At 67.8% G+C, this 115,343-nt stretch carries 90 protein-coding genes, 7 tRNA genes and 2 pseudogenes (2 of these 99 only partly in view); 51 read left to right on the forward strand and 48 right to left on the reverse strand.

What is annotated here, in order from left to right; genetic code table 11:
• The 4 genes from AC2ITM_RS11740 to AC2ITM_RS11755 form a co-directional block, all read left to right on the forward strand.
• Window positions 1-541, forward strand: partial view of an ABC transporter permease gene (locus tag AC2ITM_RS11740; protein ID WP_486466831.1) — the 3' portion only. The gene continues 287 nt to the left of window position 1, outside the view; only the last 541 of its 828 coding nucleotides appear in the window; its start codon lies off the left edge, out of view; its stop codon occupies window positions 539-541.
• Window positions 538-1,233 carry a hypothetical protein gene (locus AC2ITM_RS11745; protein WP_486466832.1) on the forward strand — a complete coding sequence of 232 codons (696 nt, stop codon included), beginning with the start codon at window positions 538-540 and terminating at the stop codon, window positions 1,231-1,233. The genes AC2ITM_RS11740 and AC2ITM_RS11745 overlap by 4 nt, the downstream gene beginning before the upstream one ends.
• A gap of 305 nt (window positions 1,234-1,538) precedes the next feature.
• Window positions 1,539-1,961, forward strand: a complete 423-nt coding sequence (locus tag AC2ITM_RS11750; protein ID WP_486466833.1) for a GlcG/HbpS family heme-binding protein — start codon at window positions 1,539-1,541, stop codon at window positions 1,959-1,961.
• Window positions 1,962-1,969: 8 nt separating this feature from the next.
• Window positions 1,970-2,701, forward strand: a complete 732-nt coding sequence (locus tag AC2ITM_RS11755) for an SDR family oxidoreductase (protein WP_486466834.1) — start codon at window positions 1,970-1,972, stop codon at window positions 2,699-2,701.
• Window positions 2,702-2,731: 30 nt separating this feature from the next.
• Here the strand turns inward: AC2ITM_RS11755 and AC2ITM_RS11760 are convergent, their stop codons facing one another.
• Window positions 2,732-3,289: a tetratricopeptide repeat protein gene (locus tag AC2ITM_RS11760; RefSeq protein WP_486466835.1), complete on the reverse strand. Its 558-nt coding sequence runs from the start codon at window positions 3,287-3,289 to the stop codon at window positions 2,732-2,734.
• 100 nt (window positions 3,290-3,389) lie between these two features.
• Here AC2ITM_RS11760 and AC2ITM_RS11765 point away from each other — a divergent pair, with 100 nt between their 5' ends.
• Both AC2ITM_RS11765 and AC2ITM_RS11770 read left to right on the forward strand, forming a co-directional pair.
• Window positions 3,390-4,310, forward strand: a complete 921-nt coding sequence (locus AC2ITM_RS11765; RefSeq protein WP_486466836.1) for a PHP domain-containing protein — start codon at window positions 3,390-3,392, stop codon at window positions 4,308-4,310.
• A gap of 116 nt (window positions 4,311-4,426) precedes the next feature.
• Window positions 4,427-6,040 (forward strand): acyl-CoA dehydrogenase family protein, encoded by a 1,614-nt coding sequence (locus AC2ITM_RS11770; RefSeq protein ID WP_486466837.1) that lies wholly within the window; start codon window positions 4,427-4,429, stop codon window positions 6,038-6,040.
• Between the two features lie 19 nt (window positions 6,041-6,059).
• Here the strand turns inward: AC2ITM_RS11770 and mraY are convergent, their stop codons facing one another.
• The 8 genes from mraY to AC2ITM_RS11810 all read right to left on the reverse strand — a co-directional run bounded on the left by mraY (window position 6,060) and on the right by AC2ITM_RS11810 (window position 15,796).
• The gene (gene mraY, locus AC2ITM_RS11775) at window positions 6,060-7,142 is read right to left on the reverse strand and encodes a phospho-N-acetylmuramoyl-pentapeptide-transferase (RefSeq protein ID WP_486466838.1); all 1,083 of its coding nucleotides are present in this window, start codon (window positions 7,140-7,142) and stop codon (window positions 6,060-6,062) included.
• A 43-nt stretch (window positions 7,143-7,185) separates the two neighbouring features.
• Entirely contained in the window at window positions 7,186-8,613 is a 1,428-nt protein-coding gene (locus AC2ITM_RS11780; protein ID WP_486466839.1) for a UDP-N-acetylmuramoyl-tripeptide--D-alanyl-D-alanine ligase, read from the reverse strand.
• Window positions 8,610-10,142 (reverse strand): UDP-N-acetylmuramoyl-L-alanyl-D-glutamate--2,6-diaminopimelate ligase, encoded by a 1,533-nt coding sequence (locus AC2ITM_RS11785; protein ID WP_486466840.1) that lies wholly within the window; start codon window positions 10,140-10,142, stop codon window positions 8,610-8,612. The genes AC2ITM_RS11780 and AC2ITM_RS11785 overlap by 4 nt, the downstream gene beginning before the upstream one ends.
• 73 nt (window positions 10,143-10,215) lie before the next feature.
• Complete coding sequence (locus AC2ITM_RS11790) at window positions 10,216-11,994, reverse strand: peptidoglycan D,D-transpeptidase FtsI family protein (RefSeq protein ID WP_486466841.1); 1,779 nt, start codon at window positions 11,992-11,994, stop codon at window positions 10,216-10,218.
• A gap of 13 nt (window positions 11,995-12,007) precedes the next feature.
• Window positions 12,008-12,367 (reverse strand): cell division protein FtsL, encoded by a 360-nt coding sequence (gene ftsL / locus AC2ITM_RS11795; RefSeq protein WP_486466842.1) that lies wholly within the window; start codon window positions 12,365-12,367, stop codon window positions 12,008-12,010.
• Window positions 12,364-13,374: a 16S rRNA (cytosine(1402)-N(4))-methyltransferase RsmH gene (gene rsmH, locus AC2ITM_RS11800; RefSeq protein ID WP_486466843.1), complete on the reverse strand. Its 1,011-nt coding sequence runs from the start codon at window positions 13,372-13,374 to the stop codon at window positions 12,364-12,366. The genes ftsL and rsmH overlap by 4 nt, the downstream gene beginning before the upstream one ends.
• Before the next feature lie 3 nt (window positions 13,375-13,377).
• Window positions 13,378-13,929, reverse strand: coding sequence for a division/cell wall cluster transcriptional repressor MraZ (locus AC2ITM_RS11805; RefSeq protein WP_486466844.1), 552 nt, complete (start codon window positions 13,927-13,929; stop codon window positions 13,378-13,380).
• A gap of 790 nt (window positions 13,930-14,719) precedes the next feature.
• A complete protein-coding gene (locus AC2ITM_RS11810; protein WP_486466845.1) occupies window positions 14,720-15,796 on the reverse strand; it encodes an Mrp/NBP35 family ATP-binding protein in 1,077 nt (358 codons plus the stop codon).
• Between the two features lie 301 nt (window positions 15,797-16,097).
• Between AC2ITM_RS11810 and AC2ITM_RS11815 the strand changes: the two genes are divergently transcribed.
• Window positions 16,098-16,310: a DUF1127 domain-containing protein gene (locus AC2ITM_RS11815; RefSeq protein ID WP_486466846.1), complete on the forward strand. Its 213-nt coding sequence runs from the start codon at window positions 16,098-16,100 to the stop codon at window positions 16,308-16,310.
• Window positions 16,311-16,959: 649 nt separating this feature from the next.
• Here the strand turns inward: AC2ITM_RS11815 and AC2ITM_RS11820 are convergent.
• Window positions 16,960-19,377, reverse strand: a complete 2,418-nt coding sequence (locus tag AC2ITM_RS11820; RefSeq protein ID WP_486466847.1) for an ATP-dependent helicase — start codon at window positions 19,375-19,377, stop codon at window positions 16,960-16,962.
• Window positions 19,378-19,581: 204 nt separating this feature from the next.
• Between AC2ITM_RS11820 and AC2ITM_RS11825 the strand changes: the two genes are divergently transcribed.
• Together AC2ITM_RS11825 and AC2ITM_RS11830 are read left to right on the forward strand one after the other, a co-directional pair.
• The gene (locus AC2ITM_RS11825) at window positions 19,582-20,016 is read left to right on the forward strand and encodes a hypothetical protein (RefSeq protein WP_486466848.1); all 435 of its coding nucleotides are present in this window, start codon (window positions 19,582-19,584) and stop codon (window positions 20,014-20,016) included.
• Window positions 20,017-20,372: 356 nt separating this feature from the next.
• Window positions 20,373-23,813 carry a pyruvate carboxylase gene (locus AC2ITM_RS11830; protein WP_486466849.1) on the forward strand — a complete coding sequence of 1,147 codons (3,441 nt, stop codon included), beginning with the start codon at window positions 20,373-20,375 and terminating at the stop codon, window positions 23,811-23,813.
• A gap of 146 nt (window positions 23,814-23,959) precedes the next feature.
• On the opposite strand, the gene AC2ITM_RS11835 is transcribed toward AC2ITM_RS11830, so the two are convergent.
• Window positions 23,960-24,451, reverse strand: coding sequence for a MarR family winged helix-turn-helix transcriptional regulator (locus AC2ITM_RS11835; RefSeq protein WP_486466850.1), 492 nt, complete (start codon window positions 24,449-24,451; stop codon window positions 23,960-23,962).
• Between the two features lie 107 nt (window positions 24,452-24,558).
• Here AC2ITM_RS11835 and AC2ITM_RS11840 point away from each other — a divergent pair, with 107 nt between their 5' ends.
• The 5 genes from AC2ITM_RS11840 (at window position 24,559) to AC2ITM_RS11860 (ending at window position 25,564) form a co-directional block, all read left to right on the forward strand.
• Window positions 24,559-24,984: an organic hydroperoxide resistance protein gene (locus tag AC2ITM_RS11840; RefSeq protein WP_486466851.1), complete on the forward strand. Its 426-nt coding sequence runs from the start codon at window positions 24,559-24,561 to the stop codon at window positions 24,982-24,984.
• 129 nt (window positions 24,985-25,113) lie between these two features.
• Window positions 25,114-25,188, forward strand: a tRNA-Gly gene (locus AC2ITM_RS11845).
• Between the two features lie 51 nt (window positions 25,189-25,239).
• Window positions 25,240-25,314, forward strand: a tRNA-Gly gene (locus AC2ITM_RS11850).
• A gap of 50 nt (window positions 25,315-25,364) precedes the next feature.
• Window positions 25,365-25,439: transfer RNA gene (locus AC2ITM_RS11855), tRNA-Gly, on the forward strand.
• Between the two features lie 50 nt (window positions 25,440-25,489).
• A tRNA-Gly gene (locus tag AC2ITM_RS11860) sits at window positions 25,490-25,564 on the forward strand.
• Window positions 25,565-25,951: 387 nt separating this feature from the next.
• Here the strand turns inward: AC2ITM_RS11860 and AC2ITM_RS11865 are convergent.
• On the reverse strand, window positions 25,952-26,281 hold the full coding sequence (locus AC2ITM_RS11865) for a hypothetical protein (protein WP_486466852.1): 330 nt from the start codon (window positions 26,279-26,281) through the stop codon (window positions 25,952-25,954).
• 255 nt (window positions 26,282-26,536) lie between these two features.
• Here AC2ITM_RS11865 and AC2ITM_RS11870 point away from each other — a divergent pair.
• Window positions 26,537-27,803 (forward strand): annotated as a pseudogene (locus AC2ITM_RS11870) (transposase); the annotation flags it as partial.
• 396 nt (window positions 27,804-28,199) lie between these two features.
• Here the strand turns inward: AC2ITM_RS11870 and AC2ITM_RS11875 are convergent.
• Window positions 28,200-29,277 (reverse strand): annotated as a pseudogene (locus AC2ITM_RS11875) (IS110 family RNA-guided transposase).
• On the opposite strand from AC2ITM_RS11875, the gene AC2ITM_RS11880 reads away from it, so the two are divergent.
• On the forward strand, window positions 29,276-29,407 hold the full coding sequence (locus AC2ITM_RS11880; protein ID WP_486466853.1) for a hypothetical protein: 132 nt from the start codon (window positions 29,276-29,278) through the stop codon (window positions 29,405-29,407). The pseudogene AC2ITM_RS11875 and the gene AC2ITM_RS11880 overlap by 2 nt on opposite strands.
• 300 nt (window positions 29,408-29,707) lie before the next feature.
• Here AC2ITM_RS11880 and rpoD read toward each other — a convergent pair whose 3' ends face one another.
• Window positions 29,708-31,687: an RNA polymerase sigma factor RpoD gene (gene rpoD, locus AC2ITM_RS11885; RefSeq protein ID WP_486466854.1), complete on the reverse strand. Its 1,980-nt coding sequence runs from the start codon at window positions 31,685-31,687 to the stop codon at window positions 29,708-29,710.
• 122 nt (window positions 31,688-31,809) lie between these two features.
• Complete coding sequence (gene dnaG / locus AC2ITM_RS11890; RefSeq protein WP_486466855.1) at window positions 31,810-33,774, reverse strand: DNA primase; 1,965 nt, start codon at window positions 33,772-33,774, stop codon at window positions 31,810-31,812.
• 358 nt (window positions 33,775-34,132) lie between these two features.
• Here dnaG and AC2ITM_RS11895 point away from each other — a divergent pair, with 358 nt between their 5' ends.
• Entirely contained in the window at window positions 34,133-34,627 is a 495-nt protein-coding gene (locus AC2ITM_RS11895; RefSeq protein WP_486466856.1) for a hypothetical protein, read from the forward strand.
• 681 nt (window positions 34,628-35,308) lie between these two features.
• On the opposite strand, the gene AC2ITM_RS11900 is transcribed toward AC2ITM_RS11895, so the two are convergent.
• Window positions 35,309-36,739: a Glu/Leu/Phe/Val family dehydrogenase gene (locus AC2ITM_RS11900; RefSeq protein ID WP_486466857.1), complete on the reverse strand. Its 1,431-nt coding sequence runs from the start codon at window positions 36,737-36,739 to the stop codon at window positions 35,309-35,311.
• 69 nt (window positions 36,740-36,808) lie between these two features.
• Complete coding sequence (locus AC2ITM_RS11905) at window positions 36,809-37,294, reverse strand: hypothetical protein (protein ID WP_486466858.1); 486 nt, start codon at window positions 37,292-37,294, stop codon at window positions 36,809-36,811.
• A 160-nt stretch (window positions 37,295-37,454) separates the two neighbouring features.
• Between AC2ITM_RS11905 and AC2ITM_RS11910 the strand changes: the two genes are divergently transcribed.
• The 7 genes from AC2ITM_RS11910 (at window position 37,455) to AC2ITM_RS11940 (ending at window position 42,370) form a co-directional block, all read left to right on the forward strand.
• Window positions 37,455-38,366, forward strand: a complete 912-nt coding sequence (locus AC2ITM_RS11910) for a pirin family protein (RefSeq protein ID WP_486466859.1) — start codon at window positions 37,455-37,457, stop codon at window positions 38,364-38,366.
• Window positions 38,367-38,413: 47 nt separating this feature from the next.
• Window positions 38,414-38,689, forward strand: coding sequence for a hypothetical protein (locus AC2ITM_RS11915; protein WP_486466860.1), 276 nt, complete (start codon window positions 38,414-38,416; stop codon window positions 38,687-38,689).
• Window positions 38,690-38,788: 99 nt separating this feature from the next.
• The gene (locus tag AC2ITM_RS11920; protein WP_486466861.1) at window positions 38,789-40,090 is read left to right on the forward strand and encodes a homoserine dehydrogenase; all 1,302 of its coding nucleotides are present in this window, start codon (window positions 38,789-38,791) and stop codon (window positions 40,088-40,090) included.
• 144 nt (window positions 40,091-40,234) lie between these two features.
• Entirely contained in the window at window positions 40,235-41,980 is a 1,746-nt protein-coding gene (gene recJ / locus AC2ITM_RS11925; protein WP_486466862.1) for a single-stranded-DNA-specific exonuclease RecJ, read from the forward strand.
• A 117-nt stretch (window positions 41,981-42,097) separates the two neighbouring features.
• Window positions 42,098-42,172 (forward strand) — tRNA-Glu (locus AC2ITM_RS11930).
• Between the two features lie 24 nt (window positions 42,173-42,196).
• A tRNA-Glu gene (locus tag AC2ITM_RS11935) sits at window positions 42,197-42,271 on the forward strand.
• A gap of 24 nt (window positions 42,272-42,295) precedes the next feature.
• Window positions 42,296-42,370 (forward strand) — tRNA-Glu (locus AC2ITM_RS11940).
• Window positions 42,371-42,580: 210 nt separating this feature from the next.
• On the opposite strand, the gene AC2ITM_RS11945 is transcribed toward AC2ITM_RS11940, so the two are convergent.
• A complete protein-coding gene (locus tag AC2ITM_RS11945) occupies window positions 42,581-43,450 on the reverse strand; it encodes an aldose 1-epimerase family protein (RefSeq protein ID WP_486466863.1) in 870 nt (289 codons plus the stop codon).
• 244 nt (window positions 43,451-43,694) lie between these two features.
• On the opposite strand from AC2ITM_RS11945, the gene AC2ITM_RS11950 reads away from it, so the two are divergent.
• Window positions 43,695-44,450 (forward strand): FadR/GntR family transcriptional regulator, encoded by a 756-nt coding sequence (locus AC2ITM_RS11950; RefSeq protein ID WP_486466864.1) that lies wholly within the window; start codon window positions 43,695-43,697, stop codon window positions 44,448-44,450.
• 978 nt (window positions 44,451-45,428) lie between these two features.
• On the forward strand, window positions 45,429-46,883 hold the full coding sequence (locus AC2ITM_RS11955) for an MDR family MFS transporter (RefSeq protein WP_486466865.1): 1,455 nt from the start codon (window positions 45,429-45,431) through the stop codon (window positions 46,881-46,883).
• A 39-nt stretch (window positions 46,884-46,922) separates the two neighbouring features.
• Here the strand turns inward: AC2ITM_RS11955 and AC2ITM_RS11960 are convergent, their stop codons facing one another.
• On the reverse strand, window positions 46,923-47,795 hold the full coding sequence (locus tag AC2ITM_RS11960) for a LysR substrate-binding domain-containing protein (RefSeq protein ID WP_486466866.1): 873 nt from the start codon (window positions 47,793-47,795) through the stop codon (window positions 46,923-46,925).
• Window positions 47,796-47,894: 99 nt separating this feature from the next.
• Here AC2ITM_RS11960 and AC2ITM_RS11965 point away from each other — a divergent pair, with 99 nt between their 5' ends.
• Entirely contained in the window at window positions 47,895-48,887 is a 993-nt protein-coding gene (locus tag AC2ITM_RS11965; protein ID WP_486466867.1) for a YeiH family protein, read from the forward strand.
• A gap of 135 nt (window positions 48,888-49,022) precedes the next feature.
• Complete coding sequence (locus tag AC2ITM_RS11970) at window positions 49,023-49,922, forward strand: hypothetical protein (protein ID WP_486466868.1); 900 nt, start codon at window positions 49,023-49,025, stop codon at window positions 49,920-49,922.
• Between the two features lie 16 nt (window positions 49,923-49,938).
• Here the strand turns inward: AC2ITM_RS11970 and AC2ITM_RS11975 are convergent, their stop codons facing one another.
• Entirely contained in the window at window positions 49,939-50,562 is a 624-nt protein-coding gene (locus AC2ITM_RS11975; RefSeq protein WP_486466869.1) for a response regulator, read from the reverse strand.
• A 692-nt stretch (window positions 50,563-51,254) separates the two neighbouring features.
• Here AC2ITM_RS11975 and AC2ITM_RS11980 point away from each other — a divergent pair.
• From AC2ITM_RS11980 to AC2ITM_RS12010, 7 genes are all read left to right on the forward strand, one after another.
• A complete protein-coding gene (locus AC2ITM_RS11980; protein ID WP_486466870.1) occupies window positions 51,255-51,779 on the forward strand; it encodes a putative pterin-binding protein in 525 nt (174 codons plus the stop codon).
• Between the two features lie 131 nt (window positions 51,780-51,910).
• Window positions 51,911-54,436: a hybrid sensor histidine kinase/response regulator gene (locus AC2ITM_RS11985; protein WP_486466871.1), complete on the forward strand. Its 2,526-nt coding sequence runs from the start codon at window positions 51,911-51,913 to the stop codon at window positions 54,434-54,436.
• A 339-nt stretch (window positions 54,437-54,775) separates the two neighbouring features.
• Window positions 54,776-54,952: a hypothetical protein gene (locus tag AC2ITM_RS11990; RefSeq protein WP_486466872.1), complete on the forward strand. Its 177-nt coding sequence runs from the start codon at window positions 54,776-54,778 to the stop codon at window positions 54,950-54,952.
• Complete coding sequence (locus tag AC2ITM_RS11995; protein ID WP_486466873.1) at window positions 54,952-55,857, forward strand: glycosyltransferase family 2 protein; 906 nt, start codon at window positions 54,952-54,954, stop codon at window positions 55,855-55,857. Before AC2ITM_RS11990 ends, AC2ITM_RS11995 begins: the two co-directional genes overlap by 1 nt.
• A 29-nt stretch (window positions 55,858-55,886) precedes the next feature.
• Complete coding sequence (locus AC2ITM_RS12000) at window positions 55,887-56,900, forward strand: glycosyltransferase family 2 protein (RefSeq protein ID WP_486466874.1); 1,014 nt, start codon at window positions 55,887-55,889, stop codon at window positions 56,898-56,900.
• Window positions 56,875-57,900 carry a glycosyltransferase gene (locus AC2ITM_RS12005; RefSeq protein WP_486466875.1) on the forward strand — a complete coding sequence of 342 codons (1,026 nt, stop codon included), beginning with the start codon at window positions 56,875-56,877 and terminating at the stop codon, window positions 57,898-57,900. The genes AC2ITM_RS12000 and AC2ITM_RS12005 overlap by 26 nt, the downstream gene beginning before the upstream one ends.
• Window positions 57,901-58,008: 108 nt before the next feature.
• Entirely contained in the window at window positions 58,009-60,396 is a 2,388-nt protein-coding gene (locus tag AC2ITM_RS12010; RefSeq protein WP_486466876.1) for a DEAD/DEAH box helicase, read from the forward strand.
• Window positions 60,397-60,796: 400 nt separating this feature from the next.
• Here AC2ITM_RS12010 and AC2ITM_RS12015 read toward each other — a convergent pair whose 3' ends face one another.
• The 4 genes from AC2ITM_RS12015 to AC2ITM_RS12030 are packed head-to-tail and all read right to left on the reverse strand — an operon-like array spanning window position 60,797 to window position 64,459.
• Window positions 60,797-61,723, reverse strand: a complete 927-nt coding sequence (locus AC2ITM_RS12015; protein WP_486466877.1) for an ABC transporter substrate-binding protein — start codon at window positions 61,721-61,723, stop codon at window positions 60,797-60,799.
• On the reverse strand, window positions 61,723-62,520 hold the full coding sequence (locus tag AC2ITM_RS12020) for an ABC transporter ATP-binding protein (protein WP_486466878.1): 798 nt from the start codon (window positions 62,518-62,520) through the stop codon (window positions 61,723-61,725). The genes AC2ITM_RS12015 and AC2ITM_RS12020 overlap by 1 nt, the downstream gene beginning before the upstream one ends.
• Window positions 62,517-63,335, reverse strand: a complete 819-nt coding sequence (locus AC2ITM_RS12025) for an ABC transporter permease (RefSeq protein ID WP_486466879.1) — start codon at window positions 63,333-63,335, stop codon at window positions 62,517-62,519. The genes AC2ITM_RS12020 and AC2ITM_RS12025 overlap by 4 nt, the downstream gene beginning before the upstream one ends.
• A complete protein-coding gene (locus AC2ITM_RS12030) occupies window positions 63,332-64,459 on the reverse strand; it encodes an aryl-sulfate sulfotransferase (protein WP_486466880.1) in 1,128 nt (375 codons plus the stop codon). Before AC2ITM_RS12030 ends, AC2ITM_RS12025 begins: the two co-directional genes overlap by 4 nt.
• A 190-nt stretch (window positions 64,460-64,649) precedes the next feature.
• Here AC2ITM_RS12030 and AC2ITM_RS12035 point away from each other — a divergent pair, with 190 nt between their 5' ends.
• Entirely contained in the window at window positions 64,650-65,636 is a 987-nt protein-coding gene (locus AC2ITM_RS12035) for a LacI family DNA-binding transcriptional regulator (RefSeq protein WP_486466881.1), read from the forward strand.
• Between the two features lie 329 nt (window positions 65,637-65,965).
• Here AC2ITM_RS12035 and AC2ITM_RS12040 read toward each other — a convergent pair whose 3' ends face one another.
• Window positions 65,966-66,418, reverse strand: coding sequence for a YaiI/YqxD family protein (locus AC2ITM_RS12040; protein ID WP_486466882.1), 453 nt, complete (start codon window positions 66,416-66,418; stop codon window positions 65,966-65,968).
• 150 nt (window positions 66,419-66,568) lie between these two features.
• On the opposite strand from AC2ITM_RS12040, the gene AC2ITM_RS12045 reads away from it, so the two are divergent.
• A complete protein-coding gene (locus tag AC2ITM_RS12045; protein WP_486466883.1) occupies window positions 66,569-67,810 on the forward strand; it encodes an NAD(P)/FAD-dependent oxidoreductase in 1,242 nt (413 codons plus the stop codon).
• On the opposite strand, the gene AC2ITM_RS12050 is transcribed toward AC2ITM_RS12045, so the two are convergent.
• Entirely contained in the window at window positions 67,807-68,613 is an 807-nt protein-coding gene (locus AC2ITM_RS12050) for an IclR family transcriptional regulator (RefSeq protein WP_486466884.1), read from the reverse strand. The genes AC2ITM_RS12045 and AC2ITM_RS12050 overlap by 4 nt on opposite strands.
• Window positions 68,614-68,784: 171 nt before the next feature.
• On the opposite strand from AC2ITM_RS12050, the gene AC2ITM_RS12055 reads away from it, so the two are divergent.
• The 5 genes from AC2ITM_RS12055 (at window position 68,785) to AC2ITM_RS12075 (ending at window position 74,483) form a co-directional block, all read left to right on the forward strand.
• Entirely contained in the window at window positions 68,785-69,795 is a 1,011-nt protein-coding gene (locus AC2ITM_RS12055; RefSeq protein ID WP_486466885.1) for a TRAP transporter substrate-binding protein, read from the forward strand.
• Window positions 69,796-69,861: 66 nt separating this feature from the next.
• The gene (locus tag AC2ITM_RS12060) at window positions 69,862-70,374 is read left to right on the forward strand and encodes a TRAP transporter small permease (RefSeq protein WP_486466886.1); all 513 of its coding nucleotides are present in this window, start codon (window positions 69,862-69,864) and stop codon (window positions 70,372-70,374) included.
• Window positions 70,374-71,675, forward strand: coding sequence for a TRAP transporter large permease (locus AC2ITM_RS12065; RefSeq protein ID WP_486466887.1), 1,302 nt, complete (start codon window positions 70,374-70,376; stop codon window positions 71,673-71,675). The genes AC2ITM_RS12060 and AC2ITM_RS12065 overlap by 1 nt, the downstream gene beginning before the upstream one ends.
• A gap of 16 nt (window positions 71,676-71,691) precedes the next feature.
• Window positions 71,692-73,017: an aromatic ring-hydroxylating dioxygenase subunit alpha gene (locus tag AC2ITM_RS12070; protein WP_486466888.1), complete on the forward strand. Its 1,326-nt coding sequence runs from the start codon at window positions 71,692-71,694 to the stop codon at window positions 73,015-73,017.
• A gap of 8 nt (window positions 73,018-73,025) precedes the next feature.
• Window positions 73,026-74,483 carry a glutamine synthetase family protein gene (locus AC2ITM_RS12075; RefSeq protein WP_486466889.1) on the forward strand — a complete coding sequence of 486 codons (1,458 nt, stop codon included), beginning with the start codon at window positions 73,026-73,028 and terminating at the stop codon, window positions 74,481-74,483.
• Here AC2ITM_RS12075 and AC2ITM_RS12080 read toward each other — a convergent pair.
• The gene (locus AC2ITM_RS12080; RefSeq protein WP_486469427.1) at window positions 74,477-75,040 is read right to left on the reverse strand and encodes a helix-turn-helix domain-containing protein; all 564 of its coding nucleotides are present in this window, start codon (window positions 75,038-75,040) and stop codon (window positions 74,477-74,479) included. The two genes, AC2ITM_RS12075 and AC2ITM_RS12080, sit on opposite strands and share 7 nt — an antisense overlap.
• Before the next feature lie 106 nt (window positions 75,041-75,146).
• On the opposite strand from AC2ITM_RS12080, the gene AC2ITM_RS12085 reads away from it, so the two are divergent.
• Window positions 75,147-76,313 (forward strand): benzoate/H(+) symporter BenE family transporter, encoded by a 1,167-nt coding sequence (locus AC2ITM_RS12085; protein WP_486466890.1) that lies wholly within the window; start codon window positions 75,147-75,149, stop codon window positions 76,311-76,313.
• Here the strand turns inward: AC2ITM_RS12085 and AC2ITM_RS12090 are convergent, their stop codons facing one another.
• From AC2ITM_RS12090 to AC2ITM_RS12150, 13 genes are all read right to left on the reverse strand, one after another.
• On the reverse strand, window positions 76,314-77,243 hold the full coding sequence (locus AC2ITM_RS12090; RefSeq protein ID WP_486466891.1) for an alpha/beta hydrolase: 930 nt from the start codon (window positions 77,241-77,243) through the stop codon (window positions 76,314-76,316). It lies immediately after the preceding gene.
• Window positions 77,244-77,254: 11 nt separating this feature from the next.
• Window positions 77,255-78,808, reverse strand: a complete 1,554-nt coding sequence (locus AC2ITM_RS12095; protein WP_486466892.1) for a hypothetical protein — start codon at window positions 78,806-78,808, stop codon at window positions 77,255-77,257.
• Between the two features lie 122 nt (window positions 78,809-78,930).
• The gene (locus AC2ITM_RS12100) at window positions 78,931-80,067 is read right to left on the reverse strand and encodes a peptidoglycan-binding domain-containing protein (protein ID WP_486466893.1); all 1,137 of its coding nucleotides are present in this window, start codon (window positions 80,065-80,067) and stop codon (window positions 78,931-78,933) included.
• A gap of 8 nt (window positions 80,068-80,075) precedes the next feature.
• Complete coding sequence (locus tag AC2ITM_RS12105; protein ID WP_486466894.1) at window positions 80,076-81,443, reverse strand: DUF3131 domain-containing protein; 1,368 nt, start codon at window positions 81,441-81,443, stop codon at window positions 80,076-80,078.
• Window positions 81,443-83,269, reverse strand: a complete 1,827-nt coding sequence (locus AC2ITM_RS12110) for a glycosyltransferase (protein ID WP_486466895.1) — start codon at window positions 83,267-83,269, stop codon at window positions 81,443-81,445. The genes AC2ITM_RS12105 and AC2ITM_RS12110 overlap by 1 nt, the downstream gene beginning before the upstream one ends.
• A gap of 20 nt (window positions 83,270-83,289) precedes the next feature.
• Complete coding sequence (locus AC2ITM_RS12115; RefSeq protein ID WP_486466896.1) at window positions 83,290-84,453, reverse strand: acyltransferase; 1,164 nt, start codon at window positions 84,451-84,453, stop codon at window positions 83,290-83,292.
• Window positions 84,450-86,147 (reverse strand): DUF3131 domain-containing protein, encoded by a 1,698-nt coding sequence (locus tag AC2ITM_RS12120; RefSeq protein ID WP_486466897.1) that lies wholly within the window; start codon window positions 86,145-86,147, stop codon window positions 84,450-84,452. Before AC2ITM_RS12120 ends, AC2ITM_RS12115 begins: the two co-directional genes overlap by 4 nt.
• Window positions 86,148-86,149: 2 nt before the next feature.
• On the reverse strand, window positions 86,150-88,723 hold the full coding sequence (locus AC2ITM_RS12125; protein ID WP_486466898.1) for a hybrid sensor histidine kinase/response regulator: 2,574 nt from the start codon (window positions 88,721-88,723) through the stop codon (window positions 86,150-86,152).
• Window positions 88,720-89,139 (reverse strand): ATP-binding protein, encoded by a 420-nt coding sequence (locus tag AC2ITM_RS12130; RefSeq protein WP_486466899.1) that lies wholly within the window; start codon window positions 89,137-89,139, stop codon window positions 88,720-88,722. The genes AC2ITM_RS12125 and AC2ITM_RS12130 overlap by 4 nt, the downstream gene beginning before the upstream one ends.
• Window positions 89,139-89,486, reverse strand: coding sequence for an STAS domain-containing protein (locus AC2ITM_RS12135; protein ID WP_486466900.1), 348 nt, complete (start codon window positions 89,484-89,486; stop codon window positions 89,139-89,141). The genes AC2ITM_RS12130 and AC2ITM_RS12135 overlap by 1 nt, the downstream gene beginning before the upstream one ends.
• Complete coding sequence (locus tag AC2ITM_RS12140) at window positions 89,483-90,685, reverse strand: PP2C family protein-serine/threonine phosphatase (protein ID WP_486466901.1); 1,203 nt, start codon at window positions 90,683-90,685, stop codon at window positions 89,483-89,485. The genes AC2ITM_RS12135 and AC2ITM_RS12140 overlap by 4 nt, the downstream gene beginning before the upstream one ends.
• Before the next feature lie 550 nt (window positions 90,686-91,235).
• On the reverse strand, window positions 91,236-91,616 hold the full coding sequence (locus tag AC2ITM_RS12145; RefSeq protein WP_486466902.1) for a RidA family protein: 381 nt from the start codon (window positions 91,614-91,616) through the stop codon (window positions 91,236-91,238).
• Window positions 91,617-91,738: 122 nt separating this feature from the next.
• Window positions 91,739-93,334 carry a family 16 glycosylhydrolase gene (locus AC2ITM_RS12150; RefSeq protein ID WP_486466903.1) on the reverse strand — a complete coding sequence of 532 codons (1,596 nt, stop codon included), beginning with the start codon at window positions 93,332-93,334 and terminating at the stop codon, window positions 91,739-91,741.
• Window positions 93,335-93,590: 256 nt separating this feature from the next.
• Between AC2ITM_RS12150 and AC2ITM_RS12155 the strand changes: the two genes are divergently transcribed.
• The gene (locus AC2ITM_RS12155) at window positions 93,591-95,333 is read left to right on the forward strand and encodes a putative bifunctional diguanylate cyclase/phosphodiesterase (RefSeq protein ID WP_486466904.1); all 1,743 of its coding nucleotides are present in this window, start codon (window positions 93,591-93,593) and stop codon (window positions 95,331-95,333) included.
• 169 nt (window positions 95,334-95,502) lie between these two features.
• On the opposite strand, the gene AC2ITM_RS12160 is transcribed toward AC2ITM_RS12155, so the two are convergent.
• The 3 genes from AC2ITM_RS12160 to AC2ITM_RS12170 form a co-directional block, all read right to left on the reverse strand.
• Entirely contained in the window at window positions 95,503-95,625 is a 123-nt protein-coding gene (locus AC2ITM_RS12160; protein ID WP_486466905.1) for a hypothetical protein, read from the reverse strand.
• A 529-nt stretch (window positions 95,626-96,154) separates the two neighbouring features.
• The gene (locus tag AC2ITM_RS12165) at window positions 96,155-98,434 is read right to left on the reverse strand and encodes an ATP-binding protein (protein ID WP_486466906.1); all 2,280 of its coding nucleotides are present in this window, start codon (window positions 98,432-98,434) and stop codon (window positions 96,155-96,157) included.
• A complete protein-coding gene (locus tag AC2ITM_RS12170) occupies window positions 98,431-98,796 on the reverse strand; it encodes a response regulator transcription factor (protein WP_486466907.1) in 366 nt (121 codons plus the stop codon). The genes AC2ITM_RS12165 and AC2ITM_RS12170 overlap by 4 nt, the downstream gene beginning before the upstream one ends.
• Window positions 98,797-98,875: 79 nt before the next feature.
• On the opposite strand from AC2ITM_RS12170, the gene AC2ITM_RS12175 reads away from it, so the two are divergent.
• Window positions 98,876-101,470, forward strand: coding sequence for a CheR family methyltransferase (locus AC2ITM_RS12175; RefSeq protein ID WP_486466908.1), 2,595 nt, complete (start codon window positions 98,876-98,878; stop codon window positions 101,468-101,470).
• A gap of 1,166 nt (window positions 101,471-102,636) precedes the next feature.
• Window positions 102,637-103,710, forward strand: a complete 1,074-nt coding sequence (locus AC2ITM_RS12180) for an AbrB family transcriptional regulator (protein ID WP_486466909.1) — start codon at window positions 102,637-102,639, stop codon at window positions 103,708-103,710.
• A 169-nt stretch (window positions 103,711-103,879) separates the two neighbouring features.
• Here the strand turns inward: AC2ITM_RS12180 and AC2ITM_RS12185 are convergent, their stop codons facing one another.
• Both AC2ITM_RS12185 and AC2ITM_RS12190 read right to left on the reverse strand, forming a co-directional pair.
• On the reverse strand, window positions 103,880-105,946 hold the full coding sequence (locus AC2ITM_RS12185; protein WP_486466910.1) for a putative bifunctional diguanylate cyclase/phosphodiesterase: 2,067 nt from the start codon (window positions 105,944-105,946) through the stop codon (window positions 103,880-103,882).
• A 359-nt stretch (window positions 105,947-106,305) separates the two neighbouring features.
• On the reverse strand, window positions 106,306-107,919 hold the full coding sequence (locus AC2ITM_RS12190) for an OpgD/OpgG family glucan biosynthesis protein (protein WP_486466911.1): 1,614 nt from the start codon (window positions 107,917-107,919) through the stop codon (window positions 106,306-106,308).
• 242 nt (window positions 107,920-108,161) lie between these two features.
• Between AC2ITM_RS12190 and AC2ITM_RS12195 the strand changes: the two genes are divergently transcribed.
• Entirely contained in the window at window positions 108,162-109,202 is a 1,041-nt protein-coding gene (locus tag AC2ITM_RS12195) for a patatin-like phospholipase family protein (RefSeq protein ID WP_486466912.1), read from the forward strand.
• On the opposite strand, the gene AC2ITM_RS12200 is transcribed toward AC2ITM_RS12195, so the two are convergent.
• The 3 genes from AC2ITM_RS12200 to AC2ITM_RS12210 form a co-directional block, all read right to left on the reverse strand.
• On the reverse strand, window positions 109,203-110,141 hold the full coding sequence (locus AC2ITM_RS12200) for a cation diffusion facilitator family transporter (RefSeq protein ID WP_486466913.1): 939 nt from the start codon (window positions 110,139-110,141) through the stop codon (window positions 109,203-109,205).
• Between the two features lie 362 nt (window positions 110,142-110,503).
• A complete protein-coding gene (locus tag AC2ITM_RS12205) occupies window positions 110,504-111,256 on the reverse strand; it encodes an SDR family NAD(P)-dependent oxidoreductase (RefSeq protein ID WP_486466914.1) in 753 nt (250 codons plus the stop codon).
• Window positions 111,257-111,355: 99 nt separating this feature from the next.
• Window positions 111,356-112,306, reverse strand: coding sequence for a LysR family transcriptional regulator (locus tag AC2ITM_RS12210; RefSeq protein ID WP_486466915.1), 951 nt, complete (start codon window positions 112,304-112,306; stop codon window positions 111,356-111,358).
• A gap of 108 nt (window positions 112,307-112,414) precedes the next feature.
• Between AC2ITM_RS12210 and speB the strand changes: the two genes are divergently transcribed.
• The 4 genes from speB to AC2ITM_RS12230 form a co-directional block, all read left to right on the forward strand.
• Complete coding sequence (gene speB / locus AC2ITM_RS12215) at window positions 112,415-113,383, forward strand: agmatinase (RefSeq protein WP_486466916.1); 969 nt, start codon at window positions 112,415-112,417, stop codon at window positions 113,381-113,383.
• Window positions 113,384-113,445: 62 nt separating this feature from the next.
• The gene (locus AC2ITM_RS12220; protein ID WP_486466917.1) at window positions 113,446-114,432 is read left to right on the forward strand and encodes an ABC transporter substrate-binding protein; all 987 of its coding nucleotides are present in this window, start codon (window positions 113,446-113,448) and stop codon (window positions 114,430-114,432) included.
• Between the two features lie 13 nt (window positions 114,433-114,445).
• On the forward strand, window positions 114,446-115,240 hold the full coding sequence (locus tag AC2ITM_RS12225) for an ABC transporter permease (protein ID WP_486466918.1): 795 nt from the start codon (window positions 114,446-114,448) through the stop codon (window positions 115,238-115,240).
• 13 nt (window positions 115,241-115,253) lie between these two features.
• Window positions 115,254-115,343, forward strand: partial view of an ABC transporter ATP-binding protein gene (locus AC2ITM_RS12230; protein ID WP_486466919.1) — the 5' portion only. Its footprint extends 687 nt past the window's final position; only the first 90 of its 777 coding nucleotides appear in the window; its start codon is at window positions 115,254-115,256; the stop codon falls past the right edge of the window.

Genomic DNA, 115,343 nt, shown 5'->3' on the forward strand with positions numbered 1-115,343 from the left:
GGCGGGCGCGGTGCTGCTGACCCGATGGCAGACCCGCGCCAACGGCGTGCTGTGGTGGGTGCTGCTGTCGCCGATGCTGGCACCGGGCGTCGTGCTGGGCCTGTCGGCGCTGGTCTTCTGGGGCCGGCTGGGCGTCAGCGCGGGCCTTTTCACCATCATCATGGCCCAGACCACCTTCATCGCCGGCTACCCGATGCTGATCCTGATGGCCCGCCTGCAACGCCAGCCGATCGAGCTGGAGGAGGCCGCACTCGACCTTGGCGCGACGCCGGCGCGGGTCTTTCGCCGCCTGACCCTGCCCTATCTGGCGCCGGCGCTGATCTCGGCCGCGGTGATCGCCTTCATGGCTTCGATGGAGAACTACAACACCACCATGTTCGCCAAGGGCGGCGCCTGCACCCTGGCGACCGAGATCGGCGCCATGGGCCGCAACCCCAACGGCCATCCCCCGGTGATCAACGCCGTCGGCTCGATGATCATCCTGGTCACCATCGCCGCCGCCCTTGCCCATACCTTCCTCCAGCACCGCGAGCGCAAATGACCCTCATCGCCCGCTGCCACCCGGCCCTGGCGCCGCTGCTGCCCGAACCCATTCCCGCCGCCCGCGCCCTGCCCGGCTGGCTGCGCGAGATGCCCTCCGAAACCCCTGCCGATGCCCTCGCCGGTGCCCCGGTGCGCACGCTGAAACATTGCCCACCCATCATCGACGCGCTGTCCCTGGGACTGCTCGTGCCACTGGCCTGCGACCTGACCTTCGAGAACGGCCATGTCAGCTGGGACTGGGATCCCCCGGTGCTGCCCGACACGCTGATCCCGCGCGCGCCCGTCGGCCTGCACCTGCCCGAACAGGCCCGCGGCACCCCCTGGCCCCTGGCCCGCAACAGCATCCTCAAGTTCATGAACTTCTGGACCTTCCAGAGCCCCCCCGGCACCTCGCTCCTCTTCACCCACCCCCTGAACCGCGAAGAACTGCCCTTCCGGACCCTCTCAGGCCTCGTCGACTGCGACCTCTTCCAGGACGGCTATGTTCACTTTCCCGCGCTCTGGCAGGACCCCGACTTCAGCGGCACCCTGCCCGCGGGCACCCCGGTGGCCCAGGTCATCGCCCTGCCCCGCGGCCCGACAGAGCTGACCGTCACCACCATGACCCAGGCCCAGACCCAGGCCAACCGCACCTTGCAGCAAAGCCTCGCCGAAACCCCCGGAACCTATCGCCGCCACCACCGCCACTGATCCCATTTTCTTGTTCCGAAATACCTCGGGGGAATCGGCGCAGCCGATGGGGGCAGAGCCCCCCAACCGCCGCCTCCCCAACCGACCCCTCCCAAACCACCCCCCTGCACAGCCGCCCCGCGCCACCGCACAATGGCGCCCCCTTGCACCTGCCGCCCACCGGGGTATCTCTTGCCCCATATCACCCCCGGGCCCGCAAGGGTCCGCGTAAGCGTTCACGTGAATCAACGCATTGCCTGGCCCCGGATGCCGGACGATGCGCTTCTGTGGCCATTCCGCATCCGCCTGAAGACAAAGAGGATGCCATGAGCCAGATGATACAGACCACCGCCACCCTGACGCTCGCGGCGGCGAACGCGCTGATGGATGCCGCCCAGGCCGAAGCCGAAACCCGCGGCCTCGCCCTGTGCTTTGCCGTCACCGACCCCGCCGGCCAGCTGATCGGCTTCCGCCGCATGGACGGCTGTGCCCGCGTGTCGATCGACGTCTCGATCGGCAAGGCACGCTCGGCCGCGCTGCTGGAAAAACCCTCCCGCTTTTTCGAGGAAATTGCCGACAGCGGCGCCACCTCGATGCTGTCGGTCCCCCATATCCTGCCGCTGCGCGGCGGCCTGCCGGTGACCTCGGGCGCTCAGATCCTGGGCGCGCTCGGCGTCTCCGGCGCCACCGGCCCCACCGACGAAGCGGTCTGCACCGCCGCCGTCGACACTTTCACCAAATCCCTCTGAGGTCCCCCATGTCCGTTGCCTCCTCCCTTTCCGGCAAGCGCGTCGTCATCCTCGGCGGCTCTTCGGGCTTTGGCCTGCAGGTGGCCCGCCTCGCAGCCCGGGCCGGCGCCCAGCTGCTGATCACCGGCCGCACCCCCGAAACCCTGCAGGCTGCCGCAGATGACCTCTCGGCCCTCACCACCGTCGACACGCTGATCTTCGATGCCTGGAAGGCCGACAGCATCGATGCCGCCTTCGAACGGATCGGCGCCTATGACCACCTGGTCTCGATGCTGGGTGGCGCCATGGGGGGCGGCTTTCTGACCGCCGATTACGACACGATCGAAAAAGCGGTGCAGGAAAAGCTCTTCAACAACCTGCGCATGGCCCGCGCCGCGGCGCCCCTGGTCCGCGAGGGCGGCTCGCTGACCTTCACCGCCGGCTCCGGCGGACGCCCCGACAATGCCTCGGGCGCCATCGTCGGCAACCAGGCCATCGGCCTTCTGGTCCGCGGCCTCGCGGTCGAACTGGCCCCCAGGGCCCGCGTCAACGCCGTTGCCCCCACCTGGACGCCGACGCCGCTGTGGCGTGGCATGTCTGACCAGGACCTGGAGGCCACACGCGCCCATTTCGCCCAGCAGATCCCCCTGGGCCGCACCGCCCAGCTGGAAGAGGTCGCCGATGCCTACCTCTTCTTCATCCGCAACGGCTTTGTCACCGGTCAGGTGCTGAACGTCGACGGCGGGCTGGACCTGCTGTAACTGCCCTGCGTGATCCCGGCCCCGCCGGGATCACATATCCAGCGGCAACCGCCCCTTCGAGGCCCGCGTCAGCGCCTTCATCGCATGGGCCCGGTCGCCGGGCCGGGTCCCGTTCCACAGCGCCTCGCCCATCGCCCTCGCCTCGGGCAGACGCAGTTCGGCGGCAGCACGGTACAGCAGGCCGTCGACCTCTGCATCGCGCCCCGCAAGTGGCCTCAGCGCCTCCAGCGCCACCGCCCAGTCCCCCGCCCGCAGTGCCAGCCGCCCCAGGTTCAGCCGCGCATCCGCATCCCCCGGCGCCCGCCGCACCGCCTCGGCAAAGGCCGCCTGCGCCGCAGCGATCTCCCCCAGCTCCAGCTCGACCCGGCCCAGCTCGAACCAGGCATTGGCATGGCCCGCCTCGATCTGCAGCGCCCGGCGCAGCCAGACCCGCGCCGGCGCCCAGCGGCCCTGCTCCATCAGCACCTTGCCCAGGTTGTAAGGCACGGCCGCGCCCCCCTGTCCGGCCTGCGCCAGACGCTTCAGCAGCCGCTCGGCCACCGCCCACTGCCCTTCCGACAGCGCCTTGTTCAAGGGATCCACACGCATCATCCCCCCTTGTCGGCCCGGACCTTGCGCAGGGCAAGCCCGTCATGGAACTGTCACCCCATCCCGTTACCGAAAGCCCACGCAACACCCCGAGGCCCCGATGTCCCTGCCCGCCTTCACCCGCCCCGGCCGCTTCTGGCGCGGCAACCTGCACACCCATTCGACGCTCTCCGACGGGGTTCTCGAACCCGCCGAGGTCTGCCGCCGCTACCGCGCCGAGGGCTATGACTTCCTCGCCCTCACCGATCACTTCATCGGCCATTTCGGCTATCCGATTGCCGACACGACACCCTTCCGCCAGGACGGTTTCACCACCCTCCTCGGTGCCGAGCTGCATTCCGGCGCCATGTCCAACGGCGAACTCTGGCACATCCTCGCCGTCGGCCTGCCGCCCGATTTCGCCCCCTCGCATACCCCGACATTCCAGCCCGTCCCCGATCAGGAAACCGGCCCCGAAATCGCCGCCCGCGCCCGCGCTGCCGGGGCCTTCGTGGCCATCGCCCATCCGCAATGGTCCGGCCTGACCCTGGCGGATGCCCGCAGCATCAAGGCCGCCCATGCGGTCGAGATCTACAACCACGGCTGCGCCATGGGCTGCGACCGGCCCGACGGCGCCGCCATAGGCGACCTGCTTTTGTCCGAAGGGCGCATGCTCAGCTACATCGCCACCGATGATGCGCATTTTTCCGAACCCGACCATTTCGGCGGCTGGGTGATGGTGAAATCGGAATCCAACACCCCCGAAGCCCTTCTGCAGTCCCTCAAGGACGGCGCCTTCTACAGCAGCCAGGGCCCGGAACTGCGCGACATCCGCCTGACCGACACCCATCTCGAGGTCACCTGCTCGGCCGTCTCCTCGGTGCTGCTGCAGGGCCAGGGCACCGCCGCCATCGCCCATCACGGCCACAGCCTGACCCGCGCCACCCTGCCGCTCAGCCGCTTTGCCAATTCCCCCTGGCTGCGCGTCACCCTGATCGATGCCGCCGGCAAGCGCGCCTGGTCGAACCCGTTCCGACGCTGATCCCTTCATCTTTCGCCAAATATGCCGGGGGAATCGCGGCCCCGCCGCGATGGGGGCAGAGCCCCCTTCCCCGATCCGCCCCCAGCGTCTACCCTTCCCCCAAGGGAGGACCTGCCATGACGCACCCCGAATCCCACCTTGCCACCCACGACGTCACCAACCAGCCCCCCGGCCCCGGCGACCGCGACCTCTGGGCGCTCGACCTGCCGCTGCAGCAGGCCATCGCCCGCCACCTGGGCCGCGCCGAGGCCCTCGCCCCCTATGCCCGCGCCCTTGGCACCGCCGTCATGGCGCAGGCCGCGCGCGACGCCAACCGCCACCCGCCCGAACTGCACACCTTCGACCGCCACGGCCGGAGGCTGGACGAGGTCCGCTTCCCCCCCGCCTGGCACGCCTTCATGACCCTCGGCGCCGAGGCCGGCTATGCCGCCCTGCCCTGGGACGGCGCCCCGGGCGGCCATGTCACCCATGCCGCCATGGTCTACCTCGCCAGTCAGGTGGAACCCGGGCACTGCTGCCCGCTGACCATGACCTATGCCGCCACGCCTGCCCTGCGCGGCAGCGCCCTGTCGCATCTGCTGCCGAAACTCCAGGCCCGCGCCTATGATCCCTCGGTCGCCCCCTTCCAGGCGAAATCCGCGCTGACCCTCGGCATGGCGATGACTGAAAAGCAGGGCGGATCCGACGTGCGCGCCAACACCACCCTCGCCACCCGCGAGGGCGACCATTACCGGCTGACCGGTCACAAGTGGTTCTGCTCGGCGCCGATGTCGGACGGCTTCCTGACGCTGGCCCAGGCCCCCGAGGGGCTGACCTGCTTCCTCGTGCCCCGCTGGCTGGAGGACCGCCGCAATCCGATCCTGATCCAGCGCCTCAAGGACAAGCTCGGCAACCGCGCGAATGCCTCGGCCGAGATCGAGTACCGCGACACCCTTGCCCACCGCATCGGAGAGGAAGGCGCGGGGCTGCGCGCGATCCTGAAGATGGTGCACCACACCCGCCTCGATACCGCCATGGCGCCCGCCGGGCTGATGCGCGCGGCCCTGCTGGAGGCGCATCACTGGTGCGTCCACCGCAGCGCCTTCCAGCGCCGGCTGATCGACCAGCCGCTGATGCAGGCGGTGCTGGCGGATCTGGCGCTCGACTGGGAGGCGGCGCTGGCGCTCGGGCTGCGGGTCGCGGCCAGCTTCGATGCCAATACCGACGCCGACCGCGCCTTTGCCCGCATCGGCGTGGCGCTGGCGAAATACCTGGCCAACAAGCGCGCCCCCACAGTCATCGCCGAGGCGATGGAGGTGCTGGGCGGCATGGGCTATGTCGAGGACACCCCCCTGCCGATGCTCTATCGCGAGGCGCCGCTGAACGGCATCTGGGAAGGCTCGGGCAATGTGATCTGCCTCGACATCCTGCGCAGCTTTGCCCGTGATCCCGCCATCCAGCAGGTGCTGGAGGCCGAGCTGGCCGCCGCCACCGGCATCGACCGGCGTTATGACACCGCCCTGACACTGCACCACCGCCGCTGGCCCACCCCCCCGCCCGAGGCCGAGGCGCGCTGGTTCGCCGAATGGCTGACGCTGCTGCTGCAGGGGTCGCTGCTGATCCGCCACGCCCCGCCCGAGGTCGCCGATGCCTTCGTCGCGACCCGCCTTGCGGGCGAGGCAGGCCGCGTCCCCGGCGCCATCGAGGGCACGGAAAAGGGCGCGATCCTGTCCCGGATCGCGCCCTTCTGAAACCTCCCGAAAAGGCGGCTCAGCGCAGCTTCAGCGTTGCCAGGCCGATCATCGCCAGGATCAGCGAGATGATCCAGAAGCGGATCACGATGGTCGGTTCCGCCCAGCCCTTCTTCTCGTAATGGTGGTGGATCGGCGCCATCAGGAAGACGCGCTTGCCGGTGCGCTTGAAATAGGCGACCTGGATGATCACCGACAGGGCCTCGACCACGAAAAGGCCGCCGACGATGGCCAGCACGACCTCGTGCTTGGTGGCGACCGCGATGGCGCCCAGGGCGCCGCCAAGCGCCAGCGATCCGGTGTCGCCCATGAACACCGCCGCGGGCGGCGCGTTGTACCAAAGAAAGCCCAGGCCCCCCCCAATGAGGCCTGCGACAAAGATGATGATCTCGCCGGTACCCGGCACGTAATGCAGGCCCAGGTAATCGGTGAAGGTCAGGTTGCCCACCATGTAGGAAATGATGCCCAGCGTCCCCGAGGCCACCATCACCGGCACGATCGCCAGACCGTCCAGACCATCCGTCAGGTTCACCGCATTGGCCGAGCCCACGATGACGAACATGGCAAACGGGATGAAGAAGACGCTGAGATGGATCAGCAGGTTCTTGAACACCGGCACCGCCAGGTCAAAGCGCAGCTCTGCGGGGTGCAGGTAGCTGGCCCAGAGGCTGGCGATCAGCGCCACGCCGAACCCCAGCAGCAGCCGCATCCTGGCCGAGACCCCCTTGGTGTTCTGCTTCGACACCTTGGCCCAGTCATCGGCAAAGCCGATGGCGGCGAAGGACAGCGTGACGAACAGCACCAGCCAGACGAACCCGTTGTCCAGCCGCGCCCACAGAAGCGTCGCCGTGGTCAGCGCGCCGACGATCAGCAACCCGCCCATGGTGGGGGTGCCCGCCTTGACGAAATGCCCCTCGGGGCCGTCGGTGCGGATGGGCTGGCCCTTGCCTTGGGTCTTGCGCAGCACGTTGATCAGCGGGCGACCGAACAGGAAGCCAAAGATCAGCGCCGTCAGGAAAGCGCCGCCCGCGCGAAACGTGATGTATCGGAATAGGTTGAAGACATCACCGCCGTCGCTGAGGGCGGTCAGCCAATACAACATTTCAGGGATCCTTCCTCGTACCCGCGAAACCCGGGTCTACTGTTCAATCCTCGGCGGGATGGCTCAGTTTCCGAAGCGCGTCAACCAGCACCGACACGCGCGAGCCCTTCGAGCCCTTGATCAGCACGACATCGCCGGCATCGACCAGCCGCAGGGGATCTTCCGCCAGTTTCTCGACCCGATCGACGCAGCGCCCGCGTTTGTGATCGGGCAGCGCCTCGTAAAGGACGCGCATCCGGGGCCCCACGCAATGCACCAGATCCACATCCTTCAGCGCCGGCAGACCCGCGATGTCGCGGTGCAGCGCCTCTTCGCCGCTGCCCAGTTCCAGCATCTCGCCCAGGATGGCGATGCGCCGGCCATGGGCGTGACGGCCCAGGTTGTCGCGCGGTTCCGCCGCCGCCAGCACATCAAGCGCCGCCGCCATCGAGGCCGGGTTGGCGTTGAAGGCATCGTCGATCAGTTCGAACGACAGCGCGCGGTCCAGCGGATCAAGGACCCGCCATTGCCGCAGGCCGCGGCCCGCAGGCGGGCTCCAGCGCCCGATCGAGGCCAGCGCCAGCGCCCGGTCCAGGCCCAGCACATGCGCCGTCGCCAGCGCTGCCAGCGCGTTCAGCGCGAAATGCCGCCCCGCCGCCGAAACCTTGTAGGTGATCGGCGTGCGCCAGGCGCGGGCATGGCAGATCAGGCAGTCGCCGGTGATCTGCACCTCGGTCAGGCGGTGGTGGCAGGTCGCGCTTTCGCCGAAGGTCAGCACCCGGGCGCCTTCTTGCTGGGCCTTGTGCACCATCAGCCCGGTGGTCGGCAGATCGCCGTTGATGATCGCCACGCCGCCCTTTTCCAGCCCTTCGAAGATGCTGGCCTTTTCCCGCGCGATGCCTTCGAGGGATTCGAAGGCCTCAAGATGCGCGGGGGCGATGGTGGTGATCAGCGCCACGTCCGGCCGCGCCAGGCGGGCCAGCGGCGCGATCTCTCCGGGGTGATTCATGCCGATTTCGATCACGGCCGCCTGCGCGTCGCGCGGCATCCGGGCCAGGGTCAGCGGCACGCCCCAGTGGTTGTTGTAGGACGCTTCGGCGCAATGGGTGCGCAGCTGGTCGCCCAGCACGTCGCGCAGCATCTCCTTGGTCGAGGTCTTGCCCGCCGATCCGGTCACCGCCACGACCTTGCCGGTCATGCGCGCGCGGGCGGCGCGGGCCAGCCCCTCAAGGCCCTCCAGCACGTCGGGCACGATCAGCAGCGGCGCGTCCGCGGCCAGCCCCTCGGGGATGCGCGACACCAGCGCCGCGCCGGCCCCCGCAGCCAGTGCCTGCGCCACGAAATCATGGGCATCGCGCGCCGCCTTCAGCGCCACGAACAGATCGCCCTTCCGCAATGTCCGGGTGTCGATCGACACGCCCTGAACCGTCCAGTCGCCGCGGGCTTCGCCGCCCGTCGCCGCTGCCGCTTCCGCAGCCGTCCAAAGGCTCATGCCAGTCTCCCGTCCAGGGCCGCCACCGCGACCGAGGCCTGTTCCACGTCATCGAAAGGATAGATCGTGTCACCGACGATCTGGCCCGTTTCATGCCCCTTGCCCGCGATCAGCAGCGCGTCGCCCGGGCCAAGGCTGTCGACCGCGCGCAGGATCGCCTCGGCGCGGTCGGGGACCTCGAAGGCCTCGGGGCAGCCCAGCATCACCGCCTGGCGGATGCTGCCCGGATCCTCGGAGCGGGGATTGTCATCGGTCACGAAGACCAGATCGGCATTTTCCGCCGCCGCCTGCCCCATCAGCGGCCGCTTGGTGCGGTCGCGGTCGCCGCCCGCGCCGATGATGGCGACGATCCGGCCCATGACATGCGGGCGCAGCGCCTTGATCGCGGTCGCGACCGCATCGGGCGTATGGGCGTAATCCACGAAGACCGAGGCGCCGTTGGCGCGCGTCGCCGCCAGCTGCATCCGGCCCCGCACCCCGACAAGGCGCGGCAGCAGCGGGAAGACCTCTTGCGGAGAGGCGCCGCACATCATGGCAAGGCCCGCCGCCACCAGCACGTTTTCCGCCTGGAAGCCGCCGATCAGGTTCAGCCGGACCTGATGTTCGGTCTCGGCGAAGGCGATGCGCAGGACCTGGCTTTCGGGTTCGAAGCGGCGGGCCACCAGGCGCATCTCGGCATCGGGATGCATGCCGACGGTCAGCACGTCAAGGCCGCGCGCCTCGGCCTCGGCGGCCATGTCGGCGCCGCGCGCGCCGTCGATGTTGATCACCGCATGGCCCTCGGGCGGCAGCACGCGGGTGAAAAGGCCGGCCTTGGCCTCGAAATATTCCTTGAAGGAGGCGTGGTAGTCCAGGTGGTCCTGGGTCAGGTTGGTAAAGCCCGCCGCCTGCAGCACCACGCCATCCAACCGCCGCTGCGCCAGCCCGTGAGACGAGGCCTCCATCGCGCAATGGGTGACGCCTTCGGCCGCAGCCGCAGCCAGCAGGCGGTGCAGGGTGATGGGTTCGGGGGTGGTGTGGGACAGCGGATGGGTGAAATCGCCCTCGACCCCGGTGGTGCCAAGGTTGCAGGCCCGGTAGCCAAGCGCCTGCCACAGTTGCCGCAGGAAGGTCGAGACCGAGGTCTTGCCATTGGTCCCCGTCACCGCGCACATCACCCGGGGCTGGGCGCCGAACCACAGTGCGGCGGTGGCCGCCAGCGTCTGGCGGGGGTCCTCGGCGACGATCACCGACACGGCCGAGGCCTTCAGCTGATCGGCGGCAATCCGCGCGCCGGCGGGGTCGGTCAGCACCGCCGCCGCCCCCATCTGCAGCGCAAAGCGGATGAATTCGGCACCATGCACCTTGGTCCCCGGCAGCGCCGCGAACAGAAAGCCCGGACGGACCTCTCGGCTGTCGACGGCCAGGCCCGTGACCTCGGCCTCGCGGCCGCCACGGGCAGTCAGGCCCAGTTCGCCCAGCGTGCGCACAGGCCGGAATTCGGGAATGCCGCCCTCCGATTCCCTGCCCGATCCCTTGCCGCTGCCCATGACCTGCTGCCTTTCCGGGACCCAGACGGCCCCTTTCTGCCCTTCTCGGGACTCGGGCCCGAAGGCCCCGCCCCTATCGGGTTATAGCAGCCACCGGAGTGGGTTCAACGCGCGGCCGCAGTCCCAGCATCGGGCCGATGCGGCGGATGATCTCGCGTGCCACGGGAACAGCCGTCCAGCCCGCGGTGCGCAGCGGATGGTTGATCGTCGCAATCGAGGTCTCGGGCTCATCAAGGGTGGTGATCAGCACGTATTGCGGGTCCGAGGTCGGGAACATCGAGGCAAATGTGCCGATGGTCTTGTCCTGGTAATAGCCGCCCGTCGGCCTGACCTTGTTGGCGGTGCCGGTCTTGCCGCCGACCTCGTAGCCCGGCACGTTGCCGAACGAGGCGGTGCCTTCGGTCACCACGTCGCGCAGCAGTTCGTGCATGGTTTCTGCGGTCTGCTTGCTGATGACCTGCTCGCCGGCGCTTGGCGTCGGGTGACGCAGCAGCGTCGGCGTGACCAGGCGGCCGTCGTTGGCGATGGTGGCATAGGCAGTGGCCAGCATCACCGGCGACACTGTGATGCCGTGGCCGTAGGACACCGTCATCGTCGTCAGGTCCGACCAGTTGGTCTGGTGCGAGGGCTTGGTGACCTCGGCCTCCGACAGTTCGATCGGCGAGGGATCCATCAGCCCCAGCTTCTTCAGGAAGGCCTCCTGGCGCTGTGCGCCGATCATCTGCGCGATGCGCGCCGCCCCGATGTTCGAGCTTTCGGTAAAGATCGTTTCGACATTGGCCGACTTGCCCAGGTAGTGGTCGTCGCCGATGCGGAAGCGGCCCCAGCGGATCGGGCCGGTGATGTCGATGACCGTGCTGGGCTTGACCAGCCCGAGGTCGATGGCCTGCGCCACGGTGAACAGCTTGAAGACCGAGCCCAGCTCGTACAGGCCCTGCACCGCGCGGTCGAACAGCGGGCTGTCGTCGGGCGTGCCTTCGGTGGGCGGCGGCGGCGGGTCGTTCGGATCGTAATCTGGCAGCGAGGCCATGGCGATGATCTCGCCGGTCTTGACCTTCATCAGCACCGCGGCCGCGCCCTTGGCGTTCATCATCTTCATGCCGCCCGACAGGACCTGCTCCAGCGCGGCCTGCACCGTCAGGTCGATCGACAGCTGCAGGGGGCGGCCGTTGTTGGCCGGGTCGTTCAGCTGGGCGTCAAAGCGGTGCTCGATCCCGGCCGAGCCGGTGATCTCGGCCCAGTCGACATCTTCCTTCTCGAACTTGGTGCCGCCCAGGATATGCGAGGCAACGGTGCCGTTGGGGTAAAGGCGCATCTCGCGCGGGCCGAACAGCAGCCCCGGTTCGCCGATGTCATGCACCGCCTGACGCTGTTCGGGCGACATGGTGCGACGCAGCCAGACGAATTTGCGCGTGCCGGTGAAGTCCTTGATCATCCGGGCCTCTTTCAGGTCCGGAAAGATCTTGGCCAGGGCCCGGGCGGTCTTCAGCGGATGCACCATCTGCTGGGGATGCGCGTAAAGCGAATAGGTTTCCATGTTGGTGGCCAGGATCCGGCCATTGCGGTCGACGATATCGCCGCGACTGGCCACCATGCCGCTGGTGCCGCCGGAAATCCGCGGCTCTTCCGGGGCAGAGCTGGCCATCGCCCCCATGCGAAAGCCCACGGCCCCGAAGGCGCACAGGAAGGCCAGGCCCAGGATCAGCAGGCGCCCCTCGGCGCGCTGGCGCCCCCGGTCGCGCATCTGTTCGTGGCGCTGGCGCAGGTTTTCGCGCTCGATCACGTCGGGGTTTTCGCCCTTGGCGCGGGCATCGAGGATGGCGGCGAGCGGGCGCAGCGGCGTACGGGTCATGCGCCGGGTCTCCTCACTTCTTGATGTCACTTGGCAGCAGGGACGACATTTCGACCGTCTGCTGCGTCGCCGGGGCCGCCGCCGGGGGCTTTGGGTAGGGCACCTGCGCGACCGAGCCGAACTGCGAGGGGTCGATGGGCTGCAACTGCAGCGACGAGAAGTTCATCTCGGCCAGCGCACGCAGCCGGTCGGGGCGGTTCTGATAGGCCCATTCGGCCTTCATCATCGCCAGCGTGGCGCGGGCATCGGCGATCTGGCTTTCCAGGTGGTCCTGGACCTCGACCGCGGCCTTGGTCTGATAGTTCTCCTGATAGGCCCAGAAGGCAAGGCCGATGACGGCCATGGCACTGAGCAGATACAGAAGCGTCCTCATCCCCGGCGTCCCTTCCTGTCGCTGGCCCCCGGCATGCCCAGGGCGGCACGGTCGATGTCTTCCGCGGGGGCGTCGGTGCGGTAGCCGATGCGCAGCCGGGCCGAACGCGAGCGCGGGTTGTCCTGCAGCTCCTCGTCATCCGGGCCGATGCCCTTGCGGGTCTTCTGAGTGAAGGCGGGGACCTCTTCGGCGGTCTGGGGCGCGTAGCGGTTGGCATTGCCGGTGCCGCCGGTGCGCAGCTGGAAGAAGCGCTTGACCATCCGGTCCTCGATGGAATGGAAGCTGACGACGGCCAGGATGCCGCCGGGCTTCAGCGCCCGTTCCGCGGCCATCAGCCCCTCGGCCAGCGCGCCGTATTCATCGTTGACCGCGATGCGCAGCGCCTGGAAGCTGCGGGTCGCCGGGTGGCTTTGCCCCGGTTTCGCGCGCGGCAGGCAGCCCTCGATGATCTTCGCCAGGCGCAGGGTGGTGGTGATCGGCTCCACCGCGCGTTCGCGGGCAATCGCCTTGGCGATCCGGCGCGAGGCGCGCTCCTCGCCGTAAAGATACAGGATGTCGGCCAGCGGGCCTTCGTCCATCGTGTTGACCAGATCGGCGGCCGAGGGGCCCGACTGGCTCATCCGCATGTCGAGGGGGCCGTCGCGCAGGAAGGAAAAGCCGCGTTCCGCCAGATCCAGCTGCATCGAGGACACGCCCAGATCCAGCACCACGCCATCCAGCCCCTCGGGGCAGTGATCCTGCGCCACCTGGTCCAGATTGGCAAAGTTGTCCTGCACCACCTGCAGCCTGTCGCCGTACTGGCCGGACCAGGCCTGCGCCATCTCCAGCGCCAGCGGATCCTGGTCGATGCCCACGACGCGCGCAGCGCCCGCCTCCAGCAGGCCGCGGCTATAGCCGCCCGCCCCGAAGGTGCCGTCGATCCAGGTGCCCGTCACGGGGGCCACGTTCTGCAGGATGGGGCGCAGCAGCACGGGAACGTGCGGCCGCTCTGCGGTATCGGAGACCATGTCTCAGTTCTCCTCTTCCGCCGCGGCGCGGCTGGCGGGCTTTCTGTACTTGTCGAAGATCGACTGAGGGTTGAAGGTGCGAAGGTCAAGCCCCTTCTCTTCCTGCCAGACCTCGCGCTTGGCGCTGCGGGCTGCAAGGAAGGTGTCGGGGTTCCAGATCTCGAAGGTCTTGCCGCGGCCGACAAAGCTGATCGCGTCCCCCGCCTCGATGCCGATCTTGGCGCGCAGGCGGGCGGGCAGCACGATGCGGCCCGTGTCGTCGATCGAGAATTCCATGGATTGCGTCAGGAAGCAGTCGATCAGGGCCTCGGTCTCGGCATCGCCCTGGGGCATCTCGTCGATCATGTCCTCGATCTCGGCCATGGCCGCGACGGTGTAGCATTCGACGTGATCGCGCAGGTGATCGCCGAACACGGCCACCATCACCACGCTTTCGCCCTTTTCCCAGTCGGGGTCATTTTGTTCGAGAACGGCGCGGAACTTGGCCGGGATCGAAACCCGCGCCTTGGAGTCTACCTTGAGCTCCTCCTCGCCTCTGAACCTCTTTGCCCGCAAGGTTGCACCGGCTCCCCGACCCCCGAGTTTACACAAATTACCGATAAAACGGCCCTCAGAAACGGAAAACGGCGGATAGGTGCTGCTGCCACTGCCCTATCCGCCGCCCTCGTCCCGTTTCCGGGGTGTCCAGCTTCGCGCGGCCACCTGGGGGGATGTCTGCTTGCCCCGCGCGCCGGATCTCTTGGTCAGATGAAAGCGAGTGCCTGTATGATCACTGCCTGTGTTTTGCGTAGAGCCCGGGATCTTTTGGCGTCCCGTATCCTCTTGCCCGCCTCATCTGTGGGTTCATGAATGCCATGGGATTTCATGGTTGGCAAATGGTTTCTGTGGGAATTCCTGGGCCCGCCTTGTACACAGGCGGAACCCCGTCCAAGATGCCCCGATTCTGCAGCAGCGATTCCCGGGCCACCGCCCCAGAGTCCCCCTCCCAACCCTCTCAATTTAGTGCCATACATCCTGCATCCGCCAAGATGTGGTGCTTACACCCTTGTCTCGCATGAGATTTCAGGGGGCTCCCCACCCCGTCCCACAGCTCGTTGACCGGCTGGAAAGCGGGACCCAAAAGACACAAATTCCCTAATAAATGACTAAAATTGACCTTACGTCATATTGACGTCGGCCGGAATACTTCTTCGCAAAGTGATTCGAATTCCCGGGAATCTGCGGCGCTTCCGTGGCGGCAGCGCCGGACCTTTTGCCGGACCGTGTGCCAAAAAGCACGGGACGCGCGCCTCAGGCCCGCGTCCCATGCCATCCCATCCCATGCCGGCCCATCGGCCGATCGGGATCAGACCATGCCACTTTCGATCAGGCCGCGAGCCAGCTGCGCGAAGGCCTGGGCCTGAGGCCCCTCACCCAGAGCGACCGGGGTGCCGGCATCGCCCGCCAGCCGGGTCTCCAGGTCCAGCGGCAGCGTGCCCAGCAGCGGCACCCCCAGCTTTTCGGCCTCGCGGGCCACCCCGCCATGACCAAAGGGATGCGAAGCCTCGCCGCAATGCGGACAGATGAAGGTCGACATGTTCTCGATCAGGCCCAGCACCGGGGTCTTCAGCGTGTTGAACATGTCGATGGCCTTGCGCGCATCCAGCAGCGCCACGTCCTGCGGCGTCGACACGATGATCGCCCCCGAGGGCGCGGCCCGCTGGCACAGCGTCAGCTGCACGTCGCCGGTCCCCGGCGGCAGGTCGACCAGCAGCACGTCCAGCTCTCCCCAATGCACCTGGGTCAGCAGCTGCTGCAGCGCCCCCATCAGCATCGGCCCGCGCCAGACCACGGCCTTGTCCTCGTCCACCATCAGCCCGATCGACATCAGCGTCACGCCATGGGCGTGCAGCGGTTCGATCGTCTGCCCGTCGGCCGAGGCCGGACGGCGGTTCACCCCCATCATCCGCGGCTGCGAGGGGCCATAGACATCGGCATCCAGCAGCCCGACCTTCTTGCCCTGCTTCGCCAGCGCCACCGCCAGGTTCGAGGACACTGTGGACTTGCCCACGCCCCCCTTTCCCGAACCAATCGCCAGGATCCGCTTGACCGAGGCAGGTTTCAGCGGTGCATTCCCGCCCGTGGGGTGGCCGCCGATCTTCAGGCTGGGCGCAGGCGCCCGCACGGCGGGGGCGGCCTCGTGGGCGGTCAGCACGGCGCTGACGCGCTCGACCCCGGGGATCTCACGCACCAGGCCTTCGGCGGCGGTGCGGATGTTCTCCATCCGGCGGGCGGTGGCGGCATCCGGGGCCTCGATCACGAAGCGCACCGCCCCTCCCTCGACCGAGAGCGCCCGCACCATGTCGGCCGAGACCAGGTCCCCCCCCGTCGGCAGGGCGATACGCTTGAGTTCCGATAGTACGTCTTCACGGGTGACGGCCACGTCTGTCTCCTTCAGTGCTGGCGCATAGGTGCGCATTTTGCCGGTGACAGCAAGGGGCACAGCCCCCGGCCGGACGCATCGCGGACGCCGGGTCAGGAAATTGCTGCGACGCGGCAAAAGACACATCCCCTTGTTAACTATGGGTCAACAGCTCGTATGCACTTTCTGCATAGCGGCGTTGAGGAACCGTCCGTTGTGCACTCGCAGCAAATCTTTAAGTTGAGCCTCAACAGCGACGGCCAAGACGAAGCGCCGCCGCCACCACCGAGTTTAGACGCGACGAAGGGACAGAACGATGGCAATGGCATCCGATACCCGCACTGCACATATCCAAGGCAACGTCTTCTCCCGCCTGCTGGAAGGCCTGGGCGCCCGCTATGCCCGTCACCTGGCCTACCGCCGCTGCGTGGAAGAGCTGGAAAGCCTCGACAACCGCGAGCTGGCCGATCTGGGCATCAGCCGCACGATGATTTCGACCCTGGCCCGCCAGGAAGCCTACGGCCTGGCGGCCTGAAGACAGATCCGGTTTTGGCGGTCCTCTCCTCCTCCCTGGACCGCTGAGACCCGCGGCGACACCTCTCCTCCTCCCTGGTGTCGCCGCACCTGAACACCCGAAGCGCAGGCTTCCAGAAATGTATCGTCCTCTCCTCCTCCCTGGGCGAACATGACCGAACCGGGCAAGGCTCTCCTCCTCCCTGCCAACCCCGGATCGGACCCCAGATCGGTTGCCTCTCCTCCTCCCTGGCAATCGTGACCCTCCCGGCGGAGGCTCTCCTCCTCCCTGCCTCCGCCGGCCCCATTCCGGAGCACCCGCTCCACCCCCATACGCCGTCCCCCTCCTCCTCCCTGGGATGCGGCGTTACCGGACCCGGCAAGGCTCTCCTCCTCCCTGCCAAGCTGGGCCCAGATCTGGACCGGTTGCCTTCCTCCTCCCTGGCAATCGCGAAATGACGGTGGCATCCCTCCTCCCGGGATGCCGCCGTTTTCCTTTTCTGGGCATGAAAAAGGGGGCTCTGCCCCCTCTGGGGCCTCCGGCCCCATTCACCCCCGCCATATTTTTGGAAAGATGAAAGACGAAGGGCGGGTTCCCCGTCATCTGGCCAAAAATACTCCGGGGGAGTCGAGGCGCAGCCGCGGCGGGGGCAGAGCCCCCTCCCCCCGGATCAGAAGGGCACGTCGTCGGGGCTGGTGACGAACTTCGCCACGATCTTCTTCACCCCTGACTTCTCGAAGGCCACCTCCAGCTTGTCGCCCTCGACCCCCAGCACCTCGCCATAGCCGAACTTCTGGTGGAAGACGCGCTCGCCCACCGTGTGCGAAGCGGTCGCGGTCATGTCGATCGTCATGGCGCGGGCTTCCCGGGGCTGGGCGACGGGGCGGTTCGAGGCCCGCGCCTGCATCCGCTTCCAGCCCGGAGAGTTGTAGACATTGACGTCGGCCGCCCGGCTTTCCAGACCGCTCTGCACCGATCCTGCCGCGCCGTAGCCGCCGCCATAAAGGCCCGGCGGCGTCAGCACCTCGACATGGGCTTCGGGCAATTCGTCGATGAAGCGCGAGGGCAGCTGGCTTTGCCACTGGCCGAAGACCCGACGGTTGCCGGCGAAGGAGATCGTGCAGATCTCCTCGGCGCGGGTGATGCCGACATAGGCCAGGCGACGCTCTTCCTCCAGGCCCTTCAGGCCCGATTCGTCCATCGAGCGCTGCGAGGGGAACAGCCCGTCCTCCCAGCCCGGCAGGAAGACCGCCGGAAATTCCAGCCCCTTCGCCGCGTGCAGCGTCATGATCGAGACCTTGGCCCCGGCATCGTCGCTCTCGTTGTCCATGATCAGGCTGACGTGCTCCAGGAAGCCCTGCAGGTTCTCGAAGCTTTCCAGCGCCTTGATCAGTTCCTTGAGGTTCTCCAGCCGGCCCGGTGCCTCGGGCGTCTTGTCGTTCTGCCACATCTCGGTATAGCCCGACTCGTCCAGCATCACCTCGGCCAGCTCGACATGGGTCATCGGCGCCACCGGGCGGGCCTCGTCGATCAGCACGTCATCGGGGTCGAAGGGCACGGCCGAGGCCGCCTGCAGGCGGGCAATCCCGGCCCAATGCGTCACCTGTTCGACAAGGCGGCGCAGCTGCCCCCCCGCCTTGCCGCCAAGACCCTGGTCTTCCAGCAGGATCCGGGCGCCTTCCAGCAGCGGCACGCCATGGGCGCGCGCCGTCATCTGGATCTTCTGCTGGGCCTTGTCGCCCAGGCCGCGCTTGGGCGTATTGACGATGCGCTCGAACGCCAGGTCGTCCGAGGGCGAGCAGGCTAGCCGGAAATAGGCCATGGCATCGCGGATCTCGAGCCGCTCGTAGAAGCGCGGGCCGCCGATGACGCGATAGGGCAAACCGATGGTCAGGAAGCGGTCCTCGAAGGCGCGCATTTGATGCGAGGCGCGCACCAGAATCGCCATGTCATCAAGGGAAAACGGATGCAGGCCGCGGGTGCCGCGCTGCAGGGCCTCGATTTCATCGCCGACCCAGCGGGCTTCCTCGTCGCCGTCCCAATGGCCGATCAGGCGGACCTTCTCGCCGCCCTCGGCCTCGGTCCAGAGCGTCTTGCCCAGCCGGTCCTCGTTGCCGGCGATGACGCCGGAGGCCGCCGCCAGGATATGCGCGGTCGAGCGGTAGTTCTGTTCCAGCCGGACCACCGTGGCACCGGGAAAATCCTTTTCGAACCGCAGGATGTTGCCCACCTCGGCGCCGCGCCAGCCATAGATCGACTGGTCGTCGTCACCGACGCAGCAGATGTTCTTGTGCGCGCCCGCCAGCAGCCGCAGCCACAGGTACTGGGCCACGTTGGTATCCTGGTATTCGTCCACCAGAATGTAGCGGAAACGCCGCTGGTACTGTTCCAGCACGTCGGGATGGGCCTGGAAGATCGTCACCACATGCAGCAGCAGGTCGCCGAAATCGACCGCGTTCAGATCCCGCAGGCGGGCCTGGTACTGGGCATAAAGATCAATGCCGCGGTTGTTGTAGGCGGCGGCCTCGGCCACGGGCACCTTGGAAGGGGTCCAGGCGCGGTTCTTCCAGTGGTCGATGATTCCCGCCAGCTGCCGCGCGGGCCAACGCTTGTCGTCGATATTGGCCGCCGAAATCAGCTGCTTGAGCAGCCGCAGCTGGTCATCCGTATCCAGGATGGTGAAGTTCGACTTCAGCCCCGCCAGTTCCGCATGGCGCCGCAGCAGCTTGACGCAGATGGCGTGGAAGGTGCCAAGCCAGGGCATCCCCTCGACCGTTTCGGCCAGCATCCGGCCGATGCGCAGCTTCATCTCGCGCGCGGCCTTGTTGGTGAAGGTCACCGCCAGAACCTCGTGCGGGCGGGCCCGGCCGGTGTTCAGCAGGTGCACGATGCGGCTGGTCAGCGCCTTGGTCTTGCCGGTCCCGGCCCCCGCCAGCATCAGCACCGGGCCATCCAGCGCCTCGACCGCGGCGCGCTGCGCCGGGTTCAGGTCGTCCAGATAGGGCGCCGGTCGCGCGGCCAGCGCGCGCTGCGACAGGGGAACCGAGGCCGCGGCCTCGAAGGCGTCATCTTCGGAGAAACTGCTCATGCCCGCAATCTAGCGTCCGGCGGGCGTCTTGGGAAGATGGCGTTCCCCTTCCGTTCACAAGAATCCTGCCGCACCGGCCGCGCTCTGCGAAAGTTGAAACAAAGCTGGGCTTCATCACCCGCCAATCCCCCGCGCGCCTTAAGTATTTCGCAAGCCCCGGGGGTGCAGACCAGAGGCACGCGCACGTAACGAAAGGAGGGACCCATGTCCATCACTGCCCTGAGCGGCGCGAGCTATGGCGCGGCCTCGATCGGGGCCACGTCGCAGACAGCCAACCGGACCGAGGACAGCTCGGCCTCGGCGGGTCCGGCTGCGGCCGGCGGCCCGGGACCGGGCGGCGGCACACCGCCGGGCGCCCCGCCCTCGGCCTCGGGCGGGGTCGATCCGGCCTCGCTGGTGACGGCACTGCTGGAAAGCGACACCTCCAGCACCACCGAAACCGAGAGCGACAGCGACGATCCGCTGCTGGACCTCTATCCCGATGCGGATACCGACGGCGATGGCCAGATCAGCGCCAAGGAGCTGGCGCTCTACCAGGCCAGCCAGGCCGCCGAGGCAGCCCGCGCCGAACAGGCCGACGCCGCCCGCAGCCGTCAGGCGGCCTCGGGCTATGACGAGACCCGCCAGGTCCTGGCCTGACCCCGGACACCCCGATCCGGCACACCCTGTCCCGCCCCCGCACGCCCGGGGGCGGGATCTTTCTGCATCCATAAGATATCTTCCCGGATCGCCCATGTGACCCTGCGTAAAGGCCATGGCGCGCCCCATCGAAACCTCGGTTCATTTTGCATAAACGCAAAATGAAATAGTTAACATTTACCGCTAACATCCCTGCTTTCCCCACTCGGATCGGCAATTAAGCAAAGCCCTGCCCGAAAAAACGACTTTATCTGTTTTGCAACAATCCAACTTGCGCTGCATCGCGGCGTAGCGTTTCCTTAACGGCAGGACGGGGGGAAGGCGCGCTCTTCTCCCATCTGCAAAAGGGAGAAGTCATGGCAGAGTTCCAGAAGATCCTCATCGCGAACCGCGGCGAGATCGCGATCCGCATCATGCGGGCAGCCAACGAGATGGGCAAGAAGACCGTCGCGGTCTATGCAGAAGAGGACAAGCTCGGCCTGCACCGTTTCAAGGCAGACGAAGCCTATCGGATCGGCGAAGGCCTGGGCCCCGTGGCCGCCTACCTGAGCATTGATGAGATCATCCGCGTCGCCAAGATGAGCGGCGCCGACGCCATCCACCCGGGCTATGGCCTGCTGTCGGAAAACCCCGATTTCGTCGATGCCTGCGACGCCGCCGGCATCACCTTCATCGGCCCCAAGGCCGAGACGATGCGCGCGCTTGGCGACAAGGCCAGCGCCCGCAAGGTTGCCATCGCGGCGGGCGTGCCGGTCATTCCCGCGACCGAAGTCCTGGGGGATGACTTCGATGCCATCGCGACAGAGGCAGCCGAGATCGGCTATCCGCTGATGCTGAAGGCCAGCTGGGGCGGCGGCGGACGCGGGATGCGCCCGATCAACGGCCCGAAGGAGCTGAAGGAGAAGGTCCTTGAGGGCCGTCGCGAGGCCGAGGCCGCCTTTGGCAATGGCGAGGGCTATCTGGAAAAGATGATCCTGCGCGCCCGCCACGTCGAGGTTCAGATCCTGGGCGACACCCATGGCCAGATCTATCACCTGTACGAACGCGACTGTTCCGTGCAGCGGCGCAACCAGAAGGTCGTGGAACGCGCCCCCGCCCCCTATCTGTCCGAAGAACAGCGCGCCGAGATCTGCGAACTGGGCCGCAAGATCTGCGCCCATGTGAACTATGAATGCGCCGGCACTGTCGAATTCCTGATGGATATGGACAGCGGCAAGTTCTACTTCATCGAGGTCAACCCCCGCGTGCAGGTGGAACACACCGTCACCGAAGAGGTCACCGGCATCGACATCGTTCAGGCGCAGATCTTGATCGCGGAAGGGAAAACCCTGGCCGAGGCGACCGGCAAGGCTTCGCAATCCGACATCCATCTGATGGGCCATGCCCTGCAGACCCGGATCACCACGGAAGACCCGCAGAACAACTTCATCCCCGACTACGGCCGCATCACCGCCTACCGCACCGCCACCGGCGCGGGCATCCGTCTGGACGGCGGCACCGCCTATGCGGGCGGCGTCATCACCCGCTATTACGATTCGCTGCTGGTCAAGGTCACCGCCCGCGCCCAGACCCCCGAAGCCGCCATCCGCCGCATGGACCGCGCGCTGCGCGAATTCCGCATCCGCGGCGTCAGCACCAACATCGCCTTCGTGCAGAACCTGCTGAAGCACCCGGTCTTCCTGTCGAACGAATACACCACCAAGTTCATCGACACGACGCCGGACCTGTTCGACTTCTCGACGCCGCAGGACCGCGGCTCGAAGGTGCTGACCTATATCGCCGACATCACCGTCAACGGCCACCCGGAGACCAAGGGCCGCGCCGCCCTGCCGGAAGGCTTCAAGCTGCCGAAAGCGCCCGCGCCGCTGGGCGAGGTGCCGACCGGCACCAAGACCCTCCTGGATGAAAAGGGCCCCAAGGCCGTCGCCGACTGGATGCTGGCGCAAAAGCAGCTGCTGATCACCGACACCACGATGCGCGACGGCCACCAGTCGCTGCTGGCGACCCGGATGCGCTCGATCGACATGATCAAGGCCGCGCCCAGCTATGCCGCCAACCTGCCGCAGCTGTTCAGCCTGGAATGCTGGGGCGGTGCGACCTTCGACGTGGCCTTCCGCTTCCTGCAGGAAGACCCCTGGCAGCGCCTGCGCGACATCCGCGCCAAGGTGCCGAACATCCTGACCCAGATGCTGCTGCGCGGCTCGAACGGGGTGGGGTACACGAACTATCCCGACAACGTGGTGCAGGCCTTCGTCAAGCAGGCCGCCGACACCGGCATGGACGTGTTCCGCGTCTTCGACAGCCTGAACTGGGTCGAGAACATGCGCGTTGCCATGGACGCCGTGATCGAGACCGGCAAGATCTGCGAAGGCACGGTCTGCTACACCGGCGACATCCTGAACCCGGCGCGCGCCAAGTACGACCTGAAGTACTATGTCGCCATGGCGAAGGAGCTTGAGGCCGCAGGCGCCCATGTGCTGGGTCTGAAGGACATGGCCGGGCTGCTGAAACCCGCCTCCGCCCGGGTCCTGATCAAGGCCCTGAAGGACGAGATCAGCATCCCGATCCACTTCCATACCCACGACACCTCCGGCATCGGCGGCGCCACGATCCTGGCTGCGGCCGAGGCGGGCGTCGATGCGGCGGATGCGGCGATGGATGCGCTTTCGGGCAATACCTCGCAGCCGACGCTGGGCTCGATCGTCGAGGCGCTCATGCATACCGAGCGTGACACCGGCCTCGACATCGAGGAGATTCGCAAGATGAGCGACTACTGGGAAGCCGTGCGCGGCCAGTATGTTGCCTTCGAAAGCGGGATGCAGGCCCCCGCCTCCGAGGTCTATCTGCACGAGATGCCCGGCGGCCAGTTCACCAACCTCAAGGCACAGGCGCGCTCGATGGGGCTGGAGGAACGCTGGCACGAGGTCGCGCATACCTATGCACAGGTGAACCAGATGTTCGGCGACATCGTGAAGGTGACCCCCTCCTCCAAGGTGGTGGGCGACATGGCGCTGATGATGGTCAGCCAGGGCATCACCCGCGCCGAGGTCGAAGACCCCGATCGCGACATCTCCTTCCCGGATTCGGTCATCGACATGATGCGCGGCAACCTCGGCCAGCCCCCGGGGGGCTTCCCGCCGCTGCTGGTGAAGAAGATCCTGAAGGGCGAGGCCCCCAATACCGAACGTCCCGGCGCCAGCCTGCCCCCCGTCGATCTGGAGGCCACCCGCAAGGAGCTGTCCGAAAAGTTCGACGGTCGCGTGATCGACGACGAGGATCTGAACTCTTACCTGATGTATCCGAAGGTGTTCAGCGACTACCTGACCCGGCACGAGATCTACGGGCCGGTGCGCACCCTGCCGACCTCGACCTTCTTCTACGGCATGAAGACCGGCGAAGAGGTCTCGGTCGAGCTGGACCGCGGCATCACGCTGGAGATCCGCCTGCAGGCCGTGGGTGATTCCCGCGAGGACGGCAATGTCCGCGTCTTCTTCGAACTGAACGGCCAGCCGCGGGTGATCCGCGTGCCCGACCGCTCGATCACCGGCGGCAAGGCGGCGGCGGCGAAGGCCGATCCGACCAACCCCAACCATGTCGCGGCGCCGATGCCCGGTGTCGTGGCCTCGATCGGGGTTGTGGCCGGCCAGGACGTGAAGGAAGGCGATCTGCTGCTGACCATCGAGGCGATGAAGATGGAAACCGGCATCCATGCCGACCGCACCGGCAAGGTGAAGGCCGTTTACGTCACGCCCGCCGCACAGATCGACGCCAAGGACCTGCTGATCGAATACGAGTAAGGCGGGGGGCTCTCGAAAAAGGGAACGGACGTGAAGCTGCGGAAGGCTTTACTTCCGCCTTCCGAGGGCCACCTAGATGACAGGCAGGTGGCGGGTCCGTTTCTCGGTTTCTCAGCCCGCCACCCAAGACGGCCCCGCCGCGGTTCTCAGTCCCGCGGCGGGGTTTTTTGTTGCGCATCAGGCGCCTGGGCGATGCGCCCCCGCAGATCGCGCAAGGTGGCCAGGATCCCCTCATAGGCGCCCCGGTCAAAGCCCATGTCCTGTGCCAGGCAGCCCGGCACAGCCGCTGCGCGCCTTGCCTTCTGCTGCCCCGCAGGCGTCAGCTGCACCACCACGCGGCGCTCGTCCTTGTCGGAGCGGCGGCGTTCGATCAGCCCGGCAGCGGTCAGCCGCTTCAGAAGCGGCGACAGGGTGCTGGTCTCCATGCCCAGGGCCGCGCCCAGTTCGCCCACCCCCTGCCCGTCCCGCGCGTCCAGGCGCAGCAGCACCAGGAACTGCGGATAGGTCAGGCCAAGCGCCTCCAGGTAGGGTGCATAAAGCCGGATGAAGGCGTGGCTGGCCGCATAGAGGTTGAAACACAGCATCTCCTCGGTCGGAACCGGGGCGGCGGCGGGCGGAATGTCGTCAGGGGTGCGCATGGCCGGAAAATATGTCGCGCACGACCGGTCCGCAAGGATTGACAGGGCGCCTTGGATCCATTTATATCGTGCACGATCTAATCGCATACGATTGAAAGGATGATCCGATGATCACCAAGACGCTTTACACCACCCGTGGTACGGCCGAGGGCGGCCGCGAAGGCCGGGCTGCAATCGCCGACGGCGCCCTGTCGGTCGATCTGGTCATGCCGAAGGAACTGGGCGGACCGGGCGGCGCCGGCACCAACCCCGAGCAGCTGTTCGCCCTGGGCTATGCCGCCTGCTTCCTGTCGGCGCTGAAGCTGGTCGCCCGTCAGGAGAAGGTCGCGCTGGATGCCGCAACCACCGTCTCGGCCGAGGTCAGCATCGGCGCGACGGATGCGGGCGGCTTTGCCCTGGCGGTAGCCCTGGTCGGCGATCTGCCCGGCGTCGCGGCCGAAGCGGCGGAGATGCTGATGGAAAAGGCCCATGCGGTCTGCCCCTACAGCGCCGCCACCCGCGGCAATATCGAGGTCACGCTGCGCCTGGCCTGAGGGCCCCTGCCCCGGCTTTGCGGCACCCCCGGAGGGTGCCGCAAAGTGAGGCGAACAAACTGGCCGGAAGGCGAAATTTCCTCTTGCAGGGCGCATGGGTTCTTTATACATGGTGCCTCACCCAAGGACGCGGGCGTAGCTCAGGGGTAGAGCATTACCTTGCCAAGGTAAGGGTCGAGAGTTCGAATCTCTTCGCCCGCTCCAAATTCCTCCCTCACGGGGGGCGAGATTGAAACGCGACAGGTTTCTGCGGATGCGGGCGTAGCTCAGGGGTAGAGCATTACCTTGCCAAGGTAAGGGTCGAGAGTTCGAATCTCTTCGCCCGCTCCAAATTCCTCCCTCACGGGGGGCGAGATTGAAACGCGACAGGTTTCTCGGATGCGGGCGTAGCTCAGGGGTAGAGCATTACCTTGCCAAGGTAAGGGTCGAGAGTTCGAATCTCTTCGCCCGCTCCAAATTCCTCCCTCACGGGGGGCGAGATTGAAACGCGACAGGTTTCTCGGATGCGGGCGTAGCTCAGGGGTAGAGCATTACCTTGCCAAGGTAAGGGTCGAGAGTTCGAATCTCTTCGCCCGCTCCAAAATTCAAAGACATGCTGATGGGCCGGTTGCAGATTGCAACGCGGCCCTTTTGGCATCTGCGGTGTCGGGGGGCTCTGCCCCCATCGCCTGCGGCGATCCCCCCGAGGTATTTGAAACAAGAAAATGAGGCCAGCGATCCGGGGCAATCGTTTGACCTTGGTCTTCGCCATGGCCATGCGTCCCTGCGCAATGAACGCCCTGTCGAGGCCTTAAGACGCCTCGATCTTCGTCCCGAGCGGTGCGTCGTGCATGCGTTCGCAAACCCGATCCATCGGCGTCGGGCCGCACAGGCCGTCGTGCGGATGCTCTTGGTTGAGGCATGCGGCCCTTGGGCAAGGGGGCGGTCCAGACCAGGGTCGTCGAGGCCCACCGTTGGCCGGACCTCTTCAAGGCCGGTCTTCTGGGCGCGTTCGACCTTGCCATTGAGATGACCGTAACCTGGTCCACCCGCCGCGGAGCTGCTGCCGGACCTTGCTGGCGACGACATCCTGGCCGAGATCTGTCTGGATGTGCTGAAGGAAGAACGGCATTCCCCCCACGACATGAGCGAGGAAGGAGAGGGTCGGCGCCGCGGATTTCCTGGGAAAGACCGCCATGACCTGATCGTGCGAGCCGTCATAAATTTCCTTTTTTATAAATACTTGGCACGATTTCGCAAAGATCCATCTGGACCCGCCGGTGACGTCCCGTTTGATGGAGTAGGTGTCTGTGGCCATCGGGTTTCTCGGTAGGGTCGGGTTGCTGAGCCCAGCTGAACCAAGGGATAGAGCCGATGAGCAAACCCATGATGGACCTCCGCGCTTGTAGGGATGATCGGCTTCGCCGCCGGTCGACTGATGGTGCTGGAGGTCGGCGCCGACTACGGCGAGAAGGCCCCCGAGCGGCTGACACAACGCAATGGCTATCCAGATCGCGACTGGCGGGTAAGGCGGATCAGGAAACGGTCCAGGGGATCGTTTCCCCGCCGAACGGCCGGCAGTGTCGGGCGGCGCATCCCGCGCCTGCGCACGGGCTCCTACGTCCGGTCCTTTCCCGAGCCGCGGGCTCGGTGGAGAAGGCGCTGACAGCCGTCATCCAGGGTGAGGAGGATCAGGAAACAGCGTGGGGCACTGTTTCCCCGACCAACGATGTCCATGGCGTGTCGACACGGACGATGGATGACCTCGTGCAGGCCATGGGATGAGGAGGATCAGATGACTGTCCGGGGGACAGTCATCCCGGCGAATGCGGCATCCCGAAGAGCCAGGTCAGCCGGCTCTGCGAGGAACGGGCCATTGTCCGCCACCGGTCCGAGGATGATGGCGCGTGACGAGCGGGTTGACGCCTTTCTCACCCGCCCGATCAAGGGCGCATGGCACGCGCCATCGGGCTCGAACCGGTGGCGCCACGATGCCGCGTCTCTGGATCGACGTGAGCAGGCGAACGCCATGCGTTCGAGTGAGCCTGCGCAAGTATCTGAAGGTCCGCCAGGGGGGCGGATCGTCTCCGTCGCCGTGACGATCGCGGTGGGCGTGAACGGCCTGCCATCGAAGGCGCCATCGGTTCGGGCCCGATGGCAGGCGGCCGCCGCGAAGTGCTGGGCATGGCGATCGGGGCTTCCGAGGCCGAGCCGTTCCGGACTGAATTTCTCCGCGATCTTGTCCACCGCGGCCTCTCGGGCGTGAAGCTGGTGTTCCGCGATGCGCATGGGGGATGGGGGCATCAAAGCGGCCACGGCGCGGGTGCCGTCCACCACCTGGCAATGTTGCCGGGTGCATTTCCAGCGCAATGCTCTCGGCCATGCCGGCAAGAGCAGCCGCAGGCCTCGCCGGGAAAACGATCCCCCGGATCGTTTTCCGGCCCGGCTCGTTCTCAGCCTTCATCGCCACGGCCTTTGCCCAGCCGGACCACGCTGCGGCAAAGACCCGGTGGTGGCAGGTCAGCGGACCAGATGCGTCCCAAGCGGCCGAAGCTGGCCACGCTCATGGATAGGACATGCTGGCCTGCATGACTTTCCCCGCCCGGCACCGCGCGAAATTGCACAGCACGAATGCAATTGAGCGCCTGAACGGCGAGATCAAGCGACGCACGGACGTCGTCGGGTTCGTCGGGAAAACAGCATCCCATGCTGTTTTCTGATCCTCCTCACTCCCCAACGCGGCCTCGACCCGGAGATTGCTCGGCGCGATCCTGATGGAGCAGACCCAGAAATGGACGGTCCAGCGAGGCCGTGACATGACGCTTCCGTCTTGGGGCCCCTGCCGTCAATCCGGAACCCACACGGCGAGGCAGCCGCAATTGCCGGGCGGGCTGCGGAACGCGAGGCGCGGAGACATCAGATATCGGAGCGCCGCCCCGCCGACAGCCACGTTGGTCCTGGGCAGAGCCATGTGCTCCTTCCGAAGCGCCATCGCCTCCACTCCCGGTCCCATACCGGTGTCAAGCTTGCCTCCGTGGTCGGCGCGCTGGCCGCCTACAGGATGTCGGTGAGATCGGTTCCCGTGCGCCCATCTGGAAAACGCGCCCGGACGGAGCGTCCGGCGGCAGCATCATATCCGGCGTCGCCGGGAACCGCGACCCGGTGGGGACTTCGTCGTGGCGGGACAGACCCTGCCAGAAGTTGATCTTCTTTTCCTTGCTGTGTCGATGATCGCCTCAGGCAGTCGTCGGGACCGGCTTGCGCTGCGGGCGGAACTTGGTTCCGTCCAGCCACATCCGACGAAGCACGACGCCGATCCGCCGTGCGACGGCCACTGTGGCGTGCTTCGATCCGCGGCGTCTGGCAACCTACATGCCCCATGCCTGCGCCAGCATGGCCTTGCATCATGCATCATCACAGCGGCGGCGTTGAAGAGCGCCGTCCGCAGCGCTGCATCTCCTGCCTTGGTGATCCTGCCGGTGACATCGCGCGCGCCTGACTGTTCCCGCCGCGGCGTCAGGCCGACCCATGGTCCTACATCCCGAGACGACCGGAACCGCGCCGGATCGTCGATCGCCGAGCGCACGGTCAATGCGATCACGGCACCGATGCCCGCTGCCCGGCAGGCGATTGCCCGCAATCGCCGGGAGGGGGCATCATCATCATCAGTCGGCAGGCATCGTCCTGCCGGGCAAGCCCGAGCCCCCTGCGGTCCAGCGCCGATAGCCTGTCGCGCAGCACCGTCCGGGCATCGAGGATGGCCGAGGCCGCTGCCTCCAGCGCGGCATTCCCGGCAACCAGCTCTCGGACCCGTGATGCATGGCGCCCCTTGCCCTTGCCGACAGGGCCGAGCTTCATCCCGAAATTGCGCAGGACCCCGCGCAGGGACGGCTCGATGTCCAGTGCCGCCTTCTGGACCGCCTTGCGGGCGTTCAGCAAAGCGCGCATCTCCTGGGCGGACACCGACTTGCAGTGAACCGGCCAGAACCAGCCCATGCGGAGCAGTCTGGCAATGCCCCCGGCATCGCGGCAGTCGGTCTTGACGGGCATGGCCTTCAGGACCGCCTTGACCTGCCGGGTCTCCATCAGGACTAGCTCGAAACCCGCTTCGCCCAGGCCGCGGTGAAACCGCTGCGACAGCGGGCCGGCCTCCAGCCCGATTGCCTCGATGGCAAGGGGCAAATCCCGCAGGAAGGCGATAAGTGCCTCGGGCTCGCTGTCGATCTGCGCCCGCTTCACGACCTGCCCATGTTCTCCGATCACGCAGACTGCGGAGCGCGCGAGCGAAATGTCGATGCCGATGAAGGTCTTCATGCCGTCCTCCTCTGGGATGTGGAAGCGCCAGACTATCCGGTCCCGGCCGCCCCATGACGACATCTGGAACCCCATCGCCCCCGTCTGCGATGATGTCATGGTCAGCCTGCCTGCCGCGCAGCGCGACTGACCACCTCACCCCGCCTTTGAGCGCGAGGCCCCCCGCAAGCTGCACCATCCGCTGGGACCGCATCGGCCACAGCGCCGGCATGTCAGCCCCGCGCCGCCGGTTCCTTGACAGGTCTTCCCCCGGATCAAGCGCGCGGCGGGGGCCAGGGGGTCACCGCCCATCCTTGGAAACAGGGGGCAGATTACGTCAATTTGACAGTGGAACCATCTCTGCGAACCTCACAGCCGAGGCGTGGGGCGGGCAAGGAAAAGGCGCCCGCGGCCAGGGCCGGGGCGCCTTCGGGCAGGGTATCGCCTGCGATTACTGGTCGAGGAAGCTGCGCAGCTTGCGCGAGCGCGAGGGATGCTTGAGCTTGCGCAGCGCCTTGGCTTCGATTTGGCGGATGCGTTCGCGGGTCACGCTGAACTGCTGGCCGACCTCTTCGAGGGTGTGGTCGGTGTTCATGCCGATGCCGAAGCGCATGCGCAGCACGCGTTCCTCGCGCGGGGTCAGCGAGGCCAGGACCCGGGTCGTGGTTTCCTTCAGGTTTTCCTGAATGGCGCTGTCCAGCGGCAGGATCGCGTTCTTGTCCTCGATGAAATCGCCCAGCTGGCTGTCTTCCTCGTCCCCGATCGGGGTTTCGAGCGAGATCGGCTCCTTGGCGATCTTCATCACCTTGCGGACCTTTTCCAGCGGCATCTGCAGCTTTTCGGCCAGCTCTTCCGGGGTCGGTTCGCGGCCGATCTCGTGCAGCATCTGGCGACCGGTACGGACCAGCTTGTTGATCGTCTCGATCATGTGGACCGGGATGCGGATCGTGCGGGCCTGGTCGGCGATCGAGCGCGTGATGGCCTGGCGGATCCACCAGGTCGCATAGGTCGAGAACTTGTAGCCGCGGCGGTATTCGAATTTATCGACCGCCTTCATCAGGCCGATGTTGCCTTCCTGGATCAGGTCGAGGAACTGCAGGCCGCGGTTGGTGTATTTCTTGGCGATCGAGATCACCAGGCGAAGGTTGGCCTCGACCATTTCCTTCTTGGCCTGGCGGGCCTCTTTTTCGCCCTTCTGCACCTGCTGGACGATGCGGCGGAATTCGGAGATGTCGAGGCCCACGTACTGGCCAACCTGCGCCATGTCGTTGCGCAGTTCTTCCACCTTGTCGGCGGAGCGTTCGAAGAACATCTGCCAGCCGCGACCGGCCTTCTGGCTCATCCGGTCCATCCAGTTGGGATCGAGTTCATGGCCGCGGTATTCGTCGACGAATTCCTTGCGGTTGATCCGGGCCTGGTCGGCCAGCTTCACCATGGCGCTGTCGATCTGCATGATGCGGCGGTTGATGCCGTAAAGCTGGTCGATCAGGGCTTCGATGCGGTTGTTGTGCAGGTGCAGGCCGTTCACCAGCTCGACGATCTCAGAGCGCAGGGTCTGGTACATCTGCTCGTCCTCGGCCGAGAAGGAGCCGTCCTCGTTCAGCGTGGCGCTGATCCGCAGGTCCTGCATCTCGGAGAGGGTCTCGTAATCGTCGGCGATCCGGTCGAGGGTTTCCAGCACGCGCGGCTTCAGCGCCGCTTCCATCGCGGCCAGCGACATGTTCGACTGGTCGTCGTCTTCTTCGTCGTCGTCGCGCGCCAGCGGGTTGCCGTCGGCGTCAAGTTCCGGGCCCATCTCGCGCTTGGGCTGGGAATTGACCGAGGCGGTGTCGACGACGGGTTCCTCGTCATCGTCCTCTTCGCCCATCTGGTTGCCGAAGGTGGTTTCCAGGTCGATCACGTCGCGCAGCAGGATGTCTTCGGACAGAAGTTCGTCGCGCCAGATGGTGATGGCCTGGAAGGTCAGCGGGCTTTCGCACAGCCCCAGGATCATCGTGTTGCGACCGGCCTCGATCCGCTTGGCGATGGCGATCTCGCCCTCGCGGCTCAGCAGTTCGACGCTGCCCATCTCGCGCAGGTACATGCGCACCGGGTCGTCCGTGCGGTCGAGCTTTTCGGCCGCCTGGCCGCCCAGGGCAACCTCGCGGTTCTGGTTGGTCGTGGTGACGGCCGTGGTCTTTTGCTCTTCTTCCTCGGCTTCCTCGTCCTCGATGATGTTGATGCCCATCTCGGAGAGCATCGACATCACGTCCTCGATCTGCTCGGAGGACACCTGGTCCGGCGGCAGCACCTGGTTGAGCTGGTCGTAGGTGATGAAGCCACGCTCGCGCGCCTCGGCGATCATGCGCTTCACCTGGGCCTGGCTCATGTCGAGAGAGACTTCCGCCTCCTGCTCTTCCATCTGGGTTTCGTCGTTGTCCTTGGCGGCCATGGCGATACTCCTTGGCAATGGATCAGGCTGCGGTCGATTCGTAACGCGAATCAATAGCGCGTCTTGCGCGATTCGCACACCTGTTTACCCTGAATTTCTTGCGCTTCCCTGAGGGTATCAGGCTACTTGCGCGGCTTGGAGAAACGAATCGACTGCATCAGGGCATCCAATGCGCTCCGCTCGTCACGATTGATTCGGGCACCGTTCTCTCCCAGGTCATATTCCGCGCGATCCTCCTGCTGGCTGCGGGTCGCGGCACTTTTCGCCTCGGCCGCCTGTCCCAGCCGCCAGGTCAGCGCCTCGTCCTCGACGGCTTCGAAATCCTCGACCGCCTCGGCGATCTCGGCGCGAAGGGCGCGCGCGGCCTGAAGCTTGGCCAGTTCCTCGGCGACGGTCATGCGGGCCCGTTCCTCGTCCCCGGGGTGTCGCACCGGGGGACAGAGCGCCACATGGGTCCGGCTCATCAGTTCGTCAAGGGCGGCGGGCCCCATGTCGCGTTCGACGGCGGCACGCAGCGCCTCGGGGCCCTCGCCCGCATGGGTCAGCAAGAGGTCGCGCAGGCGCGCGTGATCGCCGCCGCGGCAGTCCATCCGCTCCAGCTGGACCTCGAAGGCCTCGACCACGGCGGGCGTGGCAAACAGCGAGGCCAGGATCACCCCCTCGCGCAGGTATTCCATCGCCGCCTCGTCCTCGGACACCAGAAGCGAGGCGCGGGTCGAGGGCATCGGCACCGGCGGGGCGCCCTTCCAGGGGCCGCGCTTGTCGCCAAAGCTGCGTGCGCCGCCCGAGCGCGCCGGACGCGCCGGGCGGAACAGCTCTCGCATCTTGTCGCGCAGGGCCTGATCGTAGTGATAGCGCAGCCCCTGGTCGGGGATCTGGGCGGTGGCGTGCTTCAGCGCCGCATCCAGCGCCGCGCGCCGGTCGGGACTATCGAAGGACCGGGCCGTGGTCTCTCGCTGCCACAGCAGCTCGACCAGCGGCAGGGCCTGTTCGACCACCTGCCCCATCGCACGCGCGCCGCGCGCCTTGATCAGCTCGTCCGGGTCCAGGCCATCGGGCAGCAGCGCAAATCGGATCGAGCGCCCGACCTGCAGCTTCGGCAGCACCAGGTCGATCACCTTGTAGGCCGAGCGCAGCCCCGCCTTGTCGCCATCCTGCGCCAGCACCGGTTCCGGCGTGACGCGCCACAGCATCTCCAGGTGGTGTTCGGTGACGGCGGTGCCAAGGTTCGCCACCGCGCCGGTAAAGCCGGCCTCGGCCAGGGCGATCGCGTCCATATAGCCCTCGGCCACGATCAGCGGCTGGCCCTTGCCCACCGCCTCGCGCGCGGGGCCGAAGTTGAACAGCGTGCGGCTTTTGTCGAACAGCTGCGTTTCGGGCGAGTTCAGGTATTTCGCATTGTCGTTCGGATCCATCGCCCGGCCGCCGAAGGCGATGACCCGGCCGCGCGGATCGCGGATCGGGAACATGATGCGATTGCGGAAAACGTCATAGGGCTTGCCGCCCTTGGTCGAAGGTTTGGCCAGCCCGCAGGCCATCAGTTCCTCGGGGCGGGCGCCCTTGGCGGTCAGGTGATCCCACAGCGCCTGCCAGGCATCGGGCGCAAATCCCAGGCCCCAGCGGTCGCGCGCGGCCTCGTCCAGGCCCCGGCGGTCCAGGTAGTCGCGCGCCGCACGCCCCTGCCCGCCGCGCAGGCAAAGGCGAAAGAATTTCTCGGCCTCGGCCATCAGATCGGTCAGCGAGGCGCGCTGTTCCGCCTTTTCACGCGCCCGGGGATCGCGGGCGGGCATCTGCATCCCGGCCTCGCGCGCCAGGATCTCGACCGCCTCCATGAACTCGACATTCTCGGTCTTGCGCACGAAGGAAATCGCGTCGCCCTTCTCGTGGCAGCCGAAGCAGTAATAGAATCCCTTGCGGTCATCGACGTGGAACGAGGCGGATTTTTCCTGGTGGAACGGGCACGGCGCCCAGTAGTCGCCCTTGGACGGCTGCGACTTGCGGTTGTCCCACATGACCTTGCGGCCCGCGACCTGCGACAGCGAGATGCGGTTGTGCAGTTCGTCCATGAAGGAGGGATCAAGCTTCATCCTGCGAATATCCCTCTCTGCCGCGCCGAAGTCCAGATGGCGCGCATAGCCCCGCGCGGGGGGGCGCGGCAAGGGGGTTTCGCCGGTGACGTTAATCGACCCGCCGGACAGTCCCCCGACCCGCCCGCACCTGAGTCCCCCATCACGTCCGGTTCCGACCCTGCCGCCACGACACCGGGGATTCGGGGCAGGTTGACGCAACATTCTCCCGCTATCCGCATAATTTTTGACCAAAATTTTCGTGAATGCCACTTTATTCGGTCGCATAAGAAATCTTTTCCGCATCCACAGATGACAATTCAATGAAGGTGGGCCATGGTGGCGCCAACGGGACGATAAAGAGACCGGGGGGACACGAATGACCTGTCGCATCCTGATTTACTCCCTGCACGGCAATACGCTGAGGATCGGGGAGGCGCTCGCATGGGAGCTGGGCGCGCAACTGCACGAAATTGACGCCGCGCCGCCGGAACCCGGCCTGTGGTCGATGCTGAAGCAGGGCGTGGAATCGCTGCTGTCGAAATCCGGCCCCGAGATCGACGTGCCCGATCAGCCATGGGAACATTCCGACCTGCTGATCCTGGGCGCTTCGGTTGCCGACGGTCACCTGGCCCGGCCGCTGCGGCAATGGCTGGAAAGCGGCCCCGCCCTGCCTGATCGTGTCGCCTTCTTCGTCACCAGCCCTGACGGCGACATGCCGACGGCCGCGCTGAAGGAAATGTCCGCCCTCACCGGGCGCGATCCCGTGGCGGTGCTGCATGTGACCGACGGCATGATGGCACGGGATGCCTGGTCGAAGGAAATGGAGCAGTTTCTGGAAGGCTGCGTGGTCCGCTATCGCAAGACCGCCTGAGCTTTTCGGCCGCCGCAACCGGGTCCCGAACCTCTCTGGAGCGGACCTGTGTGGCAGGTCCGGGCGGACAGACTGGCTGGTGGCGCAGGGGCTGACATGACTCGGACCACCTGGCCTTTGATGGCCATTTCTGCCTGAAGGCGATGGAACCGCGGCATCAGAGACGCCCCCGGCAGCGCCCCGAGGCAGAGGTGGCGGCACACAGCTGGCACCAGGACAGGAAGCTTTTACCGCGGGAACGACCCCAGTGCCGAACCGCGCTTTTGTGGGCGGCACGACAGGCGGGCACATCGCCTTGCATGCGGGCCGCCATGTACCGGCGCTTTGCCTGCGCCTGCCCCCGGACGACGGGATACCCCAGCCGTCAGACGAGATACCCCTGCCGTCAGCAGCCCCTCCTTGCCCGTTGGGAACACCACCCGCACCGTCCTGGCCTTGCCCGACATCGCCGGCCACAGTCACTACCGTCGGCCCCTTCAGCCCGCGGCGCCTAAGCCAGTACGCCGCACGGCGGGTTGGGCGCCGCACGGCGGGTCAGGCGCCGCACGGCGGGTCGGGCGCCGCACGGCAGGTCAGGCGCCGCACGACGGGTCGGGCGCCGCACGGCGGGTCGGGCGAGCGGACAGCAAGCGCAGGCTCCCGTCAGCGCCCTCGAACCCGCCCGGGACCTTCCCTGCCCCCTTACAGCCCCTTCGCCCGATAGCTGTCGGCCACCCGACCGATGGCCACCAGGAAGCCGGCCGTGCGCAGATCCTCGACATCCGCCCGACCATGCCAGATCTCGCGCATCGACTGGTAGGCGGTGCGCATAGTGTCATCCAGGCCCGAGCGTACCAGCTCCAGCTCATCGGCGCCGCGCAGGTAGCGCGTCTTGAAGCCCGGGGTCAGCTGCCAGCCGATGCCGGTGTCCTTCGACAGCCGGTCCAGCTCGTCTATCAGGATCTGATGGCGATATTCCTCCTGCCGCCGCTGCATCCGGCCAAAACGGATATGGCTGAGGTTCTTGACCCATTCGAAATAGGACACCGTGACCCCGCCCGCATTGGCAAAGAGATCCGGGATGATGACCACGCCGCGGTGGCGCAGCACCTCGTCGCCGCCGGCGGTGATCGGGCCGTTCGCCGCCTCGATGATCAGCCGGGCCTGGATGCGATCGGCATTGTCGCGGCTGATCACCCCCTCCATGGCGGCGGGAATCAGGATGTCACAGGGTTCCTCCAGCAGCGCGGCGCCGTTCTCGGCGAATTGCGCATCGGGATAGCCCTTCACGCCGCCGTGCCGCCCGATCCAGTCGCGCACCGCCTGCACGTCCAGCCCCGCGGGGCTGAACAGGCCGCCGTCGCGTTCGGCAATGCCGGTGATGATGGCGCCGTCCTCCTGCGACAGGAACAGCGCCGCGTGGTAGCCCACGTTGCCCAGCCCCTGCACGATCACCCGCTTGCCCTCCAGCTTCCCCGCCAGACCCGCCGTCTGCACATCCTGCGCATGGCGGAAGAATTCCCTGAGCGCGTACTGGATGCCGCGGCCGGTGGCCTCGACCCGGCCGGCGATGCCACCTCCGTTCAGCGGCTTGCCGGTAACGCAGGCCTTGGCGTTGATATCGGTGGTGTTCATCCGCGCATATTGATCGGCGATCCAGGCCATTTCCCTTTCGCCGGTGCCCATGTCCGGGGCGGGCACGTTCTGGGCAGGGTTGATCATGTCGCGCTTGATCAGCTCATAGGCGAAACGGCGGGTGATGCGTTCCAGCTCGTCCTCGTTCCAGTCGCGCGGATCGATGCACAAGCCCCCCTTCGAGCCGCCAAAGGGCGCCTCGACCAGGGCGCATTTATAGGTCATCAGCGCCGCCAGCGCCTCGACCTCGTCCTGGTTGACCGACAGGGCATAGCGGATGCCGCCCTTGACCGGCTCCATATGTTCCGAATGCACCGAGCGGTAGCCGGTAAAGGTCTGCATCTGGCCACGCAGCCGCACGCCGAAGCGCACGGTGTAGGTGGCGTTGCAGACGCGGATCTTTTCCTCCAGGCCGGGTGGCAGGTCCATCAGCGCCACGGCGCGGTTGAACATGAGATCGACGTTCTGGCGAAAGCCAGCTTTGCCCACGGGTTGCATGGGTCTCCTCCCTCGTAGTCCTCGGGATGAGGATGACGCGGAAAGAGGAAAAGACAACTTAAGCGGGCATCATTCTTTTGCCGCGCGCTCGGCCAGCAGGATCGACAGCTGGTCGGCCACCTGCTTGGCCTCCGAGGCGCGCAGCACGCCGCCCACGCCGACGCGCCGCCCGATCTGCCAGTAGAGCCCCGGCAGGAACCGCCGGCGCCCGCCCGTGGCCAGCTTCAGCAGGAACCCGTTCGAGGGCTTGAAGGCGAAGGTGCCGCGATCGACGCCGGTGATCTGCGCCACGGGGGCGATGACATGGCCGGTGCTGTCGCGCAGCACCTCGGGGGTCAGGATCAGTTCCAGCGTGGTGGCGCGCCACATCGCCCAGGCGGCCCAGGCGACGGCCGCGCCCAGCACCAGCATCAGAAGCCGCATCGCGAAGACCGTCGCCTCGGGGCGCAGCGCCAGCCACAGCAGCGCCAGCGCCAGCAGCCCCAGCACGCCGATGCCGAAGGCGCGGCGCCCGGCGCTGACCCCGATACGGGCGATGATGTCTTCCTGGGCCATGGTCCCCTCCTGCCTGGCATGTCCTTCGCGGATAACCGAAAGCCCCCGCGAAATCGAGATGTGCATTTCCGCGCAGCCCCCCTGATCCGGCGCAGGCCCCCGGCCCCTTCCCGCAAGGGCCACCAACGCCTACCTTCCCCCCAGCCGCAAGGAGAGCGCCATGTCCATTCGCCCCACCCTGGAAACCCGCCGCGCCCAGCCCACGATGGAGGGCGCCGGCGTCCACCTGCACCGCGCCTTCGGCTTTTCCGACCCCGAGGAGCTGGACCCGTTCCTGATGCTGGACGATTTCCGCAACGATCATCCGGCGATGTACCAGGCGGGCTTTCCCTGGCACCCCCACCGCGGCATCGAGACCATCACCTATGTCCTGGCCGGCACGGTCGAGCATTCGGATTCGCTGGGCAATCGCGGCCTTCTGGGCGCCGGCGACGTGCAGTGGATGACCGCCGGGTCGGGCATCCTGCATCAGGAGATGCCGCAGGGAAACCTGAAGGGGCAGATGCACGGCTTTCAGCTGTGGGCCAACCTGCCGGGATCGCTGAAGATGACCCCGCCGCGCTATCAGGATGTCGGCGGCCGCGAGATCCCCGAGGTGATCGACGATGACGGCACCCGGGTGCGCATCGTGGTGGGCCGTTTCTGGGGCCGCACCGGGCCGGTTGACGGCATCGCCGCCGATCCGCAGTTCCTCGACATCACCGTGCCTGCGGGTGTGAAAAAGACCTTCCCCGTCGACACCTACCGGCGTGCCTTCGCCTATGTCTTCGAAGGCGAAGGGGCCTTTGCCGATGCCTCGCGCCCCTCGGGGGTGCTGCTGGAAAAGGAGGTGATGGGCGAAGAGGTCAACATCCGCGACATGTCCGGCGACCGCACGCTGGTGCGCTTTGGCTCGGGTGACGAGGTGACGGTGCAGGCAGGGCCGCGCGGCATCCGCTTCCTGCTGATTTCCGGGGCGCCGATCCAGGAACCGGTGGCCTGGCACGGGCCGATCGTGATGAACACCCAGGCTGAACTGCGCCAGGCGATGAAGGAACTGCGCAACGGCACCTTCATCAAGCCCGCCCACTAGGCCAAAGCCCACTTGCCGAGGCCGCGGTTCCGCGCCATGTGATGGGCATGACCCGCGATCCCGCCCTCCGCGCCGCCCGGCGCCTGCTGCCTGCCCTGCTGCTGCTGGGGCTGGCGGCCTGCGATGCCCCAAGCTTTCAGGCCCCCTACGAGGGGCTGGACCGCAACGCGCCCTACCCCGCGCTGGTGCCGCAATCGCAGATCCTGGCCCAGGCCAGGGCGCCTGCCCGGATTGCTTCGCGCGATGACGATGCCCTGCTGGCGCGCGCCACTGGCCTGCGCCGCCGCGCGGCCGAACTGAACGCCACCGAAGTCCAGAACTGATCCGGATCGGGCCCGGGCCCTGCAAAAGCCGCGTTGCATGACTGCGCGGAAGACGCTAGGCCCATGCCTCGAAGATCCGCAATCAATCTGGAGATCATGATGAGCCTGCCTCTGCGCCCCGCGCCCCTTCGTCTGGGGATTGCCGGCCTCGGCACCGTCGGTGTCGGCGTGTTGAAGATCCTGCGCAAGGAGGCCGAGATGATCACCCTGCGGACCGGTCGGACCGTGACCGTGACCGCCGTGTCGGCGCGCAACCGCGGCAAGGATCGCGGCGTACCGCTGGAGGATTACGCCTGGGAAGATGATCCCGTGGCACTGGCGGCCCGCGACGACATCGACGTGTTCGTGGAACTGATGGGGGGCTCGGACGGGCCCGCCAAGGCCGCGACGGAAGCCGCGCTGAAGGCCGGCAAGGATGTCGTCACCGCCAACAAGGCGATGCTGGCGGTCCATGGCCAGGCCCTGGCCGAACTGGCCGAGGCCCATGGCCGGGTGATCCGCTTCGAGGCCGCCGTCGCCGGGGGCATCCCGGTGGTCAAGGCGCTGACGGAAGGGCTGGCGGGCAACCGCATCACCCGCGTCATGGGCGTGATGAACGGCACCTGCAACTACATCCTGACCCGCATGCTGAGCGCCGGACTGCCCTATGACGCGGTGTTCCAGGAGGCCGCGGACCTGGGCTATCTGGAGGCCGATCCGAACCTTGATGTTGGGGGCATCGACGCCGGTCACAAGCTGGCGCTGCTGGCCTCGGTCGCCTTCGGCACCAAGGTCTGCTTTGACGGGATGGAGCTGGAAGGCATCGGCCGCATCACCATCGAGGACATCCTGGCCGCCGATGACATGGGCTATCGCATCAAGCTTCTGGGCGTCAGCCAGATGACCGGCCGCGGGCTGGAACAGCGCATGGCGCCCTGCCTGGTGCCGTCGACCTCGCCCCTTGGGCAGCTTGAGGGCGGCACCAACATGGTGGTGCTGGAAGGCGACAGCGTCGGGCAGATCGTGCTGCGCGGTCCGGGGGCGGGCGAAGGCCCGACGGCCTCGGCGGTGCTGAGCGATCTGTGCGACATCGCCCGTGGCTTCCGCCTGCCGGTCTTTGGCCAGCCCGCCGGAACGCTGGCATCGCCGCAGACCGCCCTGTCGATGACGCCCGCGCCCTTCTACCTGCGCATGGCGCTGCAGGACAAGCCGGGCGCGCTGGCGAAGGTCGCGGCCGTGCTGGGCGAGGCCGGGGTCTCGATCCACCGGATGCGGCAGTACGACCACGCAAACGGCACCGCGCCGGTGCTGATCGTCACCCACAAGGTGCAGCGCGCCGACCTGGATGCGGCGCTGGAGGGCATGGCCCGCACCGGCGTCGTCGAGGGCGAACCCGTCGCCCTGCGGATCGAGTCGGTCTGATGCATTTCGGGGCGCGGGGGGCTCGGTGCCGGTTGCACCGGCAGGCCCCGCGCCCGTTTCCCTTCCGGCAGGCGTCGCGGACCCGCGTGGTCTCTTGTGGCCCGGGTCCCCGACCTGCCCCCCTGCGACCAAGGAGGCAGGCCCATGGCCTTTCTTGATGTCGAGCGCTCGCTGACCGGGCGGCGCTGGCTGGGCCCCGATCCGGGTGTCGAACGTCTGTCCGAAGCACTGGTCCAGAGCGACCACATCCCGCTGCCGCTGGCGCGCGTGCTGGCGCGGCGCGGCGTGGCCGAGGGCGAGGTGGAAGAGTTCCTGTCGCCCCAGTTGCGCCACCTGCTGCCCGATCCGCGCGTCCTTCTGGACATGGAAACCGCCGCCGCGCGGTTCCTGGAAGCGGTGCGCGCACGCCAGCGGATCGCGATCTTTGCCGATTATGACGTCGACGGGGGCACGTCGGCGGCGCTGCTGATCGACTGGCTGCGGCAGATGGGCCGCGAGGCGACGCTCTATATCCCCGACCGCATCGACGAGGGCTATGGCCCGAACGTGCCGGCCATGCAGACGCTTGGCCGGGCGCATGACCTGATCATCTGCGTCGACTGCGGGACGCTCTCGCACGAGCCGGTGGCGGCGGCGGGTTGCGACGTGGTGATCCTGGACCACCACCTGGGCGGCGAGACCCTGCCCGACTGCGTGGCGGTGGTGAACCCGAACCGCCAGGACGAGGACGGCGCGCTTGGCCACCTGTGCGCGGCCGGCGTGGTCTTCCTGATGCTGGTCGAGGCCAACCGCCAGATGCGGGACGCGGGCGCCAGGGGCCCCGACCTGATCCCGATGCTGGACCTGGTGGCGCTGGCCACCGTGGCCGACGTGGCCCCCCTGATCGGCGTCAACCGCGCCCTGGTCCGCCAGGGGCTGAAGATCATGGCCCGCCGCGAACGCCCCGGGCTGGTGGCGCTGTCGGATGTCGCGCGCCTGACCACGGCGCCCGCCGCCTATCACCTGGGCTTCCTGCTGGGGCCACGGGTGAACGCGGGCGGCCGCATCGGCCAGGCCGACCTGGGCGCGCGGCTGCTGGCAACCCGCGATCCGGCCGAGGCTCAGGCCCTGGCCGACCGCCTGGACGAGCTGAACACCGAACGCCGCGACATCGAGGCGGCCGTGCGCGCCGCCGCCATGGCCCAGGCCGAGGAACGCGGCCTCGACGCGCCGCTGGTCTGGGCGGCGGGCGAAGGCTGGCACCCGGGCGTCGTGGGCATCGTCGCCTCGCGCCTGAAGGAGGCCACCAATCGGCCCGCCGTGGTCATCGGCCTCGACGGGGCCGAGGGCAAGGGCTCGGGGCGTTCGGTCACGGGGGTGGACCTGGGCGCCTCGATCCACCGGGTCGCGGCCGAGGGGCTGCTGGTGAAGGGCGGTGGCCACAAGATGGCTGCGGGGCTGACGGTGGAACGCGACAAGCTGGAGGCCGCGATGGCCCGCCTGTCAGAGCTTCTGGCCAAGCAGGGCGCGGGCGCCTCGGGTCCGGCCGATCTGCGCATCGACGGGCTGCTGATGCCGGGCGCCGCCACACCCGAGCTGATCGACCAACTGGAACAGGCCGGCCCCTATGGTGCCTCGGCCCCGGCGCCGCGCTTTGCCTTCCCGTCCCAGAGACTGAGCTTCACCCGCCGGATCGGCGATAGCCACCTGAAGATCGCCTTCTCGAACGGCATGGGCGGTCGCATCGAGGCAATCTGCTTCGGCGCCTTCGACGGCCCGCTGGGCGCCGCGCTCGACAACCATGGAGGCCAGCCCTTCCACCTGGCGGGCCGGCTGGAGATCAACGACTGGCAGGGCCGAAAATCCGTCCAGCTGCGCCTGGAGGATGCCGCTGCGGCAACAGAGAAGTGACGCTTTTTCAAGGTTTTGCACCAAATTTCCGAGGTTTCTGAAAAAATCTCGGAAAGGTGAAAAATTCCTCTTGCGAAGTCTGACGGGTTTTCATAGAACCCGCCTCACGCCAAGCGCGGCCCGTTCGTCTATCGGTTAGGACGTCAGGTTTTCAACCTGAAAAGAGGGGTTCGACTCCCCTACGGGCTGCCATTGGCTAAGATATCGCAGTGCATTGGCCCGTTCGTCTATCGGTTAGGACGTCAGGTTTTCAACCTGAAAAGAGGGGTTCGACTCCCCTACGGGCTGCCATGCACAGGTGATAGCATCAGCGCTGGCCCGTTCGTCTATCGGTTAGGACGTCAGGTTTTCAACCTGAAAAGAGGGGTTCGACTCCCCTACGGGCTGCCACGCTTTCCTGATCCATTCCTGAATATCCTGCCCTTTGGCGGGATTTTCGCGTTTCTAGGGGGCGCTGCCCCCGTCTTCCTGCGGAAGACTCCCCCGGAGTATTTCCGGTCAGATGACAGGGAACCGGGGTTCTTCATCATCTGACCATAAATACTCCCGCCGGAGGCGGCCCGCCCGATCTCCGAAGAAACGCGGACGGGCCCGCCCGGATCAGACCTCGATGGTGACGCTCCAGCCGAAGCGGGCGGTTTCGCCGGGGGGCAGGATCAGACTGTCGGGACGATCGGCAACCTCGGGACCGGCGCCGATGCGGGCGGCCATGCCATGCCAGGGCTCGATGCACAGGAACGGCGCGCCGGGCTTGGTCCAGATGCCGAGGTTCGGCGCGTTCTCGAAGGTGAAGCTGAGGCCGGGGCCGCCGGAGACGCCATAGCGAAGGCCGGTGCCAGCCCCACGGGGGAAGACCATCGCATTGGCCTCAAACAGTTCATCGCGGATCGTCACATGCCCGGCATGGAACGGCGAGGCAAGGCTGGCATCGGTCAGGAAACCGTCTTCGAGACGGGCCAGCTCGGGCTCGGCACCATTGTCGAGGACGACCTCGTGCGGGCGACCTTCGGCCCCCGGCAATGGCCAGGCGAAGGCGGGGTGGAAGCCAAGACCGAAGGGCATCGGGCGGTCGCCGGTGTTGGTGACCTGGGCGCTTTGCATCAGGGTCAGGCCTTCGACCGCATGGGTGATCTCCAGGCGGAAGGGACGCGGGTAGACGGCGCGGGTATCGGCCGTGTCGGTCAACACATGGCGGCACATGCTGTCGCTGGCATCTTCCAGCCGGAAGGTCGAGAGACGTGCAAAGCCATGCTGGCGCATCGGGGCGACATGACCATCGACAGCGATCGTGTCATCGGGGCCACGGCCGACGATGGGGAAAAGAATCGGCGCGCGGCCGCTCCAGAAGGCGGGATCGCCGTGCCACAGCCAGGCGGCCCCGAAGGCCGAAATGTCCTGCAGTTCGGCACCGGCGGCGGACACCGTCACGCTGAGCTCGGGGCTGTGGATCCGGGTAAGGTCTTGGGTCATGGGGGGGCTCCGGCCAAGGTCTGGGATGGCCTGGACCGTGCCGCAGGCCAAGGCCTTGATATTGTGCCCTCCGGCAAGGGGGAAGCCCAATCCGCGCGGTGTCGGGCCCAACCGGCCCGGCTGCTTGCCGTTCAGGCAGGCCGAAGGATTGTTCCGGCATACAGTCCCGCTGTTGCGGCATGTCGTCCCCGGGGCTGCGCAAATCGTCGCTGCACGGCGGCCCCGTCATGATTAACTGGTGCACATGGCCCAGTTTGCTGCACCGGAACACCTCAGAGACGACCTGCCGCTGCCGACCGGGCCGCGCACCGCCATGGCGATTGCCGCCTGGTTGGGGCGTCGCATCGCCCATGGCCATCTGGCGGAAAGCAGCCCGATGCCTGCCGAAGCCGCCTTTTGTGCCCAGACCGGCCTGTCGCGCAGCTGCTACCGCGAGGCCCTGCGCAAGCTGGCCGCCAAGGGCATGGTGCTGACCCATGTCGGCCGCGGCAGTCTGGTCGCCCCGCGCGAGCACTGGACGCTGCTGGATGCCGAACTGTCGACCTGGTGCTTTTCCGATGAAGGCCCCGGCCTGTGGTACCTGAGCGCGCTCAGCGAGGCCCGCAGCCTGCTGGAGCCCCGCGCCGCCGCCCTGGCTGCACGGCATCCTGCCCGCGGCACGTCGGGCGCGCTGCAACGGGTCGAGCGCCTGATGCGCCGCGCCGCCGAAACCGGCTCTGGCTGGCCGGATGCCAAGGCCGCCTTCCATGCGTCGATCCTGAGCGGCAGCGGCAATCCGGTGCTGGCCTCGACCGCGGTGCCACTGTCTGGCTGCGCCCGCCACATCGAGGTGCTGCGCGGCCGCAGCCTCGATGCCCGCCGCCTGGCCCGCCACCTGGGCCTGCTGTCGCTGATCGCCGCCGGCGCCGCCGACAGGGCCGAGGCCGCGATGCTGCGCCTGCTGGAACACGATCACCGCCAGGCGCGCCCCTGGCTGGCCATCACCGCCGCCCCCTGCTAGGTTCCGAACCCGTCAACCGGCTTCCCCGACCTTTCGCCCATGCTTCATTTCCGTCATCAGAGGTGACTCTGGCGCGTCTTGATCTGGCCGACGGCGCATGGGAACCGATCCGGCTGCTTCCGCGCAACAAGCCGTGCGGCGTGGTACGGGGGGCGATCCAACGGTCTCTTCCGGCGGCTGAGAACCGGATCGCCCTGGCGCGATATGCCTGAACGCCACGGCCCGCGCACAACCGTCCGCAACCGCTGGGCAAGGGCCGGATTTCAGGTGCATGTCTTTGACATCTATTTCAGAAAAACCTCATACAGCATGCAGTTCACCGACAGCTGGATCATCCGCGCTCACCAGCAGGCGGCCTCGGGCAAAACGGCGGCGAGCATCACGCCATCGGCCGTGCCCGTGGCAGACTGGGCCCCAAGCGCGACGCCATGGCCGCTCATCGCGGCCTGCCCGTGGCGATCAAACTGTCGCCGGGGCCGGCCCTGGACAAGACTGCAGTCGCTGATTTGCTGGCAGCGCATCCCGCACCCGGCGACGCCGAGGCAAACCATGGACAGGCGCCCGTGCCATCCTTGAGCGGACACCGCACATGGCCGATGGGGGCATATTCCCATGCAGCCGCGAGCGGGAGGTTCAGCGTACAGCCGATCCCGCGATTTGTCGCCTGCGCAGCCTGGCCTATCGTTTATCCATCAATCTCAATCACTTCCGAAATATCACGACAGGCTACCAGAGGACTGCCCGAAACGACCTTGCCGCCCACCTCCTCGCTTCCTCTCGACGATGGGCGAGGCCTTATCAATCCACTTCCCGGTCCCCGGCCGCCGCCGCGATGCGCCGGGCGGGCCGGAAGTTCACGGGCGCGTGTGTCCGCTTGCGAAGCGCGTGATCCTTGACACGCCTTCGTGCCCGGGCGACCACCTGCGCCAACGATCCGGCCCGCCCGGCGCCGGGCGTTCCCTGACCAAGGATACCGCCATGCCCCCCTCTGCCCCGACTGCGGCACCGCCCGCGCCGGATGATCACGCCGCCCGCAACCGGCTGGTGATCGGCCTGCTGATGTTCTCGACCTTCGCGGTGATCCTGAACGAGACAGTGATGGGCGTCGCCCTGCCACGGCTGATGCACGATCTGGGCATCACCGCCAGCCAGGGCCAGTGGCTGACCACCGCCTTCCTGCTGACCATGGCGGTGGTGATCCCGATCACCGGCTTCCTGATCCAGGGCCAGAACACCCGCACCATCTTCATCCTGGCGATGAGCCTGTTTTCCACCGGCACACTGCTGTGCGCGCTGGCGCCGGGGCTGGCGATGCTGATCCTGGGGCGCATCGTGCAGGCCTCGGGGACGGCGATCATGATGCCGCTGCTGATGACCACGGTGATGACGCTGGTGCCACCGCAAAGCCGTGGCAGGACGATGGGCAACATCTCGATCGTGATCTCGGTGGCGCCGGCCATCGGGCCGACGATCTCGGGGCTGATCCTCGAGGTCCTCAGCTGGCGCTGGCTGTTCATCGTCATGCTGCCCGTCGGGCTGGGGGCGCTGACGCTGGGGGCGCGCTACATGGTCAACGTGACGACGCCGCGCAAGGTCCGGCTGGACCTGGTGTCGGTGCCGCTGTCGGCCCTGGGCTTTGGCGGGCTGGTCTATGGCCTGTCGGCCATCGGCGAGGGCCACGGCAAGGGCGGCCCGCTGCCGCTGTGGCTGCCGCTGGCGGCGGGGGCGCTGGTGCTGGCGGTCTTCGTCTGGCGGCAACTGCGGCTGGCGCGGCAGGACCGGGCGCTGCTGGATCTGCGCACCTTCGGGGTGCGGGTCTTTACCGTCGCGGTGATCATGATGGGGCTGGCGATGATGTCGCTGTTCGGCATGATCATCCTGCTGCCGATCTACATGCAGAACGTCCTTGGCCTGTCGACGCTGCAGGCGGGGCTGCTGCTGCTGCCGGGCGGGTTGCTGATGGGGGTGATGTCGCCCATCGTCGGGCGCCTCTTCGACCGTTTCGGCGCCCGCAAGCTGGTGATCCCCGGCGCCATTGCCGTCAGCGCGGGCCTTTGGGTCATGACCACGCTGTCGATGACCTCGCCAGTATGGATGGTGCTGATCGCGCATGTGCTGTTCAGCTTCGGGCTGGCCTTCCTGTTCACGCCGCTTTTCACCTCGGGGCTGGGGTCGCTGCCGAAACACCTGTATTCGCACGGATCCGCGACACTGGGGACGGTGCAGCAGGTGTCGGGGGCGGCGGGGATCGCGCTCTTCGTCTCGGTCATGTCGATCCGCATCGGCGCCGAGATGGCCAAGGGTGCCGATCTGACCGCCGCCACCGCCGCGGGCCTGCACCTGGCGCTGACCTGCGGGGCGACGATCTCGCTTCTGATGATCGTCGCGGGGTTCTTCGTGCGCCGCCCGCCGCCCGGGCCGCAACCCGACTGATCCCGTCAGGGGGGCCCGCTTTGGCGGGCCCTTTTCCGTTCAGGGATCCCCCAGCAGATCCAGCAGCGCCTGCACCGCGCGGGTCCGGTAGCGCTGCGGATGCACCAGCACCGAGAAGTCGCGCCGGGGCGGCGCCACCCAGGTGACGGGGCGCGCCTGCAACCCCGGCACCGGCACGCGCGAGGACAGCAGGCTGGCGTACCCCCCCGCCGCGATGGCCGACAGGATCGCCTCGTTCGACTCCAGGATCATCGCCACCGGCAGATCCTGCACGCGCAGCCCCAGCTGCGCCAGATGCGCCTCCTGCACCGCCCGCGTGCCCGAGCCCGGTTCCCGCAGCAGCCAGTCATGCTTTAGGTAATCCGCCGCCTGCACCGGGCCGCGCGCCAAGGGGTGATCGGCGCCGGTGACCAGGACCAGCTCGTCCCGGGCGACGACGCGGGTGGTCAGATGGGCGGCCTGCACGGCCCCCTCGACCACCCCCAGATCGGCACTGCCCTGGGCGACGGCCTCGGCCACCTGGGCGGAATTGCCCAGCCGCAGCGTGATCTCGACCCCGGGATGGCGGGTGTGCAGCGCCACCAGCCGCGCCGGCAACCAGTAGGACCCCGCTGTCTGGCTGGCGATCACCCGCAGCCGCCCGCCCGCCTGCCCGGCCAGATCCTGCAGGACCAGCTCGGCGGTGTCGGCCTGGGCCTGCAGCGCCTTTGCAGTTGTCAGAAAGCGGCGCCCGGCCTCGGTCAGCTCGACCCGGCGGCCGACGCGATCAAAGAGGCGCAGCCCGTGGCGGTCCTCCAGCACCCGCAGGGCCGAGGACACGGCCGATTGCGTCAGGTTCAGCGCCTCGGCGGCGCGGGTGACATGCTGGCGTTCGGCGACGGCCAGGAAGATGCGGATCTGATCAAGGGTCATGGCAATTGATTAGGAAAATCGAACGATCATAGCAAATGAATCCGTTGGATTGATGGGTTTCACGGCGCGATCATCCCCGCATCGCACAGGAGAGACCCCATGCCGATGATCGACGCCCTGCCCCGCCCCTTCCGAATGCCCCGAACCCTGCCGGGTCTGGCCCTGTCCGCCGCGCTGGCGCTGATCGCCCTTGGCCTGAAGCAGCTGATCGGCTGGGGCGCGCTGTCGCCGCTGATCCTGGCGCTGGTGCTGGGGATCGGGCTGCGCACGCTGACCGGGCCGCTGCCGGCGGTGGCGCCGGGCACGGGATTTGCCGTGCGCCCGGTGCTGCGCGGCGCCATCGTGCTGCTGGGCTTCCAGATGACGCTGTCGCAGCTGGTGGCGGTGGGTCCGCGCGGCGCGGCGGTGATCCTGGCCTGCCTGCTGGGCACCTTCGTCTTCACCAAGGCCGCCGCCCGCCTGCTGGGGGTCGAGCCGAAGCTGGCGGAACTGATCGCGGCCGGCACATCGGTCTGCGGCGCCTCGGCGGTGCTCGCGTGCAATTCCGTGACCCGTGGCGGCGACGAGGACGTGGCCTATGCCATTGCGGTCGTTGCGGTCTTCGGCACGCTGTCGATGCTGGGCTACCCGGTGGTGGCGCATCTGGCGGGGCTGTCGCCCGATGATTTCGGCCTCTGGTCCGGGGCCTCGATCCACGAGGTCGCGCAGGTCGTCGGCACCGCCTTCAGCGAGGGGCAGCAGGCCGGGCAGACGGCGACGGTGGCGAAACTGGCCCGGGTCATGCTGCTGGCGCCGCTGATCCTGGGGCTGGGGCAGCTGCGGCGGGGCACGGGCGGGCGCGCCCCCACCCCCTGGTTCGCCTTCGGCTTTGTCGCCGCCGTGGTGCTGAATTCCGTCCTGCCCCTGCCCCAGGCCCTGCGCCACGACCTGACCTGGCTGTCCTCGGCGATGATGACGCTGGCCATGGCCGCCATGGGATTCGAGACCGACCTGCGCCGCCTGCGCGCCCGCGGGCTGCGGCCACTGGCCCTGGGGGCGCTGGCCTGGGTCTTCATCGCCTCGCTGGGGCTGGCGCTGGTGGTCCTGCTCTGAGGTCACAGTCGGGGCCCCGAGGGCGGTTGCCCCCTCGACAGGGGGGCGGTTCCGGGTCTACCCGGGGCCCCGGGACCCATGCGGCCGCACCTGCCCGTCGAAGGCGGGGCCCGCCGCCAGACAGGACAGATGACCATGACCGCCCTTCGCCTGATCGCCGGCGCCAGCCTGCTGAGCCTTGCCCTTGCCGCGCCGCTGCTGGCTGATGACCGCTGGCATTACGAGGCCACCGTCCTGGCCGACCGCGATTCCGCCGACGACACCAGCCCCGCGGGCGATGTGGCGCTGCAACTGCAGACGCGGATCAGCGCCGGGGTGGCGGCCAGCCGGTCCTTCGACACCGGCGCCGGGAAGACCGCGCTGACCTTCGGCCTGTCCAAGGAAAACTACCCCGACAACGCCGATCTGGGCCGCGTCTACCTGGATGCGGGGGCCGAGACGGTGCATCCGCTGCATCTGGGCGCGCTCAGCCAGCTGCGGCTGGGGATCGACCTGCGCGATGCGCTGTCGAATGACGGCTCGGAACAGATCTATTCGCGGGTGCGGGTCTCGGGGGCGCTGCGCTTTACCCCGGCGCCGCGCAACATCCTGCAACTGCGCCTGCGGCTGGGCTACCGCGACCAGAACGAGGCCAATACCTTCAAGGGCTACGACCAGTCCGAAACGCTGCTGGATGCGATGTACCTGTGGGCCGCGCCCGACAAGCACCGCCGCCTGGCGCTGACCGCCTGGTACGAGGGGCGCGATGCCGATTACGCCAAGTTCAGCTATGACGAGCTGGGCGCCCGCCTGATCGCCCGCCAGGACCTGACCGAGGATCTGCAACTGGTCGGACGGCTGGGCGGCTACAGGCGCGACTACGTGTCGGGCGGCCGCGAGGACAAGCGCCTGACCACCGCCATCGGCATCGAATACGCCCTGACCGCCGCCACCACGCTGGAGGCCTACACGGGCTGGGAACGCAATGCCTCGACCTATGCCGACAAGCGGTTCCAGGGCGGGCTGGCCGGGATGCAGATGACGGTGCGCTTCTGATCCCCGCAGGGCCTGTTCAGAACAGGCCCTGTTCCTTGGCGATCATCGCCGCCTGGGTGCGGTTCGCCGCGCCGATCTTGCGATAGAGCGTCTTGACGTGCAGCTTGATCGTCGGTTCGCGCAGGTCCAGATCCCGGGCGATCTCCTTGTTGGACTTGCCCTGGGTCAGCCCCTCCAGCACCTGCATCTCGCGTTGCGAGAGCGCCTCGGCCAGGGGATGGCTGTTGGCGGCCTCTTCCTCGGCGGCGCGCATGAAGTCGAGCGGCGCGTATTGCTCGCCCATGGCCATGAAGCGGATGGCATTGACCAGGGATTTCGCCGGCAGCGTCTTGGGCAGGAAACCCGCAGCGCCGGCCTCAAGCGCCTGTTCCGCGATGTCGCGCGTCGCCGTCCCCGAAATCAGCGCCACCCGGCGCGCATTCGGCATCTGCATCACGTCGCGCAGCCCCGCCAGACCGTTCATCCCCGGCATCGAGAAATCAAGCAGCACAAGATCGTAGGCCGCAGAAGCGGCCTCGATCAGGGCGCGCGCCCCGGGAAGATCCGCCGCGGTGTCGATCTCAAAGTCGGACTCGTGGCTGATGTACATGTTCAACGTGTCGCGCAGAAGCTCATGATCATCTGCGATCAGTATTCTCATCCCCTGCCCCGATGTTGTGGCATTGGTGGCCGTGGCCGGGACCCATCATAACATGACCGCCGGACCGGCTTACACCCTTTTTTGAAGACCCTGTTGCCAAACGGGTCGCCCTGGCCGCTCAGCTTAAATGGCACATATCGTTTCCAAATTTCATCCCCCCTCACCTGCCGCAGGAATGGCACAGCGGCGGGAAAATCACCGGCCTGGCCCGCGACAAAGAGGCGATTCTGGCTGCGGCCCCTCGACTCCGATCAGGCGCCGGAAATATATGCAAAAAAACGGACGGATTTTGAGGCAGCGCTGCAACATGACGATATATCCTGCAGTCCGCACTCGGGCAGAGGCCGTGGGTAGGGCATTTCTCCATTGACGTGCGTCCGACGATTTCCGACGGTCGCGAGGGCGCAGCAACACTTTGTTCGCGCATCCGGCTCTGCTGCACAATCTGAAGGCGTGCCCCCGGCCCGCCCCGATCAGAGAACCGCTGTGGCCGCCGGCCAGTATGGGCCGAATTCATGCTGGGCTTTCAAAGATTTGCGAAGGGTTCACGACCACTTCGCCGGGACCGGCGCCGCGCGCGCCTATCCCGTCGGATAGTCTTGGACACCCGGATGATCCCGGGACAGGGAAGGTCATTTATGTCATATCCAGGCCGACCCGGTTCTGTTGTAGAAAATGAAAGAGCAACCGACATGAGCCCCGACACCATGCGTCTCTTCCGTCCTCTCGCCCTTGTTGCAGCACTTGTGGCGCTGCCGATGGCCGCCCTTGCGGGCGAACTGCCGAAACCGGAAGGCAAGGTCATGCTGACCGTCTCCGGCAAGATCTCGAACACCAATGCAGATGGCACGGCCCAGTTCGACATGAAGATGCTGGAAAGCATGGATCCCGTCACGGTCGAGACCTCGACCATCTGGACCGACGGCGTGCAGACCTTCACCGGCGTGCGCCTGCACGACCTGATGGAAACGGTCGGCGCCGATGCCGATAGTCTGGATGCCACGGCCATCAACGATTACGCGGTCCAGATCCCGAAATCCGACTGGAGCGAGGACGGCGCCATCGTCGCCTACCTGCAGAACGGCAAGCCCATGTCGATCCGCGACAAGGGGCCGCTCTGGGTCGTCTATCCCTTCGACCAGGACAAGAAATACCAGACCGAGGTGACCTATTCGCGTTCGATCTGGCAACTCGACAGGATCATCGTCGGCAAGTGAGCGGACTGTAAACCCGAATGACGGAGTCGCCGCCTTTCGATCTGGACGCGCAGCCCATGCGGCGGCGAACCCGGGCCCGTGCCGGGTTCGCCGTCTCTGCGCTTGTCTGCTGTGTGGCCCTTGTGATCGGCATGGCCTTCCTTCTGCTGAAGGAAATCGACCAGCTGAACGAAGCGGATTCCGACAACCTGCAATGGGGCCTGTCGCAGGCCGACGTGGAATTCCTGCGCTTTCACCTGGCGCTTGAAAAGGCGCGGGCAGATCACGCGCTGCTCGACGAGATGCGCCAGCGCTTTGACGTTTTCTACAGCCGCATGGCCACCCTGTCGCGCGGCGATGTCTATACCGGCATGCGCGACGCCCCCGGCTTTGAGCAGACCCAGTCCATCATCATGGACTTCCTGAACGAGACCGTGCCCCTGATCGACGGGCCGCAGGACCAGCTGATCACCGCCCTGCCGCATCTGTCGGACGAGGCCGACAAGGTCGGCGAGACGGTGCGCGCCATGTCGCTGTCGGGCCTGATCGCCTTCGCCGAGATATCCGACGACAAGCGCGAGGGGCTGGTGCACACCCTCTTTGGCGGCGCCGCGGTGCTGGCCATGGTCTTTGCCGGGCTGGTGCTGCTGTCCTACGCGCTTTACCACCTCTTCCAGCTGGCCGAGCAGCGCTCGCGCGATCTGCGCGAGGCGGGCGAGCGGACAAGGACCATCGTGGCGACCTCGGCCGATGCCATCGTGGTGATCGACGACGCGGGCACCATTCGCGAATTCAACCCCGCCGCCCAGGCGATCTTTGGCTATTCGCGCAACGAGGCGCGCTATCGCAACGCCATCAGCCTGATGTTCCCGCGCGAGGATGCCGCCAAGCTGCGCGCCGGCAAGCTGCATTTCTTCGAGGACGCGAGCTTTTCCGACGAATACGAACAGCGCTTCGAGATCACGGCGATCGACCGCAACTGGCGCCGCTTCCCGGCGGAATTCTCGGTCGCTCGGGCCGAGGCCGGTCCGCTGCTGATCGTCTACGTGCGCGACATCTCGCGCCGCAAGGCGGCCGAGAACGCCCTGAAGGACGCCCGCGACAAGGCGCTGGCCGGCGAACGTGCCAAGGCCGAATTCCTGGCCGTCATGAGCCACGAGATGCGCACGCCGCTGAACGGGATGCTGGGCTCGATGCAGCTGATGCATGACCAGGACCTGAACGAAAAGCAGTCGGCGCTGCTGGAACGGATGGAATATTCCGGGACCCAGCTGCTGAACCTGGTCAATGACGTGCTGGAGCTGTCGAAGTTCGAGGCCGGCAAGGTGACGGCGGAAAACCGGCCCTTCTCGGTGGCGGACCTGCTGGAGGGCGTGGTGGAAACCACCTCGCCGCTGGCGGCGGCGAATGGCAACGTGCTGCGTTGGACCTGGCTGGGCTCGACGCAGGATCACGTGATCGGCGACCAGCGCCGCATCCGCCAGGTGCTGCTGAACCTGGTCGGTAATGCCGTCAAGTTTACCCGCGACGGCCATGTCGACATCGAAGTCGAGCGCCTGGGCGATGGCCGGGGCCTTGAATTCCGCGTCATCGACAGCGGCATCGGCATCTCGGCCGAGGACCAGGAGCGGATCTTCCAGGACTTCGAGACCCTCGACAGCTCTTACGCGCGGCAGGCCGGGGGCACCGGGCTGGGCCTTGGCATCTCGCGCCGGCTGACCCAGATGATGGGCGGCGAGATCGGCGTGGAAAGCGAGCCGGGCGAAGGCAGCCTGTTCTGGCTGCGCCTGCCGCTGATCTTCGGCGCGGGCGATGTGACGCGCGAACAGGCCACCGCCCTGCCGCCCCCCGCCACCAAGCGGGCGCTGAACCTGCTGCTGGTCGAAGACAACGAGATCAACCGCTTCGTCGCCCGCGAGATGCTGGAGAAGGAAGGCCACCGCGTCACCGAGGCGGTGAACGGGGCGGCCGGTGTCGAACAGGCCGAAGCCGAGGAATTCGACGTCATCTTGATGGATATCTCGATGCCGGTGATGGATGGCCCCGAGGCAACGCGGCGCATCCGCGCCAGCAACGGCCGCTCGGCCCGTCGCCCGATCATCGCCGTCACCGCCCATGCCCTGCCCGAAGAGATCGCCCGCTTCCGCGAGGCCGGGATGGACATGGCGATTTCCAAACCCATCGACCGCAAGGGCCTGCTGGCCGCCCTGGCCGAGGTCACCGGCCTGGCTGTCGAGACCCCGCCCCCGCCCGCCGCCGCCATGGTCGCGCCGGAACCGGCCCGGGCGCCGCTGCTGGACCGCGAACGCCTGGACATCCTCTGGGCCGGCCTGCCCCCGGCCGAGCGCGGCAAGCTGATGCAGCGCTTCCTGGCCGAGATGGACGGCGTGATCCCCGCGATTGCGCAGACCGATCCCGACGCCGACAGCCCGGAACCCGGAACCCCAAACCGGGACGTGCTGATTGCACGGGTACATCAATGCGCGGGCAACTGCGGCACCTTCGGCCTGATGGGCCTGCGCGCCGCCCTGGCCGCGATCGAGACCGCAGGCAAGCGCGGCGATACCATCAACCGGGTCGAACTGGTGGCCCTGATGGCGCTGTGGAAACGCTCTCGGGAGGCGCTGACGACCTGGCTTGCCACCCAGCAGGCCGAGGCCGAGGGCGATCACGCCTGACCAGCGGCCTGCCTGAGCTGCGCATCGCAACCTTCTGACACGACAGCCCTTCTGCCCTGATCCGGGGCGGAAGGCGGCTGCCCTCTCCGGTTGGACGGGGGGCCTCCCATCCGAAAGGATAGGAGATCAGCCAGTTGCGCCATCCCCCTGTCCGCGCGCGCGCAGGCCCTTTGGCGCGCCGCTTGCTACCAAGAGGATACCGGATCTCCCATCGGATCCGGGCTCACTCACGGAGCAACCGCCATGACACGGACCGATCGACAGTCTCTTTACCAATGCCTTGCCCGGATGACGCCTGTCCGCGCAAGACGCGTCCGGAACGGGCTGCGGTCCGGCGTCATGGCGGCCCCCGTGGCCCTGGCTTTTGCCCTGTTGGCCTGTGCGGTCCTGGCGCTGCTGTCGCTGCCGCTGGCCGCCGCCGCGCTGGCCCTTGGGCTGCTGCTGGCGCCCCCGCCGCAACCGGCGCGGGTTCCGGTCCGCCCCACCAACCGCCGCCCGCAGCCGGGGCGCCGCTGATGCCGCGCTTTACCGTCATCATCCCCTGCCACAATGCCGAGGCCACGCTGGCGGACACGCTGGACGCGCTGGTGGCCCAGACCTTCGAGGGCTGGAACGCGCTGATCATCGACGACGGCTCCTGGGATGGCACGCGCTGCGTCGCCTGGGAATATGCCGGGCGTGACCGGCGCATCGGCCTGGCGGGCAGCCACAACCGCGGCACCGCCACCGCCCTGAACCTGGCCCGCCATCTGGCCAACGGAGAGCTTCTGGCCTTCTGCATGCCGCAGGATGTCTGGGCGCCGGGCAAGCTGGCCTGCATGGATCGCGTGTTCCGCGAAGCGCGCGTCGGCGCCGCCTACGGCCGCGTCAACGTGCTGGGCGAGGACCGCGTGCTGCCGGTTTCGGCCCCCGCAGGCCGCGTCGTCACCATGCCCATGCTGCTTGAGGACAACCCCGTGGTCACCCTGTCGAACCTGACGCTGCGCCACAGCGTCTTCGTCGACAGCGGCGGCTTCGACGAAACCCTGCGCGGCCAGCCCGACCTGGAATATCTGGTGCGTCTGGCCGCCTGCGGCCACCGGCTGATCGGCATCGACAGCGTCACCACCCATGTCCGTCCGCCGCTGGAGCCGCAACTGGACCAGCTGGATGCCCTGCGCCGCGGCCGCCAGGCGGCGCTGCGCACCGCCCGGGACTATGGATTTCGCCCCGCCCGCACCGGCGAGGCTCTGCGCCTGCGCCGGATGGCAGATCGCGCGTTGCGCGACGATGCCCCGGGGCTCCAGGCGCTGCGCCTTGCGGTGGACGGGCTGATCGCCAGTCCCGCCGGTTTTCTGCCCACCGGCCTGCCGACGCTTGGCCGCGCGCTGCTCAGGCCGCTGATGCCGCGCCGCCTGCGCCGCGCCCTGTTCGCCCACTGACCCCGCCATTCAGCCCGAAGGAGACCGACATGCCGAGGGCAAGCCTGATCGTTCCGGCCTTCAACAATGCCACCACCCTCAGCGCCACGCTGCGCGACCTGCTGGGGCAGAGCTTCCGCGACTTCGAGATCCTGGTGATCGACGACGGGTCCAGCGATGGCTCGCAGACGGCGGTCCGGGCCCTGGGGGCCACGCGCATCCGCCTGATCCAGCAGCGTCCGCGCGGCATCGCCGGGGCACTGAACACCGGCATCGCCCATTCCCGCGGCGCCTTCCTGGGCTTCTGCGCCCCCGGCAGCCGCTGGGAACCGGGCATGCTGCAGGCCCATGTCGCCCGGCTGGAGGCGAACCCCGCCCTCGGGCTGTCGTTCTCGGCCCGCCGGCTGATCGTGCCCGGCCGCGCCGATCTGCCCTCGGGGCAGGCAACCGGGCCCGGTGCGCTGGACCTGGCGGGCCTGCTGCGCCTCGATCCCGTGGGCGAGGCCTCCTCGGCCGTGATCCGCCGCAGCGCGCTGCAGGCCATCGCCTTCCGGCCGCCGCAGGAATCCTTGCGCGACTGGTGGTTCGACGAGGCCCTGCCCGGCACCGGCGCCCGCGACGCCTGGCTGCGCCTGGCGCTGACCACCGACTGGGAGATCCGCGGCCTGGAGCAGCCCCTGCTGCGCAGCCCCCTGACCCAGGCCGAAGCCGAAGACGCCGAATGGCAGGCGCTGTTCGACCGGCTGGCCCGCATCGCCCCCGATCAGGCGCGCCGCCACCGCAATGCCGCCACCGCCCTGCGCCTGCGCCGCATGGCCGCCCGCGCGCTGCATCTCGGCCAGCCCGACGCCGCGCGCCAGATGCTGACCGCCGCCTGGGCGCTGGCGCCGCTGACATTGGGCGCGGACACCCTGCCCAGCCTCTCGGTTTCTGCCGGGCTGGCCTCGGGGGTGCTGCGCCGCCACCTGCCCGGACGCCCGTCCGACACCGCCCCCGCCGACGCTTTCGTCCGAAGCGCACTGCCGAAGGAAAGATCCCATGCTGCGCATCGTCCATCTCGTTGAAGACACCGCCCCTATGGGCATCCTCCGCTATCTTGAGTTCCTGCAGCAGGACGCGCCGCTCGCGGCCCTCGCCCGGCATGACATCGTGACCGTCACCGGCGTCGCCGCCCTGTCGCTGACCCCGCCGCCGGATATGATCGTGTCGCATCTGGCGATCACCTGGAACGGCCTGCCGCGGCTGATGAGCCTGCGCTCGCGCTATCCACGCGTGCCGATCCTGCATATCGAGCACCGCTACTGCGAAGGCTACATGGTCGCCAATCCCGGCGCCCGGCAGGGGCTGCGCACCCTGCTGCGCAGCGCCTATGCCCTGTTCGACCGCATCGTCGCGGTCAGCCAGGCCCAGGGCGACTGGCTGTCGCGCCGCGGCATGGTCCATCCCGGCGCCCTGACGGTGATCCCGCCCAGCATCCTGCTGGAGGCCCTGCCCAAGCTTGCCCCCGCGACCGGCCCGGTGCGCACCATCGCGGCCCTGGGCACGCTGGACCGGCAGAAGGGTTTTGATATCCTGATCCGTGCATTCCGCACCCTCGGGCGCCCGGACCTGCGGCTGCACATCCACGGCCGCGGCCCGCAGGCCGATGCGCTGATGCAGCTGGCCGCCGAGGACCGGCGCATCCGCTTCATGGGGCTGACCGCCGATCCCTTCGATGCCTATGCCGATTGCGACGCGGTGGCGATCCCGTCGCGATGGGAGCCCTTCGGCCTGGTCGCCCAAGAGGCCAATGCCGCCGGGCGCGTGGCCCTGATGAACCCGGTCGACGGGCTGCGCGGGCAGCTTGGGCGCGGCAACATCGCGGTCGCCGAACATTCCGAGGCCGGCTGGGCGCTGGCCCTGTCGCAACTGACCGAGGCCGCCGCAGCCCCCGCCTGCCCCGACCGGGCGCTGGCCGGGCCCGGCGCCGCCCGCAGCGGCTGGATCGGGCTCATTCACCAGTACCTCGACCCGCGCGGCGAGGCCGCCAGCCGTGACCGCATCAAGCTGGTCTCGATCTCCTGAAGGGATGCTGCCGGAAAGCATGGACAGGGGCGCAAGCTTCCGTTATAGCCCCTGACCTTGCGCTTGCCGTTTCGCCACGGCCCTCTGCCCGATTGGACCCCTTTACCCATGCTTTCCACCATCTCCGACGCCCTCGCCGAGCGGGGCTATGACACCCTGACCGAGGTTCAGCAGGCCGTCTGCGCCCCCGAGCTTGCAGAAGCCGACCTGCTGGTCTCGGCCCAGACGGGGTCCGGCAAGACGGTGGGCTTCGGCCTTGCCATCGCGCCGACGCTGCTGGGGGACGATCCCCGCTTCGGTCCGCCCGCCGCGCCCCTGGCGCTGATCATCGCCCCCACCCGCGAACTGGCCATGCAGGTCGCCCGCGAGCTGGAGTGGCTGTACGGCAAGGCCGGTGCCCGCATCGTCACCAACATCGGCGGCATGGATGCCCGCAACGAACGCCGGGCGCTGGAACGCGGCGCCCATGTCGTCGTCGGCACCCCCGGCCGCCTGCGTGACCACATCGCCCGCGGCGCCCTGGACCTGACCGAGATCCGCGCCATCGTGCTGGACGAAGCCGACGAGATGCTGGATCTGGGCTTCCGCGAGGACCTGGAATACATGCTGGGCGAGGCGCCGGAAACCCGCCGCACGCTGCTGTTCTCGGCCACCGTGCCGCCCTCGATCGAGAGCATGGCCAAGCAGTTCCAGCGCGACGCCGTGCGTGTCAGCACCGTGTCGGGCAAGTCGCAGCATTCGGACATTGCCTACCAGGCGGTGCAGGTCAGCGCCCGCGACGCCGAACATGGCATCATCAACCTGCTGCGCTTCCACGATGCGCAGACCGCCATCGTCTTTGCCAATACCCGCGCCGCCGTGGCCCGCCTGACCGCACGGTTCTCGAACCGCGGCTTCTCGGTGGTGTCGCTGTCGGGCGAGCTCAGCCAGGATGAACGCAGCCACGCCCTGCAGGCGCTGCGTGACGGCCGGGCCCGTGTCTGCGTCGCGACCGACGTGGCCGCCCGCGGCATCGACCTGCCGAACCTGGAACTGGTGATCCACGCCGACCTGCCGATCAACACCGAAGCCCTGCTGCACCGTTCGGGCCGCACCGGCCGGGCCGGGCGCAAGGGGATCTCGGCGCTGATCGTGTCGGACCGCGATGTCAAGAAGGCGCAGCGCCTGCTTCGCTGGGCCAAGATCGAGGCCGACTGGACCTTTGCCCCCTCGCCCGAGGCCATCCGCGAGAAGGACGAGGCGCGCCTGCTGTCCGATCCCGCCTGGACCGATCCGATGACCGACGAGGAAACCGCCTTCGCCGCCAAGCTGATGGAGGCCCATGCCCCCGAAGCGATCGCCGCCGCCTGCCTGCGCCTCTACCAGGGGCGCCTGTCAGCCCCCGAAGAGCTGAACCAGGCCCCCGCCCGCGGCGAGCGCGAAGAACGCCCGGCCCTGGGCCCGACCGTATGGTTCGCCCTGTCGGTCGGCCGCAACCGCAATGCCGAACCGCGCTGGCTGCTGCCGCTGCTGTGCCGTGCCGGGGGCCTCGACAAGGTGAACCTGGGCAAGATCCGCGTCCAGGACGAGGTGACCTATGTCGAGATCGCCGAAGCCGCCGCCCCGGATCTGCAGGCGCATCTGGGCCCGAACGGGGTGCTGGAAGACGACATCACCGCGACCCTGCTGGCCGAGCTGCCGGAGGACGCGCTGAAGCCGCGTCCGCGTCCCGAGCGGGGCGAACGCCCGGCCCGCGCCCCGCGCGAGGACCGTCCGCGCCGTGACTATTCCGAAGCGCGCGCGCCCCGCGAAGCGACCGAGGACGGCGACGAGGCCCCGCGCGAGCGCAAGCCGCGCTGGACCCCCGAGGACCGCGCCGCCGCCGCCGAAGCCCCCCGCGACGAGGCCCAGGAGCGTCCGCGCCAAAGCTACGGCGACCGCCCGAAACGCGCCTATGGCGACAAACCGGCGGGTGGCTACGGCGACCGTCCGAAGCGTGCCTATGGTGACAAGCCCGCAGGTAGCTACGGCGACAAGCCCAAGCGCGCCTATGGTGACAAACCGGCAGGTGGCTACGGCGACAAGCCCAAGCGTGCCTATGGGGACAAAACGGCAGGCGGCTATGGCGACAAGCCCAAGCGTGCCTATGGGGACAAACCGGCAGGCGGCTATGGCGACAAGCCCAAGCGTGCCTATGGGGACAAACCGGCAGGCGGCTATGGCGACAAGCCCAAGCGTGCCTATGGGGACAAACCGGCAGGTGGTTACGGCGACAAGCCCAAGCGTGCCTATGGGGACAAACCGGCAGGCGGCTACGGTGACAAGCCGAAGCGTCCCTATGGGGACAAACCGGCAGGCAAGGGCTTTGGCGACAAGCTGAAGAGCGCCTATGGCGACAAGCCCGCCAAGCCCGCGCGCAACTTCAGCGATGCCAGCCAGTCCTTCCGCAAGAAGCCCGGCGGCAAGCCGAACTTCAAGGGCAAGGGCGGCGACGTGCCGCCGCGCCGCAAGGGCTGATCCCAAGCGCCGCAAAGGCTGATCCCAAGCGCCGCAAAGGCTGATCCCAAGACGAAACGGCCCGCCTCGCGCGGGCCGTTCTGCGTTTCGGGCGGGGCTTTGCCAAGGCCCGGTGTCGCCGGGGCGATACACGGCAGGCCCAAGCCGGCGGGCAGCCCCCGGGCAGACCCGATCGCGCCCGCCGCACCCGTCCAGCCCCTAGTGGCCCCGATCCGGTACGACGCGTCTGCCCCCCGGCGGCAGACCCGAACCGGCACGTCGCGCCCGTCCAGCCCCCTGCGGGACCGATCCGGCCCGCCGGTTCCGGCAACCCCCGGTCGCTGGGCTCCGGGCCGGGGGCCATGGTCGCGGATCCGTTTTCCGCAAGCCCCCCAAGGCCCCCAGGGCAGATCCGGCGGGCCTAGAAGGCGCGGACCATGTGGGCCTCGACATCGGCCGCCGTCAGCGGCTGGCCCTTCACCACGCCCTGCGCCAGGATCCAGTTCGCCTCGCGCGTCAGCAGGGCCGTCAGGTCATCGCCTAAGGTCAGGCCGAAGGTCACGTCCTGCCACATCCCGGCCAGCGCCTGGGCCGAGACCGCGCCCTGCATATCCTTCGCCACCAGCGTCATCGCCGCCTGCGGATCGGCCTTCACATCCGCATCGGCGCGTTGCAGCGCGGTCATGAAGGCCTTCAGCTCGGCCAGCCGCGCGCCCGTCATCGCAGGCGTCGCCGCAAGGATCGAATGCACCGCATAGCCCGTTCCCGGCAGCGCGGTGTAATGGCTGCCAAGCGCCTGTTTCGCCGCGCCGTAGAAGGTCGGGAAGGGCACGATCGCATCGACATCCCCGCGCACCACCGCAGCCACCAGATCCCCCGGCGCGGCCGAAACGATCTGCGCCTTCACCCCCGCCTGCGACAGCATCGTGTCGAGGAAGAAATGCACGTTGGTGCCGATGGTGGTGCCGATCCGGCGGCCCTCCAGATCCGCGACCCCGGCCAGCGGCCCGGCCTTGTCATTGCCGATGATGAGCGAGCCGGTATAGCGCGACAGATCCCCGACGATGGCGAATTTTTGCCCCGTCAGCATCCCCGTCGCGGCCGGGAATTCCGCCATGAAGGCCACGTCCACCTGCCCGCCCAAAAGCGCCTCGAAGCCCTCGCGCCCCGAGGCGAAGGGCACGGTCTTCACCTCCAGCCCGGCGTCGCGGAAATAGCCCTTGGCCAGCGCCACATCGACCTGCGGCGTGTTGGGATTGGGGCTCCAGGCGAAGGTCAGCGTGTCGGCCGAGGCCAGAACGGGCGCGAGGCCCAGCACCAGGGCTGCGGCAATGCGGTGAAGGATCATCAGAGGTCTCCTGTCGGCATGAGGGAAGAGGCGGGGTGCAGCAGATCGAGGATCTCCTGCCGGATGCGCAGCAGTTCGCCGCCCTGCGAAAGGCGGCGGGGGCGCGGGTCGGTCAGGGCATAGTGGCGGATCAGCCGGCCGGGCGCCTGGCTGAGGACATGGATGTCGTCGGCCAGCAGCAGCGCCTCGTCGACATCATGGGTGACGAACAGCACCGTGGCGCGGTGCTTCTGCCAGACCTTCAGCAGCAGACCGTGCATCGCCACCCGCGTCTGCGCATCCAGCGCCCCGAAGGGTTCGTCCATCAGCAGCACCCTTGCGCCCGAGGCAAAGGTGCGCGCGATGGCCACCCGCTGCTTCATGCCGCCCGACAGCTGCTGCGGGAATTTGGCGGCGTGATCGGCAAGGCCCACCTCCTCCAGCGCGGCACGGGCGCGGGCGATTTCCTCGTCCCGGGGCAGCCGGAAGCGTTTCAGCGCGAAGCGCACGTTGCCAAGCGCGGTGTACCAGGGAAACAGCGCATATTGCTGGAAGATCACGCCGACGGCCTCTGAAGGGCCGGTGACGGGCCGGCCGTCGATCCCGAGCGTGCCGCCCGAGGGGGCCACGAAGCCGCCAATCGCATTCATCAGCGTGGACTTGCCACAGCCCGAAGGCCCGATCAGCGCGGTGAAGGATCCCGGGCGCAGCTCCAGATCGGTGGGCAGCAGCGCGGTGTGGCCCTGAAAGCGGATCGTCAGGCCGCGGGCCAGGACATGCCCCTGTGCGGGGTGATCGGTGGGGGTCATGGCGGTCATCCCTGCTGCTCCCAATGGACAAGCCTGCGGCCGATGTGCTGCACGATCAGATCCGCCAGCGCGCCCAGCATCCCCAGCAGGATCAGCAGGGCGAACATGCGGTCGGTGCGGATGTACTGACGGGCCTCCTGCAACCGGTAGCCCAGCCCCGAGGACGCCCCCGACAGCTCTGCCGCCACCAGCGACAGGAAGGCCAGCGCCACCCCCAGCCGGATGCCCGCAAAGATGTAGGGCGCGGCTGCCGGCAGGATCACGCACAGGAACTCTCGCAGCCGCGACGTGCCCAGCGAGCGCGCGGCGCGCAGGTAGATCTCGGGGACGTAGGACATGCCGTGGTGGGTGTTGAACCAGACCGTCAGGAACACCGTGTAGGAGATGACAAAGATCTTCGCCCCCTCGCCGATGCCGAACCAGACGATGGCCAGCGGCACCAGCGCGATCGCCGGGATCGGCCGCAGCAGGCTTAGGAACGGGTTCAGCAGCAGCCGCAGCAGCGCCACCCGCCCCGTCACCAGCCCCACCGCCACCCCCAGCAGCGACCCGATGGCAAAGCCCGCCCCGGCGCGCGACAGCGACACCGCCAGATCGGTCGGCAGGGTGCCGTTGCGCCACATCTCGACCCCGGCGGACCAGGTGGCCCAGGGCGAGGGAAAGATCGCCTCGGGCAGCAGGTGCAGCGCCGCCACCCCGGACCAGAGCGCCAGGATGAACACGAACGAGATCAGCGGCCGGGCCATCCCCGCCCCCTGCCGCAGCAGCGGCATCAGGCGGGGGCGCGCGGGCGCCGCGCGGGGCAGATCGCGGGCCATGCTCATAGCCAGTCCACCGCAGCATAGCGGTGGGCGCGGAAGCAGGAATTGTGCTGGCCCTTGATGAAGCCGTTCAGCGGCGCCGGGTATTCGGCGAAATCGGGGATCACGTATTCCCAGACGACCTGACCTTCGGGGGTGACTTCGAACAGCCGCCCGAAGGCGCTTTCGCAGATGAAGGTGTTGCCGTTCCACAGCCGCTGGCAGCCGCCCATGTAGGGCGAGAAGAAATTCGGCGCCATGCTGTCGGCATAGGACCAGACGGTGGCGCCGGTCTTCGGATCGACCTCCAGCGCCCGCGAGAACGGCGAGGTGGACCCGACCCGCAGGTTGCCGTTGTCAAAGCACAGGATCGCGCCGGTCTCGGTTTCGACGGGGGTGTGCTGCTGGGCCACGACATCGGGCCCCAGATGCCACACGATTCGCCCCGAGGCCCGGTCGACCGCGATGATCCCCGAGGTGGTGCGCAGGCTCATCAGGATCAGCCCGTCGCGAGTGACGGAAACGCCGTTGATCATCGGCCAGTGGCGGCGGTCGAAGATCGGGTGGATCGGCAGATCGGCCGGGTCGATGTGATCCCAGATCCGCCATTCCCAGACGACCTCTCCGGCGCGGTTCACTTCGCGCACGATGTCGGACTGGATGATGCCATCGGCGCCGTCCTTGCGGGGATCGCCGCCGCAGACCCGCGCCGCCTTGTCGGCGGGCAGCGGTGCGGCGACGGTATAAAGCAGATGGCCATTGGCCAGCCACTGGCCGTCATGGTGGTGATAGATGTCCTCGTGCCGCCAGACGATCTGGCCCTCGGGGGTGGCCTCGTAGAAATCGCCGCCATGCCAGAGGTCCCAGGCCGGATAGAGCCCGGCCGAGGTCGCGTGGCTGCCGTTGTAGCCCAGGTTGCCATTGGCCAGCAGCACCGCGTCACGGCCCGCGCGCACCGGCATCTGCCAGCGGTGCACCGGCTGGCCATCGGCGCCGATCAGATCGACCCGCCCGCCCGCGGTCTGCCCGGCAAACAGCGTATAGCCCCCCGCCGACCGGGTCCGGTCCCAGGCCCGAAGGCCAGTGGCGCGGCGTTTCAGCGTCACCTGTTCGGGCAGGTCGGCGGCCGTCGTCGTCATCTTGTTCATCCGTCTCTCCTTTCGGGCGAGGGCGCTCGTTAAATCGTTTTAATGATCCATAGCGCCTTGCTGCCGCGTCGTTAAAACGATTTAATACCCAAGGTCGCGGTTTTCTCGCGGCGCTGGATCGCTGGGCGGATTTTCGGGGGAATTGCCCGGAAAACCGGCAGGGATCGAAGGAAGACAGGGAGAATCGGCAATGAAGCGGCCGACGGTAAAGGATGTGGCCCGGCTGGCGGGGGTTTCCGCAGGCACGGTGTCGAATGCGCTTGGCGGCAAGCGGCGGGTGGATGCCGAAACGCGGCGCCGGATCGACGCGGCGGTGGCCGAACTGGGCTATGTGCCCAACATGGCGGCGCGCGGCATCCGCACCGGGCGGGCCAACACGATCGCACTGTTTTCCTCGATGCCGACGCAGGTGGCGGCGGGGGCCTCGAAGCTGGGCTTCATGATGGAGATCGCGGCCGCCGCCGCCCTGACCGCGCTGACCCGCGACGTGGCGCTGGTGCTGGTGCCGCCCATCGCCGATCCCGACCGGGCGCTGAACGCCATCCCCTTCGACGGTGCGCTGCTGCTGGAACCCGCCCCGGACGATCCCTTCCATGCCCTGCTGGCGGCGCGCGGCGTGCCGGTGGTGACGATCGGCGCCGGCGCCCCCGGCATCGAGCTGCATCACCGGACCTCGGCCGGGCTGCTGTGCGATCACCTGATCGCCCGGGGGGCCCGCCGGTTCCCGCTGATCATCGGCACCTCGGGGCGCGACAGCTATGCCGCCTTCGAAGCCGTCTACCGCGACCGCGCCGCCCGCATCGGCATGCCCCCCGAGGTGCTGCGCATCCCCGAAACCGGCGGCGAGGCCGCCGCCCGTGCCGCCATGACAGACCTGCTGGCCCGCCACCCCGACACCGACGGCATCCTGGTGCCGGTCGATGCGCTGGCCAGTGGCGTGATGGCGGGGCTGCGGGCCCATGATCGCGCGGTGCCCGGGCAGGTCCGCGTCGTCACCCGCTACGACGGCATCCGTGCCCGCACCGAGACCCCGCCCCTGACCGCGCTGAACCTGCATCTGGACGAGGTCGCCCGACTGGCCACCCTGACCCTGCTGGACCGGATCGAGGGGCTGGAGGTCTCGCATCCCGCCCCGCCTGCGCCGCAGCTGATCGTGCGGGCCTCTTCGGGCGGCTGAGGGGCTTTCGGGCCGCCTCCGGGGCATGGGACAGCCCGGCCCGCGCGCCAAGGTCTTGGACAGGAACCGCCGCAGCCCTTGGGCTCAGGCCGCCCCCGGATGCGCACTGGCCCCGGCAGTGCCCCGCCGCGACCGGGCAGAGCCTGCCAGCCGGGCCCTTCCCCACAAGATGCCCCTCAGGTGCGGTTCCTCATGGGAATGCTCTCGGGCACCTTGTCCAGCGGGCCTGATACGGGCGCCCATTCAGGAGCCTCGCACGGGGGCCCTGTACGGGGGCCTTGTACGGGGGGCCATTCGGGCGCCTGCACCCTGCCGCCGCATACCGGGGGTCAGCCCCGAAGGGCCGCACTCAGCGCCCGGTCCAGTGCCTGCAGAAAGCGCGACCGGTCCGCCTTGGAAAAGGACGCTCCGCCGCCGCGGTGGAACGGATCCGAGGCGCGGATGTCCTGCATCAGGTCGCGCGTCGCCAGGCGGGGGCCGATATTGGCAATGCTCAGCACCTCGCCATTGTGCTGCAGCACCTGCGCGCCTGCCTTCAGGCAGCGGTCCGCCAGCGGCAGGTCGGATGTCACCACCACGTCACCCGGCACGCATTGCTCGGCGATCCAGCGGTCCGCCACATCGGGGCCCTCGTCGACGATCACCAGCCGCACCAGCGGATTGCGCGAGGGCCTCAGGCCGCCATTGCACACCAGCACCATCGGCACCTTCAGGCGGGTCGCGACGCGCTCGGCCTCTTCCTTGACAGGGCAGGCGTCGGCATCGATGAAAAGCGTGGTCATGGCAGGTCTCCTTGCCGGCCTTCTAGCGGCTTCGTGCCGTCCCGCCCAGCCCCGTCGATCGGCGGTAAAGCCCCATCATGTGGCAAAACCGCCCCGGCGTCCTAGCTTGCCCACGGCAGGCCCGCAGCCACACCCGCACCGAGGTTCCCCATGCACATCGCCATCATCGGCACCGGCATCGTCGGCGTGACCACCGCCGCCTGGGCACAGCGCGACGGCCACCGGGTGACCTTCCTCGACCCGGCAGAGCCGGGCGCGGCCTGTTCCTTTGGCAATGCCGGATCGGTCTCGGACGGGGCGGTGCTGCCGGTGGGGATGCCCGGCATGTGGAAGCGGCTGCCGGGCTGGCTGCTGGATCCATCGGGGCCGCTGGTCATCCGGCCCGGTTACCTGCCCGCGCTTTTGCCCTGGCTGCGCCGGTTCCTGCGCCATTGCGACCCGCAAGAGGTCACCCGCATCGCCATCGCCCTGCGCGGCCTGCTGGAACCCGTCTTCGATGCCTATACCCCGCTGCTGCGCCATGCCGGCGTGTCGCATCTGCTGCGCCGCAACGGCTGCCTTTATGTCCATGCCTCGCGCGAGGCCGCCAAGCGATGGGCCTGGGGCACCAACCTGCGCCGCAATCTGGGGATCGAGCTGCAGCCGCTGGAGGGCGAGGCGCTGTTCGCGCTGGAGCCCGCCCTGCGCGGCAGCTGCGGCTTCGGCCTTTACGCCCCCGACCATGGATCCACCCCGGATCCGGGCGGGCTGGTGAAGGCCCTGCATCAGCAGGCCATGGCGGATGGCGCAGGTCATGTGAAGGCGCGCGCCACCGGTTTTCGGCGGACCGGCGACCGCATCACGGCCGTGCAGACCGACATCGGCGAAGACATCCCGGCAGAGGCCGTGGTACTGGCCGCCGGGGCCTGGTCGGCGCCGCTGGCACGGCAGTTGGGCAGCTGCATCCCCCTGCAAAGCCTGCGCGGGTACCATGTCAGCCTGACCGATCCGGGCATCACCCTGACCCGCAACATCATGGCGGTCGAGCACAACTTCATGGCCAGTCCGATGACCACGGGCCTGCGGCTGGCGGGCACGGTGGAATTCGCCGGGCTGCGGGCCGGCCCCGATCCCGCCCGGGCCGACCGTTTGCTGGCGCTCGGGCGACGGCTGTTCCCGGGGCTGCACGACGGGCCAGGCCACCGCTGGATGGGTCACCGCCCCTGCCTGCCCGATTCCCTGCCCGTCATCGGCCGGGCGCCCCGGACCGAAAACGCCTGGTTCGCCTTCGGGCATGGCCATGTCGGCATGTGCGCCGCCGCCACCACGGGACGAGAGCTGACGGCGATGATCTCGGGGCGGCCGACGGCGCTGGACCTGCAGGCTTTTGCCCCCGACCGCTTTGACCGCTAGCGCATCACCGCCGCGATCTGGACGGCGTAACGGTGCAGGATCTCGATGAATTCGGGCCAGCGCGGGCGGGGCAGAGACCCGGCCGGTTCCGACAGGCCAAGCGCCGCAACCGCCTGGCCGGGTCGGCCGACCGCCACGGCGATGCCGGTGGCTCCGGCCTCGAATTCGCCCTCGACGATGGCGGGACCACGGGTTCGGATCGCCGCGACCGCCGCGCGGATCTGCGCCCGGTCGGTCAGCGTCTCCGGGGTAAAGCGTTCGACGGGGGCGCTTTCCAGCATGTCCTCGGCCCAGGTGGGATCGCCATGCGCCAGCAGCACCCGCCCGATCGCCGTCGGCATCAGCGGCAGCCGGCTGCCCACCGTAAAGCCGAAGGTATAGCGCGCGTTCTGCTGCGGACCTTGCGCGACCCAGACGGCGTCCTCGCCATCGGGCATCGCCAGGCCCACGGAAAACCCCAGCTCCCGAGAGCACATCTGCAAGAGCGGCTGCACCAGGCGGCCGAACTGGTTGCCCCGCAGAAAGCCACCGCTCAGGACCAGGACATGGGGCGTCAGCGAGAACCGCGTGCCCTCCTTCTTCACATAGCCCAGATGCACCAGCGTCAGCACCAGACGGCGCACCACCGCGCGCTCGATCCCGGTAACGCGGGCGACCTCGGCCAGGGTCAGGCTGGCGTGATCCTCGTCGAAGGCGCGCAGCACGGTCATCCCCTTCATGAAGGTCAGGGAAATGTCCTTGGTCGGGATCTCGGGGCGCATGTCATCCGTCTGGCTGCCGCGCGGGGCGCGATTTGCGGGCATCAGACGCGATTTCCCCCCCGGTTCCAAGCCTGCCCCGGCGGGAATCATTGACGAAGACACCTCTGCTGTAAACCTTTTGGTACATTATCGCACAAAATCAAGAAAACGAGAGCCACCCATCCGGCCCACTGCTAGCAAGCGAGTCCCCATACGGGAGACAGGAGAGCCATCTTGAGAACCATCGCGATCACCGCCGCCCTCGTCATCGGCGCCGCCCTGCCCGCCGCCGCCAAGGACACGCTGCGCTATGCGCATTTCATGTCCGCCAACAGCTGGCAGCAGCAGACCATCTTCCAGGACTGGGCGAATGCCGTCCAGGATGCCTCGGGCGGGGAACTGGCGGTGCAGATCTACCCGGCGCAGACGCTGGGCAAGGCGCCTGCGGGCTATGACAATGCCAAAAACGGCATCGCCGACATTGCCTGGACCGTGCAGGGCTATACCGCCGGGCGCTTCCCGCTGAGCCAGATCATGGAGCTGCCGGGCCTGTTCGACACCGGCGCCGTGGGCAGCTGCGCCTTCCAGAAGCTGTATGATTCCGGCGCCCTGGCCGAGGAATACAAGGACACCCATGTGCTGTTCGTGCACACCCATGATCCGGGGCATCTGCATACCTCGAAGGTGGCGGTCCATACGCTGGCGGATCTGAAGGGGCTGAAGATCCGCCGCCCGACCACCGTCGTGGGCAACCTGCTGACGGAACTGGGCGCCGAACCCGTGGGCCTGCCCGCCCCCAACACCTACGAACAGCTGCAGCGCGGCGCCATCGACGGCTACATGCTGCCCTGGGAAAGCGTCGACAGCTTCCGCCTGGACGAGCTGACCGGCCATCACACCGTCTTCGGCTTCTATGCGCTGGCCTTCGTGGCAACGATGAACAAGGCGAAATACGACAGCCTGTCCCCGGCCGAGAAACAGGCCATCGACGAGAACTCCGGCATGAAATGGGCGGTGATCGCGGGCCAGGGCTATGACGATGCGGGCGCCAAGGTGCTGGCGCGGCTGAAGGAGACCTCGGACGTGATCACGCTTGATCCCGAGGAAAAGGCGAAATGGGCCGAGGCGGCGCAGAAGGCATCTGACGCCTATATCGCCGAGCTTGACGCCAAGGGCCTGCCGGGCAGCGCCACTTATGCCGCAGTGAAGGGCTATGTCAGCGACTGCAAGGCGATGCTAGACTAAGGACATCGGGCCGCCTTCGGGCGGCCCGTCTTTTTCCCGGCAATCCCAAGGGGATAATTCCTTTCCATGTTCGCGTTCCGACGCCTGGCCCACTGGGTCGAAACCGCCTGCACGGCGCTTTCCGCCCTGGCGCTGGCCTATCTTCTTTTCGTCGTCGCCTTCAACGTGCTGGCCCGCGCGCTGTTCGATGCCACGGGCTCGGCCCTCAACCTGATGCTGCCCGGCACGATCGAGCAGGCCTCGTACCTGCTGGGCGTCATCGCCTTGGCGGGGATCGCAGCGGCCCTGCACGAGGGCATGATCGCCGTCGACATCCTGCTGATGCGCCTGCCCTGCCGCTTGCGCAGCCTGGCGCTGCGGATCTGGCAGCTGGGCTTTCTGGTCTTCGCCGCCACGCTGGTCTGGCTGTTCGCCGGGGAAACCGCCGCCACCTTCCAGCGCGCCGAGGAAACCCAGGACCTGCGCCTGCCGCTGTGGCTGATCTACGCCGTCTACACCGCGCTCTGCGGGGCGATCGCGCTGCTGGCGCTGCGCGAAACCCTGGATGATCCCGCCGCCGCCCAGGGAGAGTTCAGCTGATGGATCCGCTGGATATCGGGCTGCTGTCGCTGGCGGCCCTCTTCGTCATCGTGCTGCTGGGCTGCCCGATCGGGCTGGCGATGGTTGCTGCGGGCTTTGCGGGCTTTGCCGCCATCGTGGGCCTTGCCCCCGCCCTTGGCGTGCTGAAGACCGCCACCTACGAGACCGTCACCAATTATTCCTACACGCTGATCCCGCTGTTCCTGCTGATGGGCAACCTGGTCAGCCGCGCCGGCATCGCCGCCGACCTGTTCCGCGGCGCGCTCTTGCTGACGCGGGGCTGGTCGGGGGGGCTGGCCGCCGCAGGCGTCACCGCCAGCGCGGTCTTTTCCACCGTCTCGGGGTCGTCGCTGGCCACGGCCTCGACCATGACGCGCGTCGCCCTGCCCGAGATGCGCGCCCATGGCTATGACCTGCGCCTGGCGGCCGGATCGCTGGCGGCGGGGGGCACGCTGGGCATCCTGATCCCGCCGTCGATCGCGCTGATGCTTTATGCGCTCATCACCGAGCAATCGGTCGGCACGATGTTCCTGGCAGGCATCCTGCCGGGGGTGCTGGCCTATCTGCTGTACCTTGTCACCATCCTGATCGTGGCCCGCATCTGGCCGCCCGACCCGGCGCTGCATGACGTGCCGCTGTCCATCGACGCCGCCCCCCGCCGCCGGTTCGAGGCGCTGCGCCTCTTTGCCCCGGCGATCCTGCTGTTCGGGCTGGTGATGGGCGGGCTTTACGGCAATGTCTTCACCCCGACCGAGGCCGGCGGCGTCGGCGCCGCGCTGGCGCTGGTCTTTGCGCTGGTGCGCGGCATCACCGCCAAGGCGCTGAAGGCCGCCTTCCTGGAAACCCTGCTGACCACGGGGGCGATCTTCCTGATCCTGATCGGCGCCGAGGTCTTCGGCTTCGTGCTGTCGACCTCGCAATTGTCGACGGCGCTGGTCGATCTGCTTGGGGCGCAGGGCTTTGGCCCCTGGGGCGTGATGGGGGCGATCCTGGTCTTCTACATCGTGCTGGGCTGCTTCATGGAAAGCCTGGCGATGATCCTGCTGACGGTGCCGATCTTCTATCCGATCGTCACTCAGGCCGGGTTCGATCCCGTCTGGTTCGGCATCATCTGCGTCGTCACGGTGGAACTGGGCCTGATCACGCCGCCGGTGGGCATGAACCTTTTCATGGTCAAGACCGCCTCGCCCACGACGCCCCTCGACAAGATCATGAGCGGCGTCATCCCCTTTGTCCTCAGCGATCTGGTGCGGCTGGCGCTGCTGCTGGCCTTCCCCGCGATCTCGCTTGCCCTGACCTGAAAAGGAGAGCCCCCCGATGATGAGCCAAAGCCTGAACGACAGCCTGACCCGCGTGGGTCCGGGCACGGATGCGGGCCGGGTCCTGCGCCGCTACTGGCAGCCCGCGGCCCTGATCGAGGAGCTGAACCAGAAGCGCCCCGTGGTCCCCGTCCGCCTGATGGGCGAGGACCTGGTGCTGTTTCGCGACGAGGACGGCAAGCTGGGGCTGATCCAGCGCCACTGCCCGCACCGCGGCGCCGACATGTGCTATGGGCGGCTGGAAGACAACGGCCTGCGCTGCCCGTTCCACGGCTGGCATTTCAACCGTGACGGCCAATGCGTCGAACAGCCCGCCGAACCCGAGGGCTCAAGGATGCATGAACAGATCCGCGCCCGCGCCTATCCGGTGGTGGAACGCGCGGGCATCGTCTTTGCCTATCTGGGCGAAGGCACGCCGCCCGCCTTCCCGGCGCTCGATTGCTTCCGCGCCCCCGACAGCCATGTCTTTGCCTTCAAGGGGCTGTGGGAATGCAACTGGCTGCAGGCGATGGAGGTGGGGATCGATCCCGCCCATGCCAGCTTCCTGCACCGCTTCCTGCAGGACGAGGATCCCGCCGACAGCTACGGCAAGCAGTTCCGCGACAAGGCCGCGAACACGGAAATCCCGATGACCAAGCTGCTGCGCGACTATCCCCGCCCCGATCTGGAGGTCGCCGAGACCGACTATGGCCTGAAGATCACCGCCCTGCGCCGGATGCAGGACGGCCGCATCCATGTCCGCATCACCAACCAGATCTTTCCCGCCGCCATCTGCATCCCGATGAGCCGCGAGATGACGATCACCCAGTGGCACGTCCCCGTCGATGACGAAACCTGCTACTGGTACGCGGTCTTCACCAGCTTCCGCACCCCCGTCGACAAGCAGAAGATGTACGACCAGCGGATCCGCGAACACCGCCTGCCCGACTATGCGCCGCTGAAGAACAAAGCCAACAACTACGGCTACAACCCCGAGGAACAGGCCAGCCACACCTATACGGGCATGGGGATGGACATCAACGTCCACGACCAGTGGGCGGTGGAAAGCATGGGCCGCATCCAGGACCGCACCGACGAACACCTGGGCCGCTCGGATGCCGCGATCATCCGCTACCGCCGCCAGCTGCGCGCCGCCATCGCCGCGATCCAGCAGGGCCGCACCGCAGATCTGCCGATGCAGGCGGCAGATCTGGATCACATCCTGGGCCCGATCTCGATCGACGCGATTGCGGATGACGGCGATATCGACAAGGCCTACCGGACCGAGGACCATCTGCGGCGCAGCCAATGCGGCTGGGATGCCGCCCTGGCGCAGGCAAGCTGAGGGTCCAGATGACACGCGACGTGACGAAGGCGCTGCAGGCCGGACGGCTGGCGCAGGACGGGCTGCTGGGCGCGCAGCAGATCGAAGAGGCCGCCGCCCTGATCACCCGTCTTGAAGGGTCCGGGGTCGAGACGATCCGCGTGGTCTTCGCCGATCCCCACGGCCTGCTGCGCGGCAAGACGGTGGTGACGGCGGCGCTGCCGTCGATCTTTCGCTCGGGCCTGAACCTGCCGGGCACGCTGCTGCTGAAGGATACCGCGAACCGCACCGTCTTTCCGATCTGGCAAGAGGCCGATGGCCCGATGGCGGCGCTGAAGGGCGCGGCCGACATGCTGCTGGTGCCCGATCCCGCCAGCTTCCGCATCCTGCCCTGGGCGCCGCATTCGGCCTGGCTGTTCTGCGATCCGGTGGCGCCTGACGGCCAGCCCCTGCCCTTTGCCCCCCGCCCCCTGCTGCGCCGCGCGACCGAACGCCTCGCCGCCCGCGACCGCACCCTGACCGTCGGGCTGGAGGTCGAGTTCCACGTCTTCGCCCGCACCGACGACGCGCTGGCCCATGGCGATGCCGGACTGCCCGGCACGCCCCCCGCGACGCGCCTGCTGGACCAGGGGTTCCAGTACCTCTCCGAGGCCTCCTATGACCGGCTGGAGCCAGTGATGGACCGCTTGCGCCGCATGGCCCAGGCGCTGCGCCTGCCGGTGCGCTCGACCGAGGTCGAGATGGGCCCCTCGCAATTCGAATTCACCTTCGATCCGGCCGATCCGATGACCCATGCCGACAACATGATCCGCTTTCGCGCCATGGCAAAGCAGGTCGCGGCCCGCGACGGGCTGCATGCCACCTTCATGTGCCGCCCCGGGGTCGCGAATGCCGCAAGCTCGGGCTGGCACCTGCACCAGTCGCTGTGCGATGGCACGGGGCGGAACCTGTTCCAGCCGGATGCCAATGGTGCGCTGCCGCCCGAGGCCTCAAGCTGGATCGCGGGGCTGCTGGAGCATGCCGGGGAATGCTGCCTGCTGACCACGCCGTCGGTGAACGGCTACAAGCGCTATCAGCCCTTCCAGCTGGCGCCCGACCGCATCGAATGGGGCCATGACAACCGCGGCGCCATGATCCGCGCGCTGATGCGGCCGGGCGATCCGGCGTCCCGCATCGAAAACCGCGTGGCCGAGCCCACCGCCAACCCCTATTTCTTCTTTGCCTCGCAGATCCTGGCCGGGCTGTCGGGGATGGAACGGGGCCTTGTCGCCCCGCCCGCCATCGAAACACCCTATGGCAAGGGGTCGCGCGCCCTGCCGCGCAGCCTGCTGGCCGCAATCGAAGCCTTCGAGGCCGGATCGCTGTTCCGCGACACGCTGGGGGACACGTTCTGCCAGTACCTCTCGACCCTGAAGCGGGCGGAATGGGACCGCTACATGGCCACGGTTTCGGACTGGGAACAGCGCGAGTATTTCGGCGTCTACTGATCCCCCGCCAGCACCCGGCGGGGATAGTGGATGGTGTTGTGGAACCGCGCCGCGAAGGCACCCGCGTTGCGATAGCCATGCGGCTGGTCGGCCCTGAACCGCAGCGCCTCGCCCGGGTGCAGCAGGTGGGTGGCATCGCCATGGGTGATCTCGACCACGCCCTCGGTGACGAAGATGTCCTCGACCACGCCGGTGTCATGCCCGGCCGAGCGGTGATCCTGCCCGGCGGTCAGCAGGATCACGAAGGTCTCGGCCCCAAGGCCCGGATCGAAGGGAAAGAGGGTGCGCACCGACAGATCCCCGATCCGCGCCAGGTGGTCCTGCATCCCGGAAAACACCTCGGTCGTCTCGATCATCTCGTCGATGAAGGCGCTCAGCGGCAGGTGAAAGCCGCGCGCCAGCTTCCACAGTGTCGCCAGCGTCGGGCTGCTTTCGCCGCGTTCGATCTGGCCCAGCATCGCCTTGCTGACGCCGGTTTCCAGGGCGGCGCGCTGCAGGCTCCAGCCGGCCCGGGCCCGGGCGGCGCGCAGGTTGGTGCGGATCACGGTGTCGGACAGGCGGGCCTCCTCTTGTCTTCACGCGAAAGCGTGCGTTATAGCGCCCGGACGTTATAGCGCCCGATTCCGGTTTAGGTCGGGCCGCAGCCGCTGGCAAGGAGGCATCATGGTCGCGGGTTTCAAGCTGTCACACCTGGTCGCGGGGTTCCTGGCGGTTCTGGTGGGCTATACCAGTTCGGTTGCCATCATCTTTCGCGCCATCGAGGTCCTGGGCGCCACGCCCGCGCAGGCCAACAGCTGGATGCTGGCGCTTGGCGTCGGCATGGGGGTGTCGGGCTTCGTGCTGTCGTGGATCTACCGGATGCCGATCCTGACCGCCTGGTCGACCCCGGGCGCGGCGCTTCTGGTGATCTCGCTCAAGGGGGTCAGCATCGAAGAGGCCACCGGCGCCTTCGTCTTCTGCGCGCTGCTGCTGCTGATCACCGGCCTGACCGGCTGGTTCGAGAAGCTGGCCCGCCTGATCCCCACCCCGATCGCCGCGGCGCTGCTGGCGGGCATCCTGTTCCGCTTCGGGCTGGAGGTCTTCACCTCGATGCAATCGGACCTGCCGCTGGTGGCGGTGCTGTGCCTGACCTATCTGGCGGGCAAGCGGTTCTTTCCGCGCCTCGCCATCCCCGCGGTGCTGGCGGTGGGCATCGTCATGGCCTGGGCCACGGGCGATTTCCACGCCGACGCACAGTTTGGCCTGACGCTGGCCAGACCCGATTTCGTCATGCCGGCGTTTTCCCTGCCGGTGCTGATCGGGGTGGGCCTGCCACTGTACATCGTCACCATGGCCTCGCAGAACGTGCCGGGCGTGGCGGTGATGCGGGCAGCGGGCTATGCCGATCCGCCGGTCTCGGCAAGCCTTGTCGTCACCGGCCTGACTTCGCTGATCCTGGCGCCCTTCGGCGGCTATGCCTTCAACCTGGCGGCCATCACCGCGGCGATCTGCGCCAATGAAGAGGCCGACCCCGACCCCAGGGAGCGCTACCGCGCGGTGCTGGTGGCGGGGGTCCTTTATTGTCTGGTGGGCCTGTTCGGCGCCGCCGTCATCGGCCTGTTCGTCATCGCCCCCAAGGCGCTGGTGGTGACGGTCGCCGGGCTGGCGCTGATGGGCACCATCGGCAACGGCCTGTCGCAGGCCCTGGCCCGCCCCGAAGAGCGCGAGGCGGCGCTTGTCACCTTCATGACCACCGCCTCGGGCATCGCCTTTTTGCACATCGGCGCGCCGCTCTGGGCGCTGGTCTTCGGGCTGATCACCGAATGCGTGCTGCGGCCCCGCCGGGCCTGATCATTCGCCGTAGTCGCGGGTCAGGACCGCGTTCACATGCACCAGAGCCGCTTCCAGATGGCCGCGCCAGAACGGCCAGTCATGGCCCCCGGCATCGACCAGAAAGCGGTCCTGGATCCCCGCCGCCCGCAGCGCCAGATGCAGCTGGGTGTCGGCCTCAAGGAAGGGATCGCCATCGCCGGTGGCAAACCAGAACCGCGGCACCCGGGCAAAGCGCGCCCGCTCCGTCGCCGCGATCAGCACCTGCGGCTGCAGCGCCGCCCAGGCCGCGTTCACCCGGTCATCGCCCGTCAGCCCCGGCCCGATCAGCCCGCCATAGCGGCTTTCGTAGGCATCGGGCGACAGGCCCTTCAGCTGCCCCTCGGTGCGGAACGCGGCGCTGAGCGCTGCCACCCCCGCATAATCCTGGGGATGGCGCAGCTGGTAGATCACCGCCGCCGTCGCCCCCATGGAAATCCCCAGCAGCGCGCGGGCATCCCCGGTGCCGATGGCGCGATAGCGCGCCTCGATCGCGGGGACGAAATCCTGCTCGAACATGGTCTCCCACTTGGTGTCGCCATCGGCATCGTCCAGGAAATAGGTCGCCACCGCGTTGCTTTCGTCGCGCCGGCCATCGGGGGCCACCACGATCATCGGGCGGATCTGCCCCTGGGCGATCATCCGGTCCAGCAGCTGGTCAATGCCCGCCAGGTCGAACCAGTCATCCGCCTGCCCGGTGCCGCCGCCATGCAGCAGGTACAGCACCGGGTAGCTGCGGCTGTCGCTGTCGTAGCCCGGCGGCAGGTAGATATCGTAGCGCACCCGATGCCCCAGGACCCGGCTGGACTGGCTCAGGCCGGTGCGCACCTCGGCCGTCGCCGGCCCCGGCCCCAGGACCAGCGCGGCAGAGGCGGCCAGCATCACATGGCGAAGGGCACGAAGGGGCGACATGGCATGTCTCCTTACAGTTTCAGCTTGTAGGACACCGACAGGCCGCCGCCCAGCAGGCCGGGGCCGCGGGTGGCGTTCAGGTTCCAGGGAAAGCGGTTGGCGGCATAGTTCGAATAGCTGACCAGCCACCGGTCCGAGACCTGGTAGCTGGCGGTATAGGTGAAATCGGGATCCCAGTTTTCCTGCACCCCGTCGGGATAGGCATAGGCCGTCGCGCCGATGCGGAACCGGCTGGTCAGCGAGGTCGAGCAGCCCAGCGTATAGGCGGCATCCTGTGGTTCCGGGATCCCCATCCCGACCGAGCACGTCAGCTTGCGATCCCCCGGCAGCGGCAGTTCGGGCAGCTTGTAGGAGGCGCGGAACGACCCATCCAAAAGCCCGTTCAGCGCATTCGCACCGGCATTGCTGAAGCGCGCGCTGTAGTTCGAATAGCTGATGCTGACGTTCTTCACCGGCTGGAAGGTCAGCGAATAGGTGAAATCGGGATCCCACGAGGCCTGCTGCCCCTTGATCGGATAGCCCACGACGCCGAACTGGAACGAGAAATAGTCGTTCAGCTTCATCCAGCAGCCGGCGCCCAGCTTGGCCTTGCCGTACTTGGTCGAATAGTCCTTGCCGTCGGTATATTGCAGCGTGAAACCGGCGTTGACGTTGCACGACAGCCAGTGGTCCTTGACGAACTTGTCCCAGCCCGAGGGCGCCTCGGTCCCGGCCTGTACCGGCGCAACAACCGGCGGCGGGGCCTTGCCGCCCGGGGGCGGCGGCACCGGCGGCAAGGCAGCCGTGGCGGTCACGCGGCTCAGCCCCTCGGCACTGGCGCTGGCGCGGATCACCCGGGCGGGCGCCACGGCCCGGGGCGGCGGCGGCTGCAGGGCCTCGGCCGGGGTTTCGGCATGCAGGTTGATCGCCCCCATGCAGATGCCGGGGTTCATCGGATCGGGTTCGACGCAGCCGGGGGAAACGGCGGGCATCGGTGCGGTGATCCGGGTCGGCGCCGCGACGGGCACCGGAGGCTGCGCGGATTGCGGCACCACGGGAGGCGCCTCGGCCAGCTGTTCGGGCGGCGTGGGGGCTTCGACCGCGACGGGCGGCGGCGGCGGCGGCGCGCCGGTGCCCGCCAGGATCCATGCGGCCAGGTACTGCGCCAGGGCCAGCGCATCGGGATCGGACGGCAGATCCGGCTTTGGCGCCCCGATGGCCACCACCTGCCGCACCAGGCCCGCCTCTCCGTAGATCCGGCAGCTGATGCCCTTCTGGCAGTTCAGCACATAGGTGGTCGTGGCCTGCGCGGCGGCGGGCAGCACCACCGCCGAACCGTCGGGATAAAGCCGGTAGGCCAGCCCGTTCAGCGTGCCCCGCTGAAACCGCGGCCAGCTGCGGGCATCGGGCGTGTCGGTGCTGTCTTCGGTCGCGCCGGGCACGGCGGGATCGGCCGTGTCAATAAAAGCCTCGCCCGGGTTGACCAGCAGCCAGTCGGCGGCGGGGGCAGCGTTGGGCCGGGCGGGGGCGGCGTTCTCCTGCACCAGGATCGGTGCCAGCTGCAGCCCCTCGGGGACTGTTAGCACGGCCGTGCTAACATCCCCGGGCTGGGGCGGAACGGCTGCCCGGACCAGCCCCGGGGACCAGCCCATGAGCGGCACAAGCGCCAGCAGCGGCCAGCGCGTCACACAGACGCGAGGCACCGACATCACGACCCGCAGAGCCTTGCATCCAGGGCGCTGACGGCCTCGGCCGTGCCCAGACGGGTGGCAGCCCCCTGGCCCAGGACGGCCTCAAGCGCGCGCCGGGTCCGCGCGCCCATCAGCCCGTCGACCTTGCCCGGGTCCTGACCGGCGGCGACCAGCAGGCGCTGCAGCGTCTCGACCTGCGAGGCGCCCTGGCCGACAGCGGCCAGACCACAGGGCGGCATGGCGGGCGGGGCGGGCGGTGGCTCGGGTTCGGCATGGGCCGCAGCCGCCACCCCGGCCGAGGGCGCCACGGCCACAGGTTCGGTGGGCACGCTCGGCGGCGAGGGTTCCGCCGTCCGGGCCTGGGCCCCGGCGGCGGCCGCAAGAGCGGCCGTGGTTTCGGGGGGCACGGCGGGGGCGACGGGTGTCTCGGGCGGGGCGCCGGTTTCGGCCTGCGCCCCGGCGGCCGCGGCAAGGGCGGCGGTGGTTTCGGGGGGCGCGGCGGGCGTCTCGGGCGCCACGACCGGGGCCGTGTCTTCCGGGGCGGCCTCGGCCCCGGCGGCAGTGGCCACGGCGGCATTGGCATTGGGCAGCTCGACCGGCGCTGCATCGGCCTCCGGGGTCACGGGGACGACGGCGGGTGACGCCGCATCGGGGGCCGGCTCCCCGGCGCCTGCCGCGGCGGTGACACCGGCCGAGGAATCAAGCGCGCTCAGCGCCGGAACCGCAGTGCCTGAGGGCGGGGCCTGGAAATCCGCCGCCGTCACCGGCTGACCCAGCAGGCAGCGCCCCAGCACCGCCGCCACCGCCGAGGCGCCTTCGGGCGCCGTACCGATGCCGGACTGGCTGCAGCTGTCGGCCCCCGCATCGCAGATCACATCCAGCCGCCAGTCGGATTGCCCCGACAGCTGGAACGCCTCAAGCGAGGCGCTGAGATCGGCATAGAGGTGATAGACATAGCCCCCCACCACCCCCTGCTGCCACAGCCCCGGAAACCGCGCCGAGGGCACGTCGGCATAGCGCTGCTCGGCCCCGCTGGAGCCGGGCAGAGGCTGGTCGAACTGGTCGCCCACGCAGGGGGCACCGGCGGCACGCCCCTGCCCCGCCGCCAGCACCGTCGCGGCCAGGGCCAGCGCCAGGACCTGAGGGCGGGACATGGGGCGCCTCACTTCTTCACCGGGCGGATCAGCGGGCCATAGGCCTTGAACGACAGCGCCGCCAGCACGACCGCGTTGGTATTCGCCGTGACCGAGCTGTTGAGCGTGCCGTCGGATTCATAAATCCCCTCGGCAAAGCCCTTGGCGGGATCGGCGGTTTCCGCGACGCCGGCCACCAGCATCCGCGTGTAATCGGTGCCGAACAGCGCGTTCCAGGCAAAGGCCGCCTTGGTCGACAGCGTCCGCTTGCTGTCCATCCGGTCGCCCGCAAACGACAGCACCGCCCAGGGCGAGCCGCCGCCCCAGACAGTCGCATAGGCGAAATAGGGCGCGACGTTCAGGTGGCCCTCGGTCACGGCGGTCAGCTTGCCGGTCTTGGTGTAGCGGGCCTGCTGGGCCAGGTAGATCGCCGTGGCAAACCGCTGCGAGCGCGCGTCAAAGCCGAATTCCAGACCGTCGAACAGGTAGGGTTCGCTGACCACGAAGGCGGGCGTGGTGCCGCGGTGCAGGCGGCTGTCCACCGGGATCGGCTCTCCGTTGACGTCCTTGATCATCAGGTTATCGCGCACGTCATAGGCGCGGTACATGTCGAAACCGAACATCATCATCGCCTTGGCGGCATATTGTTCGTAGCCGACGCGGCCTTCCTGGTTTTCGATGGTCTTGCCCTCGCGGACGTTGGCGCCGAACAGTTCGCCGTCCTTGACCATCTCCTTCAGCTTCCAGCCGTCCATCAGGTGCTCGATCTGGGGGGCCAGGTCGGGGTGGTTGCGTTCCACCAGCCCGAAGGACGCGATGATGCGCGCGATGTCCAGCGCCGACCAGCCCAGCCCCTTGGCCGAGGGCTTGTTGGTATAGTCCACCAGCTCCAGCGTATGGGTGTTGTAGGCCTTGTTGGGCAGCATGTCGTCGAACAGGCGGATCTTGCCGAGACTGTCGAGGACCTTGCCGATGCGGGCCTCGGATTCGGCCTTGTCGATCAGGCCCAGACGCTCGGCCGAGAGCGTGGCGATGATGTAGGATCCGGTCTCCCACATGGTGGTCGAGGGATAGTTGTTGGCCGAGTTGATCATGCCCGTTTCCGGGTCGGTGTTGTTCTGGAAGTATTTCCAGGCGATCTTGGCGTTGGCCATGTCCTGTTCGCTGGACTTGCCGCGGATGTTCAGCGGCAGCGGATCGACGTTTTCGAAGGTGGCCATGAGGTCCTGCTGCCAGTCGGCGTTGGGGGCAATCTGGATCGACTTTTCAGCCGTGTCCTCCTCCTTCGGCATCTGGCCGAGTTTTTCAAGCCAGAGCACAAGGCAGAGCCCCAGCACGAGCGCCACGAGGAAGACGATATGTCCCCGCGCACGCACGAGGTTGGTACGGAAGCTCATCAGGCGGTTCCCTCTTCGGAAGTTTCAGGCGGCTGCCAGGTGGCGGCGCGGATCATGCCGGCCATGGCGGCACAGTTGTTCAGACCCCAGAGCGCATTGGTGACGACCCCGGTAACGGTATGCGCGGTGCCGCCGATGGCGAGCGCGGCAAAGCCGTAGACGACGCCAAGCGCGGTCAGCACCAGCACCGCAAGCTGCGGCTTGACCAGTCCCAGATGGTTCGCGGCATTGCGCGCCTTGGGCGTCACCACGAACGAGATCTTCTCGCCCTTCATCACCGTCCAGATCGCCTTCAGCCCCAGCGGGAAGAAGGCCAGGTAGCTGGCCTTGGCCGTATAGCCCGAGATCCCCCAGGTGCCGACCATCATCGCGAATTCCAGCATGAACAGGAACGGGATGATGTGGACGAAGAACTCGTTCGAATAGGCGGTGACGGGGGCGAGGCCGGTGAACAGGTAGAAGGCGGGCGAGAACAGGAAGATCACGTTCCAGATCGGCCCCAGGTAGGAATAGAACGTCGCCGCATACATCAGCCGCTGCCGGAAGGTCATGCCGGGGCGGAAGATGGCGTTGTCGTTGAACATGATGTCGAGCGACCCGCCCGCGTATTTGAACCGCTGGATGGTCCAGGTCAGCATGTCCTGCGGCGACAGCATCTTGGATTCCACGAACGGGTGCTGGTAGGACTTCCAGCCGCGCTCTCGGTCGGAATGCAGCACGATCGAGGTATAGATGTCCTCGGACACGTGGAAGCGGTAGGGCGTCAGCACCTCTTCGGTGACGGCATTGGTGCGGATCGCCTCCAGCAGCTCGGGCGAGACCTTGGTCTCGCGGCTTTCCAGCGTGATCTCTTCCTCGGCGGCGATGACGCGCTTTTCGACGGCATCGCCGAAGGCGCGCAGGGCGGCCTCCATCACCGCCTCGCGGCGGTGGATGCTGGCCGCGCCGCAGCAGAAGGCCGCGTTGGCCCGGTTCCGGCGCCGCAGGATCACGTCGTAGAACATCTTGGGATCATTGACGAAGGGATCGGCGCCAAAGCGGAATTCGCCAAAGACCTTCTCGAGCGTGGCGCCGACCGCGTGACCGGCAAAGCCCATCGAGCGTTCCAGCTTCTGGGTCAGCGTCTCGCCCTCGGGCAGGTCGTAGAACCATTGCGGCGTCTGCACCCAGGCCATCTTGGGGTCGCGGAAATAGCCCATGGTGCGCGCCAGCAACGTCGGGAAGACCCGCGTGTCGGCATCGCAGATCACCAGGAAATCGCCGTAGGTCTGCTCCATCGCATTGCGCAGGTTGCCGGCCTTGAACCCCTCGTTTGTGGTGCGGGTGATATAGCCCACCCCTTCTTCCTGGGCCACGGCGCGCATCTCCGCACGGCGACCGTCGTCAAGGACATGGATGCGGATGTCGATCGGATAGGGATAGTCCATCGCCTTGGCGTCATGGATGCCCAGGCGGACCAGCTCGGGGTCTTCGTTATAGGTGGCAAACAGCACATCGACCGAGATCGGACGGCCGGGATCGGGGTTTTTCGGGTCCACCTGATCGACGGTCGCGGGGGCCTCGGGCACCACCACGGGCTGGTCGCGCCAGAGGTTGTAGACGAACAGCAGCAGCCCGATATAGGCGCAGGTCTCGGCCAGGGCGAGCGGGATCGCGAACCACAGCGCATCGTAGTTGAGCGAGCTTGTCCAGCGCCACTCGATGTACCAGGCGCCCACCACCAGGGCGATGACGGCACAGAACTGCCACAGGGCCTCGCGCCAGGGGTTGTAGGGCAAGGGCTCTGGCGGGCGGCGATGTTCGAAGGCGCGGAAATAGTCGTCCATCAGTCAGGCGGCTCCGGTCTTTATTTGGCGGCGGCTGCGGCGGCAGCCCTGGCTTGGCGTCGTTGTTCCCAGGGGGTGGGGCCCAGCCCGACGGTCCAGGCCAGCGGGCGGAAACTGCCGATGGCGCGGGCGGCGTAATAGGCCGCGGGCATCGCGAAGGCGATGCGCAGGATCACCATCCAGGTCGGGCTCATGTGGTTGTAGAGGCCGGTGCGGAAGATGAAGATATCGTAGATGTCGATCATCACCGGATGCACCAGGTAGATGCCGAAGGTGTATTGCGCCGTCTTCGACCAGCTGGGCGACCAGTCGCGGTATTGCCCGCCCATGAAGATCAGGAACATGAAGAGCGGCATCAGCAGCTTGCCATAGAGGTCCCAGCCCTCGCGGACGGCCCAGGTGCCGGTGGCGACCGAGCGGCCGTAATAGGGCAGCACCGCGATATAGGCGATGGCGGCAAAGAAGATCGCGCCCCGGCGGATCAGCTTGGTTTCGCCCCTGGGGATGCCCTCTTTCCACAGCTGGTAGAGGGCGAAGGCCGCCATGCCATAGCCCACATAGCCAAAGACCTTGATCGCCCGCACGATGTAGTCGCGCAGCAGGGGGTCGATCTGGAAGGAATAGAAATAGGCCTGGGTCTGGTTCATCACCGAAAGCGTCACGAACAGCGACACCCCCAGCAGCGGATAACGCATCGCCAGCCGCATCACCGGGTAGAACAGGAAGATGATGAACAGCGTCGGGATGAAATGCATGTGGTACTGCGACGAGCCCAGCAGGAAGAAGCTGAACCAGGTCTTCAGTTCCGTCAGCCGGTCCCAGTACTGCGGCGCATAGTGGAAGGCCTGCGCCTTGATCAGCCGGAAGAAGGCATAGAACACCGTCCAGGCGGCAAAGGGGATCAGCAGCCGGTTGGCCTGGGTCAGGATCGCCTCGCGGTAGGTCGGGCGGCGGCGGTCGATGCGCATCGCCATCAGGAACAACGAGAAGAAGAAGAACATCTCGGAGCCCGAGAAATCCCCGATGGACCTCAGGAAGACCGGCAGCACGCGCTCGGTCGCCTCGGCCTTGGGAAAGGGCTGGCCGGAAAAGTTGGTCGTCGAATGGATCAGGATCACGCCAAAGGCGGCGCAGACGCGGCTTGCGTCAAACCAGACAAGTCTTGGCTTTTGCTGTGCACTCATTGATTGACGCTCCAGGGTGCAGGACAGGTCTGCGGCAGAACCACCCGGGGCTTGGGCTTTTCAAAGAGGGTCTTGTCGGGATTGCAATCGGTCGCCGCGATTTCGCCATCCTCTGTTTCAATAGGACGACAATAGACGAAATCCTCCATTTTCACAGCCGGTTCCGGTTGCGGCAGATTGGAGCAGTTACAGCATGATGGCGTCACAACCATGGGTTGCGGCATGCATTTGCGGGCCCGCACATCCGAATAGGGATCGGAATAGGCCATGTCCCAGACGGTCGAGTTGTCATTGAGATGCTGCAGGATCGGCCCTTCGACCTTGTAGAGCAGCGCGGCCAGGATGATGCCGTTGTTGTTTTCCGTGCGCAGCGGGATGTAGCCGTTGCCGTTCTCATAAAGCCCCTCGTAGAAGCCCTTGCCGGGATCGTAGAGGTCACCCACCGCATTCATCAGCAGATCGGTATAGGGCACGTCCCACAGCGCCCACATGCCGACCGCGGCCTTGGCGGCGATGGCGGCACGGTCGGGCTGGTAGACCCCCGAGGGATCAAGCGTGTTCCAGGGATAGCCATCGGCAAAGATCGAATCGTAGACGAAGTAGGGCTTGCCATCGACCTGGTGTTCCGAGCGCGCGGTCAGAATGCCGGTCGATTCAAAGCGGCGGCGCTGGACCTCGAAGATGCGGTGGGCAAATTCGGCCCGCCACCCCTGCGAGGCAACGCCCGGCCCCAGCTTGTCGGTCTTGGGCAGGTCCCAGCCCAGCTCCAGCCCGTCCAGCAGGTAGGATTCCGTCAGCACGTAGTTCTGGTTGTGGTAGACGCGCGGGTCGCGGCCGTCATAGGGCACCTTGACGCCGTAGATGTCGGTATAGGCCAGCGGCTGCGGATCCAGCGCCCCGCGCACGTCAAAGCCCCACAGCGCAAAGCCCTTGGCGGCATATTCCTCGTAGCCCAGGCGGCCTTCCTGGACGTATTTCGTCGACCCGTCCTTGCCCACGATCGAGCCGAACAGCTGCCCGTTGTCCTTGACGATATTGCAGAAGTTCCAGCGCATCGGGATATTGTCGATGCCCGGCGCCAGGTAGGGATAACGCTGTTCCATGATCTTCAGCCAGACCAGCATCCGGCCGATGTCGAGCACCGAAAAGCCCACCTCGCCCGGCTTGTTGGCATAGTTCACCTTCTGGCCGGTCTTGGTGTTGTAGACCTTGTTGGGTGCCTCGCCGCGGAACAGGTCAAGGTTGCGCAGGGTGGAAATCAGCTTGATCGCCCGGGTGTCGAATTCGCGCTTGTCGATGATGCCCAGCTCATAGGCCGAAACCAGGGCGCTCATGTACGAGGCCGTGTCCCACAGCGTCGTCGAGGGATAGGACCCCACGGCGTTCACCAGGCCGGTTTCCGGCTGGTAGGCATCGACGAAGTAGCTCCAGGCGGTCTTGGCCATCTGCATTTCCTTCGTCGTCAGCGGTCCATGACGGCCGAAGAACCCGGTGTTGTTCGGGTCGGGCATCGGCGGCGTGACCGTATCGCGGGGAATGCTGGTCAGATCCGGCAACGGCAGCGGCACATCGCTGGCCGAAGGCGTATCCGTTGCCTGCGTGGCCGGGGCCGAGGCATCCTGCGCCCACACGGGGGCAGTCGCTGCGATCAGGGCCAGAAACGCAGCGGCGGGTTTCAATCGTACTGGGAACATGCCTAGCCTCCGGAAACGGTCTCTGCGGGAGCGGAAATCCGGTCGCCCCCTTCCATCAGGGAAATCACTTCGTTGCGCAGACGGCGCAGGTCGTCATGCAGGGCGCGGACCTCGCCCGGGGATTTGCCCCAGGCGTCACCCAGCTGCTCCAGCGCCCGCGCACGTCCCGACAGCCGGACACAGCCCAGCGTGCCGGCAATGCCGACGACGGAATGGAACGAGCGCCGCCAGGTCTCGGGTTCGACATGGGCCGGATCATCGGCCATGGCGGTCGCAAAGGCATTCAGGTGGCGGTCCAGATCCGACAATGCCGCATTCAGCATCGTCGGCACGATGGTGTCGCCGAATTCCTCGCGCATCTCTGCGATACGCAGCTTCAGCGCCTGCGCCTCCGAGAAGGCCCCGGCCGCCAGGGTCTCGGGTGCGGGGGCCTCGGGGGCGGGGACGGCCGGCGGCGCTACGGGAGCAGGCGCCGGGGGTGGCGCTGCGGCCATGGCGGGGGCGGCCTCCTCGGTGGTCGCGCGCGACAGCGCATGGCCCTTCCAGCGGTTCAGCACCTGCGCCAACTGCGGCCGCAGCAGCGGCTTGGTCAGCACCTCGTTGAAACCCGCGTTGCGGTAGAAGGCCTGCTTGTCGGCCCCCACATGGGCGGTCAGCGCGATGATCGGAATCTTCGCCGCCTCGCCGCCCATCTCGCGGATCAGCCGGGTCGCGGTGGTGCCATCCATGTTCGGCATCGAGACATCCATCAGGATCATGTCGTAGTCGAACTTCTTCACCGCCTCGACCGCCTCGGCGCCGTCGATCACCAGATCCGGCACCTGGCCGAAACGCTCCAGCATCGAGCGCGCCACGATCTGGTTGGTCGAGTTGTCCTCGGCCACAAGGATGCGCATCTTCGGCAGCTCGATCTTCTCGTCCCGGGCCGCGGGACCGCGGGCCATGTTCTCGGCCACGCCCACCGGCACATCCATCCAGAAGGACGACCCCTGCCCCTCGGTGCTGTCAAAGCCCATTTCGCCGCCCATCAGCTCGGCCAGGGACTGGCTGATGGCAAGGCCAAGGCCCGTGCCCGCGAAACGCTTGGAATAAGAGGCGCCCAGCTGCTCGAACTTGCCAAAGACCTTGTCCTGGTGCTCCTTCGGGATGCCGGTGCCGGTGTCGACCACGCAAAAGCGCAGCCGCAGCTCCTCGCCGTCCTGCGGCGGGCGCGTGTGCACCTCCAGCATGACGCTGCCTTTTTCGGTGAATTTCAGCGCATTGCTGACCAGGTTCGACAGGACCTGACGGATGCGCCCCGAATCCGAACTGACCCACGGCGGGATGCCCGGGTCGATCCGGCTGTCCAGATGCACGCCGGTCTCCTGCGCCTTCTGCTGATAAAGATGCACGACCGAACGCACCAACCCGTTGAGTTCGAACGGTTCTTCCTCGAACTCCAGCCGGCCGGCCTCGATCTTGGCGGCATCGAGGATATCGTTCAGGATCACCAGCAGCGAATTGGCCGAGGTGCGCGCCACATGCAGCTGCTCCAGCTGCTCCTTGTCGAGCTCGGTTTCCTCCAGCGCGCCCAGCATCCCAAGGACGCCGTTCATCGGCGTGCGCAGCTCGTGGCTGATCACCGCCAGGAATTCGCTTTTCGCCTTGTTGGCGTTTTCCGCCGCCGAAACCGCCTCGCGCAGCTCGGCCTCGCGGGTGACTTCCTCGGTGATGTCGCGGATCACGCCCGACATCACGTCGACCTTGCCGGTCGCGTCATAGCTGGCCTCGAAGGCGATGCGCGCGTTCATCAGCGTGCCGTCGATGCGCCTCAGGCGGGTGTCCAGCACCTTCGAGCGCCGCCCGTTCGGGTCGCGCGGCTCGTAGAGGGAAATCATGTCGGCGCGCAGTTCGGTCAGGTCCTCTTCGGGGACCAGGGCCTCGATTGCCACGGCCGCCGTGCCCTCCTCGCGCCCCAGCGAAGCATAAAGACCTTCGGACCAGGAAATCTCGCCCGAGCCCAGATCCTGGCGGAACCAGCCCAGCTGGGCCACCCGCAGGGCTGCGGCCAGGTTGCGTTCGCTTTTGCGCAGCTCGCGGCGCTGGCGGGCCTGTTCGGTGATGTCGCGCACCGTCGAGACCAGCAGCAGCGGTTTGCCGGTGCTGTCGGCCAGCAGTTCCGACAGCGCCTCGACCTCCATGATGCGGCCATCGCGCGAACGTACCTTGTAGATGATCTCGCGGCGTTCGGGCCGGCCCGTGCGCATCGAGATCTCGAGCGCGCGGCGTTCGCTTTCCACCACGCGGGCTTCGTATTCCGGCAGCAGCATGCCCTGGAATTCCATGCCGCTCAGCCGGCCGCCGGGTTCCAGCCCCAGCAGGCGGGCATATTCGTCGGACCAGCGCACCTCGTCGCGCACGAAATCCCACCGCACGGTGCCGACCCGGGCGATGCGTTGCGCATCCTGCAGTTCCCGGGCCATGCCCTTGATCTGCCGGGTGCCGCGCAGATAAAAGCGCATCAGCACCAGCAGGCCCACAAGCGCAAGCCCCAGTGCCGCGATGGCGGCGATCGTTTCGGGGCCGTTCAGGATCATGCGTCGAAGTCCGCCGTGAACACGAGTTCCAGGAAGTTGCGGTTGCCCTGGGGCTCGAAATGCAGCCGGTCCACGCAGAAGCGGATCAGCGACAGGCCGCGCCCGCTTTCGGCCATCGGATCGATGTCCTCAAGCTCGGTCACGTCATCGAACAGGTCCACCGGACCGGGTTCACCCGCATCGACGATCTGCAGCTTCAGCTCGTCCTCGGTGCGCACCACCGTCACCTCGATCGGCACGTCGCGTTCGGGCGACTTGCCGTGCTTGACGGCATTGGCCAGGGCCTCGGACAGCGCCACCTCAAGCGAGGCGATCTTGTCTTCGGACAGGAAGCCGCGTGCCTGGTCCTTGATGGAAAGCACCACGCCATCGACCTGGTCGAGATGCGGCGACATTTCCAGCACAGTTGTGCTCATCACACGCGTTCCTTCAGTGCACGCACGGCCGCCGCGGAATCGGCATAGCTGGCGAAGACCTTGTTCATGCGGGTGATGCGGAACATCTGCTGGACGTTGTCGGCCAGAGTGCACACGACGATGTCGCCCCGGTTGCCGACACGTTTCAGCAGCCCCACCAGCGCCCCCAGCCCCGAACTGTCGAGGAAGGTGACACCGCCGAAGTCGATCACCAGACGGTCCTTGCCGGCATCCACCAGTGCCAGCATCTCTTCCTTGAACATCGAGGCATTGGCCGCCGTCAGACGTTCGGTGCCCGGGGAGACGACGCAGATACCGTCATCGGTTTCTTCCAGAATGCGGATCATGTCGCATGTTTCCTTTCACAGACAAGCACGGTCAGGTCGTCATCGAGAGGGCGCCCTGCCCGCCATTCGGTAAGGGCGTCGACGATCCTGCCGGGGATGGTGGAGGGCATCGCTGCAGCCGAGGCGGCAACAGCCTCGACGCGAGATTCCCCGAAGGCCAGGCCTTCGCGGTTCTCGGCCTCGGTCGCGCCGTCCGAGAACATGATCAGCATGTCCTCGGGGCCAAAGCGGGTGACCTGGCTCTCGAATTCGGCACTGTCCAGCAGCGCCACGGGAAAACCGCCATCACCGACTTCGCGCGCGGCACCGCTGCGCGCCATCAGCAACGGCGAGGGATAGCCCGCCTGACAGAAGTGCAGTTCTTCCGCGGCCTCGTCCAGGATCGCGCAGAACATGGTGAAATATTCGGTTCCGTCCTCGCGGAAAAAGCGCCGGTTCAGCATCTCGACCAACCGCGCGGGATCGGGGCGCCCGTCGGTAAAGGCGTTCTCGCGCATCATGCCGGCGGTCACCAGATGACCAAGCGCCACCGACATCAGCGAGGCATGCACGCCATGGCCCGCCACATCGATCGCATAGAAGCCGATGAAACCCGGCGACAGCTTGTAGAAGGCGAACATGTCGCCCGACAGAAAGTTCGACGGCTTGAAGGCGGAATGGAACAGGCAGTCCGACACCTGCAGACGCGCCGGCGGCAGCATCCGCATCTGCGCATCGGCCGCCGCGCGCAGGTCTTCCTCGATCCGCTCCTTGGCCTCTTCCAGCACGCGCGAGCGTTCGGCCAGCAGGATCTCGTGGCGCATCAGCCGGTCGGTGGTGCGGATCCGCGCCTTCAGCGTGATCGTGTCCAGCGGCTTGCGCATGAAGTCATCGACGCCCGCCTCCAGCGCGCGCTCGCGCTCGCGGTTCTGCTCCTGGCCGGTGACCATGAGGATGTGCACGTAATAGTCGGTGAATTCCTCGCGCACCCGGCGGGCCAGCTCGTGCCCATCAAGGCCCGGCATGTCCAGATCGCAGACCAGGATCCGCGCCTGCAGCTCGCGCACAAGCTCAAGCGCCTCGAGGCCATCGCAGGCCTCGCGGGTCTCGTAGCCAAGCTTGCGCAGGATCGCAGCCGTGTACGCGCGCTGGAACGCGTCGTCATCGGCGACGACCACCTGAACTGGGGCCGGCTTGCTCAGCTGTTGCTGCATCTGCATGCTTCCGTCGTGCACACACGCCTCACTCTGTCGATTGCGGCTTGGACGACTTTAGAGCAGGTTAACCATTCTGGGAAGATTATATTCGGAATACCGACTATTCCCAGCCCGTTCGGCGCCAAAGTGTTGCCTTTGTGCAGGCCGGTTGTTTCCGGTGGGGCACCTCTCCCGCCGGTTGGAAAAAATTCCTTGCGCACAAGCATTTATAGATCCTCCACATTCCAAAATCGGAAATTTGTGGCCTTAATGAAATTAAAAAATGGACACTCGGAAATACTATTGCATTTACAGCCCGCCCCTTGAGGCAATTGCTGCAGACCGGATCAGGATATCGCCATCGTCCGGGCCCGACCAGCCCCACCGCCGCGACGGCAAGGCCCGAAACAGGCGCGATTTTTCCGGAATATGGTACGAATGACCCCGATCCCCGCCGTTGCGGCCCCGTCCTATTGCGCGCTCGTAACGGAAAGACGACGGCGGCAGACAGGAATTGCGCCGCAGGTGGCAATACCACCGCCGCGACATCTGCGCACAGCGTGACCGTCTGCCCTCAGCGGCGCAGGGCCAGGGCTTCGACCTCGACCAGGAATTCCGGACGGGTGAACCCCGAGACGATCATCAGCGTCGAGGCTGGCTTGACCGCCAGCCCGGCACAGACCTGATCGCGCACCGCCATATAGGGCTTCATGTCCTCGCGGCGGGTCACGAAGGCCGAAAACCTCAGCACATCCGAGAAATCCAGCCCGTCCTCGGCCAGAATCGCCCCGATCGCCTGAAAGCAGAGCTGGGCCTGGGCGGTGACGCCTTCCGGGACCGTGCCATCGGCAGCCAGCGCCAGCTGGCCCGAGGTCACCAGGATGGGCCCTGCCGCAATCCCATGGGAATAGTTGCCGAAGGGCGCCGAGATAGATGCGGGAACAAGGGGTTTCACGGGGCGGCGCTCCTTTGCTGTACCGCCCCGGGCTAGCACGGGGCGGCGGCGGCGCAAAGCCGGAGCACCGCTGACGCGACGGCTGCGACGGCCGCTGCCCGCCGGGCAGGCAGCGTCCCCCCTCAGATCAGGCCCGAGAACAGGAAGTCATCCGCCGTCAGGTCCGCCGCCGCGACATTGGCCAAGTAAAGGACATCCCCCGCCGCCCCGCCACAGGCCGCCAGGTTGATCCGGGTGGCCCAGCCCTCGTCCGTCATGGCGGCCTTCACCGTGGTCCAGTCCGCCGCCAGCGCCGAGACATCGACCCGGTCCGTGCCACGTTCGAAATCGTGGATGTAGTCGGTGCCGCTGCCGGCCGCAAAGACGAAAGTGTCGGCCGTCTGGTCCGCCGCCCAGACCCCGCCCCACATGTGATCGTTGCCCGCGCCGCCTTCCAGCCTGTCGGACCCGGCGCCGCCGATCAGCTTGTCCGCGCCCGCGCCGCCCTCCAGGCTGTCGTCGCCATCCTGGCCGAACAGCTGGTCGGCCCCGTCGCCGCCGTGCAGCGTATCGTCGCCCGCGTCGCCATAGACGATATCGTCGCCCGCCCCACCCCGCAGTTCGTCCCCCCAGCGGGATCCGTTCAGCGTGTCATTGCCATCGGTCCCGTCCCAAAGCTCGGCCGCGACAAAGCCGTCTTCGTGGATGGCGGGGTTGCGGTCCGGATCGCTCTCCTGTTCGTAGATGCGGATATAGTCGATCTGCAGCCCTTCCGAGAAATCCGTCGTCGCATCCGGATCGCCCGCCCAGCCGCCGACGGCCAGGTTGACGATCAGGAACATGTCCTCGGTCACGGTGTTCTGGGCGGTGCGGATCAGCGCGCCGTCGTAGAACCACTGGATCGTGTCGGCATCCCACAACAGCCCGTAGGTGTGGAACCCGTCGGCCGCGCCGGTATCGGCAAAGGCCTGGGCATCGGGGGTGCCGTCCTGCCAGACATTGGTGTGCAACGTGTCGGCATCGCCGCCCAGGACCTCCAGTATGTCGATCTCGGCCGACCAGTCGCCATCGGCGGGCATCAGCCAGAAGGCCGACCACATGCCGACCTCGTCCGGGACATCGGCGCGGATCTCGATATAGCCGGCAGAGGTCGCAAAGCTCATCTCGGTCGAGAGCATCCCCGAGGCATAGGCAAGCCCCCCGGCCTCGGCCTGCTGATCGGCGTCGAGCGGCGTCGCGCTGATCGTCATCACCCCGTCCGACACCTGGAACGGGCTGTCGAAGGCGGTCATGTCGGGATCGACGTAAACCTGCAGCTCGCCGTTCGAGGTGATGGTCCGGCTGTCCTCAAGATGCGGCGAGAACGAGGTCGCCCAGACCCCCTGCTTGCCGAACCCCTGCCAGTAGGACACGGTGTTGCCGTTGAATTCCTCGTCAAAGGTCAGCACGTAGGTCTGTCCGTCGATCTGCAGGCTGTCGATGCCGGCCTGCCCATCAGGCTGCCCATCAGGCTGCGACGTCGTGCCGCCGACGCTCAGCGCGCCATCGGTGCCGATGTCTTCGGCAGCGGCGGGATCGTCGGTCACCGTCTCGACCAGCGAGACATCGGTCAGCACGGTATCGGTGCCGCCGCTGTCGGTCGACGGGTCCGGCGGGCTGTCATTGATCGTCGTCGCGCCGCGCCCATGCGCCTTGGTGAGGGTGCTATCGTCTTCCGTCGTCCTGAGTTTCCTGGCCATTTTGTCCCCGCACAGGTGTTGCCCGTCTGCCCCCCACCTGTCGCCCTGCCGGGTCGCCCCGGCGTCGCGCGACACCTGCAAACACCGCCTGATCTCATGCAGGGTGCTAAGAACCGGTTACTTTCCCCCTCCGCCCGGCGATCTGCATGCCAGTCCCGGGGAAAACGTCGCAGGCCCCCCGGTTTTCCGATCATCGGATCAGCGATATGGTCGCAGAACCGCCCCGTACCACGCCGTCAGGAGGAGACCGCGCCGCATGAGCCCGCCCGCAGATCCGCTTGCCTTGCCCCGGACCGCCCTTGGCAGCCCCCCAGCCCTGCGCACGGCCTGCGCGTTGCTGCTGGCACAGACCCGCGCCCGGGCCCTGCATCTTTACGCCGGCGACCCGCTGATCGACGCCGCCCCGGCGCTGCAGCTGGGGCTTGGCCCCGAGGACGCGCAGGCACGTCTGGCACGGCTGACCCGGCTGCAGGCCCGCCGCCCCGCCCCCTCAAGGCCCCTCCCGCCCGAGATCCACCTGCTGCGCGACCCCGAGGCCCCAGACCAGCCCGCGGCACTGGCGCTTTGTGCGCCGCAGGTGCCGCCCGATCCTGACCTGTTGCAGATGCTGGGGCAGCTGCTGTCCGATCAGCGCGCCCGCCGCCAGCTGGAATTCGACCTGCTGGGCGCCGAGGACCGGGTACGGCGCCTGGAACAGCAGGCGCGGCTGGATCCGCTGACCGGGCTGGACACGGCACCCGCCTTCGAGCTCGCCTGCCGCGAGGCGCTGAAGACCGCCCGCCACCCCCTGGCGATGGTGATGCTGGAACTCGATCATATCCAATCGGTGCGCGCGCTTTACGGCAGCGCCTTCGCCGAACGCTACCTGGCCACCGTAGCCGGCGCTTTGCGCGGCTGCCTGCCGCAGGGCACCCGGATCGGCCGCCAGGGCGCCGAAGGCCATGCCTTCCTGCTGGCCCTGCCACAGCCGCACCAGCTGTATCTTGACGCCCAGCTGCGGCGCTGCGCGGCGGCGCTGCTGCGGGCGACCGCCGGCCTGGGCAAGCCGGGGCTGGGCCGGGCCAGCATCGGCGCCGCGATCCATCCCGACCATGCCGCCAGCCACCCCGAGCTTCTGGACCTGGCCGAGCACGCCTTGCAGCGCTGCAAGCGCGCCGGTCATGGCGGCCACCGGCTGCACACCCCCGGCGACGGCCCCGTCGTCAGCCCGCGCGTCCTGCGCCGCCGCCTGCCCCACGCCCTGGCCACGCAGGAGCTGGTGCCGTTTTTCCAGCCGATCTACGACCTGGACAGCGGTCGGCGTCAGGGGTTCGAGGTTCTGGCGCGCTGGCGCCACCCCGATCACGGCCTGCTGCCACCGGCGCGCTTCGCGGGGCTGTTCGCCGACCATGACCATGCCGAGGCGCTGACCCGCGCGCTGACCGTGGCGGCGCTGCGTCAGACGGCCGAAAGCTGCTGGCAGCGGGACGAGCCCGCCATGCTGGCGATCAACATGACCCGTTTCGACCTGATGAACCCTGAATTCGTCTTCGAGATGCAGGCGCTGTTGCAGGATGCGGGGGCCGACTGGTCCTGGATGGTGATCGAGGTGACCGAGGACATCATGCTGGGCCAGCGCGACGGCCGCATCTTCGGCACGCTGGAGGAACTGCGGAGGCGCGGCGCCCGGGTGGCGCTGGATGACTTCGGCACCGGCTACGGCAGCCTCGGGACGCTGGCAGGCTGGCCGGTGGATGTGCTGAAGATCGACCGCAGCTTCATTGCCCGGATGGGCCACAGCCGCACCGACACCGCCGTGGTCGAGGCCATCGTGGGCCTGGGCCACCGCGCCGGGCTGAAGATCGTCGCCGAAGGGATCGAGACCCCGGCCCAGCTGGAGCGGCTGCGCCGGATCGGCTGCCACGCCGGACAGGGGCACCTGTTCCACCCCGCCCTGCCGCCGGACCAGCTGGGGCGGGCACCGGCTGCGGGGATCGACATGGCCCGGCTGGCAGGCTGAGGCGGCGTCTTTCCCAAGCCTCCCCTCACCCAGAGCCGCCCCCCTGCCGCCGGATGCCCCCCGTGCCGCCCGCCCGGCCAGACCGGCTGTGGTGCCGCCGCCGGACCGCCGGGCAGACCTTGGCACGTGGCCCGCCCGGCAGCGGCGCCCTGCGGGGGCATGGCACGGTTCAGCCGCCAGCCGCCAGCCGCCAGCCGCCAGCCGCCAGCCGCCAGCCGCCAGCCGCCAGCCGCCAGCCGCCAGCCGCCAGCCGCCAGCCGCCAGCCGCCAGCCGCCAGCCGCCAGCCGCCACGGAAAACCCAACCCATAACAGGCTTGACCGACAAGGGGACACCCGCAAAAGGCCATCACCGGTGGCAGGCCAACGCAGAGACGTTTGCGCCACCGGGTTGACGGATCCGACAGAAGCGCCAGGGGGCGCATCCCGACGACAGGCCCGCCCATGCGGGCCGGCCCCCGCGAAGCCCCGGAACCTGGCCGCCGGCCCCCGTGGCGCCGGGCCTGATCGTCAGGCGGAGCGGGCAGGTCGAGCCAGCCAATACGCGGCGGAATTCAGAGGTTCGCGGCCGCGCCGGGGCAACGGTCCGCCTCGCGGCCTGCGGAACAACGGCCCGGCTGCGGGTCGGGCGGGGGCAAGCGCCTGCCTTGCGGACCGGCGGGCGATCGCCAGCATTTCGGATCGCGAAGCAAGGGCCCGCTTTGCCGACCCGCGGGACAAGGGCCAGCCTTACAGAGCTCAGGGCAAGCGCCGGCCTTGCGGATCGGGAAGCAAAGGCCCAGCTCGCAGCCCCGGGGGGCAAGCGCCTGCCTGGCAGGTCGGGTCAGATCTTCAGGGTCAGCCGCAGGGCGTTGATGATCGTCGACAGCGACACCGGCTTGCGCAGGATCATCCCCGGCACGGTGCGCCGGTCAGGCGACAGCAGATCGGCATAGGCCGTCATGTAGAGAACCGGCAGCTGCATGTCGATCGCCCGCGCCGCCTCGGCCAGGGCAAAGCCGCTCAGGTCGCCCTTCAGGCCGACATCCGTCACCAGCAGGTCGAAATGCACCTCGCGCAGGTCCTGCAGGGCGGCGGCGGCGGTATCGTGGCTGCGGACCTCGGCGCCGAAGTAGCGCAGGCTGTCCGACAGCAGCGACATCAGCTGCGGATCGTCCTCGACCACCAGCACCTGCAGGCCCGACAGGTCGGGCGGCGCGGCATAGGCTTCGGCAACCTCTCCCAGACGCTCGCGCAGCGGCAGCAGCAGCCGCGCGGTGCAGCCCTGCCCGGGGGCGCTTTCGATGTCGAACCGGCCGCCGCAGCGCTCGGCGACGCTGGCGATCATCGCCAGCCCCAGACCGCTGCCGCCCTTGTCGCGCCGCGTGGTAAAAAAGGGATCGCGCGCATGTTCCAGCACCGAAGGCGTCATGCCCGGCCCGTTGTCCTGCACCGTCAGCACCGCAAAGCCCTGATCCGCCTTCAGCGTCAGCCCGATCCGGGCGCCGGGGGTGCCGGCCTCCTCCAGCGCGTTGCGCGCATTCAGCAGCAGGTTCAGCGCCGCCGTCTGCAGATCCGCCCCCGAACAGCCCACCGGCAACGGGTGATCCGGCAGCAGCGCCTCAAGCCCGATCGAGGCCGGGATGGCCGAGCGCGCCAGCGCCACGCAATCGGCCACGGCCTTGCCCATGTCGGCGGTCTCGGTGGTGGCGCCGCTGTCGCGGCTGAGCGACAGCAGCCGCCCCGTCATGTCGGCGCCCCGGTCGCAGGCGCGCCGGATCGTGTCGAGGTGATGCAGCAACCGCGCATCCGCGCTTTTCAGCGCCCCGGTGTCGGCCGACAGCCGGATCACACCCAGAATGTTGCCGATCTCATGCGCGACGCCGCCCGACATCTGCGCGATGGCATCCAGGCGTTCGCTGCGCGCCAGGTTCTCGCGCAGGACCCAGCCTTCGGTGACATCGGCCACCGACAGGATCACCAGCGGCGGTTTCGGTGCCGGGCGCGTCACCTGCTCGGTGCGGAACGACAGCGCGTGCTCGTTGCCCTCGGTATCCAGCCAGCCCAGGAACTGCCCGCCGGTCAGCCCGGCCTGCAGCCGGGCCAGCGGCCGGTCCTGCGGCGCCAGCGGCGCACGGTCGCCCAGATCGTGAAAGGCCGCGGCCTGCAGCCATTGCTGGGGCCCGGCGGTGCCGCGCACCATGCGTTCGGCCGCGCGGTTGGCCAGGATCTGGGCCCCGTCGAAGACGAAGACCGCCGTTTCCAGCCCGTCCAGAACCTGCCGCAGCCGCGTCGCGGTCTCCTGCTCGTGACGTTCTTCGGCGTTAAGGAACTGGGCGGTGCGCAGGATCACCAGCGAGGCAAAGACCGCCAGCAGGATCGCCAGACCGCTCAGCCGCAGCGAGGGATCGACCAGGCCGGAATCGGTCAGCAGAAGGCCCAGCCAGGCCAGCGCCATCGGCAGCAGCACCGCCGGCCCCAGAATGTGCCGCGCCACCCGGCTGCCGCGGGCATCCGACAGCAGGATCGCCACCCAGCTGTCGCCGGCCCCCGACAGCAGCGCCGCCAGGAACAGCAGGAACAGGCAGCTGATGGTGTTCAGCGACAGCCCGTCGAACAGCCGCAGCGACAGCAGCGCCCCGGTGTTCAGCATGTAGCCCTCGACCGCCACCAGCACCAGCACCAGACCCGCCGTGGCCAGCCCCGCCCGCAGCCGGGGCCAGCCCGCCGCCAGCCCCGTGACCGCCACCAGCATCAGCCCCAGGGCGGTGGCCACCGACATCCGGTCGCCGCCCGCCAGCCCGATGCCCAGCACCAGCCCGCGCAGGCACAGCACCAGCACCAGCCCCCGCAGCAGCGCGCTCAGCAGCCGCGCCGGGCGTCCCGGCAGACGTTCGGCCAGACCCGCCAGCGCCACCAGGGCCACCCCCAGGGCCGTGCCCGCTACCATCGCCGGCAGCCCGGGCAGGATGCGGCGGAAGACCTCGATCCCCAGGCCCCAGCCCAGCCCCAGCACCACCAGCGCCAGCAGCAATGCCAGCCCCAGCAACGCCACCGACAGCCGGTCCAGCCACCGCACCCGCAGGGTCAACGGATCAAGGGACGCGGCGCGGGCGGGGCTCATGCTGCGGTCAAGGCGCGGACAAGTTCGTCAAGCTGGCGCAGCGAGGCGGTCTTGTGCAGCCGCGCCTGGGCCATCCGCAACCCGCTGGTGAACAGCGGGCTGTCGATCAGCTCTGGCCGGCCGGTGATGATGACCACGGGCAGGGTTTCGCTGAAATTGCGCACCTGATGCAGCACCGAGATCGCGCCGCCCCCCGACATCACGACATCAAGAAAGACGATATCGAAGACCTGCTTTTCCAGCATCGGCAGGACATGGCCGCCACTTGAGACGCCGGTCACGTCGTGGCCCAGGGCCTCAAGCCCTTCAGAGAACACGTCCACATAGTCGGGATCATCGTCGGCAATCAGGATTCGGGCCAAGGTGGGACGCTCATTCAGTTGACCTTGTGATCCCCTCTGTTACCAAGGAAATAACGTGAAGAAAACCGGGAGGTCGACCGTGACGGGTACTTTGGAAACGGTCCGTGGCGGCGATGACCTGAACCTGGTCGCCATCGGCGCCTCGGCCGGTGGCCTTGAGCCGCTGGAACATTTTTTCGAGACCGCACCGGAACATGCCGGCTGGTGCTTTGTCGTCATCCAGCACCTGTCGCCGGATTATCGCTCGATGATGGATGAATTGCTGGGCCGCAAGTCGCGCCTGCGCATCCGCCATATCGAGGACGGCCTGGCGCTGGAGGCCGACACGATCTTTCTGAACCGGCCCAACACCATGGTCGAGCTGGTCGGAGGCCGCTTTCACACCCGTTTCTATTCCGACGGCGACGCTTTGCCGCGGCTGTCGATCGACGCCTTTCTCAGCTCTCTGACGACGCGCGATCCGTCGCGGACCGCTGCGGTGATCCTGTCGGGTTCGGGCAATGACGGCACCCGCGGCGCCCATGCCCTGCGCGACAAGGGCTGCGCGGTGATCGTGCAGTCGCCCTCCGAGGCCGCGTTTTCCTCGATGCCGCTGTCGGCGATCAGCTCGGGCGCGGTGGACCGGGTGCTCTCGGCCGCCGAAATCCCCTCGGCCATCCAGGAGATCTTCTCGGGCAGCCGCCGCCAGGTGCTGCAGCGCCAAGCCACGGAAAGCTTTGACAGCGGCATCTTCCGCCTGCTGGAGGACCGCTACCGGGTCGACTTTTCCTCCTACAAGCCCACCAACGTGATGCGCCGGATCGAGCGCCGCCAGCATCTGCGCGGCATCGGATCGCAGAAGGAATACATCGAGATCCTGGCCAATGATCCCGGCGCCCTGGACGAGCTGTATCAGGACCTGCTGATCGGCGTGACCGAATTCTACCGCGATCCCGACGGCATGGCGACGCTGCGCAAGAAGGTGCTGGACGTGCTGGCGCGCGAGGGTCAGGACGACAAGCCGCTGCGCGTCTGGGTGCCGGCCTGCGCCAGCGGCGAAGAGGCCTATACCATCGCCATCGAACTCTCCGAGGCGCTGATCGCCGCCGGATCGCAGCGCCGGTTCCGGGTGATCGCCACCGATGTGCACCGCGGCTCGCTGGAGCGCGCCTCGACCGGGCTTTATCCCGAAAGCGCGCTGGCCAAGATCCCCGAAGAACTGCGCCTGCGCTATTTCGAACGGCGCCGCAACGGCTATTCAGTGGCCCAGACGCTGCGCCAGAAGATCATCTTTTCGGTCCATGACGTGCTGTCTGACCCGCCGTTCATGAACCTCGACCTGATCTCGTGCCGCAACCTGTTCATCTACCTGAACGACGAACCGCAGGGGCGGGTGATCTCGATGTTCCTGTTCGGGCTGCGCAAAGAGGGCTATCTGTTCCTGGGCCCCTCGGAAAGCCTGGGCAAATATGCCTCGGAATTCAAGGTTCTGGACAGCCGCTGGCGGGTCTTCCAGAAGCAGTCGCAAAAGCGGATGCTGGATCGTTCGGTGCTGTCGGGGCGGTTCCGCGGCGCCAGTTCCCTGGGCACGGAACCGCCGGCCGGCCGGGTGCCACGACGCGACCTGTCGATCGCCTCGGACATCGCGGAACTGCGCAACCGCGATCTGCTGATGCGCGCCTATGATGCGATGCTGAAACGCTATGCGCCCTCCTCGATCCTGATCACCGGCGACGGCATCGTGCTGGCCTGGTTCGGCGCCGCCTCGGTCTTTGTCGACACGATGAACAACCTGGCGGACTGGACGGTCGAGGACATCGTCCACCCGGATCTGCATTTCGTGCTGAACGTCGCGATGGAACGCCTGCGTCAGGGCCAGCTGGAAACCTATGAGCGCCAGGTCGAGATCGACCTGGGCAACGGCCGCCGCCAGAGCTGCGTCGTCCATGTCGAGGCGCTGGACCAGAAGTCGCGCAGCAAGCTGATGCTGGTGCGCCTGCAGATGGAAGAAGCCGAGGGCGAGGGCGAGAAGATCATCCATCTGCGCAACTTCGACGAGGGCGCCGACAAGCAGGAGGACATGACCCTTGTCACCCGCCGCATCCAGGAACTGGAGCGCGACCTGCGGCTGACCGAGGAAACCCTGCAGCATGTCACCGAACGGCTGGAGGCCAGCGGCGAGGAGTTGCAGGCCTCGAACGAGGAATTGCAGGCCTCGAACGAGGAACTTCAGGCCTCGAACGAAGAGCTGCAAAGCTCGAACGAGGAACTGCATGCGGTCAACGAGGAGCTGGTGTCGGTCTCGGCCGAGCACGAGCGCAAGATCGAGCTGCTCTCGGAGCTGAATTCCAACACCGAGCTGGTGCTGCAGATCCTGCAGGTGGGGGTGATCTTCCTGGATGCCAAGGCGCGGATCCGTCGGTTCAGCCAGCTGATCGCCGAATGGTTCCGGCTGGAGAGCCACGACGTGGCGCGGTCCTTGACGGTGGTGGGGCCGCGGCTGGATTTCGCGGATCTGGCGAAGCTGGCGGAACAGGTCGCCGAGACCGGCGAAACGGTGTGCGTCAGCGGCCAGTACGACAGCAGGCCGATGTCGGTCGAGATCCACCCCATCGCCGCCAATCCCGACGAGGGCGTCGGCGCGGGCGTGGTGGTGATCATCGGGGCACAGCCGGGGCTTCTGGGCACCCGCTGAGCGCGGGCTTGCCGCGGGACAGCCGGAAGGCCGCCGACCGGGCTGCGCCCCGGGTGGCACGCCGATCGCCCGGAGCAACCGCGATCCGCCGTTTCGACGGCCCCGGCGCGCCGTCGGCCCGCCCGAGGCGCCATCCAAAGGGCCTGTCCCTGCCAACGGGCCCGGCCCGGGCCGGAACCCGTCCAGCGGGCCCTGCCAAGGGCCGCCCCGCCCCCCCCCCGGAAGCGCCCGTGCATGCCGCCCCGGGCGGGCCCTGTGCCAAGCCGGCGGGTCCTGGCTGAAACCCGAACCGACCGGCCGTCGATGACCTTTGCGATGGGCCGTTCCTGACATCTGCGCAAGCGGGTTCCACAGGGTCAGGGCCAACCGGCCGCCCCCCGCCGGGGCGCGCGGTCTTCGGCGGGGGGCATGCCCGTCAGGGTCTGCAGACGGACCGCCGCCGCCCTCTGCCCGCCGTCCGGCCTGACGTCATTTCCCCAATGCCCTTCCGGCGTCCCCCTTTCCGCCCAGGACCCGAGCCCACGCGGCAGGTCACCGGCCCGGCCGGGCCCCGGGCCTCCCCGGGCCTGCCCCTCCGGCGCAGCCATATCGGCCCCGGCCCCCGCGCTCCCGACGGGATGCGCCGGATCGGTCCCGGCCAAAGGCCCGAACCGCTTGCCTCCGCGCGGCTCGGGTGCCGAACCCAGCTCGTCCCGGCAGGGACCCTGATCAGCCCCCGCCAACGGTCCCAGCGGCCCCCAAGCCGCTCCGGTTGCCACCCCGGAGCCAAGGCCCTCCGCTCAGAGCGCGCCTGATCCGCCCCCGCCAGAGACCCCGGCCGCACGCCCCGCGCCGTTACGGGGACCAGCGCCGCCCCCCTCTGGCAGGGCACGCCGGACTGCAAGGGTTTGCGCCCCATGCCTCGGCGCCACGATCACGCCGGACCGGCCACCTGCCCCGGCCGGACCGATCCCGCCCAAAGGACCCGGCCGGCAAACGGCACCCTGGCCCGCCCCATGCCGCGCCTTGCCGGGCACGACCATCCCCCAGCAGCGGGCGGCAAGGGTGCATCCTGGCGAGACCGGCTGTGCGGCGCGGCTGCCTTGCGGCGGCGCCCCTTGCGGCATAGGGCTCGGGCCAGATCCCCCGAACGCCCCGCCGATGCAGGGCCTCAGCCCGGAGCCCCCATGGCCGCATCCCCCACCCTGTCCGCCCCGCTGTCCTGGACCCTTCTGATCCTGCTGGCCGCCGTCCTGTCGGTGCCGCTGGTGCTGCTGGGGCTGCCGGCCGCGGTGCTGTTGGGTGCGATGGCGGCGGGGATCATCTTCGGGGTCCGCGACAGCGGGCTGAAACTGCCGAAACGGCTGATGCAGCTGGTCCAGGGCGTGGTGGGCGCAATCCTGGCCAACAGCCTGTCCCCGGCGCTGCTGGGCGAGGTGGGACAATACTGGCCGCTGCTGCTGATCTTCACCGCGCTGACGCTGCTGTTCGCCTTCGCGGCCGGCTGGGGGCTGCACCGCGCCACCCGCGTCGACAGCGGCGCGGCGATCATGGGCAGCCTGCCGGGCATGGCCAGCGCCATGGTGCTGATCGCCCAGGAGCGCGGCATCGACAGCCGCATCGTCGCACTGATGCAGTACCTGCGTCTGGCCACGGTGATCGTCACGCTGTCGGTGATCTCGGCGCTGGTGCCAGGTACCGCAGCCCCCGCCCCGGTCGCCGCCGAACTGCCCCTGCTGGGCGCGCCCTGGGGCTATGTGGTGATGGGGCTGATCGCGCTTTGCGGGCTGCCCGCGGCGCGGCTGTCGCGGCTACCCGCCGCCTCGATGCTGATCCCGATGCTGCTGGGCAGCGCGGCCGAGCTCTCGGGCCTGGTCCATGTCAGCCTGCCGATGGCGCTGCGCGATCTGGTGTTCCTGGCGCTCGGGCTGCAGGTGGGGCTGCGCTTCACCCGGCCGGTGCTGCTGCAGGTGTTGCAGCTGGTGCCCGCCGTGCTGGCCTCCAGCCTGGTGCTGGTGGCGCTGAGCGCAGGCCTGGGCGGCATCGCCTGCCTGGTGCTGGGCACCGATTTCCTGACCGGCTTCCTGATCACCGCCCCCGGCAGCATCGACACGGTGGTGATGATCGCCGCCGCCGCCAAGGCCAACGTCAGCCTGGTCATTGCCTTCCAGACCGTGCGGCTGATCGCCGTGGTGACGGTGGGCCCGCTGCTGCTGGACCGCATTGCCCGCCTGCCGATCTGGCGGCACGCGATGGACTGACCGCAGGCCCGGGCTGCGCGCCAGGCCGGCATCCCCAAGGGGGCGCGGGCCTGCCAAAGCCCAGAGGCAGACGGTCAGCCCCGGGACCCCAACACGTCGCAAGCGGAACGGGACGCGGAACAGCCGGTCCGCAGCCTGGCCCCAAGGGACCTCGGGCCCGAAGGCGTCTTCAGGCCGAGCGCCGCGCCAGCGCCTCGGCCGCGCCCGGCACCAGTTGCAGCGCACCTTCGGCCACAAGCTGGCTCATCGGTTGCGGATGGCCCAGCAAAAAGCCCTGCCCCTCGGTACAGCCCTCGATTTCCAGGATGTTCAGCTGGTCCTCGGTCTCGATCCCCTCGGCCAGAACCGACAGCCCCAGGCCATGGCCAAGCGCCAGTATGGCGCGGATGATGGCGATGGTCTGCGGGTTGGTCTGCGCCTCGTGGACGAAGGCGCGGTCGATCTTGATCTTGTCGAACGGGAAACTCAGCAGCGTGTCGAGCGACGAATAGCCCGTGCCGAAATCGTCCAGCGCCACCTTCACCCCCAGCTTCTTGATCTGCCGCAGGATGTTGCGCGCCCGGTCGCCATCGGCAAAAACGGTGGATTCCGTCAGCTCCAGCTCCAGCCGGTGCGGCGGCAGGCCGGTTTCCTGCAGCACCTCGCCAATCAGCCGCGGCAGGTCCGCATGGTTGAACTGCACCGCCGAGAGGTTCACCGCCACCGTGTAGGGCTGCGCCCACAGCGCGGCATCCGCGCAGGCCCGCCGCAACACCCATTCGCCAATGTCCAGGATCACCCCGGTCTCTTCGGCCAGCGGAATGAAATCCGATGGCGGAATGTAGCCCTGGCCGGGGTGCTTCCACCGCAGCAGCGCCTCATAGCCCAGGGCCTCGCCGGTGACGACAAGGGTCTGGACCTGGTAATGCACTTCCAGCTCGTCGCGGGTGACGGCACCGCGCAGCTCGACCGACATGCGGCGGCGGGCCTTCACCAGCTCGTCCATGTCCTTTTCGTAGTAGCAGATCTTGCGCGACATGTCGTTCTTGGCCCGGTACATCGCCAGATCGGCATTCTGCACCAGCGCCTCGCGGTCGGCAGCATCGTCGGGAAACAGCGCCACGCCCAGGCTGGCGCCGGGCAGGATCTCGTAATCCTCAAGGCGGATGGGCTTGTGCAGCACCTCCTCCAGCCGTTCGAGGAAATTCGACAGATCATGGGTGCCGTCCAGCCGCAGCAATGCTGCAAATTCATCGCCGCCGACGCGGGCCACGAATTCGCCTTCCTCGGGACGGGTCACGGATTTCAGCCGGTGGCCCAGCACCCGCAGCACGTCATCGCCGGTCTTGTGGCCGCGCAGGTCGTTGATTTCCTTGAAGCGGTTCAGGTCGATGCCAACCAGCGCCACCTTGGTGCGCTGATCCTTTGCCAAGGCCAGCTCCAGGTCCAGCCGGCTGTCGAACCCCGAACGGTTCGCCAGATCGGTCAGCGTGTCGGTCACCGCCATCTGGCGCAGACGTTCCACGTTTTCCGAGCGCGACTGGTCGTCGATCAGGTAGCTGACCAGCCCCGCCGCCACCACCAGCGTCGACATCAGCGCGATGGCCAGCGCCAGCACGTGGAAGGCCTCGGCGTTGAACATGCCATGCGGCGTGTCGAGCGGCACCACCGTCAGCGCGCTCATGGCGGTGAAATGCACCAGCAGGATGCCGATCGCCATCAGCCCCGCCATCAGATCGGCCGCCCGGCGCAGGCGGCTCATGCCGGCGCGCAGGGCCAGGGCGCAGCACAGCACCACCATCGCCACCGCCAATGCCAGCATCGCGCCGTTCCAGTAGACCACCCCCTGGATGCGATAGGCCAGCATGCCGGTGAAATGCATCCCCGCCACCGCCAGTCCCACAACCGCCCCCCCGAACGTCGCCCGGTTGGCCGATCCCGGTCGCCCGGCCAGCAAGAAGCCCAGCGTCAGCCCCATTACGGCCACCAGCACCGAAAGCGCCGTCAGGATCGGGTCGAACGTGACAGGCATCCCGGGATCAAACCCCAGCATCGCCACGAAATGAGTGCACCAGATCGACACGCCCCCCGCCAGGGCCGCCAGGAAATGCCAGCCCGCCCGGGTGACACCGCCGGTCCGCCGGGCACGCTTGAACAGCCGAGCCGAAACCCAGCTGCCGGCCAGGCAGATCAGCACCGCCAGCAGGACCAGCCAGCGGTTGTGCGCGTAAGCGATGCAATTGAAAACCGTCACCATCGGCATTCCCGTTATTCCGCCACGGGCGCAGCTGCCCGGCCGGTCTGCTTTGCACTTACAGATCCCACACGCAGGGCGCGACCCGTAATTCTACGTACACCCTTGTCTTTTTGCGCGCTGCCAAAACCCTACGGGTCCGATAAGGCCAGCCTGATCCAGCCCGCCCGCAGGCTCAAGACAAGAAACGATCCGCGTCCGTTTCGATTCCCATAAGCGGAATTAAAGCCCCGAATTCACCGGCGCTTCTTAGCTGCCTTTGCGGCACCAAACAATCATTCCGGCCGCCGCAAAGGGCTTTTTTACAATGCTTCAGAACCGCATGCCCCGGGCCTGCCTGCCACCGGGGCACCCGCCGCGCCTCAGCCGTGCCGCGCCAGCAGTGCACGCAACTGCGACGGGAAAAGTTGCAACAGCAGGGTCTCGGTCATCGCATTGCCGCCGTGCTGGACAAAGATGCGCAGATCGATCGGCTGGTTGTCATCCGAGGCCAGCTTGGAGAAATCCAGATCGAACAGCGCCCGCCAATAGGCCTGCCCCACCACCGGATAGGCCGTCCCCCCCGAAACCGTACCCCGCGTGCTGGTCACCACCGGCAGCGTGTCGGGCCCGGCATGCAGCTGTTCAAAGCCCATGCCGTCGAAATCGCAGACGATGCGGACAACACCCTTGGGACGTTCCTGGCCGGGCGATCCACCGGCACCGATGCGCACCGCGGTAAAGCGGGCGCTGACCGGCGGCACGGGGCAGTCTTCCAGCCAGCTGAGGCGGTATTGCAGGCTGTATTCCGATCCGTTGGCCGCCGCCGCCTGGGGCGTCCAGAAGGCCACGATATTGTCGAAGGTCTCGTCATTGGTGGGCAGTTCGATCAGGGTGACGGCCCCGGCGCCCCAGTCGCCCATCGGCTCGATCCAGGCCGAGGCGCGTTTCTCGTAGAACACCGCGTCGTCCTGGTAATCGGCAAAGTTGCGGTCCCGCTGCATCAGCCCGAAGCCCTTGGGATCGGTGGTCGAGAAGCTGTTGGTCATCACCAGCGGCGGGTTGTTCAGCGGCCGGAAGATGCGCTCTCCGTTGCCGGAATGGATCTCAAGGCCGTCGCTGTCGTGGACCTCGGGGCGCCAGTCGGAACTGACCTGCCGGTCGTGCTTGCCGAACCAGTACATCGAGGTCAGCGGCGCCAGACCCAGCCGGCGCACGTCACCGCGCAGGAAGATGTCGGCCGATACCTCCTGGATGACACCCTGGTCCTGCCAGGACAGGATCTGGTAGGCGCCGGTGGCGCGGGGGCTTTCCAGCAGCGCATAGGTGGTGATGCGCCCGTCGCCCTGTTCCTGCAGCCAAAAGCGCGAAAAGCGCGGGAATTCCTCGGCGCCGTCGGGCAGGCCGGTATCCAGCGCCAGGCCGCGGGCCGACAGGCCGAACTGGCCCGAATAGCCCGCCGTGCGCCAGTACGAGGCGCCCAGGAACGACATCCAGTCGTTGCCCGTGGTGGTATCTTGCACCGAGAACCCCGCAAATCCGTCGGTCTTGGTCAGCTTCTGTGCCGGGTTGCCATCGGGAATGTCGAAGAAATCCTTCGAGAACGGTACTTCGCGCGCCTGGCCATCCTGCAGGACGAAGATCTGCACCGGATCGGGGAAGTAGCGGCCGGGGTAGAAGAAATCGACGGGGAAATCCTGTGGCAGCCCGTTGTAGAGCGCCTGATCCTTGCGAAAGCGGATCTGGCTGTGGGCCTCGTAGTCGATGTCGTGGATCAGATCGGCATCGGGCACCGGCACCGGCGCATAGGGTTTCTGGGCCATGTCGCGCGCCATGGCGCGCAGCGCGTCAAAGCTGAAGGGCTGCGGATCCCCCAGCGTGACGCCCGCGGCGGTGATCGCCGCCTGGGCGCGCGCCAGCTGCGGCAGCACGAAAAAGGCACCGGCGCCGGCGGCTGCCGCCAGGAAACGGCGGCGGTCAGGATGATCGACGGTCATGCGTCTCTCCGGTCAAAAAGCGTGGGCCATGGTTTGACCCAGTTTTCCGGCCGCGCAAACAGAAATACGTTCCGCAGGCAGGCCGCCGCCCAGGGGTGTGGCGTCAATGCCGGTGCGCGGCCGCCCCCGCCTGCCCAAGACACAGGCAGCGCCGCCCGTGCCGTGCAGGAAATCGCTGGCCGGAACCGGACAAGCACACTACGCTGCACTGCAGCACAACCGCATCCAGCCAGAGGTCCCTGATGGTCGTACCAGCCAAGCCGATATCGCTCGACGTGGCCCTGCAAGGCGGTGGGGCACATGGGGCCTTCACCTGGGGCGCGCTGGACCGTCTGCTGCAGGAAAAGGACCTGACCATCGCGGCGCTTTCGGGCGCCAGTGCGGGGGGGATGAATGCGGTGGTGGCGGCCTCGGGGCTGGTCAACGGCCGCCCCGAAGAGGCCCGCGAGGCCCTCGCACGCTTCTGGACCGAGATCAACGAGGCCGCCCGCGCCGCCTTCCCGATCTTTCCCCTGATCGAGGCCTTCCCGGGCGTGCTGTCGGCGGCGGGGGCCTGGTGGTCGACACTGACCGGCGGCATGGTCAACCTGCGCGCCCGCCCCGCCCAGGGCCGTGCCACCCAGGACATGCTGCGCGACATCCTGACCAGCATCATCGACTTCGAGGCGCTGCGCGGCGGCGCCGGGCCGCAGTTGTTCATCTCGGCCACCGATGCGCGCACCGGCGCCGCGCGGATCTTTACCCGCGCGGAAATGACGCCCGAGGTCCTGTTGGCCTCGGCCTGCCTGCCGGGGCTGTTCCCGCCGGTCAGCATCGACGGGGTGGATTACTGGGACGGCGGCTATTCCGCCAACCCGCCGCTGCTGCCGCTGGTGCGCCATTCTCCGGTCAGTGACCTGCTGCTGATCACCATCAACCCGCTCGACCATGACGAGACCCCGACCGACCCCGAGGCCATCGCCGCCCGCATCAACGAACTGACCTTCAACCAGGGCCTGCTGCGGGAAATGCGCGGTCTGGCGCTGCTGAAAGAGGAACTGCGCGCCCAGCCCCTGCTGGTGCCCACTGGGCTGATGAAGGCGGTGCGCGACCTGCGCTTTCATGAAATCCACGACGAGGCGCATATGTCGAAGCTGGATCAGGAGTCCAAGCTGATGCCCTCGTGGCCGCTGCTGGAGGAGCTGCGCGACCACGGCCAGGCCGCCGCCGACACCTGGCTGACCAAGCATCGCGGGGCGCTCGGGCGGCGCTCGACGATGGATCTGGCCGGGCGCTACCTGTGATCAGGCGGCCTGCCGCAGGGCCTCGACCTCCAGGAAGATCCGGCTGACCTCGGGGTGGGCCTTGCGGATGTGGGCCTGGACACGCTCGACCGTCTCGAAGACCTGCGCCCCCGAGGCGCCGGGATCAAAGCGGATCTCGATGTTCAGCAGCACCTGGTCGGGGGCGAAATGCATGGTCAGCAGATGCGTCACCTGCGCCACGCAGGGGTCCGCCGCGGCCAGCGCCCGGACCGAGGCCACCAGATCCTCATCCGCGGCCTCGCCCATGATCAGCGCCCGGGTTTCCCCGATCAGCAGCGCCGCCACCGCGATCAGGATGACCCCGATCGCCACCGAGGCCACCCCATCCCAGACCGGCGCATCCCATGTCACCGACAGCCAGACCCCGGCGGCGGCGGCCAGGATGCCCAGAAGGGCGGCGAAATCCTCGGCCACGACGATGTAGACGGCCGGGTCCTTGCTGCGGCGAAAGGTGCGCAGGATCCCCTCGCCGGGCTTGCGGGTCTTCATCAGGGCGCGCAGGGCGATGACGAAGGACGTGCCCTCGGCCAGCAGGGCGATGCCCAGCACGGCGTAGTTCCAGACCGGCGCCTCGATCGGTTCGGGGGCGCGGATGTGGCGGATCCCCTGCCAGACCGACAGGCCGCCGCCCAGCAGGAACAGCAGCATCGCCACCAGCAGCGACCAGAAGTACAGCTCCTTGCCATAGCCGAAGGGGTGGCGGGCATTGGCGGGCTTGTGCGAACGCCGCACGCCCAGCAGCAGAAGCGCCTCGTTGCCGGTATCGACCACCGAATGCACCGCCTCGGACAGCATCGAGGCACTGCCGGTAAAGCTCGCCGCGGCGAATTTCGCGACCGCGATCAGCAGGTTGGCCGCCAGCGCCCCGTAGACGGCAATGGGGCGTTCGGGGGCGGCAGGCGGGGCGGTGTCAGGCATTGCGGGGTCCTTCGGGGGGCGGGTTGCGCCGCGATGCGGCATCGCCCACCCAACCCGAAGGCCCCGACTGCGGTTCCCCGCCGCCCGGGAGGCCCGCCCCCCGAGGGCCATCCCACCCGTGTCCTGACCTTGCGTCCCCGGCCGGTGGCCCCCCGCAGGAAGGCATCAGCCGATGTGCCCACGCCAGAGGGTTTCGGCCGATAGGCCCCCGCCGGTGCGCCTCGGTCGGTGGGCCTCGGCCGGTGAGCCTAAGCCCGAGGGCCTTTGCCGGTAGCCCCCCGCCGGCGGCCCCCCGTCAGAGGGCCCGAGCCGGAAGGCCGCCGCCATAAGGCTTCGGCCGGTGCCCCCCCCGCCCGAGGGTCTCAGCCGCGGTGCACGGCCAGCGGGCCCCAGCCCTGGCTGACCGGCATGACCTCGAGCGCGTTGATGTTGACATGGGCGGGCAGCCCCGCGACCCAGGCGATGGTCTCGGCGATGTCCTCGGGCTGCAGGGGATGGGCGCCGGCATAGAGCTTGTCGTAGGCCTCCTGGTTGCCGCCCGTGCGCACCAGGGTGAATTCGCTTTCCGCCATCCCCGGTTCGATCGAGGTGACGCGCACGCCGGTACCCGCCAGATCGGCCCGAAGCCCCAGCGAGAACTGCCGCACGAAGGCCTTGGTGCCGCCGTAGACATTGCCGCCCGGATAGGGCCAGTGCGCGGCGATGGAGGACAGGTTGACGATCAGGCCGCGGGTCTCGATCAGGCGATCCAGCAGCAGCCGCGTCATGGTGGCAAGGCCGGTGACATTGGTGTCGATCATCGCCTTCCAGTCGCCCAGGTCGCAGTGCTGCGCCGGCGCCGTGCCGCGCGCCAGCCCGGCATTGTTGACCAGCGCGTCGATGCGGGTGAATTCCACCGGCAGGCTGTCGATGGCGGCGCGGGTCGCGGCCTCGTCGCGGATGTCGAAGCACAGCGGATGGGCGATGGCGGGGCCGCCCAGGGCCTCGACCAGGGCGCTCAGGCGATCCGCGCGGCGGCCGGTCACGACAACCTTCCAGCCCTCGGCCACGAGGCGGCGGGCAATGGCGTCTCCGAAACCGGCGGTGGCGCCGGTGATCAGGGCGGTCTTTTTCATGGGGGGTCTCCGTGGTGGCGGGGGGAAGGAGGCCCCCCGTTGCGTCGGGCGCAGGGAACACCCTGGCGCCGGGAAAGGACAGGGCCAGATCCTGCGGGCCTATGGATCCAGCGGTGCGGCGGCCGGACGCGGGCCCAGCTGCGGCCGATGTGCCTGCAAAAGCATCCGCCGGAACACCTGGGCGATCTGCGACAGCTCTGGCTGGACGAAATGCGCCAGGCAGATCCCGAGGTCAAAGCGGATCACGTCGGGGCGCAGCGCCTGCATCCGGCCCTGCTCGACCCAGGCGCGGGCGGTGTGTTCGGGCATGACGCCCAGATAGCGCCCGCTCAGGACCAGATGCACCAGCCCCTCCATCGCATTGACCGAGGCGACCGGCGGATCGGCAAAGATCGTCTGGTAGGCGGCCGTCACCGAATAGCTGCGCCGGGCATGGGCATGGCGGGCGATCTGGTCCAGCTTCAGCTGGCCGGGATCCTGGCCGAACAGCGGATGACCTGCGCCGCAGTACAGGTACTGGGCTTCGTGGAACAGGGGCTCCAGCCCGATGCCGGCGTTCATCGGCAGGTTCGGCACCAGCGCCATGTCGATCCGCCGGTTCAGCAGCGCGGTTTCCGCCTGGTTCGGCGCGATCACCGAAAGCGAGACATGCACATCGGGCACCTCGCGGTTGAAATCCGCCAGCGCCTGCCACAGCCGGCATTGCGGGTGCTCGGCGATGGCGTCGATCAGGCCGATGCGCAGCTCGCCCACCAGGCGACCGCGCATCACCCCCATCTCGGTGCGGAAATGTTCCAGCGCGGCCAGGCAGCGGACGGTTTCGTTGAAGACCTTGCGGCCCTCTTCGGTCAGCGCAAAGCCCGAGCGCCCCCGCCGGCACAGCGTCAGCCCCAGCCGCGTCTCAAGCGCCGACATCTGCGCGCTGATGGTCGAACGCGACAGGCCCAGCACCTCTTGCGCGGCGCTGAAGCCGTTCTGTTCGACCACGGTGCGAAAGATCCGCAGCTGGCGCAGGTCGACATCGCTGATCGGCGGCACATGGCTGGACATAGGTTGGCCTTTTCGGACGTTTGGTTTTTAAGTTCTGTATTATTGGACGTGATCTTTCATGGCAACCTGATCCCGAGGCGCAACCCGGCGCCGACCACGGAGACGACCATGACCGACACCTCTTCCCTGTCCTTCGCCCCGGTTTCGGGCATGCAGGCGCCGCGCTACACGGGGATCGCCAGCTTCATGCGGCTGCCCTACCTTGCGCCCGGCCATCCGGCGCTGGATCAGGTGCAGATCGGGCTGGTGGGCGTGCCCTGGGACGGCGGCACCACCAACCGCCCCGGCCCCCGCCACGGGCCGCGCCAGCTGCGCGACCAGTCGACCATGGTGCGCCACATCCACCCGGCCTCGGGCATCAACCCCTTCACCACGGTGAACTGTGCCGATCTGGGCGACTGCCCGGTGAACCCGGCCGATGTGATGGACACGATGGCGCGCGTCACCGCCTTCTACGCCGATCTGGTGGCGCGCGGCATCCGGCCGCTCAGCGCGGGGGGCGATCATCTGGTGTCCTACCCGATCCTGCGCGCGCTTGGCGCCGCGGCCCCGCTGGGGATGATCCATTTCGACGCCCATACGGACCTGTTCGACACCTATTTCAACGGCAACCGCTTTACCCATGGCACGCCCTTCCGCCGCGCCATCGAAGACGGCTATCTGGATCCCAAGCGGGTCGTGCAGATCGGCATCCGGGGCGCCGCCTATGACCAGGCCGACATCGACTGGGGCCTGGCACAGGGCGTCCGCATCATCCGCATCGAAGAGGTCGAATCCCGCGGCCTGGCCGATGTGATGGACGAGGCCCGCGCCATCGTCGGCGACCGGCCCACCTATGTCAGCTTCGACATCGACGCCATCGACCCGGCCTTCGCCCCCGGCACCGGCACCCCCGAGATCGGCGGCTTTACCACCCGCGAGGCCCAGGCGATGGTTCGCAGCCTTCAGGGGCTGACGCTGGCGGGCGCCGATCTGGTCGAGGTCTCGCCGCCCTTCGATCCCGCCGGCATGACCGCGATGGTGGGCGCCACGATGATGTACGAACTGCTGTGCGTCATGGCCGCCAGCCCCGCCTGATCCCTTCCCAAAGACCACCCCAGACGGATCGCCCAAGATCCGCCCCAACTCGGAGACCTCCCATGACCAAGACCAAGATGACCGCGCGCCTGCGTCTGGGCGCCCTTGCCCTGCTGGGCAGCCTTGCCACCCTGTCGCCGGCAATGGCCGACGAGAGCCTGAAGATCGGCATTTCCACCTGGGTGGGCTATGGGCCGCTCTACATCGCCGAGAAGGAAGGCTTCTTCAAGGACGAGGGGCTGAAGGTCCAGCTGATCAAGATGGAAGACGTCAAGACCCGGATGCCGGCGCTGGCGGCGGGCCGGATCGACGCGGTGACCACCACCATCGACACCGTGCTGGGCTTTACCTCGGCCGAGCATCCGCTGACCTATCTTTTCGCCGTCGATGACAGCCACGGCGGCGACGGCATCGTGGCGCGCGCCGACATCACCTCGGTCGAGGGGCTGAAGGGCAAGAAGGTGGCCTTTGCGCAGGGCTCGGTGTCGCAGTTCTACCTGTCGGTGCTGCTGAAACAGGCCGGCATGACGCTGAAGGACATCGACGCGCTGAACATGACCGCAGGCGATGCGGGCGCGGCCTTCGTGGCCGGCAAGGTCGATGCCGCCGTCACCTGGGAACCCTGGCTGACCCGCGGCAAGCAGGCCAAGGACAGCCACCTGCTGGTCGACAGCGCGACCTCGCCGGGGCTGATCACCGATGTCATGGTCACCACCGACAAGATGGCGGCCGAGCACAAGGACGCCATGCAGGGCCTCTACCGCGCCTGGGTCAAGGCCGTGGACTGGCAGAAGGCGCATCCCGAAGAGGCTGACAAGATCATGGCCAAGGGCGTCGGCGGCTGGCTGGAAGACCCCGAGATCTTTGCCGAAACCCGCACCGGCATCATCTTCTACGACGCTGCGATGAACCAGAAGTTCATGGATCCCGCCAATCCCGACGGCATCGTCGCCACCATCGCCAATGCCGAAACCCTGGGCCGCGAGGGGGGCCTTTACGACGTGTCGACGACACCCGCCGACATGCTGACCCCCGGCATCGTGCAGTAAGGGCGGCCGATCCATGTGGACCCGTTCCCTCTTCGCACCCAAGGTCGAGATCCCGCGTCCGACCTATCTGGCGCTCTCCTGCGGCTCGGCCCTTGCGGTGCTGGCGCTGTGGTGCGGGCTGACCTACGGGGGGCTGACGCCCCCCGACTTCCTGGCCACCCCGGGCCAGGTCATCGCGGCCGCCATCAAGCGGATCGAGGATTTCTCGCTGTTCGAGAACATCTGGGCCAGCCTTGTCGTGATCCTCTCGGGCTTCCTGCTGGCCTCGGTCTGCGCGGTGCCGCTGGGCATCCTGATGGGCAGCTTCCGCGCCGTGCAGGCGGTGATCGAACCGATCACCGGCTTCATGCGCTACATCCCCGTCTCGGCGCTGATCCCGCTGCTGATCCTGTGGATCGGCATCGGGGTGGAACAGAAGATCATGGTGATCTTCCTGGGCACGTTCTTCCAGCAGCTGATCCTGATCTCGGACGTGTCGGCGCGGGTCAGCAAGGACCTGATCGACTGCGCCTACACGCTGGGCGCCCGCCGCAAGGAGGTGATCTGGCACGTCCTGCTGCCCGCCTGCCTGCCGGGCGTCATGGACAACCTGCGCGTCACCATGGGCTGGGCCTGGACCTATCTTGTCGTGGCCGAGCTGGTCGCGGCGGATGCGGGCCTTGGCTACATGATCCTGAACGCGATGCGGGGGCTTTTCACCGATGTCATCCTGCTGGGGGTCTTCACCATCGGCTTCCTGGGGCTGCTGACGGATTTCATCTTCAAATGGCTGCGCCGGCGCCTGCTGCCCTGGTCCGCAAGCTTCTGAGAAAGGCCAGACCATGACCAACCTTCTGGAAATGCGCGACATCACCGTGCGCTTCACCCCCAAGGGCAAACCCGCGGTGCTGGCGCTGGACGGCGTGTCGCTG

The organism is Pseudooceanicola sp. NS-SX9 (assembly GCF_057380705.1).

Bases quoted from the DNA above. Each gene is read 5' to 3' on its own strand.
- AC2ITM_RS11920 (WP_486466861.1), top strand. From the start codon at position 38,789: ATGAGCCTGCCTCTGCGCCCCGCGCCCCTTCGTCTGGGGATTGCCGGC.
- AC2ITM_RS12065 (WP_486466887.1), top strand. From the start codon at position 70,374: ATGGATCCGCTGGATATCGGGCTGCTGTCGCTGGCGGCCCTCTTCGTC.
- AC2ITM_RS12130 (WP_486466899.1), bottom strand. From the start codon at position 89,139: ATGAGCACAACTGTGCTGGAAATGTCGCCGCATCTCGACCAGGTCGAT.
- ftsL (WP_486466842.1), bottom strand. From the start codon at position 12,367: ATGAGGACGCTTCTGTATCTGCTCAGTGCCATGGCCGTCATCGGCCTT.
- AC2ITM_RS11865 (WP_486466852.1), bottom strand. From the start codon at position 26,281: ATGGCCACAGACACCTACTCCATCAAACGGGACGTCACCGGCGGGTCC.
- AC2ITM_RS12040 (WP_486466882.1), bottom strand. From the start codon at position 66,418: ATGACCACGCTTTTCATCGATGCCGACGCCTGCCCTGTCAAGGAAGAG.
- AC2ITM_RS12125 (WP_486466898.1), bottom strand. From the start codon at position 88,723: ATGATCCTGAACGGCCCCGAAACGATCGCCGCCATCGCGGCACTGGGG.
- AC2ITM_RS11790 (WP_486466841.1), bottom strand. From the start codon at position 11,994: ATGACCCGTACGCCGCTGCGCCCGCTCGCCGCCATCCTCGATGCCCGC.
- AC2ITM_RS11765 (WP_486466836.1), top strand. From the start codon at position 3,390: ATGTCCCTGCCCGCCTTCACCCGCCCCGGCCGCTTCTGGCGCGGCAAC.
- AC2ITM_RS12010 (WP_486466876.1), top strand. From the start codon at position 58,009: ATGCTTTCCACCATCTCCGACGCCCTCGCCGAGCGGGGCTATGACACC.
- AC2ITM_RS12185 (WP_486466910.1), bottom strand. From the start codon at position 105,946: ATGGTGACGGTTTTCAATTGCATCGCTTACGCGCACAACCGCTGGCTG.
- AC2ITM_RS11905 (WP_486466858.1), bottom strand. From the start codon at position 37,294: ATGGCCCAGGAAGACATCATCGCCCGTATCGGGGTCAGCGCCGGGCGC.
- AC2ITM_RS12000 (WP_486466874.1), top strand. From the start codon at position 55,887: ATGCCGAGGGCAAGCCTGATCGTTCCGGCCTTCAACAATGCCACCACC.
- AC2ITM_RS12050 (WP_486466884.1), bottom strand. From the start codon at position 68,613: ATGCCCGCAAATCGCGCCCCGCGCGGCAGCCAGACGGATGACATGCGC.
- AC2ITM_RS12205 (WP_486466914.1), bottom strand. From the start codon at position 111,256: ATGAAAAAGACCGCCCTGATCACCGGCGCCACCGCCGGTTTCGGAGAC.
- dnaG (WP_486466855.1), bottom strand. From the start codon at position 33,774: ATGAAGCTTGATCCCTCCTTCATGGACGAACTGCACAACCGCATCTCG.
- AC2ITM_RS12090 (WP_486466891.1), bottom strand. From the start codon at position 77,243: ATGTCGCCCCTTCGTGCCCTTCGCCATGTGATGCTGGCCGCCTCTGCC.
- AC2ITM_RS12035 (WP_486466881.1), top strand. From the start codon at position 64,650: ATGAAGCGGCCGACGGTAAAGGATGTGGCCCGGCTGGCGGGGGTTTCC.
- AC2ITM_RS12210 (WP_486466915.1), bottom strand. From the start codon at position 112,306: ATGTCCAGCCATGTGCCGCCGATCAGCGATGTCGACCTGCGCCAGCTG.
- AC2ITM_RS11900 (WP_486466857.1), bottom strand. From the start codon at position 36,739: ATGCAACCCGTGGGCAAAGCTGGCTTTCGCCAGAACGTCGATCTCATG.
- AC2ITM_RS12060 (WP_486466886.1), top strand. From the start codon at position 69,862: ATGTTCGCGTTCCGACGCCTGGCCCACTGGGTCGAAACCGCCTGCACG.
- recJ (WP_486466862.1), top strand. From the start codon at position 40,235: ATGGCCTTTCTTGATGTCGAGCGCTCGCTGACCGGGCGGCGCTGGCTG.
- AC2ITM_RS12220 (WP_486466917.1), top strand. From the start codon at position 113,446: ATGACCAAGACCAAGATGACCGCGCGCCTGCGTCTGGGCGCCCTTGCC.
- AC2ITM_RS12180 (WP_486466909.1), top strand. From the start codon at position 102,637: ATGGCCGCATCCCCCACCCTGTCCGCCCCGCTGTCCTGGACCCTTCTG.
- AC2ITM_RS12135 (WP_486466900.1), bottom strand. From the start codon at position 89,486: ATGATCCGCATTCTGGAAGAAACCGATGACGGTATCTGCGTCGTCTCC.
- AC2ITM_RS12085 (WP_486466890.1), top strand. From the start codon at position 75,147: ATGGTCGCGGGTTTCAAGCTGTCACACCTGGTCGCGGGGTTCCTGGCG.
- AC2ITM_RS12015 (WP_486466877.1), bottom strand. From the start codon at position 61,723: ATGATCCTTCACCGCATTGCCGCAGCCCTGGTGCTGGGCCTCGCGCCC.
- AC2ITM_RS11880 (WP_486466853.1), top strand. From the start codon at position 29,276: ATGCCGTCCTCCTCTGGGATGTGGAAGCGCCAGACTATCCGGTCCCGG.
- AC2ITM_RS11760 (WP_486466835.1), bottom strand. From the start codon at position 3,289: ATGCGTGTGGATCCCTTGAACAAGGCGCTGTCGGAAGGGCAGTGGGCG.
- AC2ITM_RS12120 (WP_486466897.1), bottom strand. From the start codon at position 86,147: ATGTTCCCAGTACGATTGAAACCCGCCGCTGCGTTTCTGGCCCTGATC.
- speB (WP_486466916.1), top strand. From the start codon at position 112,415: ATGACCGACACCTCTTCCCTGTCCTTCGCCCCGGTTTCGGGCATGCAG.
- AC2ITM_RS12200 (WP_486466913.1), bottom strand. From the start codon at position 110,141: ATGCCTGACACCGCCCCGCCTGCCGCCCCCGAACGCCCCATTGCCGTC.
- AC2ITM_RS11840 (WP_486466851.1), top strand. From the start codon at position 24,559: ATGATCACCAAGACGCTTTACACCACCCGTGGTACGGCCGAGGGCGGC.
- AC2ITM_RS11825 (WP_486466848.1), top strand. From the start codon at position 19,582: ATGTCCATCACTGCCCTGAGCGGCGCGAGCTATGGCGCGGCCTCGATC.
- AC2ITM_RS12150 (WP_486466903.1), bottom strand. From the start codon at position 93,334: ATGGCCAGGAAACTCAGGACGACGGAAGACGATAGCACCCTCACCAAG.
- AC2ITM_RS11835 (WP_486466850.1), bottom strand. From the start codon at position 24,451: ATGCGCACCCCTGACGACATTCCGCCCGCCGCCGCCCCGGTTCCGACC.
- AC2ITM_RS11785 (WP_486466840.1), bottom strand. From the start codon at position 10,142: ATGGGCAGCGGCAAGGGATCGGGCAGGGAATCGGAGGGCGGCATTCCC.
- AC2ITM_RS11955 (WP_486466865.1), top strand. From the start codon at position 45,429: ATGCCCCCCTCTGCCCCGACTGCGGCACCGCCCGCGCCGGATGATCAC.
- AC2ITM_RS11950 (WP_486466864.1), top strand. From the start codon at position 43,695: ATGGCCCAGTTTGCTGCACCGGAACACCTCAGAGACGACCTGCCGCTG.
- rsmH (WP_486466843.1), bottom strand. From the start codon at position 13,374: ATGGTCTCCGATACCGCAGAGCGGCCGCACGTTCCCGTGCTGCTGCGC.
- AC2ITM_RS12195 (WP_486466912.1), top strand. From the start codon at position 108,162: ATGGTCGTACCAGCCAAGCCGATATCGCTCGACGTGGCCCTGCAAGGC.
- AC2ITM_RS12105 (WP_486466894.1), bottom strand. From the start codon at position 81,443: ATGAGCTTCCGTACCAACCTCGTGCGTGCGCGGGGACATATCGTCTTC.
- AC2ITM_RS11970 (WP_486466868.1), top strand. From the start codon at position 49,023: ATGACCGCCCTTCGCCTGATCGCCGGCGCCAGCCTGCTGAGCCTTGCC.
- AC2ITM_RS12025 (WP_486466879.1), bottom strand. From the start codon at position 63,335: ATGAGCATGGCCCGCGATCTGCCCCGCGCGGCGCCCGCGCGCCCCCGC.
- AC2ITM_RS11770 (WP_486466837.1), top strand. From the start codon at position 4,427: ATGACGCACCCCGAATCCCACCTTGCCACCCACGACGTCACCAACCAG.
- AC2ITM_RS12070 (WP_486466888.1), top strand. From the start codon at position 71,692: ATGATGAGCCAAAGCCTGAACGACAGCCTGACCCGCGTGGGTCCGGGC.
- AC2ITM_RS12165 (WP_486466906.1), bottom strand. From the start codon at position 98,434: ATGAGCCCCGCCCGCGCCGCGTCCCTTGATCCGTTGACCCTGCGGGTG.
- AC2ITM_RS11910 (WP_486466859.1), top strand. From the start codon at position 37,455: ATGTCCATTCGCCCCACCCTGGAAACCCGCCGCGCCCAGCCCACGATG.
- AC2ITM_RS12100 (WP_486466893.1), bottom strand. From the start codon at position 80,067: ATGTCCCGCCCTCAGGTCCTGGCGCTGGCCCTGGCCGCGACGGTGCTG.
- AC2ITM_RS11745 (WP_486466832.1), top strand. From the start codon at position 538: ATGACCCTCATCGCCCGCTGCCACCCGGCCCTGGCGCCGCTGCTGCCC.
- AC2ITM_RS11945 (WP_486466863.1), bottom strand. From the start codon at position 43,450: ATGACCCAAGACCTTACCCGGATCCACAGCCCCGAGCTCAGCGTGACG.
- AC2ITM_RS11990 (WP_486466872.1), top strand. From the start codon at position 54,776: ATGGCGGCCCCCGTGGCCCTGGCTTTTGCCCTGTTGGCCTGTGCGGTC.
- AC2ITM_RS11995 (WP_486466873.1), top strand. From the start codon at position 54,952: ATGCCGCGCTTTACCGTCATCATCCCCTGCCACAATGCCGAGGCCACG.
- AC2ITM_RS11915 (WP_486466860.1), top strand. From the start codon at position 38,414: ATGACCCGCGATCCCGCCCTCCGCGCCGCCCGGCGCCTGCTGCCTGCC.
- AC2ITM_RS11755 (WP_486466834.1), top strand. From the start codon at position 1,970: ATGTCCGTTGCCTCCTCCCTTTCCGGCAAGCGCGTCGTCATCCTCGGC.
- AC2ITM_RS12140 (WP_486466901.1), bottom strand. From the start codon at position 90,685: ATGCAGATGCAGCAACAGCTGAGCAAGCCGGCCCCAGTTCAGGTGGTC.
- AC2ITM_RS11750 (WP_486466833.1), top strand. From the start codon at position 1,539: ATGAGCCAGATGATACAGACCACCGCCACCCTGACGCTCGCGGCGGCG.
- AC2ITM_RS11815 (WP_486466846.1), top strand. From the start codon at position 16,098: ATGGCATCCGATACCCGCACTGCACATATCCAAGGCAACGTCTTCTCC.
- AC2ITM_RS11780 (WP_486466839.1), bottom strand. From the start codon at position 8,613: ATGAGCCTTTGGACGGCTGCGGAAGCGGCAGCGGCGACGGGCGGCGAA.
- AC2ITM_RS11985 (WP_486466871.1), top strand. From the start codon at position 51,911: ATGGCCTTCCTTCTGCTGAAGGAAATCGACCAGCTGAACGAAGCGGAT.
- AC2ITM_RS11960 (WP_486466866.1), bottom strand. From the start codon at position 47,795: ATGACCCTTGATCAGATCCGCATCTTCCTGGCCGTCGCCGAACGCCAG.
- AC2ITM_RS12110 (WP_486466895.1), bottom strand. From the start codon at position 83,269: ATGGACGACTATTTCCGCGCCTTCGAACATCGCCGCCCGCCAGAGCCC.
- mraY (WP_486466838.1), bottom strand. From the start codon at position 7,142: ATGTTGTATTGGCTGACCGCCCTCAGCGACGGCGGTGATGTCTTCAAC.
- AC2ITM_RS12115 (WP_486466896.1), bottom strand. From the start codon at position 84,453: ATGAGTGCACAGCAAAAGCCAAGACTTGTCTGGTTTGACGCAAGCCGC.
- AC2ITM_RS11895 (WP_486466856.1), top strand. From the start codon at position 34,133: ATGACCTGTCGCATCCTGATTTACTCCCTGCACGGCAATACGCTGAGG.
- AC2ITM_RS11980 (WP_486466870.1), top strand. From the start codon at position 51,255: ATGAGCCCCGACACCATGCGTCTCTTCCGTCCTCTCGCCCTTGTTGCA.
- AC2ITM_RS12075 (WP_486466889.1), top strand. From the start codon at position 73,026: ATGACACGCGACGTGACGAAGGCGCTGCAGGCCGGACGGCTGGCGCAG.
- AC2ITM_RS12045 (WP_486466883.1), top strand. From the start codon at position 66,569: ATGCACATCGCCATCATCGGCACCGGCATCGTCGGCGTGACCACCGCC.
- AC2ITM_RS12005 (WP_486466875.1), top strand. From the start codon at position 56,875: ATGCTGCGCATCGTCCATCTCGTTGAAGACACCGCCCCTATGGGCATC.
- AC2ITM_RS11820 (WP_486466847.1), bottom strand. From the start codon at position 19,377: ATGAGCAGTTTCTCCGAAGATGACGCCTTCGAGGCCGCGGCCTCGGTT.
- AC2ITM_RS11830 (WP_486466849.1), top strand. From the start codon at position 20,373: ATGGCAGAGTTCCAGAAGATCCTCATCGCGAACCGCGGCGAGATCGCG.
- AC2ITM_RS12020 (WP_486466878.1), bottom strand. From the start codon at position 62,520: ATGACCGCCATGACCCCCACCGATCACCCCGCACAGGGGCATGTCCTG.
- AC2ITM_RS12190 (WP_486466911.1), bottom strand. From the start codon at position 107,919: ATGACCGTCGATCATCCTGACCGCCGCCGTTTCCTGGCGGCAGCCGCC.
- AC2ITM_RS12225 (WP_486466918.1), top strand. From the start codon at position 114,446: ATGTGGACCCGTTCCCTCTTCGCACCCAAGGTCGAGATCCCGCGTCCG.
- AC2ITM_RS11975 (WP_486466869.1), bottom strand. From the start codon at position 50,562: ATGAGAATACTGATCGCAGATGATCATGAGCTTCTGCGCGACACGTTG.
- AC2ITM_RS12030 (WP_486466880.1), bottom strand. From the start codon at position 64,459: ATGAACAAGATGACGACGACGGCCGCCGACCTGCCCGAACAGGTGACG.
- AC2ITM_RS11965 (WP_486466867.1), top strand. From the start codon at position 47,895: ATGCCGATGATCGACGCCCTGCCCCGCCCCTTCCGAATGCCCCGAACC.
- AC2ITM_RS12155 (WP_486466904.1), top strand. From the start codon at position 93,591: ATGAGCCCGCCCGCAGATCCGCTTGCCTTGCCCCGGACCGCCCTTGGC.
- rpoD (WP_486466854.1), bottom strand. From the start codon at position 31,687: ATGGCCGCCAAGGACAACGACGAAACCCAGATGGAAGAGCAGGAGGCG.